Source organism: Brucella sp. LJL56, assembly GCF_054871705.1.
The window spans coordinates 1-115,343 of sequence record NZ_JBTXLQ010000006.1 but is presented as its reverse complement, the minus strand read 5'-3'; the positions used below and the strand labels follow the sequence as shown (position 1 = coordinate 115,343).

Below are 115,343 nucleotides of genomic sequence, written 5' to 3'. Positions count from 1 at the left end.
CAGGTTCAGCACCTGTGCCGACGGATCAATCTTGACGCCAAGCCGGTCGAGGCAGCGCTGTGCATCTTCCTTCAGCTTGCGGCGGTCGACAAAGAAGCCACGTTTCGGCTCGCGGGCGAGATAGATGTTCTCGGCAACGCTCAAATGCGGAACGAGGTTCAGTTCCTGATGGATGATGGCGATGCCTGCCGCTTCCGATTCAAGCGTGGAAGCAAAGCGAACAGGCTGGTCACGATAATAGATCGTCCCGCCATCCGGCTGATAAACGCCGCTGACGATCTTCATCAAGGTCGATTTGCCAGCACCATTCTCGCCGCAGACGGCATGGACTTCACCCGCCCGCAATTCAAAGCTGACATTCGACAAGGCTTTGACGCCGGGAAACTCCTTGGACACTGAATCCAGCTTCAGCAATATAGGCGCGGTATCCGCGTGCGCTGTCGCTGACGGCAATCCTCCCATCGCGCTTCCTCCCTCGCGCAAAGTTTCGTCACCTATGAATGAAGGAGTAGAAGGCTGCCGGTTTCTGGTCAAGCCAGTTTTATGCAGGCGGCAAAAATATCATGCAACGGCGATTGGAATCTGCGGATTTTCTGCGATGGAACGCAATTGGCCTGACCAAACGGCGATTCTACAGTTTTACCTGCATTGTGAATCATTTACTGAAGCGAAGAGAAAAGCCTTTTGCCAACGGCTAGAGCGGTTCCGGTTAAAACGGAGTCGTGGGAACCGTTCTAGCTATTGGTTTCGTCGCATTATCCTACGCATCGAAGCGGGATCAGAAATCAGTCCAGTGGACTGATTTCCCCGCGTAGGCGCTTCGCACTTTTGCTGGAGATGCTCTAGAAAAGAGCGCATCACTACTGCAAATCTCACAGTATCGCAGTATTTTATGCGGCTGCCTCTGGAAAGAGGGGCGGTTCCTTTCTATCATTATATTCCGAATATCTGATCCTGAGGGGCAGTTTTGTATTTTGAAATAATTACGGTCGTGCTGTTGACCATCCTCAATGGTGTTCTCGCCATGTCGGAGCTCGCAGTGGTGTCCTCCCGCCCTGCACGACTGAGGGTAATGGCCGACAAGGGTAGCCGGGGTGCCCGCATGGCCATGGAGCTTGCCGATAATCCCGGTCGTTTTCTGTCCACCGTCCAGATCGGCATCACACTGGTAGGCATCCTGTCGGGTGCGTTTTCCGGCGCAACGCTGGGCGCTCGCCTTTCCGGCTGGCTTCTGGGTCAGGGTTTTTCGCCTGCTCTCGCCGATGCGCTCGGCGTCGGTTCGGTTGTCGTGGTCATCACGTATCTGTCGCTGATCGTCGGCGAACTCGTACCGAAGCAGATCGCGCTGCGTGAACCGGAAGCGGTTGCAAGCCGCGTTGCCCCGACGATGGCGCTGCTGTCCAAGGCTGCCGCCCCTCTGGTCTGGCTTCTGGATATGTCGGGACGTCTGGTCCTGAAGCTGCTTGGTCAGTCGGGCAAGTCGAGCGACGGCGTGACCGATGAAGAGATCAAGTCCGTCCTGGCCGAGGCCCATAGCGCAGGTGTGATTGAAACCGGGGAATCCCGCATGATTGCGGGCGTGATGCGTCTGGCCGACAGAACGGCGCGCGGGCTGATGACGCCGCGCATGGATGTCGAAATGATCGATGTAGACGACAGTTTCGAGCAAATCCGCGAGCAACTGCGGAATACCGGTCGCTCCCGTCTTCCGGTGCGCGGCGAGAATTCCGACGAAGTGATCGGTGTCTTGCAAGTGCGCGACTTCTTCAACCAGCTATCCTCCAAGGGCAGTGTCAATCTGCGCGAGATTGTCAGGGACGTTCCGGTCGTGTCGGATTTTTCCGATGCGCTTGACGTGGTGGAGGCTATTCGCGGCACGCCCACCCATATGGTGCTCGTCTATGATGAATATGGCCATTTCGAAGGAGTGGTCACCGCAGGCGATGTGATGGAAGCGATCATCGGCGCCATGCAGGAGGACCATGTCGAGGAGAAAGCCATCGTGCGCCGGGCGGATGGTTCTTACCTCGTCTCGGGCTGGATGCCGATTGACGAGTTTTCGGAATTCCTGCGTTTCCCTATCGATGAGGATGCGGAATACAATACAGTTGCCGGGCTGGCGCTTGAGGAGATGAAGCATCTGCCGGATGTGGGTGAAACCTTCACCAAGAACGGTTGGGTGTTCGAAATTGTCGATCTCGACGGACGCCGGATCGACAAGCTGCTGCTGACTGCGGAAGTCTCGCAGACCGAATAATTTTTCGCGAGAGCCGTTCCGGTTTTGTCTGGATTATTGAAAATGCTCTGAAAGCGGCACGTCGGGCGATGTGCCGCTTCCGCAGAAGTATCGTACTGGCCGAAGTATCGTATTGATTGAACCATTACGCTATTGGCATTTTAGATTGTATGCATGTTATACTTGCAAGTCGGGGGGCAGGTTTGCTGCCATTCCTTTTCGGCCAGGAACTGGAGGGGCGTTCCCGATTGGAAAAAGCTGAACGTGCTCTGGCCGATGGTGGCGTATAAATGGGGTCGAGGACAGCATACTGGCTTCAACTGGCCAGGTCGGCATATGGCAGGCAGAACAGCCCGATAACCGACAAGATACTCGCGGACCAGCTCAGGGACATTTGCGAGGGCACGCGCTTCTCGATGCCCATCAGCACGATTCTGTCGATGCTCATTTTGCTGGTTCAGGTGGCGGAAGGGTACTTCTGGGTATCCATTGTCTGGTTTGCGCTGGTCAATATCATCAACGCGCTGCGATTCATCGATGCAATAGCCTACTACCGGAGTTCGGCTGCGCCTGTTGAAGATGTTGCTGTTTTACAGCGCCAGCTCACTCGGTTCCAGTTGCTCGCGGCCTTGTCGGGCCTGCTATGGGCCGGCCTGGCCGTTCTTTCCCATGGATACACGGACCCGCAATCGTCGGTATATCTGGTCATTCTTGCCGGTATTTGCGCGGGCGCCGTTACCTACGGCTCCTCCTATGCTGCCGTGGCAATCAATTTCATAACGCTACCGCTTGTCGTGACGGCAGTTTGCCTGGCTTTGCAGGCCGATCTCCAGCATGGCGTGCTTGCTTTTTCGGTCGTTCTTTTCTGGTTCGGGATTACCCGCGGCGCCCTCCTTGGGCAGCACAGGTTTATCGAAACCAGCCGACTGAAGCACGAGGCCAAGCAGACGGCTGATGAAATGGCGCTCAAGTCCCAGGAAGATCCGCTGACGGGGCTCTTCAACCGACGTGGTCTTGAAACGTCCATTCGCCTGTTTCCGGTGAAGGACGGCCCGTTCATCGTCATGCTGATCGATCTCGACGGTTTCAAATCCGTCAACGATACCTACGGCCACAAGATAGGCGATGATCTCCTTGTCGCCATTGCGCAGCGCATCCGGCAGGTTTCGCCCGAGCGATCCGTTTTGGCGCGCATTGGTGGCGATGAGTTCATACTTCTTTATCCCGAGCCGGCGGCGAAGATCGAGGCTGGACTGGTGGCCGCGCGCATTATCGGTAGTTTGACCGCCCATTATCAGGGTATTCTGTCGGTCGAAATCGGTGCTTGTGTCGGCATCTGCCGGCTTGAGCGTCTTGATCCGGTTGAAATGCTGCTGCGGGCCGATTTCGCACTTTACGCGGCCAAAAAGCGCGGCCGCAACGAGTATTACTTTTTCGAGAAGCGCCTTCAGCATGAGTGGGAGCGTAAACAGAGCATCGAGCGTGATCTGCGTATCGCGATCGAAACCGGACAGATACAAACTTACTTCCAACCGGTGGTCGAACTTTCCAGCGGGCGTATGATTGGTTTCGAGGCTCTGCTGCGCTGGGATCATCCACAGCATGGCGCAATCCCTCCACCGGAAATCATCGACGTTGCCTGTGAGGTGGGCGTGGTGCGACAGCTCACGCACAATGTGCTCTTCAATTGTTGCGAGATGATCGACAAGCTCACCGAGGGCGGGCGCAATGATCTGACAGTTGCAATGAACCTTTCCCCTCGTGAACTGGCAGGCGGGCGCATTCCGCATGAAATCCTGTCCCAGATGGAAAGACGCGATCTGTCGATTTCCATGCTTGAAATCGAGATTACCGAGGAGGCTCCCTTCGATCAGCGCGGGATGAGCGATAGCCTCGGCGCCCTGTCGGACGCGGGTGTTTCCATTGCACTTGACGATTTTGGTACCGGCTTTGCCACCTTTGCTTCATTGAAGAAGGGGCTCATCACCAAGATCAAGATCGACAAGGTATTTGTACGGGGAATCGCCGAATCCGAAGGCGATCAGCACATCGTGCGCGCCATGGTGGAGCTGGGAGACGCCCTCGGGATCAAGGTCACCGCCGAAGGGATCGAAACGGAGGAAGACCGCGACACTCTTTGTAAACTCGGCTGCAACAGCGGGCAGGGCTTCCTGTTTGCATCGGCTTTGCCGATGAATATGGCTCTGGATGCTCTTGCGCGATCAAGTGCCGGCTCACGGCTCGATCAGGCTGTCCGGTAGTTTGGGCGGGTAATCCATCTCGATTTCGTCGAGACCGTAAATGGGGTTCTTGAGGTTGGGGCCAGTCACAACGGGGCGGATCTTGTATTTCCCGACCGCCAGTCCTTCGGGGAAGAATGATGAATAGGCGTCTTCATCGTTGACCGGGTGATAAATCACATACTGTCCGCCCCGCTTTTGCACGGGATTGTCGTCGAGCGTTTCGCTCATTCCCGGTTCAAGCGTCTTGTTGAAGAGGTCATAGAGCTTGTGCGTGGCCTGCCGGCCGTCCACAGATGTGAAAATCAGGTGCAATTCACCGTAGTTGAGTTCTATGGCTTCGCGACTTTCATTGGCCAGCGACAGTGTGAACAGGTGCTTGTAGTAATCCTGATCCTTGTCGACGCCGCCGTAATCTGCGAGGCCGAGCTGCAAGGATTGCGGCTTTTGTCCGTTTTCGGCCTGCCATACCGCAAGATCATAGGCTTCTTTCAGGGATATCCAACCCTCCAGCGGTCCGGCTTTGCCCTGATAGGCGATCTTCATCCAGTCGTCACCGGCATAGGCAAGCTTGCGCACCTTGTCGTCCTTGCTCAGATAGACGTTTGTGGCGCTTTGCTGGTCAGGATTGCTGTATAGGGTCAGCTTTTCAATAGGAACTTCCCAGCCCTGTTCCGTTTCATCCGGGGCTATGGGCGTTTCGAGAATGCTGTTTCCCTGCGGGTCATAGATCACCATGCGCATGGGTTTTATCAAGTAGGGCCAGCCGGACATCTGCTCTTCCGGGCGCGATTGTTCCACAAGCCGCACCGTCTGGTCGTGATCGATCGACAGGATGTCTACCCGGCTATAATGCCCGTCCAGACTGCAACTGCTTTTGATGAGCTTTCGCTCCGGGATGCGCCCGACATTCCATAGCTCGCCGCAGTTCAGTTTCCCGCTAAGTTCGTCTTCGATTATTAGAGGAGAAAAGGCTTTGACCTTCGGATTGTAGAGATAAACGGCAACGCCGACGTCAAGGCTTCCCGCTTCACGGGCGCTTAAGGCGAAATCGCTGTATCCATCGAAATCATAGTCGGCGATTTCGAAGCCAACCGGTCCGTCCAACCCGGTGAGCCAGTCGGAATCCAGCAAAACGAGATTCGATCCATCGGGCTGGATCAGAACATAACCCTCTTTGTGTCTCTCGATATGCGCGCTCACGCCGGGTTCTGGCAGGAGGCGAGGCAGATTTTCTTCCGCATGCGCAAGATTCATCTGGCTCAGGGGTAGAAATGCCAGAGCAGTTCCGAGTACCACAGGGTTGAAAAATCGTCTCATCGCCATCTGCTTGTTTGATGTGGTCAGCTTTGCTTACACGAGGCGTGGCCGAAACGGGAGTTGTTCTTTCCTGTCATCCAAGCTTGGTCGCAAACCAGTTGAGATGTTATGGTCACCTCGACGAGGGGCCCCGGCGGAAGGTGATCAGTGGAGGAAACGTGATGACCGATAAAAAACCTGACGGTCCGGTGCTTTTGTCGGGCGGCAATCCCCAGATTGCAAAAGGGGAAGGGGATACGCCGGTTCAGGCCTATATTGCCGCCATGCCGGGATGGAAAAGCGAAGCAGGTCGCCGCCTCGATGCTCTTGTCGTGCGAACCGTTCCCGATGTGCACAAGGCGGTCAAATGGAATTCGCCCTTCTATGGCATGAAGGGAGAGGGCTGGTTCCTCAGCTATCATTGTTTCGACAAATATATAAAAGTGGCGTTCTTTCGCGGCGCAAAGCTGAAGCCGATGCCGCCGGTCGAATCCAAGAGCCAGGATACGCGCTACTTCCATATTCACGAGCAGGACGATGTGGATGAAGCGCAGCTCGCGGACTGGATCAGGCAAGCAAGCCAGATGCCGGGTGAGAAAATGTAGGTTAGAGCGCAGATCGAAACGTGCTCTGGGAGGAAGGATTTCATGGCAGACGATAATGAGGCTTCAAAGCTGATTGATGGGCGGATTGCCGAACTTGGCGACTGGCGTGGCGAGACACTTGCCAGAATGCGTGCGCTGATAAAGAAGGCTGATCCAGACGTGATCGAGGAATGGAAATGGCGCGGCGTTCCGGTTTGGTCGCATGACGGCATCATCTGCACCGGCGAGACCTACAAGAAGGTTGTGAAGCTGACCTTTGCCAATGGCGCAGCGCTGGATGATCCGGCGCGCATCTTTAATTCCAGTCTTGAAGGCAATACGCGCCGCGCGCTGGATATAAGTGAGGGTGAAGAGGTCAACGAGGATGCCTTCATCGCGCTCGTTCATGCCGCCATAGCGCATAACGAGGCGAAGCAGACACGGAAAAAAGCCAAACGCGGCTGACAAAGCATCAGGAAATTGCAGGCATTTCTGTGAAATCCGTCGGTCTTCGTCGGATTGTTTCGTGCGTCAAAACATATATCCAGGTTTATGATTATCGTCAGTGGTTTTTCTTTGTTGGTAATATTTATTTTAGCAAATCCTAATTAATGCAAGAATAATTTCTGTTTAATAAATTGTAATACTGCATCATTATCGTTCCAATCAGAAAATTATTCATCGTTAGAGCGATGATCTTTTTGCTGCGGCGATAACGAAGGGTATTCGGATGTGTATAGCCTGTAATCCTGGTATGGTGGCGTTCCTGCGGTCCACGGCCTCCAGGCGTGATTTTCTCAAATATCTCGGCGCTGCCGCTGCGACTTCGGCCTTTGCCTGTTCGTCGCCGGGTATGGCGTTTGCGCAGCAGGCTGCAGCCCCTGCTGGCGATATCATTTTCAAGGGTGGAACGATCCTCACCATGAATGACAAGGCACCGCGTGCCGAAGCGATCGGCATCCGCGGCAACAAGATATTGGCCGTCGGCAAGCTGGATGATGTTCAGTCGGCTGTCAGTTCCGGCGCGCAGGTGGTGGACCTTCAGGGCCGCACCCTGATGCCGGGCCTGATCGATCCGCATATGCATTTCGTGTTCACGGCTTTCGAGGACTGGATCGACGTCAGCCCGATCACGACGCCGGATTACGCGACCGTCTGGTCGAAGTTGCAGAAAGGCGTGGCGGATGCCAAGCCGGGCGAATGGGTGCGCGCGCAGCAGTTCGATGCCAGCATCACGAAGGACGCCAAAATTCCGACACTGGCCGAACTGGATGCGCTTGCGCCCAACAATCCGTTCTTCATGCAGGAAAGCAACGGCCATATAGCCTATGCCAACAGCGCGGCGTTCAAGGCGGCGGGCATCACCCGCGAGACGCCCGATCCTTCCGGTGCGCGCTTTGTGAAGGATGCCAATGGCAACCTGACCGGACGCCTTGAAGAGATGGCGGCACAACAAATGTTTCTTGGCGCTATGCCGTCTCCGACAGCGGCGGATATGGTCGGGCGCGTCCAGCGTTTTCTGGATCACGCAAGTTCTGTCGGCTGCACCATGCTGCACGATTGCGGCATTGGCATTATGGCCGGTGCGCAGGACCTGAAAATCCTCGATGCGGTTCTGGGCGAAGGCAAGGCCCCGGTGCGTTATCGCGGCATGCTTGTGTCGACGATCATGGACGAATGGGAAAAGGAAGGGATCAAGCCCGGTCGCGGCAACGATCTTTTCCGCGTCGATGGTATCAAGGCGTGGGCGGATGGGTCCAATCAGGCGCAGACCGGCTATCAGCGCGAGAATTATCTGGGCACCGATGCGCGTGGTGCCCTGAATTACAGCCTTGAGCAGGTAACGGAAGTTATCCGCCGGGCGCACGAAGGCGGCTGGCAGGTTGGCGTCCACGCCAATGGCGATGCGGCAATCGATATGGTTCTGGATGCTTACGAGGCCGTTCTTGGAAAAACCTCGAACAGCGATCTGCGTCATCGTATCGAGCATTGCAGCGTTTTCCATCCGGAACAAATGGTGCGCATGAAGGACATGGGCGTTTCACCATCCTTCCTGATCGGCCATGTGCGCTGGTGGGGCAAGGCATTCCGCGACCGTCTTCTGGGACCGGAGCGTGCGCGCTTCTACGATCCATGTGCGTCGGCTCTGGCGGCGGGCCTCAAGATCTCGCTTCATTCCGACTGGAACGTGACGCCGATCGAACCGCTTCGTTACGTCGAGGATGCCGTCACTCGTGTGATGAACGAAGGTGGCGAGGTGTTCTTCCCTGAAGAACGTATCCCGGTGGACGCAGCGCTGCGCGCCGTCACCATCGATGCTGCCTGGCAGTGCCATATGGAAGATCAGATCGGCTCGCTGGAAACCGGAAAGTTCGCAGACTTCGCCATTCTGGAAGAAGATCCGACCACGCCGGATGTGAAGATCGGCAAGATCAAGGTCAGCGAAACGTGGATGGATGGCACCAAACGTTATTCGGCCTGACCGGAAAATCCGGCGACAGTTTTCATGCCGTCGCCGGATTGGTTTGGTCACAGAATATCGGCGGCGCGGTGATCTTTATCGACGCCGTCGATCAGGAATACCTCTCCCTCCGATCCCTGCCGACGCCACTCGATAATCGCCTGATAGGCGGGCGAGGCATACCAGTTGCGCGCTGTAGTTAGATCGGGAAAAGCGATGACGATCAGATCGTCCGGCGATAGACCTTCCAGTTCATCCTTCGGCCCGCCGTGAATGATGAAGTGTCCGTCGAAGGGTGCCAGAGTTCCATCGATTGCTTTCAGATAATCGACAATGCCCTGATTGACCCGGACATTGCGAAGCTGTGCGATTGCATAAGCGGTCATTTGATATCTCCGTTCGATCAGAATGCAGCTTGAAGCGTACGGCTGGCGCGAATTTCGAGCCCGGTAAGCGCTGTCACTGCTGCCGCCTGACCAACGAGAAAGATCCAGCCGAACAGATTGGGGATAATCATCCCCGCAACAGGCAGGAAAAGGCTGGCTGCTACCCATGCGCCATTGCCGAGAATGATGAAGTTCACCGCCCATGCCGGTGGACTTGCGCTCTGCGATACCCAGGCCATGAAGGCCGCTGTCGGCAGCAGCAGTACGCCTGCCCAGTAAAGCAACGACGCTGGAATTCCAGTCAGTTCGCCCATCGGTGCTGAGGCTGCGACAAGGGCGACACCCATCGCGGCGCAGGTGATGGCGTCGATGGCGACAAGTGGCTTGAGAGCAAATACGGTTTGTGCGGTTTTCATCCTATCGACCTTTCATTTTGGCGTCCCGTTCTTCGGGCCGGCTGCATATTTGCGCTGTTGCGTTATGGGATCGATTACGTGAGAGGTAATTGTTGCTATGAATTTTGCGGTGCATTCCAGAATGCATCTGCCAGCCGTGACGCGCAGAGCAAATTGTCGGAGGGATCGGACAGGCTTATGACCGAAACACAACAGACAGTCGGGTCGCTTCTCAGGGAATGGCGGCAGCGTCGCCGTTTCAGCCAGCTCTCCTTGGCGGTGGAGGCCGAGATTTCGCAGCGTCATCTGAGTTTTCTGGAATCCGGGCGTTCTGCGCCCAGTCGCGACATGGTTCTGCGTCTGGTCGAGCATCTGGACGTACCGCTGCGGGAGCGCAACCGGATACTTGTCGCTGCCGGATATGCCCCGATTCACAGCGAACGAGGGCTGGAAGCACCGGAATTTGCCGCCGCGCGAACCGTGATCGAAGCTCTGCTGCACGGACACAACCCACATCCTGCCCTTGCCATAGACAGGCATTGGACCCTGCTTTTGGCGAACAGGGCAGTGGGCGTTCTTACCGAGGGCGTGGCAGAACATCTTCTGCAAGGGGAGGTAAACGCGCTTCGCCTCAGCCTGCATCCGGAAGGGCTGGCGCCGCGCATCCTGAATTTCAGGCAGTGGCGCAGCCATATTCTTGCGCGCCTTGCCCGCGATGCGGACAACTCCGCTGATCCGCGTCTGGCAGCACTTCTCGATGAGTTGAAATCTTATCCGGTCCCTCCGCGCGCCGCCTCTTCGGGCGGGGGAACTGTCACCGATAATCCGGTCGCCATTCCGCTCAGGATTGATAGCCGCGAAGGCCCGCTGGAGTTTTTGAGCGCGACGACGGTATTCGGCACCGCCGTCGATATCACGCTGTCGGAAGTGGTGATCGAAACCTTCTTCCCTGCCAATGAGGAAACGGCAGCCGCCATGCGGCGGCTCACCGTCGAGTCATAGTTTAAACTGCGCGGGTCAGGCCGCCATCCACGCGCAGGTTCTGGCCAGTGATATAGGCGGCGCCATCCGATGCGAGGAAGGAGATCGTCGCGGCGATTTCCTCACTCGTGCCATAGCGCTGCAACGGAACGCTTGCCCGGCGCTCTTCCACCTTCGGCAGGCTGTCGATCCAGCCCGGAAGAACATTGTTCATGCGGATATTGTCGGCTGCATAGGTGTCGGCGAAAATCTTGGTGAAAGAGGCAAGCCCGGCGCGGAACACCGCCGAAGTCGGGAACATGGCACTCGGCTCGAATGCCCATGCCGTCGATATATTGATGATCACACCCGATTTCTGCTTCTGCATCGTCGGCACAACGAGACGGGCCGGGCGAACCGCATTCAGGAAATAGGTGTCCATTCCCTTGTGCCAGTCTTCATCGGTAATTTCGAGGATCGGCGCGCGCGGGCCGTGGCCTGCGCTGTTCACCAGCACGTCAATACGGCCCCATTTTGCCAGAACCTCATCCACAAGGCGCTTCAGATCGTCATTCGACTGGTTCGAACCGGTGATGCCGATGCCGCCCAGTTCCTCGGCCAGCGCTTCGCCCTTGCCGGAAGATGAGAGGATTGCAACCTTGAAACCGTCCTGCGCCAGTCTGCGCGCGGCGGCGGCGCCCATACCGCTTCCGCCGGCCGTTACAATCGCTACTTTTTCTATTGTCATGATGCGTTCCTTTTTTCAGAGTGTTGCGCCAGGCGGCAACTATCGACGGCCATTTTTTGACGTTATAGCGGAAATCCACTATCCTTACGAACGAGAATGCGTAACACTAATCAGTAGAAAATCTATCGAGTTTTGATTTATGAAAAGACTTCCCTCGCTCAATGGTCTGCGTGTGTTCGAAGTCGTCACGCGGCATTTGAATTTCCGGCTGGCGGCGGAAGAGCTTGGCGTGACGCAGGCGGCGGTGGCCCAACAGATACGCGGGCTCGAGGCGGAGCTTGGACTGAAACTCTTCGAACGCCAACCCCGTACGCTGGTCATGACCGAACCGGCCCGTGCATATATTGCCAATGTGCGGCGCGCGTTCGACCTGCTTTCGGAAGCGACCGAAATGCTGCGGCCTGAACCGCAGCATCTGACGATCAGCGTGACGCCGACCTTCGCATCGAAGTGGCTGATCCCACGCCTGGCGGAGTTCACGCGTGCACATCCCGATATAGAATTGCGCATTGTCGCCAGCGACAAGGTCGCAAATTTCCAGACCGATGCCGTCGATCTGGCGGTGCGCTACGGCGAGCCGCCATTCGGTCCGGGGCTGAATGCGGAGCTGCTTTTCGAGCATGTGATCGTCGCGGTTGCAAGCCCGGTGCTGGTCGAAAGGCTTGGTGATCCGGTGATGCCGGAAAATCTGGAGCACTATCCGCTGCTGCACGATGGGCATAATTTCTGGCCGCGCTATCTGGAAAAGGCTTTTCCGGACGGCGTGTCGATTTCGCCGAAGAATATTCGCTTCAACCAGACGTCACTTGCCATTGATGCGGCGATTGCCGGGCAGGGGCTGGCGCTGGCAAGCCGTTTCTTCGTGGAGAAGGAAGTTGCCGCAGGCAGCCTCGTTCAGGCGCTGGCCACAGACTTGCGGGTGGGCGCAGATTTCTATGCGGTTTCCCTTCGAAAGCCGCGCCATCCGGAATCTGTTGAGGCGGTCAAAGCCTGGTTAAAAAGCGCATCCCGAAAAGTGTGAAACGGTTTTCGGACTAAGATGCGCGTAAATGTGAAAAGGCGCATCAGGTTGATGGTTCGGGCACTTCTATCTCAGTCTTTTGACTGCGGGTTGGTATGGTGATGCAGACAAGGCAGATGACGACCAGAAGAACACCAAACCAGCCGAGGGCGGAAAGGCGCTCGCCGACAATCACCACCGCGAAAAACGCGGCGACAACCGGTTCGAACAGCGTGATCGTCGTCGCCACGCTTGTTTCAACACGGCTCAACCCGTAGCCGAAACAGACATAGCCGAGGAACATTGGCACGAAGGCCATGTATAGACCCACAGCCGCATTGTTCCATGAGGCGAGAAACGGCCCACCGGTTGCGATCAGAACCGGCATCAGCAGAAGACCGCCTATGCCGAACGTCGCGCCCATTGCAGTTGTCGATGATATGCCGCCCTGCATGAGCTGGCGCGCGCATGAGGAATAAAGCGCATAAGTGAAGCCTGCCACCAACCCGACCAGCGCGCCCATGAGCGTGGAGCCTTCTGCAGACGCAGCATGGCCGCCGTCCTCCGACATGCTGAGCAGGACCATGCCGACAATGCCGACCGTGGCACCTGCCAGCCAGCGCAACGAAGGGCGAAAGCCGCTTTGTCGATACTCGATGCCTGCCGACAGAAGCGGGGCGGAACCGAGTGAAATGACCGTTCCGATGGTCACACCGGCCATCCGCATGGAGCCATAGAAGGCGAGGGGATAGATCGCGACACAGATCGCGCCCAGTATGAGGATACGCCATTGACCGACGAGCGCCTTTCGCGAGGCGATCAGCCCGCGCCAGGCGATGGCGGCTTGCGCCAGTCCGCCAAGGCCCATGGCTGCGGCGCCGATCGCAGCCGCGCCGACCTCGGGCGCGAAGGTTGCGGCGGTGCCGGTCGTGCCCCAGATGGTGGAAGCGACGATGATGGCTGTCACTCCCAGAAGATAGCTTTTCGATGATTGCATTTTATGCCGGTTTCAAAATCGTAGCGACCATCGCCTTGGCTTCGCCAAGACGCGCACTGTTGCCTTCAAGGCCAGCCCGCATGATTGCTCCTTCGAGAATGAAGGAGAGCTGCACGGCCAGTTGGCTGACCCGAGGAGGATCGTCGGGGATCAAGCCGGTGAGATGTGTCACAAGCAGGCCCTCGACCTCTTCCTTGTGTTTTCTCACCGCCTCGCGGCCCGGATCGCCAGCGGGCAGCTCTGCTGCCGCATTCAGCAGGCCGCAACCGCGAAATCCATGTTCGTAGGCAAATTCCGCATGGTCGCGATAAGCGTCGAAGACCGCCAGTATCCCGTTCATCGGGGTGGATGCCTTTTCCATGCGCTTTTCATAGAGGCCCAGCCATTCGGCATGACGATGCTCCAGATAGGTGGCCACTAGTTCCGCCTTGGATGCGAAGTTGTTGTAGAGGCTCTGTTTCGCCACGCCTGCGCGCTGGATGATCGCATCGATCCCGGTTGCCGAAATGCCTTCGTCGTAAAACAGTTCCGCCGCTGCTTCTAAAAGCCGTTCACGTGCCGGTCTTGAACTTGGAGTCGCAGGATCGCTCATTTTATTTTGCCTGAATGATTAGGTAGACCAGTCTACCTATCTGAGAGGCGGAGTCAATTGCGGAAGAAAAACTGTTTGGAAGCCTCAATGGAGGAGAAGTTCTCCGCTGGTTTTGGTTTTAACCCCTTGTCCCTAGGGAGAGATTCACGTATCCGCTTAGTTAGGCAGATGGAACGGGAGGTCGTCCGGTGCCGCAGAGACTTTCCCCCCTGGCGCCTTTCCAATACAAAACATTTCGGGCGCTCTGGTCAGCTACATTGGTTTCCAACCTTGGCGGTCTGGTGCAGACGGTCGGTGCTGGCTGGATGATGGCAACCATCGCCCATTCGGACGATATGGTTGCATTGGTGCAGGCTTCGACCACCTTGCCAGTGATGATCTTTTCAGTTGCGGCAGGGGCCTTGGCCGATAATTTCGACCGCCGCCGCATCATGCTGACCGCGCAGGTTCTGCTGCTGATCATTTCGGTCGCACTGGCGGCTTTTGCCTATCTTGGCATTCTCACGCCGTGGATGCTGCTCAGCTTCACCTTCCTGATCGGTTGCGGCGGGGCATTGCACAATCCGTCATGGCAGGCGTCGATGGGGGACATCGTTCCCCGCACAGATCTGCCTGCAGCCGTGGCGCTCAACAGCATGAGCTTCAACCTCATGCGCAGTATCGGCCCGGCTATCGGCGGCATCATCGTTGCGGCGGCTGGTGCTGCTTTTGCCTTCATTTTCAATGCGTTCAGCTATTGTGCGCTCATTCTGGCGCTGTGGCGGTGGAAGCCGGAGACGGTCAAGTCCACTCTGCCGCGTGAAACGCTGGGGCCAGCCATGGTGGCGGGGCTGCGTTATGTCGCCATGTCGCCGAACCTTCTGAAAGTGATGTTCCGGGGCTTTCTGTTCGGCCTGTCCGCTATTGTCATTCTGGCGCTTTTGCCACTGGTCGCGCGCGATCTCGTCCATGGAACAGCACTTACCTACGGTATCATGCTGGGTTTCTTCGGACTGGGTGCTATTGGCGGCGCGTTGCTTAGCGCCCGGCTTCGCGAGATTCTCGGAAATGAATGGCTGGTGCGTGGTGCTTTTGTGGCCTTTGCAATCAGTTGTGCCCTGCTGTCGATCGGCCGAAATATGTGGCTGAGCTGCATTTTCCTGCTGCCTGCCGGTGTTTCCTGGGTTCTGGCGCTGTCGCTGTTCAACGTCACCGTGCAGCTTTCCACACCGCGCTGGGTGGTGGGACGTGCTCTGGCACTTTATCAGACCGCAACCTTTGGCGGGATGGCAGCGGGTAGCTGGCTTTGGGGTGCTGTCGCGGATGAATATGGCGTGCCGGGCGCGCTTCTGGCCGCCGCTGTCGTGCTGATGTTCGGCGCGCTGATCGGTCTGCTCCTGCCGCAGCCTGAATTTGAATCCCTCAATCTCGATCCGCTCAACCGTTTCAGCGAGCCGCAGCTTCGGCTGGATCTGCGTTCGCGTAGTGGTCCGATCATGATCATGGTCGACTACAAGATCGCGCAGGAAGATGTTCCGTCGTTCCTTTCCGCCATGGCCTTGCGCCGCCGCATGCGTATCCGTGACGGTGCCCGGCAATGGGCATTGCTGCGTGATCTGGAGAACCCGGAAACCTGGACGGAAAGTTATCACGTGCCGACCTGGGTCGAGTATGTCCGCCACAACCAGCGCCGGACTCAGGCCGATGCGGAAGTGTCGGAACGACTGCTTTCCCTGCACAAGGGAGACAAGCCGCCGCTCGTTCATCGCATGATCGAAAGGCAGACGGTTTCCATTCATGACGACATGCCGCTCAAGGCACATCTCGACTTGTCGTGAGCACCGTTTTCAAATTGAGGCAAATCCGGAATTTGAACCTGTTTGGCGACGAAACGGGAATTGCGGGGCGAGAGTACGCGCATTTCGCATCATATTTTGTGGCGACGGACGGACAAAAATGAGGCGAAATAAAGGCTAGAAGCCCAGGCGCTCTCGCAGTGCTTTCCGACAGGATCGCGAGACTGGCCAGGATTGATCAATGCCACGCATCCTGACCAGCCATTTGTCCGTCATGCTTCGGTCTATGTCCAAGACGTGCAGGACATTTATGAACGTCGTGCGGTGAATACGGGAAAAGGTGCTTGCTGGCAGAATACCTGCCCATATGCCGAGCGGGCGGGAGTCGAAAACCGTGGAACCGTCGCCAAGCCATATCTCGCTGTAATTGCCCGCCGAACGCACTCCAACGATTTCTTCAGGTGAAATTCCGCGCATCACCCCGCGTTTGTTGACATAAAGTACCGATGTCGGGTCGGTTTCTTCGTCCGACACCGGTTCATTATAGAGCGTCGCATATTTGGCCTGGGCAATCAGACTGGAGCACTGGAACATGGCTTTGATTTCAGCGCGTGACCAGCGTCTGGCTTCCACCGTCGTGTCGAAGCCCATGATCCCTCGCAACCGGTCCTGGTAAAAGACCGGTATGCTCAAAATGCTCTGATTTCCCTGCCGCAGGAATTCCGCCTGAATGGGGCGTGCAGTGCGCGGCAGACCTCTGACATCATGGACGGCGACGGCTTGTCCCTCGGTCAGATAGCGATGCAGCCAAGCAATCAATGTGGTGGGAGATTCCTGAAGTTCGGAAACATAGGCCGTCGTTTCGCCTTTGCACCATTCATGCGTATTGCGAAACCGCAGAAGATCAGGCGCATATTCGATCATCCATGCCCGGTCAGCCTGCGATGCATTGCCGACGAAAGCGAGAAATTCAGAAATAGCGTTTTCGACGGGTTTGCGGAGCAGATACAGCGCGCAAATATAGGGCCAGTCGAGTGCCGGTGCTTCCGCGCACTCCTTCTCGGAATAGATCCGGTAGGCTCCAACCGCGCTGTCCAAGCCGCCTCCCAAAACGTTGCGTGATCGAAATCGGTCTTCCTATAATAGCTGGACAGTATATTGAGTATAATTGCCCGCTATTTGCAATAGAATTCATGCACCGATTACAACCGTAATGTCAGGTGATTTACCTAGTCGAGCAGGAAAGCGGTCCGGAATGGAGTGGTCTATGCGGCGTGTGCTGGTCAAAAGCCCCGGAAAGCCCCGGTATGTGTGGTGATAGCATAATCATACCGAGGCTGCGCATTTGCCTGATTCCGCCGAAGCGGTGCGCCGGATCAGATTAGTGATCATTGCGACAGAAAGAAGTCTTACTTATTTGCCCTGCGGAATGGCTGTGGATCAGTTAATTTGAATGTAAATTGATTTTATATCGCATGTATTTTATTTCAAATACTTCGTGCCGCCGTGCCTTCGATCTCGACCTTGAACTCTGATCGCGCCGATCCGGCGATGACGGTCAGATGAGAATAGGCTGCTATGGGTGGCGCGACATTTTCGTGGTTGAGAATACAAACGGAGCTTTTTGTTTCTTCTGCCAAAATCGCCTTTATCTTTGAAGAGCATTCAGACCCGAAACCGGTCCGGGCCTGAAACGGACATGAAGCGGACATCAGCCGATATCTTCGACCTGATCGAGATATTGACCATATCCTTCCGCCTCCATCCGTTCTTTCGGAACGAAACGGAGCGATGCCGAATTGATGCAGTAGCGGAGGCCGCCACGGTCGACCGGGCCATCGGGGAAGACATGTCCCAGATGGCTGTCGCCATGCGCCGAGCGCACTTCCGTTCGCACCATGCCATGTGAGACATCGCTCAGTTCCGCGACATTGGCAGGTTCAATCGGCTTGGTGAAGCTGGGCCAGCCACAATGAGACTCGTATTTGTCGGCGGAGGCGAACAGCGGTTCTCCAGAAACAATATCGACGTAGATCCCCGGCTCCTTGTTATAGAGATACTCACCGGTTCCGGGGCGCTCGGTGCCGCTTTCCTGCGTGATGCGATATTGCTCCGGCGTGAGCTTCGCAATCGCTTCCGGATTCTTTTTGTAGGTCATGATGTGCGCTCCCTTGATGCGTATCCTGAATCTAGGACGAAGGAAGCAACTATTCCAGTGCGGGGTAGTTGACGAACTGTTGAAGAAGGAAATTTGGTATTAGCCTGTGCGGCGATTGAGCATTTTCAGGGTGTGATGCGTTAGCATCTCAGCGCCCTGTTATAAGGCCCGATTGGTTCAGCGAACTGAAAAAGCGCCCCTGCCGGAACGGGGTTTCTGTATATGCAAGGAGAGACGCGAAGAACGGGGTGTTTCCCCAAGTCCCATCTTGGCGAGTGACCCGACGCGACAGATCGCCAGTTATTTCGGTGTCCGAAGAATGTGGTCCATCCGCTTGGCTACAGCGTCGAAAAGGTTGGAAAATGAACCACATTTCCTTCACCTTTTCTCCTCGTATCCAAACGGATGACTTCACACCATTGTCACCACATTAGAGCGCGTTTCGATCTGATTGGATCAGATCGGCGCTCTAACTTCTTCTATTTCAAGCATAATCTTATCTATCCTCGTTTCACTCCGGTCGGATTATGCTCTAATAGGTTCTGACCCTAGCCATTCCGGGTTGATTTCCGGCAGCGGAATCGCATCGAGCAGCGCGCGTGTATAGGCTGACTTCGGATTGGCGAATACCTGTTCGCAGGGCCCTGCCTCCACTACCTTGCCGAAACGAAGCACATAGACGCGGTCGCAGATGGCCCTGATGACGCTCAGATCGTGACTGATGAAAGCCATGGACAGGCCCATATCGCGTGACAGGTCTTTCATCAGGTTGAGAACCTGCGCTTGGGTGGAGACGTCGAGGCCCGAGACGATTTCGTCGGCCAGAACAAAGTCCGGTTCGAGAAGGGCGGCGCGGGCAATGCCCACTCGCTGGCGCTGGCCGCCCGAGAGTTCGTGGGCGTTGCGACCGAGCACGGCATTGGGCAGGGTAAAGCGGTCGAGAATCCTGAGTACCTTCGCCTCAGCCTCGGTTGCGCTGGCGGCCAAGCCGTGCAGCAGCATTGGCTCTACCAGGATACGGCGGATGGAGTGGCGTGGATTGAGCGACGCCATGGGATCCTGGAAGATCATCTGCATGCGCCGACGCAACGGCCGCATCCTGCTATCGGGCAGACGGGTTATATCCCGTCCGTCGAACCAAATCTCACCGGAGGAGGTATCGACGAGACGGAGCAGCGCCTGGCCAAGTGTCGTCTTCCCCGAGCCGGACTCGCCGACAATGCCGATCGTCTCGCCGCGTTCGATGTCGATATCGACGCCATGCAGCACCTTGTGGCCAGCAGACTTGCTGAAAAATCCACCTGCACCGTAAGCAACCTCGATGCCGCGGGCTGTGAGAAGCATGTTGCTCATCAAGTTATTCCGATCTCTGCGCGCAGTTGCTCGAACACCGATTGCGGTACCGGCTCGAGACCAGCATCGGGGCGGTCGTAGCGCGGGCCGGCTGCCATAAGGGCTTTTGTGTAGATGTGTTTGGGGCGCTGCAGGACGTCGGCGGTGCTGCCCTGCTCGATCACCTTGCCGGAGTAGAGCAGCGTTACGCTGTCACATATCTGGGCGACGACGCCGAGATCGTGCGTCACGAATATCACGCCCGTGCCATGAGCGCGCTGCATGCCGCGAATAAGACGCAGGATCTGCTTTTGCACAGTAACGTCGAGCGCAGTCGTCGGCTCGTCCGCGATCACGAGCTTGGGTTCGAGCGCAAAGGCAGAGGCAATCAGCACGCGCTGGCGCATGCCGCCCGACAGTTCGTGGGGATAAGCGCGCAGAACGCGCTCGGGATCGCGGATATGCACTTCCTCGAGCAAAGTCAGCGCGCGTTCACGGGCAGCCTTGTTCGACAGGCCGCGCTTGAGGCGCAAGCCATCGGTGAGCTGTGCCCCGATGCGACGGCCCGGATTGAGTGCCGTCTGGGGATCTTGCGGGATCAGCGATATCTCGCTGCCCATGATCTGGCGCAATTGCGGTGCAGGCATGGTCAGCAGGTCACGGCCCTCGAAATCGATGGCGCCGCTGGTAATGCGGACCGTGCGCGGCAGGATGCCAAGCAGTGCCTTGGCGATGGTCGACTTACCGGCGCCGCTTTCCCCGACGAGGCCTCGGACCTCGCCACGCTCGAGCGTCAAGGCGACGTCGCGAAGAACGGGCACGCCGCCGTCCCGATCCGAGACCGCCGACAGGTTGTTGATGGAGAGAAGGGGTGCAGTCATCGGCGCATCATCGGGTCAAGGGCGCGGCGCAGGCCATCGCCGAGCTGGTTGAAAGCAAGAACGGTCAGGAAAAGCATTATGAGAGGTGCCACCAGCACCCACCATCCCTGATAGATGATCTGCCGACCCTGCGCGATCATACCACCCCATGTTGGCGTGTCGGAGGAGACGGAAAGGCCGACGAAGGAAAGAATGGCTTCGACGATTACGGCGATGCCCATTTCCAGGCTGATGAGCGCGATCAGGACCGGACCGACATTTGGCAGGATCTGGCCGATCAGGATCTTGAAGCGGGAGAAGCCGAGAACTTTCGCTGCCGTCACGTAGTCCATCTGCGCCTGCGCCATGGTTTCCGAACGGACGACGCGACAGAAACGCGTCCAGTCGATGATGACGATGGCCGCGATGATGGAATGAACGCCTGCGCCGAAGACCGCGACCAGCAGGATTGATAGCAGGACCGGCGGGAAGGCCATCCAGATGTCGACGAGGCGCGAGATGACGGCATCCACCCAGCCGCGATACCAGCCGGCGAGTAGTCCAAGCGTGGTGCCGACCAGTGCTGCAAGACCCGCGGCAATGAAGGCGACGAGCAGGGCGATGCGCGTGCCGTGGATCAGGCGCGAAAGCACGTCGCGGCCGAGATCGTCGGTGCCGAACCAGTAGCCGGGTTCGGTGCCGGCATAGCCTGCGGGAGGCAGGGTGGCGAGCACCAGGTCCTGTTCGAGCGGGTCCTTTGGTGCGAGCCAGGGCGCGAAGATGGCGACCAGTATCAGGCAGAGGATAAAGCCGCCGCCGAGGATTACCTTGGGTTGTGAAAGCGTCGCACGCAGTGACTTAGCCATGGCGCAGCCTCGGATTGAATGCGGCGACGAGCGCGTCAACCAGGATATTGATGACGATGAACAGCGCGCCGAAGACCAGGACAAGTCCTTGAATGAGCGGCAAGTCGCGGTTGATGACGGCGTCGATAGCCATATTGCCGATGCCGGGATAGGCGAAGATACGCTCGACGATGACGGTGCCGCCGATCAGGAAGGTGAACTGGACACCGGTCAGTGCGATGGTCGGGCCAACGGCATTGCGCAATGCTTCCTGCAACACCAGCCGTAGCGAGGACATGCCCTTGAGCTTGGCGAGCAGGATATAGTCCTGCACCATGGCTTCAAGCAGCGCCTCCTTCAGCACGCGGGCGATAATCGCCGCGAGCGGCAAGCCAAGTGCGAGAACCGGCATGGTCATATGGGAGGCGATGTCGGCGAACTGGGCAAAGCGCAGGCGCAGCAAGCTTTCGAACAGATAGAAGGGGGTAGCAAAATTGCTTTGTACGCTCGGATCGATGCGCCCGGACAAAGGCAATATGGGGAAGAACACGCCCAGCAACAGCACAAGCGCCAGTGCCCAGACAAAGTCGGGTACAGCCAGCACCACACCGTTGACGGTATCGATGACCGGTTCGACCGGCGTGCGGCGTGCGAGAGTACCGGCAATGGCTACGGCGGTGCCGAGCAATATGGCGAAGACCAGTGCGGCGAAGGCGAGCTCAAGGGTTGCCGGCAGGCGTTCTGAAAGCAATTCCAGAACATTGCGGCGCAGCGAAATGGAGGTGCCGAAATCGCCTGAAAGCAGTGACGTGAGCCAGATATGGAACTGGCTGAAGATACTGCCATCGAGTCCATAATTTGCGCGAAGCTGTGCGATCTGTTCGGGGGTAGCCCCCGGCGAAATCATCATAGCGATAGGGTCGCCTGGAACGACGCGTAGCAGGACAAAAACCACGACCGCGACCCCAAACAGGGTCACTGCCGCGAGAACCAGACGGTTCAGGATTGAAAGAGCAAGCAGTTGCATGGGTATGGAGCCTTACGCAGGCAGACAAAGACGCTATGCGAGCATGTCCGGCTGAATAAGCCGGACACAATCTAGCAGTGGAAGGTCGGGACACTGGGTGCCCCGCCAACGTGCAATCAGGCCCTCGATATGAGAGTCGGCTGCAGCGCACCCGAAACGTTCGGAATGGCCTTCAGCGTCGACTTGTAGACGATAGGCTGTGCGTATTGCAGCAATGGCAGCACGTAACCCTGCTCCGCAATATATTTGCAGACAGCTTTCCAACCGGCGATGCGCTTGGCCTCGTCTTTCTCACCCCATAGCGGTGCGATCATGCCATCAAGGTCATCTGTGTTCCATACCGAGTGCGGGGAAGGACCAAACATGGCAAACCCTGTTGAGGTGGTCGGGTCGCCGATTGCATTGCCCCAATTGTAGAAGGCAGCGGGCGCAAGTTGGTCGGCGGCGCGCAGCTCATAATGCTTGGCGATCTCGTAGACCTCGATCTCGGCTTCGATGCCGACCTTGCGCCACATGCCCACGATGGCCTGAACCATTTCGTAGTCCTTCGGCTTCAGGCCCCGCGTGGTCTGGATCTTGAACTTCACTGGTTTGTCGGTCGAATAGCCGGAGTCGGCCAGCAGCTTCTTGGCAAGCTCGGGATCGTAGGGAACCTTGATAGACGGATCGTAGGCCGAATATTCCGGCGCTTCGAGCGTATCGATCGGTACGCCATAGCCGCGCAGCAGCCGCTTGACGATGGCTTGCTTGTCGACGGCGTGACAGGCGGCCAGGCGCACATTCTTGTCTTCCATAACTTCAATATTGTTCAGGAAGATCATACCGATATCGGAGATCGGAGTCGCAACGCCTGCCAGACCTGCCTTTTCCTTCAGGCGGTCGAACTCCTCATAGGGGATTTCCAGCGTGACGTCGGACGAGCCGGACTCGATCTCGGCAACCCGGCTGGTGCCATCGGGCACAAACTTGAAGATGACTGTCTCGAAAGCTGGCTTGCCGCCCCAATAGCTGGGATTGGCCTTGAGGCGCAGGAAGGCGTTGCCTTCATAGGCGTCAACCATGTAGGGGCCGGTGCCAATGGGCTTCTTCTCAAAACCTTCTGCTCCGACCTTCTCGTAATAGGCTTTGGGCAGGATGTACCCGGTGAGGAAAGCCATCCACATGAAATAGGTGGGTTCAAAGCGCAGCACGTCGCCGGTGATCTTGTTGCCTTCGATCTTGTAGTTGCCGGCTGTGGACCAGACGAACTGGATCGGGTTGCCGGTCTTGTCGTTGGCGGCGCGCTCCAGCGCCCATACCACGTCTTCCGGGGTAAACGGCGAGCCATCATGCCAGGTCACGCCTTCGCGAACATCCATCCAGACCTTGGTCTTGTCGTCGTTCCAGCCCCAGGCGGTCAGCAAGCCCGGAACAAATTTGAGGTCGGGATCCTGGCCGATATACTGGTCGAAGATCGAGCGGTAAATTGCCTGGATGGTCGGATTGACCGCCGACGGACCGACGGTCGGGTCGAAGGATGGGAGATTGACGTTGAAAGCGATGGTAAGCGTGTCGGTTTCTGCTGCCTGCACCGGCACGCGTCCTGCCAGGATGCTTGAAAAAAAGGCAGCAGCGCCCATACCCAGCGTCTGGCGACGGGTGAATTCAGTCATGATTTGCTCCGCGTTCCCCTGATCCCGGCTTTTTTTGAGTGTTCCCCCACTCGCCAGGATATTTATTGTTCGGAATACTTTAATCTTAAAATAGCGCCGATTGGCTGGCAAGTGAATTGTACATTCCGACAGCAATTTTAAGGCGAAATATATGCCTATGCATATTGCTTCTTTGTCGGCATTACGCGCAGGCTCGCGTGAGCGCGGGCTTGAAATGCCCATAAATGCGATCTGAGGCATATGTAGACAAAGAAATATGATTCTGCATGTGTTCAGCGATGCAGTCTTAGATGTGGTTTTCACATGCCCCAACTAGCCATCCGTCATATCGCAATCCTATTTCAGCGAGGACGCGAGCAGCATGCCGGAGCCGCCTCCCAACCCCGGGCCGGGATGGGTCGACGCGCCGATATGATAAAGACCGGGCACGTGGGTGCGGTGATTCACCGACGACTTGAATGGACGCCAAATGAAGAATTGATCGACGCCGCAAAACCCACCATAGGGGTCGCCGCCGACGAGGTTCATATTCATCGCTTCAAGGTCGGCTGGCGAATAGGTCTTGCGGGCGATAACCGTTTCGGCAAAGCCGTCTATGTGCTGGGCGAGGATGCGCTCGATACGGTCGGCATATTGTTCGCGCAATTCGTCAGTCCATCGCCCATCGTCGGGCGTGGTGAGTGCTCCTGCAGCATCGCCTTCGATGTGTCGCGGGGTTTCGGGCAATTGCAGCCAGAGGATCGCCTGACCTTCAGGTGCGCGGGAGGGGTCAAGCGCGGTCGGCTGACCGACACAAATGGTTGGCACCGCTGGCAACATGCCGCGATCACACTCATTGGCCGCGCGGGATACGCCGTTAAGGCCGGGCGTGAGATGCAATAACGCAACTTTCGACAGGTCCTCGCCGCCCTTCCAGCGTGGTGGAGACTTCAGTGCGTAGTGAACCTGCATGTTGCCTTTGCCATAGCGATAGGTTTGTAGTCCATCCGCAACGGCCGAGGGCAGCGGTTTGTCGGAGTTCTTCAGAAGGCGGCCATAGAGCTGGCTGGGCGTGACAGAGGCAATGACGCCCTTGCTCGCCTGCAGAACCTCGCCACTGGCAAGCCGGACACCTGTGGCCTGGCCGTTGTGGTCTTCGACTATTGTCTCCACATCCGCGCCGGTGCGGATGGTGCCACCCTGGTCCGTGATGAGTTGCGCGAACGCCTTGACGAGATTGTCGGCGCCGCCTTTGACAATCGGGCAGCCTGCAAGTTCGATGGCAAAGCCGATGACCCGGAGCATTGCCGCAGAATAGGTGCTTTCCGGATTGAGGCCGCAATGGAGCACCCAGGGTGCAAAGAGCCCGCGCATCACATCGGACCGATAGGTGGTTTCGAGATGATGGCGGCCGTTGACGAGCGCCTCGCCGAACCAAGCGGCGAGATTGCGGGGGCCGCGCTTCCACGCCTCCTTCAGCATGGTCTTGAATATGCCACCGGACCAGAGCGAGCCGCCAAGCAGCGAGAACATGAACGGCGCATCGGCACCCATTCGGTCCATCTCGCGGGCGAAGGCCATGCCGTCGCCGTCAGCCAGCGCGTCGAAGGCTGCGATATTGGCTTTGCGGTCTTTGGCGAGGATCGCATGTCTGCCGTCGGCCAGCACAACGCCCGTCGGCAGGTCGCTATGGGCGAATTCGAGACCTCGGGCCTCCAGATCCTTGCCAAGCGCGCCATAGGCGGGCGAGGTCAGGAACAGCACCATAGTGGTTGCCATGACATCGTGGCGGAAGCCCGGTACAGTGATCTCTTCAGTACGCAGGCAGCCGCCGAGCTGGTCGTTGCGCTCAAGCAGCAGTACCTTCTTGCCCTTTTTGCCAAGCATGGCAGCCGCCACCAGTGCATTAATGCCGCTGCCGACCACGATATAGTCATATGCTGCCATGTCTCGTCGCTCCCCTGAAAATGGCTGGTAGGCCCCGCCACGCTGGCCTCGTGTCGATTACTTCGTCAACAGTACGAGTATCGGTAGGCCTGTTCCCTGAAGTCCGGCAAAGGATTCTCTGACATGGACTTCCCCTCGTTTGCTTCTTGAAAAAAGCTTGATATGAATTTCCTTGAAGCTTAAAAGAAACCATATGTGAATGCAACGAAATGCCTGCGCTCAAAGTTGAACTTTCCGACGTATCCTGACTTTCCTTGCCTTCAAAATACGCGGTGATTGCTTGATTTAGGTCTGAGACGTCAGAGATGCTACCGCTATAGACTTACGCAGTTATATGCATTTGAGGATAATTGGGGGGCAAGATGGGTGGACACGACTCGGAGTTCGATGCTGTCGTCATAGGTGCAGGGCATAACGGCCTTGCTGCGGCGGTGCACCTGGCGTCAAAAGGCTGGCGCGTTGCTGTTGTGGAGGCAGCGGCGTCTCCCGGCGGGGCGGTGAAGACCCTGGAGTTGACGGAGCCGGGCTTCCGTCATGATTGGGCTGCCATGAACTTGTCGATGTTCGCTGGATCAGCATTTCACGCAACCTACGCCGCAGAGCTGGCTGCGCAAGGTCTCGAGTTCGTACCCGCTCAAAATTGTTTTGCCAGTGTCTTTCGCGACGGCACGCATCTGGGCGTGTCCAGCGACGTGACCGTAACGAACGCCAAGATTGCAGAACTGTCGCCTGCCGATGCCAAGGCGTGGGCGGAAATGCTGTCTGATTTCGAGCGCAATGCGCCGCATATTTTCGGCTTGCTTGGCTCGCCGATGCCGTCATTGGCCGCAGCAAAGACAGCGTGGAAAGCTTACCGAGCGCTCGGCATGGATAATCTCTGGCGCATCGCGCAGCTTCTGCTGGCGACGCCACGTGATTTTCTTGACGCCAATTTCGAAAATTCCAAACTCAAAGCCATGATGGCGGCTTGGGGGTTGCATCTCGACTTCGCGCCTGACGTCGCAGGCGGAGCGCTGTTTCCCTATCTTGAGTCAATGGCCAACCAGGCGTTCGGCATGGTCATCGGCAAGGGAGGAGCCGATACGATCATTCGCGCGATGGTGGGGCTCCTGCAGAAGAAGGGTGGACAGCTTATTCTTGGTCAACAGGTCGAAAAGATCAGCCTCGACAAGGCCGGAAAGGCAACGGGTGTAGTTCTGTCCGATGGACGCGCCTTGAATGCGAAACGGGCGGTGATTGCCAATCTCAATCCCAAAGTGCTGTTCGGCGGTGACATGCTGTCCCAGTCAGCCATCCCGCAGAAGGTTCATAAGGCGACAAAAGCTTTTCGTGCCGGACCCGGCACAATGATGATCCATCTTGCCATGGACGAGCTGCCAAACTGGACTGCGGGCGATGAGCTCAAGCGTTTCGCTTATGTCCATGTTGCCCCGGACCTCGCCATGATGGCGCGCGTCTACTCGGAAGCTATGGATGGATTGCTGCCTGGAGAGCCAGCACTTGTCGTTGGTCAGCCAACGGCCGTCGATCCATCCCGTGCCCCGGACGGCAAGCATGTTCTTTGGGTACAGGTGCGGGTCCTCCCAGCAGAGATCAAGGGTGACGCCATCGGCGAGATTGCCGGTAGGGATTGGAACAGTGTGAAGGATGCCTATGCCGATAGGGTCATCGGAATCCTCGAGCGTTATGCACCTGGGATTAACGACATGATCCGGGCTCGCTCGGTCTTTTCGCCTGCAGACCTTGAACGTGAGAATGCCAATCTTATCGGTGGTGACAATCTAAGCGGATCACACCATCTCGACCAAAACTTCCTGTTCCGCCCCATTGCGGGCTATTCGCGCTACAAGACGCCCATCCGGTCGCTTTATATGTGCGGCGCCTCCACCTGGCCCGGTGCCGGCACGGGTGCCGGCTCGGGCTTCATGCTTGCAAAGATGCTCGCCGGAAACTGATGCGCTTCTCGTTGTACCATTGAACCTATGCATCAATTATCCCTGATAAACTGCTCGACCGTGGTGGCCTTCCAATCACGGGAGTAAAACAGTTCTATTTTCAGCCTGTCGGCACGTTGAATATGCACTGAACATCGAGCGCATAAGGGCTGAACAATGCGATTGAAATTTCGCATAGATACATGCGAACGCGAGAAGATATCGCAACGTTTCCTATGCGGTTCGCACCAGAAACGATTGTCTCATTATCCAGCTCGATTTATTCGAATCTGCCGTAACATGTTCCGTCCTGCGAGAAGCAACTCAAACAGGAATGCAACGAGAGACAATATGAGCGAGACGATGGCGCCTCCAAAGAACCAGAAGAGATTTTCGTGGCGGAGTCCGAACGAGAGGGCTCCAGCGAGAAGATTCAATGTTGCTGCGCCCGTGCAGACGCCCGCGATGACCCCTAGCGCCACGGCAATCTCAAGGGCAAGCGTCCGTCGCCGTAGATAGGCGAGCTGCGCGCGTGATGTTTCGCTCTGCTCCAACCTGTCAGCAACTTCATTCAGGCGATCCGATACTCTCCCAAGACGCGTGGTGTAGATATTCACGAAGCCTGCCGTGCCCGCTAATAGAAAGACAGGGGCAAGAGATGTTTGTACTACGGAAGCAAAATCAGCAATGATAGGTGGCGTAGCCATCAGGACCCTCAAGTGGACTTTGACGCGATCAAAATATTCAACCGGGCCGAGCGTAGCAATAGCCTTGAATCTGCCGCATCACCACGGTCGTGGCAGCGCGGCCCAGGCCACTCCCGATTCATGGTCAGGCCGACACGGTGACATGAGCGTTTTCGCCGTATTCGACAGCATTTTCGATCAGTTTGCGATGACACGCCGGAGAGCCAGCCGGTCTTCGGGGATCAGCATGATTGCCAGAAATGGTAAAAGTCGCTTAGTCGCCTTGCCGACGGCGGAATCGACGAGATTGCCTTGCATCGTTGAACCTCCTCCTCAATGCAGACCTTCCGGGCGTGATGGTGGAGCGGAAACTAGCTGCAACTTTCTATTAAATACACGGCGCATAAATAATAACAATTGATGCTTCCCGATATTCGCGGCTCGGCGACAGGCACTTTATTTCTCTACGCGGCGCCCGTATCGGTAATGTAATTATATATGAATAATACTTTCCGTATGAGAGTTTTATTCTAATATCGCCGATTGTATTCATCTTTAACAATCCGTGATTGTAAGTGCGTAAACCGGGCGGTACCCGAAATGCACAAAGGGGAGTTGGAGCAAGATATTTGTTAAAGCAAGTCGTTGGTAGGTGTCGCATTCTGGCGAGTTAACTCAGCGGCTGATCCGAACGCGCGGGAAAATTTCCATGGTCAGATAATGCTCGTCGAAGCTCGATATATGAACGAGCGCCGAGCGGTTCAGAAATTCGACTTCATTGTTGCGGAATATCAGAAGATCGTCCTCGCGAAGTTCGCGCAGCATTCGGTTGATGTGGATTGGCGTCAGCCCCAGAGCATCTGCAAGTTCGCTCTGCGTCAACGGGCAGAAAAAGCTGTTTTCATCGCCGGTTCCATTGATCCGGGCCCTGTGGCCCAGTTCGAGCAGAAGGTGGGCAATGCGTACAAGCGCACTCCGACGGCCGATGCTGATGAGATGCTCGATCAGGATGGCTCGCTGCCGTGCCATCAGTTCCATAAATGTCATGGCGAGGCGGGGCGATTTGAGCAGGCTTTCGGTAAGATGGTCCAGGGAGATTTCTAGGACGGAAAGCTCCGTAACCGAGATCAGGGTATAGTAGTTGAAGCCGAGCCCCGTTCGGAAACCCAGGAAGTCGCCCTTCATCGGAAAATCGAGGATCTGGCGATCGCCTTCGGGGAGATCACGATAGATGCAGCCCCAGCCGTTCTTTATAATATGAACCGAGTTGGCCCAGTCTCCCTGACTGCTCACCACCGTGTGCGGCGCGTAGGTTTTGGAGGAAATTGGCAAAACGGCGAGCACGCCAAGATCGCTTTCATCGAAAACCGCGCCAATGGGCGCGCTTTCCAGGAAATGGCGCAGCGTTCTTGCTTCGTCGGCATTTACCACCATAGAGCCTACCTGCCGTTTCGCTCAGCACAAGAGAAGATAAGTTTTAAGTCTGGCCCCCCGCGATTCGTTTCCCCAGCTCTTCCCCCAAGAGATTGGGCTTCAAAAGAGTTTCAGCGAGGGCAATTGTTTTGGCAAGGTAGTAATTTCTACCACTAATTGGGTATATATCTTAGCTTCGCCTAAACCATATTTTGCCGAACCCCTTAATCTAGGTTAATGACACTCAAAGAATTTTCGGGCAGTCTTTTTATCAAATTAAGAACAAAAACAAGAATTGCTTCCGGGGTTTTATCTAGATCTCATGAAGATAAATAAAACAGGCAAACGATGCGCTTCATTGATTGTGACGTGCAAGCAATGGGGTCGTGCGCATAAGTCGGATTAGAGGGCGAACAAATGAACATTTCTCCACAATTCAGTAGCAGGACGAGCGAATTAAAGAATAACGGCTTTGGGGTATCAAAAGACGCTTCCTTTAAACCTGAACAGCCGAGCGAAAGCATGCTGCCGCTACTGGTCATCATAGACAACCGTGCGTTGGATCGCGAATGCCTCGCACATGGACTGACGAACCACAGCATCGAAATGGCGATTGCCACATTCAGCTCGTTCGAGCAGTGGCAGCATCAGCGTCGTGGCCGCACGGCGGGCGCGGTACTTTTCAACATTGGCGGTCAGAAGGTTTCGGACCCGACTGTCGGCAATTACCTCAATCGCATCGTCACCGATTGCGCTCCGGCGCCTGTCATTCTTCTGGCTGACAAGGAGGAAATCTCACAGGTGCTCAAGGCGCTCGACCATGGCGTGAAGGGGTATATTCCAACATCCGTGAATGTAAATGTCTGCGTTGAAGCGTTGCGTCTCGCCATGGCGGGAGGAACCTTTGTTCCGGCCAGCAGTGTGCTCGCTCTGCGTCACGCCACCGATCCGAATTCGCAGCGCCTGCAACCTCTTGGCGGCATGTTCACCCAGCGTCAGGCCGAAGTGGTCAATGCGCTGCGCCGGGGCAAGGCGAACAAGATCATCGCTTATGAACTGAAGCTGCGGGAAAGCACCGTGAAGGTTCATATCCGCAACATCATGAAGAAGCTGAAGGCATCCAACCGCACCGAGGTGGCTTGTATCATCAACGAGCTGTTCCCATCGGAAACATCCTTTTCCGATTTGCAGTAGGGCGGAACGGGGATCAGCGCATGTCTCCCAAAATTGGGAACCGATCTTGGGGCCAAGACATGCGCGAAAGCGAATAGATAGAGCATTTTGAATGTTTCGGGAAAACTGGAAATGCTTTGGCGGGAGCCGCCGGCCGGCGGATTGAATTATTCCGTAAAGGAGAATTTTGGTGATTATCTCCGACGTTTCATCAGCAAACGGGCGGCAGCCGGTTGCTGACCTGCTCGACACTATAAAACGTAGAAGAATGATGCTGATCGTGCCGGTGCTTGCAGGCATTGGCGTCGGCTTCGCAGGCTATCTTACCGCGCCGGTCAGTTATGTTTCGGAGTCCGTGCTGGTGCTGGACATGCGGCGATTGCAGGCACTTCCGAATGAAAGTGCGATCACGCCGCTGCCGCAGGACAGCCCGGTTCTGCGCTCCGAACTCGACATCATCAATTCACGCATGATGGCGCGCAAGGTCATCGACATCCTGCAAGCGGAAAACATTGTCGTGCCAACGGAATTCCGTTCGCGCACGGTATTGTCGTCCGCTCCTGATGCAGGCTCGCAGGCAAAAGGCGCACGCGATGTCGACCCTGCCATGCGGGAACGCCAGCAGATCGATCTTCTTCTTTCGCGGCTGCGGGTCACCAATGACGGACGTTCCTATACGATCTTCATCTCATACCGCGCTTCCGACAGGGTTTATGCGGCTCAGGTCGCCAACGCCTTTGCCACCGCCTATCTCGATCACCAGATCGACGTGCAGCAGTCAGCCACGCGACGTATCAGCGAATGGCTTGGCGAGAAGCTGGTTACCTTGCGCAGCGATCTTGAAAGCGCCGAAAGAGCTGCGGAAGAGTTCCGACAGAAATCGAGGCTTGCCGGTGATCAGGGACAGATCAGTTTTCAGGCCCAGCGGGTGGCGGCACTGAACAACGAGATCGTTGCCGCGACGGGAGCGGTTTCGCTGGCCGAAGCGCGACTGCGCACGGCGGAAGAACTGAAAAACAATAATGAAGCGTCTGCGCTGGCCGAAGTCCTGGCTTCGCCAGCGATCCAGACCCTACGCAGCGAAGCTGCACGTGTCGAGCGCCAGCTTGACGAGTTGCAGTCCAATGGCGCGCTGAAGAGCGCCGAAATTCCGGTGCTGAAGGCTGAACAGGAAGCGTTGAAGCAGCAGATTTCGAGCCAGGTCGGAGAAATCATCAAGAGTCTCGGCAATGAAATCCAGATTGCGCGCCAGCGCCGTAGCGGCCTGGAAAATGCGTTGAAGAGTGCGGAAGCCGACCTTGCCGAAGCCAATCAGGCGCAAGTCAAGGCCGGACAGCTCGATCGCGAGGCCAATGCCAGCCGCACGGTCTACGAAAGCTATCTCACGCGTTACAAGCAGCTCATCGAACAGGACGGCATCGCAGCGGCCGAAGCACAGATGATTTCCCCGGCTGAACCGGCAATGGCCAAGGCAAGCCCGAACCTCGCGAACTGGCTGCTGCTTGGTCTGGGGTTGGGCGGGCTGGTTGCGCTTATGGGCACCATGCTGAAGGAAACACTCGACAAGATCAGGCCTGCGCAGACGGCATCTCTCGTGCTGCCCGGCATTCCGGCGGCAACACTGCTTCCGGTTTCGTCGCAACTCACCGTGCCGCTTCTCGTCAATCGCGGCCTCGATCCGGCAAGCCCTTTCGGTCGCGCAATCAAGTCCGTTCATGAGCGTTTGCGGGTGCTGACACGCGGTCGCGATTCACTCGCGCTCTCCGTCGTTTCCTTGTCCGATGGAGAGGGAAAGACCTTGCTGATTACCGCGCTCGCACAGCAGATCGCCGCGACCGGTGTAACGGTTGCAGTCATCGATGCGACGAACAAGCGGTCGGGCCTGTCTGAAGCCTTCGGGGTTCCGCAAAGTGATTACAGCGTCGTGTCTACCGGGCGTCCGCTTGCCGGCGCAACGCTCGTGCACGACCATGGTTCGGGGATCGATATCATCACACCCAACAGACAGATGCGTCAGGGAGACTGGCTGGCCGAACTGATTGCCCAGTTGCGTGCCGATCACAAGATCATCCTCGTGGATCTTCCGGCAGTCATGGAAGACAAGCGTTCGGTTCTCCTGTCACGGGCAACGGATACGGCGCTTCTCGTGGTGCAGTCTGATCGCCAGGACCAGAATGCGGCCAATGCACTGATACAGACGATGGCATCTTTCGGGCGCAAGCCCGCGCTTGCGGTGGTCAATCAGAACTCTTCTTCCTATCGCGGCTGGATAACGCTCCCTATAGCGCTTTGCGGGCTGGGCTTGCAGAAGGCACGACAGGGCATAGGCGCCATGTTCTCGCGGCGGCGTAAACCGGCTGCGGACGGCGCACAAGAACAGGCTTAAAGGGGCACAGGTCATGTCAAATAAAGCGATCAGCGGTCGTGGCAAATATCTTCGCGCAACAGTGCTTACGGGGCTTCTGTTCTTTGGCGGAAGTTTCGGGGTGCTTGCGGATGGGCAACCCTATCGCGTTAGCGCCAATGATGTGCTTCAGGTAACCGTCTACGGGCAGCCGTCTCTCACAGGGCTCTATCCCGTCGATGTGGACGGCAATATCGGCTACCCGGTTGTGGGCAATATCCCGGTAAACGGGCTGACCACAAATGAGATCAGCGAGAAGATTGCGGGATCACTATCCCAGCACATTCCGGGTTTGACGGTCACTGCAACGGTCAATCAGTATGCGCCGGTATTTGTCGTCGGTGATGTAAGGGCACCGGGGAAGTACCAGTTCCGGCCCGGCATGGTGGCGCTCGAGTTGACAGCGCTCGGCGGCGGGGTAGGAAAGGCCGAGTCTCCGGCGGTCACTGCAGGCGTGCAGTTGATCGCTGCCCAGCAGGAATACGCCGATCTGCAGTTGCAAATTACCGCAATGGCGATCAAACGCGCTCGTTTCGAGGCGGAACTGAACGGCACGGATTTTACCTATACTCTGCCGGAACAAACGCCAGCGACCAAGGAAACAGCGGTTCTGCAGCAACACATGCTTGATGGCGAGAAGACATTGTTCGATGTTCGCCGCAACAATCTTGCTTCCGAGCGCCGGGCGCTTGAAGCACAGGTTGCAAGCTATGGCGACGAAATCCAGACCTTGCAGCAGAGCATCAAGCTGCACGATACCGAAATCGGATTATTGCAGGAGAATGTGGATTCCAGCAAGTCGCTGGTGGACCGCGGCCTTGCTGCAAAGTCCAGCCTTCGCGATCTGGAGCGGGATTTGTCGGCGACCCGGCGCGCCGCGCTGGAGCAGGGGTCCTTTCTGGCCCGGGCGAGGCAGAACCAGCTTGCCGTGCAGCAGCGTATTGCCAATCTGGACGAAATCCGCCGAAGCGATGCGGCCACCAGCTTGCAGGATATTGACCTCAACATGGCCCGCATGGAACGTCGCAGCAATGCCCAATTGCAGGCCATGGCTGAAATTGCCAAGTCTTCCGGCGATATCTCCTCAGCCACGCTGCGCCAGAAACTGGTCTTCTCGATCAGCCGTAACGTCAATGGCAACTTTCAGGATATCGTTGCTAACGAACGTACGGAAATTAAACCGGGCGACATCCTGCGCGTCGAGCTTGATATGAGCAGGATCGGCGGCGGCTCGCCGTCATAGGTTTAGAATCTTCAAAAGAAGTTAGGAAAGGACTGCGCGTCTCCCCAGCATGAGGGATGCTGAGGAGACTTGTCCAGGATTGAAGATGCAGGGGGAAACGTCGCGGCTTAAGCCGCGACAGGATCGGCGGTTTCCTCCAACCAATCACGATAGACTTCACGCAGGCCGTCCTCCAGACGAATTTGTGATTTCCAGCCGAGCGCCCGCATCCGCGAAGTATCGAGGAGCTTGCGCGGGGTGCCGTCGGGTTTGCTGAGATCATGCTCGAAACGACCTTCGTAACCGACAACTGCGGCGACGGTCAGCGCCAGATCCTTGATGGATATTTCGTCACCAGTCCCGATATTCATCGGCTCAATGCCGTCGTAGAAGCGCAGCATGTGCAGGCAGGCATCAGCAAGGTCGTCCACATGGAGGAACTCCCGCAAGGGCTTGCCGCTGCCCCAAAGCGTGACATGGTCGATCCCTCGCACCTTGGCCTCGTGGATTCTTCGGATCAGTGCTGGCAGGACATGCGAGCTGTTGGGATCAAAATTGTCGTTTGGACCATAAAGGTTGGTCGGCATCGCGGTCATGAAATGGTTGCCATATTGGCGTGCACAGGCCTGTGCATATTTCAGCCCTGCAATCTTGGCGATGGCATAAGCTTCGTTGGTAGCTTCCAGAGGCCCCGTCAACAGGGCTTCCTCTGTTAGAGGCTGGGCCGCATCGCGCGGATAAATGCAACTTGAGCCAAGCCACAGCAGGCGCTCGACGCCATTCTGGTGGGCGGCACGAATGATGTTCATGCCAATGGCAAGATTATCATAGAGAAAATCCGCCGGATAATGAGAGTTGGCAAGGATGCCGCCAACGCGGGCGGCAGCGATGATGATGACATCCGGTTTGCGCCCGCTGATGAAATTTTCCGTCGGGCCCTGCCGGGTCAGATCGAGGGCGCTATGCGCTGCGGTGATGATGTCGCAATCCGTGCCCTGCAGGCGACGCAGGATGGCCGAACCGACCATTCCTGTGTGACCGGCAATGAATACTTTCTTGCCGTCAAGCGAATAGAGTGGGGCAGGCGTGATTTCAGCCGTAGAAGTCATTGCGTCCAACCTCCCGCATGATGTTGCGCAAATCTCAGTCGACGATCTCGGTAACGAGACTGTCGAAGCCGTTCGTATGTCGCCAGCCGAGGCGATTTTTCGCCTGACCAGAGTTTTGATGAAACCATGTTAACGATTTCCCGCGCAGGCAGAACGGCTCCAAAACGGCAATTGCGAGCCGGAACATCCCTCTTCGGATGAAGCTTGAAGAGCACCCGCTATGGCCGGTTTCACCCAAAGAGGTAGGCGGTTCGCCCGCTGTCGGTGCAAGCCATGCCTTTGTGTTCCTTGCGCTATCTGTTGCGTAGTTGCGATGCTCGTTTCAACGGGATCAAGCAATAGGAAGCGAAATCATGCGTGTGGTGCTTGCCAATCGTTACTTCTACCCGGACCAGTCGGCCACCAGCCGGATGGTGACGAGCCTTGCCCAGACGCTGGTGCGTGAAGGCATCGAAACGACAGTGCTCGCAAGCCGCAGCTATCACGACAAGCGAAAGGACGTCTTGCCTGCACGCGAGACTATCGACGGCATCGACGTGCATCGGATATGGACCTCGGGCTTCGGTCGCGGCAAGCTTGTTGGGCGCGCGGTCGATTATGGGACCTTCCATCTGTCCGCCGCGGCCTGGTTCGCGTCCAATGCCCGCAAGGATGATGTCTGCGTGGTCTGTACCGATCCGCCGCTTCTGTCTGTTTCGGCGGCGCTGCCGATCCGTATGCGCCGGGCAAAGCTGGTCAACTGGGTGATGGATCTTTTCCCTGAAACAGCGATGGAACTTGGTCTCATCAAGTCCGACACCGTTTCCGGCAAGCTCGCCATGATCCTGCGCAACTGGTCGATGCGCCAATCCGCACTGACCATCTGTCCGATAGAGCGCATGGCCCATTATCTTTCAACAAGGGACATACCGGCGGAAAGCATGAGTGTGGTTCACCACTGGGCCGACCGCAACGAAATCGTTCCGGTAGAACCGGGGCAAAATCCTCTGCGCCGTGCCTGGGGGCTCGGTCGGAAATTCGTCATCGGTTATTCAGGCAATTTCGGACGCGCGCATGAGTTCAAGACGGTTCTCGATGCTGCCGAACGGCTACAGCATATGAAAAGCATCGTCTTTCTGATGATAGGCGAGGGGCAGCAGCGAGGCTTCGTCGAAAGCGAAGTCAAACGGCGGCGACTGAGCAATGTGATGATGAAACCGTTCCAGCCCGTGGAGAAGCTTTCCGAAAGCCTTGGTGCGGCCAATGTGCACCTGGTTTCCCTGAAGCCGGAGCTGGAACATTGCATCGTGCCCAGCAAGTTCTATGGCGTGCTTGCCGCCGCCCGGCCGACCATCTTCATTGGCGATACACAGGGCGAAATCGGCACGATTGTCCGCGATTTTCAATGCGGCGTGGCGCTGAGGCCGGGCGATGTCGACGCGCTGGTCGATGCGATCCTTCATCTGCGTCATTCACCCGTGGGACGCATGTCGATGGGCAATAATGCCCGCTACCTGATGGAAACGGCTTATTCGCGCGAATATGGTGCAGCCGTTTGGCAATCCGCCGTTTCGCGGCTTGAGGAAAAGGTCGCACCCGCAGCCATGCCGGTTCTCGATCGGCAATTCCAACCGAGGGAACTGTGATGGACGGGTCGGTTGTCGTCAGCCAGTTGGGTGCGCGGCGGCACTATGCAGTCCCGCGTATTTTTGCGAGCAATCAGAAACTGGCGCATTTCTATACGGATATATGCGCTTTTCAGGGATGGCCGCGTTTTCTCAGCAATTTGCCTCCTACGGCATTGCCATCCTCTGTGCGGAGACTGGTTGGACGCAGGCCCCAGGGCATCCCGCTGGAACAGATGACGAGTTTCCCAGGGTTCGGATTGCATTCAGCAGTGCGCAGGCTGGCCAACCAGACCGGGCCGAAATCCACCGCCAATGCGATATGGGCGGGGGAGACGTTTGGGCGGTTGGTGGCCGGAGGCGGATTTCATGGGGCAGGCGGGATATATGCTTTCAGCGGTGAGGCTATGGAAGTGCTGTCGGCGGCACGAAAAATGGGGCTCTGGACGGCCGTCGATCAGGTGATTGCGCCGCGCACTATCGTCGAACAGCTTGGGTATGAAGAGGAATTGTTGAATCCGGGCTGGCAGTTGCCGGCGGAAAACGACGGGTATGCAGAGGCTTTTGCCGAGCGTGAACGATCCGAATGGCAGTTGGCCGATGTGGTCGTGTGCCCGTCGCCCTTTGTTGCCCGTCACGTGATTGAAGAAGGCTGCGCACCGGAAAAGGTCGTCATGGTTCCGACAGGGGTCGACACGCGCTTTCAAATCGAGCGGAAAGCACGGGCTCCGGGTAAATTGCGCGTGCTGACAGTGGGGGCTGTCGGATTGCGCAAAGGCTCGCCATATGTCGGCGAGGTTTCCCGCCAGTTGGCCGGGAAGGTAGAGTTCCGGATGGTCGGCCCGCTGGATTTGCTGCCAGAAGCACAGGCCAGACTTGCGGCTTCGGTCGAATTGACGGGCCCCATTCCGCGCAGTGAGATGCGCCAGCAATTCGAATGGGCCGATGTTTTTCTGCTGCCATCTTTGTGCGAGGGGTCGGCGATCTCCGTTTATGAAGCGCTGGCCGCTGGGCTACCGGTCATTTGTACCGAAAATACAGGCAGTGTCGTTCGCAACGGTGTCGATGGCTACATCGTGCCCATCCGTGATGTCAGGGAGACAACCGAAATCCTGCAGGAACTGGCAGGCGACCCCGTGATGCTGGAGCGGATGGGGGAAAATGCGCGCGAACGCGCGGCTGACTTTACTTTAGCGCGTTATGGCGAACGGCTGGTATCAGCAATCTTTCAGGAAAAGCCGGTATGAACATCATCCACGTCATCGGTTCTTATGATCCGGCCAAAGGCGGCCCGCAGGCCGTGGTTGTGCGGTTGGCGGCGGCGCAGGCCTCGCTTGGCCATGACGTGACGATCGTCAGTTACAGCGATGATGAAATCAATCGACGAGCCATAACCGCGACGGCATCAATTCCCGGTTTCGAGATGGTGCAGACACTGCTTCTGCCCATGCCCGATACGGCTGAGATGCTGCTCGGCTATCGTGCTGCGCAGGCGATGCCCGGTCTGATCCGTGATGCGGATTTTGTGCATCTGCATGGCGTATGGGAGACGAACCTCCTCCGTGCATCCGTGTTATGCCGTCGCTATCGCGTACCCTACTGCATATGCTGTTGCGGCATGCTCGATAAATGGAGCATGCAGCAGAGCGCATGGAAGAAAAAGCTAGCCCTGAAGCTCGGTTTCCGACGGATGCTTGACGGCGCGGCCTTTATTCACGCGCTGAATGGAGACGAGATCGACTTGATGCGGCCGCTTGGCCTGAAGCCGCCGTCGATGATTATCCCGAACGGTATTTTTCTCAGTGAAGTCGAGGGTGACGGGACTATCGTCGTTCGCGGTTTGCCGAAGCGGCGATATGTGCTGTTTCTGTCGCGGCTTCATTACAAGAAAGGGCTCGACATCCTTGCCGATGCCTTTCGTCGGGTTGCACTTTTGTTTCCGGATGTGGATCTGGTGGTCGCGGGCCCCGACGGTGGGGCCGAGGAAGAATTCCGCCAGCGTATTCATCAATACGGACTTGATGCGCGGGTGCACATGACAGGCGGGCTCTACGGTCCGGCCAAGATCGCCGCTCTGAAGCAATCGGCATGCTTCTGCCTGCCGAGCCGTCAGGAAGGCTTCAGCGTTGCCATAACCGAGGCGCTCGCCTGTGGTGTGCCGGTGGCTATTACGGATGCATGCCATTTCCCGGAAGTTGCCGAAGCCGGTGCGGGTGTGGTCTGTTCGCTCGATCCGATGGCCGTGGCTTCAGCGCTTGAACGGATTCTCGAAGACCCGGATCGTGCGAAACGAATGGGTATGGCCGGTGCCAAACTCGTGCGGGATAATTATACCTGGCAGCGTATTGCACTTCAGACGATTGCGGCCTATCAGAGCTTTCAGCCACAAAAGACCGACGCCGTTGCAAGGCGCAAGGCGCTCCGGTCCGTTCCGGCAAGCTGATAATCAAGGCTTTCGCCGTGGCCGCACCGGCTTGGCGGGATTGCCCGCATAAACCATCCATGGGTCCATATCACGGAAGCTGACCCCGCGGGCGCCGAGAACCGCTCCCTCGCCAATGGTGACGCCCGGTCCCACGAAGGCTTCAGCCGCAACCCAGCCATAAGGCCCGATATGAATGGGCGCTGCCGTCAGCGGAAAATCGGCCTGATCGATATTGTGTCCCGCCGTGCAAAGATGCGCGCGTTGCGAGACAATGGCGAAGGGCGCAAGCGTCACATGGGCCACGTTGTAGCAAAGCGCGCCCGGTCCGAGTGACGAATGCGCGCCCATGGTCAGATTGCCCGGCCACCAGATGTGCGCGCTGCCGCGCACGATAGCTGTTCTGTGAACATTCGCGCCGAAGATGCGCAGCACCGCGCCGCGCCAGCGCCATAGAAAGGATGGCGTCCACGCCGCCAGCACGAGCCAGCTCGCCTGCCAGCACAGACGCTGGATGCGGTGTCCCAATGTGAAGGTTGCGCCGCCCTCAAGCGGGCGTGACGCGCTCATTCTGCCGGTAATGCCTTCTTGTTGGCAAGAATGGCTATTTTCTCCGGCGAGCGGCATCTTGCTGTCCGACGTCACGGTCATGATGGCCATCCTTTCTGAAGGTTGGGGCCCCGGATCATCATGGAACCACTTTGTGACGGCGGAAGCGGAAGGTGTATCGACCGATTGCGGATTACGCAGAACGACAGGATGGGAATGAGGAATAATGACATGTGAATCCAGACCGGCACCACCCAATCCGTGTGGTGTGAAATGGAATGCATGGCCGGAACGATGGACAGCATGTAGACCAGTTGTCCCAGCATCTCGCCCGCCATCGCGGTTTCCCAAAGCCTGCGCATGACCCAGGCAAGCAGTAGAAACTTCAGGGCGCCGAAATACCAGAATGACGAGAATGCATCGACCAGTCCCGTTTCTGTCGTGCCCGTCAGCGGATTATAATCCCGGCCGGGTTCGGGGACATCGAGATAGAGCGCTTCCTTGATATCGCCACCCACGAGTTGCGCGGGAATGAATGTGAAGATGATACGGTTCCAGTGATACTTGCCGTAGTCGAACTCCAGCCGCCGATCAATTTCATCAATACGTTGCACGGCATTGCGCATTTCCGGGCCGCCGCGCTCCAGGGTGCTGCGAAAATTGGCTGCATAGTCGATCTCCAGAATCTCATCGAGAACGAAGCTCGCATCCGTGCGCGTTATCTGACGATAATCTCCCATGCTGGTCATCAGGAATGTGCCAGCCAGAATGCCGATTGCCATGACTGTCCGCGGTATGACAATGCGTCGGTAGAACCAGAGGGGCAGAAGGAACATGAGGACAAGCTGGATGGCCTCTGCGCGTTTTCCGGTAACGAGAATACGGTCGAAATAGAAGACCAGGTCGAACAGGATGACTGCCAGCGCAAACCATGAGGGTCGACGCACAAAGCAAAGCACTGCAATGGCCAGGCCATAAGGCATGAGCTGCGCGAAGAAGAGATAGACGACCGGCATACCGGTCATCTGCATGCCGATGGAAACATCACCGGGCAGGCGGCTCAAGAGAAAGTAGAACACGGCACCGAAAGCCGACAGGCCGGCTGCTGCCCATATCAACCTGCGCTCGCTGAAGCTTACGCTGAGAAATCCGATAGGCTTTTTCGCCATCCGCCAACCGAGCGCCAGCATTGCAAATGACAGAATGCCCATGATCATCGTCTTGGCATAGGCGCCGGAAGGCAGAAACTGATCATATACGAGGGCAGGCAATTGCGGCAGCAGGAAACCGAAGGTCATCACGCCAGCAAGGAACGGAAACTGATACATTCGTTCTGGACGGAAGAAGAGGCCGCCAGCCAGAAAGCAGAGGACGAAGCCTGTGAAAATCCAGGTGAGCGAAAGATTCATTGGGTAACTCCCGCTGCGGCGCATATATCTGAAAGATCAGGCGCCGGTTCGCTCGTGGATAGATCGTGCGGGAAGATGCGGCCTGAAAGCAGATACCAGCCGAGCTTTACATATTCTTTGGCGACCAGCTCCATATCTGCCTGTGTCGCCGGAAAACCGGGGCGACCGTCATCGCCGCCGATGGGAGACGAGATGAAGCGCATCTGCGGGCAGGCGGCGCGGAAGCTCGCTATGGCGCGGCGCGAATGATACCAGTTGGTCACAATCAGGGCGCTTCTGGCCTTTATTTCGCGCAGGACGGGTGCTGAAAATCGGGCATTCTGCCACGTGCTGCCTGACTGACATTCCACGAAAATCGCCGACGGCTTCACGCCTTTACGTATCATGATCCGCTTGTTGAAGAGGCAGTCACCGTCGCCGGTGACGAGGATCACGGGCGAGCGGCCTTCCTTCCAGAGGCGGGCAGCTTGTGCCGCGCGGGGCGGGCCGTCCCCGCCGGGGACGACGATCACATCCGCTCTGCCGCCATCATCCTGCAAGGTCAAAACCGGCTCCGAGAAGAACATCGCGGCAATCCCGAACAGAACGGCACAAGGCAGAATGATGAACATCATCATGTCAAACGCCGTTCCGGTGCTTCGGCTTCCAGAGAGTGCCTCGCGGACGGGATGTTTCCGTGGAGCGCGGACTGACGCTGGCGTTGTTCTTCCGTCTTGACGATAATCATAAATTCGTAAGCCGAAAGCAGACGGCAATAGAGATAACCCGGCTTGCCGTCGAGAAAGCCGCCGCGCAGCAGATACATATAGAGGAAGCGCAAGCCCGGCCTGAACGGCATGTGATAGGAGAGCGATTTCAATGCGCGCCGCCGCCGTTCCGGGATCGTAGAGAGAATGCCGCCCCAGTCGATCTTGCGTTCGAGCAGGCGCGAAGCGGATAGGTCAGCCTCGGCGGAAGAATAGCGGTTGTGCTTGTCGTACCAGGCCTCAAGGCCCTTGTTGAAGCTGTAATGGATGAAATGGGCCTGCAAGGCACCTTCCGGCCCGCCGCTGGCGCGTGAATGTACCGAGCGTTCAAACCGTACCCGGTCGGGTCTTACCAGTCGGGTAATCCAGGTTGGGTAGAGGCTTGCATGGCGGATCCACCGCCCCATGAACATGTTCTTGTAACGCGCCTTGAAGAAGACTTCAGGCCGTTTGGGGTCGGAGGCGATTGCCAGCATTTCATCGCGCAGGTCCGGCGGTGTGATCTCGTCGGCATCCGGGGTGTAAACCCAGTCATGCTTGAACTTGATTTCCGTGATGCCATACATGCGCTGGCGATCTTCTGTGTCGTAGGCACGCTGGAAAACGCGAGCGCCCGCCGCCTTTGCGATTTCGACCGTGCGGTCGCTGCTGTAGGAATCGAGGATGACGATATCGTCGCACCAGTCCAGCGAAGCCAGGCAGGCAGGCAGGTTGACCTCTTCGTTCAGCGTCATGATAAGTACGGAAACGTTCATGAAGTTGCCCCGGGATAAGTGATGTTCGGTTTGGTGTTCGAATTGCCCTCAACCATGGAAGCCGCAACGGCCTGACGCGGACCTCTGGTCATGCGCAGTACGAAAAATGTGTGCATTGCGGCCGGGATCGCCAGCGCCAGAAGCATCGGCCAGACCGGCACGTCGAGTCGGATGGCGATATAGGCGATGGCTCCGGCCATGAGATTGAGCGCCATAATAGCTACGGCTGTTTGTCCGCAGGAGAGTCCCGCATCCATCAGCAGATGATGCAGATGCTGTCTGTCTGGTGAAAACGGGCTCCTGCGTGCGGACATGCGACGCACGATCAGGCTAAGCGTATCGATGACGGGAACGATGACGATCCAGATCAGGATGGGGAAGGCGACATTGGCGTGTCCGCTCGCAAGAATGAGGATAAAACCCGCAAGGGCCGCACCGAGAAATGTGCTGCCGCCGTCACCCAGGAAGAGGCTTGCCTTTGCGCGCCATCGATGCCGCATGTTGAAGACGAGAAAGCCGAGGCATGCGGCTGCAAGGGCAAGCGCCTGCAACCCGATGCGATGCTCGCCAACACCGAAACCGATGACGGCCAGCCAGAAGAAGGCGGCAGCGCTTGCCGAGCCCGCCAGTCCATCAACGCCGTCGCTCATATTGACCGCGTTGACGAGGCCGACAATGAAGGCAAGCGCGATAATCAGGAAAAGTGGCCCGGTCAGAACCTGCATCAGCATTTCCGGGGCGGGCGTTACAGATGGCTCGATGCCTTCGGATGCAAGTCCGAGATAGATCTGCCGGACGCCGGCAATGCCTATCATCAGGAAGGCTGCAAGCAACTGGATTGCGAGGCGCGGGGCGACGGGCAGGTTGAAACGGTCGTCGAGAACGCCGGTGACGAGGATAAGCACAAGGCCCGGTACGAGGGTCATGGCATTCGCATGGCCTGAAATGCCGAGCGTTAGAAACGCGGCGACGGAAAACGAGAGAAAAATGGCGATGCCGCCGCAAAGGGGCACGTTTCCATCATGTCTCTTGCGGGCATCCGGGATGTCGATGAGATACCATTCGCGTGCCAGCCCGCGAAAACCGAGGCAGAAAGCAACGGAAAGAGCGAAGGCCAGAAGCGTTATCCAGGAAAGACTCGTCATGTCTCCTCCAAGGCGCGTTCACAAAGATCAAACTCTGGAAATTTTTACGCACTGACGCTGCTGTCCACGACTTGGCTTTAGAGCGTGCCGCATACTCCTTTCAGGTCAGGTGCTAACACCAAGGGCGACATTTCGTGCCGGTGACAAAGGACTATTCTGAACGCGGTCTGGAAAATTGCGCCTGCGGACGCTTTTGCCCTGCTGCTGTGAATGGGGGACAAATTGGTGATGCGGAAGACGTTGACCGTGCCTGAGAATACGCGTTGGAGCGGATCATGAATGGCAGTCGCAGAGGGTTTCTCATGGCGGCGCTTGAGCAGTATGCAGGACTGCTCTTCAACTTTGTGACTGTCGCTGCTGTATCTCGTATTCTGGGGCCAGCCGAAACCGGAATGGGCGTAATCGGCTTGAGCCTTACGGCAATAGTGTTTTCACTGCGCGAATTCGCCAGTCCCGAGTTCCTGATAAAGATCGACAAGGTGCGCGATCAGGACGTCCAGACGTCCCTGACGTTTCTGATGGGCGTGACGGTTCTGCTGTCGCTGGTCCTCTATTGTACGCTTGGCTATTTCGCAGAGTCTTATAATGATCCGAAACTGAAGCTGTTTCTTAGCATCACGATTGTCGCAGCATTGGTCGAAAGCCTGTCCTTGCCGGTGGTCGCGTTGCTGCGGCGTGAAATGGCCTTTGGAACATTGGCGCGCATCCGCACGGCAGGATCCGGTTTGGGTGCACTGGTAACCATTGCCATGGCCTTCTTTGGTTTCGGGCATATGTGTTTTGCCTTCGGGCTGCTGGCAAGCGCGCTGATGACGACGGGGCTGGCTGTCGCGATTCATCCTTTGGGAAGCCTGTTGCGTCCATCACTGGCCAGTTTCGACACGGCCTGGCGGTTCGGGATTTATCTTGGCGGCAATGCTGGGCTGAACAAGATCTGCATGACGCTTCCGCAACTGCTGCTCGGGCGCTTCATGCCCATATCGGCAGTCGGAATCTACAACCGGGCCGATACGCTGAGCGGTTTGCCGGATCGCATCATCCTCTCGGCTGTTTTTACTGTCGCATTCCCGATGCTGTCGGCGCAGGTCCGCTCCGGCGCGGACATCAGCCAGTCCTATATCCGCGCTTTGTCCTATATTACCGTCGCTTACTGGCCAGCACAGGCATTGCTCGCGCTGCTTGCATATCCGGCGGTGCACATCATTCTTGGTCCCGGCTGGTCCGAAGCGGCTCCGATCGTAGCGATCCTGAGCCTTGCTTGTCTTTTCTGGTTCCCGGCAATCCTGACCTATCCCTTGCTGATGGCACTGGGTGCCAACCGTGAGGCTTTCCTGTCCAATTTGATCTCGCGATTGGTTGCGCTCACCGTTATCAGTACCGCTGCATTTTATGGTCTGCTTGCCGTTGCCCTTGGTCAGTTCATCAGCCTGCCGATACAGATGGTCATAGCCATCGTATTTGTGCGCAGGCATGTAGCCTTCTCCTACGCCGTGCTTGGACGGGCGTTGCTGAAGAGCGGACTGGTTACCCTGTTCACGCTGGCCATACCGCTGGCAATGGTTGCAGTGAATGGTTTCTCGCTGGAAATTCCTTGGACCACGGGCGTTTCGATGGGCTTCATCGCGGCGTTCAGTTGGCTGGGCGCGGTGTTCCTGGTGCGGCATCCCTTCGCCGCTGAGCTCACACCGCTGCTGGGCTGGATTTTCGGAAAGCTCTGGGTGCGGCGTGTGCACTCGTCGGCCTCGACCCCTGCAGAATAGGACGGCTTGTCATGGACAAATGCAAACTGGAACAGCCGACCATCGACGTTGTCATTCCCAACTTCAATTACGGTCGCTATCTTTCCGCCTGCGCCAAAAGCGTATTGCTGCAATCGGGTGTCAATGTCCGGCTGCTCATCATCGACAATGCCTCTACCGACAATAGTGTTGAGGTAGCAAAGGGGCTTGCGGCCAGCGATAACCGTGTCGAGTTGCTGCTCCGTCCGAAAAATATGGGGCCACATGCTTCATTCAACGAGGGCATAGACTGGGCCGCATCCGAATATTTCCTGATCCTGTGTTCGGATGATTTATTGGCGCAGGGCGCTTTGGAGAGGGCGACAGGCGTGCTGTCGCAATATGCGGACGTTCATCTCGCGCATGGTGCGACAGGCCGGATAAAAGCCGAAGACAGCGAACCACGCCTGACCGCCGCCGCGCCCACGTCAGGCGATTGGAGGAGATGGTCTGGGGAGGAGTTCATAGAATTTGCCTGCCGACATGCGTTCAATCCCATTACGGGCCCGACAGCGGTTGTACGAACCGCGATCCAGAAAGAGGTGGGTTATTACCGCACGTCGCTTTCTCACACGGACGATCTGGAAATGTGGCTGCGCATCGCCATGCGCGGTTCCATCGCTTCAACCAGCCAGACCCAGGCTTTTGCGCGTTCGCACCCCCATAACCAATCGGCGACGGTGAATGGTATTCTGTCCTGGAATCGGGAATTCGAGGCTGGCTTTCGATCATTTTTCGATCATGAGGGCGCTTGCCTGCCGCAGCAGCAGCGGTTGTTTGCAATGGTTCAGGACTGCCTGACGAAGCGCGCCTATTGGTCTGCGATCTCCAATCTGGCACGGCGGCCGAAGGTGGCGGGTTCGCTGATGGCGTTCGCGCTGAAGCGAGAGCCATTGCTGGCAGTTATGCCACCCTTCGATTACTTGTTGAAACGATCCGCCTGGCGAACCGCACGCGGTGGCTGAATTGTGGGTTCAGCCGCTCTCCGGGCAGTTTCGAGAAAAGTGGCGTCGAGAATTTCTTCCTGCTTCGCCAGCCGGTTGTGATAACCCTCCACTCCGGCGTCCACTTTTCCGATCAATGTAGCGCGTTGCTCGAAAGCAATATCGACCTGCGAGAGGATGGTTGCAGGGTCGAAGCTTTCGATCTGGTGGCAGAATGCCTCAAGCCCGGTATCGCGCAACAATGCATCGTTCTTGCTCGCATAAGCCAACGAGATTGTTGGACGTTTCATAGCCAGAGCGCAGACGACATTATGGTAGCGACTGGCGATAACGACATCTGTTCTGGCGATCTGCTGCATGAGCTCATGCAGGGATGCGATCGGTTCAAACACGACATTATCCGCTTCCGCCGGGGAAAGTCGCTCCAGTATATCGCGTGCCGCCTCTATATCGCCCTTGCCCCCGATCAGCAGACGGACTTGACGACCGTCAGCCGACAGCTTTTTTACCAGCGTTGTCATTTTGGCGAGGTATTCACCGTAGATGGCATCACCGTCCTGCTCATCCTTTCTCCATCCGCGATAGATCATCACGCCGATACCCACGCATTGATCCGAGCTGCCCCGGTGTTCATCCGGAACCGTTGGTAGCGCAAAGGCGATGTCTGCGCTGACGAAATCCTGAGCAGGGTTTACGTCCAGATGTTTCATAAAGTCATGGGAAACCTGATCTCGATAGGAACGGAAAGCCGCCAGTACGGAAGCCCAACGAATGAAGACCCGGCTCAATGGATGTGCGACTGGTCCGGCACCGATCGACACAAAAATCAGACGCGTGCTGGCAAGTTTTGCCGCCAGGGACCACCGTAACATTGCGAAGGGCCAGCCGAAGGGGTTCTCGTTGAAATCATCCAGTATACCGGTGCCCGGCACAACAATGAGATCGAGCTGAGACGCAAGCAGAAGCGCGCAGCAAAAGCCGACTATTCGGCGGGGAAAATGCAACAGCGCCTTGTTGATTATCCTGAGTAGCCAGTTTGACGGATCAGGCTGGGCGACGGGCTCGGCCGGAACATCGAAGGTCTGTGTGACGACGTCTGGCTTTGAGCAGATGCAAACGAGTTGAGCATCGGGACATCTGCGCTTCAAGAGTTGCAGCATGGCTTCCAGCGAACCGTCATTACCGGTGTTGCCGGAGCCAAATTGCCCGAGAAGACCTATTCTCATATACGTTTCTCCCATTACAGCGACAGGCTAATGCCCGACGCCTCGTCAGGAAAACTGGCAGAAGGGTGAACACCATCCTCTATTGTAGGAGGGGGGGTACCCCTCATAGCCGAAATGCGCGTCATCGCAATTTCGATACACTGGCCAGCGGTATATCCATTGCCCCCCGATATACCGGAGTAAGGCTTCGAGGGAGTTGTTCCCTCGAAGTCTTGTCTCCCTTGAAACGTCCCTGTGGTAACAAGGTTCTGGCGATGAAATGTGCTTACTTTGTCCGTCCCCACATCGGCGGGACTTATTCGGTTTTCACACGCCTGCGCTCTTCGCTTGGCCAGTCGGGTATAGAGCTTCGCTGGCTTGCCGCGGGCGCAGCCGGCGACACCATCAGCGTGCCGACGGGGCAGGGGCTTGATGATGCGCTTCGCAAGGGCGATGCCATCGACCGCATGGGTGTGCTGGATGAAGAAACCCGCGCAAGGCATATGATCAGCTTCCTGCGCGAAAACCATTTCGACGCCGTTTTCGTCAATGTGCTTGCGAACCGTTTCGAAACCAATCTGGCGCGCTATCTGCCCGCCGATATTCTACGTGTCATGATCGTGCATAACATCACGCCCGGTACCTATGCGGCGGCAAGAGCAATCCGCGATCATGTTCATGCGACCGTCGGTGTTTCGAAACGCTGCCGCGACGATCTGGTGCGTCAGCACGGTTTCGATGCGGCGCGCACGCTGGTCATTCCGCACGGGCTGAACCGGGACATTCATCTGTCTCGCAATGCTGCACGGCAGGATGAGCGCAGCCCGCTAAGGCTGCTTTACCTGGGACGGATGGAGGATAATTCGAAGGGCATTTTCTGGTTGCCGAACATTCTGCGCGGGCTCGATTGCCGTTATCACCTGACCGTCGCCGGAAATGGCCCCGATCTGGAAGAGTTGCGCCATCGCCTTGCGCCCTTCGGCGACAAAGTTAGTTTCAGCGGCTGGGTTGCTCCTGCCGATGTGCCCTGGCTGGTCAGCCAGCATGACGTCATGGTCATGCCGTCGCGCTTTGAAGGGTTCGGTCTGACGCTCATAGAGGCGATGAGCCAGGGATGCCCGGCCGTTGTGTCGAAGATCGCCGGTGTGACCGATACTATCGTCACCGATGGCGAAGATGGGCTTCTGTTCCCCGTGGGCGATTTCCGTCAGGCGGCCCGTCACATCAACAGGCTTGCACATGACCGCGGACTGCTGGCTGGCATGGCAGGTGCCGCTCAGCGGAAAGTTGAAACGGTCTTTGATAATGATATTGCCGGGCGCGCTTATGCGGGCCTTCTTGAGAATCTGGCCGAGGATCGCCCCGTCATTGCTGCGCCGCTGGCGCTTTCGCAATGGGCGATGCCGAACGCACTTCATTCCAGTCTGCGCAGTCGCCTGCCGAAGCCGGTGAAGAACTGGCTGCGCCAAGTGCGCGAGCGTTTGCATACCAGATGGTCGGCAGCATGAACCGTGAATAACAAAGGAGAAGGGGCATGAACCTTTTCACATCGCAGTTCCGCAATTCTCAATTGCTTGCCAGCAAGGCGCACGCGCTTATTCCGGGCGGCTGTCACACCTATGCCAAGGGCGACGACCAGTACCCGGTTCTGGCGCCCGGCTTCATCCAGCGCGGTTCCGGCTCGCATGTCTTCGACGTCGATGGCCATGAATATATCGAATACGGTATGGGCAATCGTGCCGTCGGGCTGGGTCACGCCTATCCGCCTGTCGTGCGCGCTGTGCGTGACGCCTTGCAGGACGGATGCAATTTCACGCGGCCAAGCGCCATCGAAGTCGAATGCGCGGAAAGCTTTCTGGAACTGGTCGACGGAGCGGAAATGGTGAAGTTCTGCAAGGACGGCTCGGACGCGACTTCGGGCGCGGTACGACTTGCGCGCGCCTATACAGGGCGCGACATGATTGCCTGCTGCGCCGATCATCCGTTCTTTTCTACCGACGATTGGTTCATCGGAACGACGAAGATGAATGCGGGCATTCCGGCATCGGTTTCGGCTTTGACGGCGACGTTCCGCTACAACGACATTGCGAGCGTGCAAGCCTTGTTCGAGGATTATCCGGGGCGCATCGCGGCCATCATCCTCGAACCGGCACGTGCCGATGAACCGCAGAATAATTTCTTGCAGGAAACAAAGCGCATCGCCCATGAAAACGGCGCGTTGTTCATTCTGGACGAGATGATTACCGGCTTTCGATGGCACATGCGCGGAGCGCAGAAGCTTTATAATGTCGAGCCTGATCTTTCCTGCTTCGGCAAGGCGCTGGGTAACGGTTTTGCGGTTTCAGCACTCGCAGGCAAGGCGGAATATATGCAGCTTGGTGGTCTGACCCAGACTGATCATCCACGCGTATTCCTGCTTTCGACCACACATGGCGCGGAAACTCATGCCTTGGCTGCGGCGATTGCCACCATGACGATCTATCGCGATGAACCTGTGATCGAAAGGCTTCACGAGCAAGGCTCCAAGCTGGCAGAGGGTGTGAATGCGGCGATTGCCAGTCATGGCCTGCAAAACCATGTCCGGCTCTTCGGGCGTCCATGTTGTCTCGCTTATGGAACGCTTGATGAGAAAGGCCAGCCCTCGCAGGCATTTCGTACATTGTTCCTGCAGGAAACGATCCGGCGCGGCGTGCTCATGCCGTCGCTGGTCGTGAGCTATACCCACAGCGATACCGATATTGCGCGCACGGTGGATGCGATCGACGGTGCGCTCGGCATTTATGTCCGGGCATTGAACGACGGCGTGAATTCCTATCTGACAGGCCGTCCTTCGCAGGTGGTCTATCGCCGCTTCAACGAAGCGCCGACCTACCCGCCAACGATGCGATGAAGCACTTCGCAGCGGTCCTGATCGCCGCAACCCTGCTGTTGTGGGCAGTGAAGCCGACATATGCCGCCGATCTGTTTCCAATCACGGTTGGTCAGGAACGGCGCGTATTCGAGGATGCAACGGGCAGGCCGCTTCTGTTGCAGGGTGATACTGCATGGTCGCTGATTGCGGAACTGAAGCGCGAAGGTGTCGAAACCTATCTGCAAGATCGCAGGAAACGCGGCTTCAACGCTATTCTGGTCAGTCTGGTCGAACACTACTTCTCCAGTCACCCGCCCGCCAATGCCTATGGCGAGAAGCCGTTCAACAGCGATGCCTTCGGTGAACTCAATCCGAAATATTTCGATCACGCCGCCTGGGTGATCGGGAGGGCGGAAGAACTCGGCTTCGTCGTTTTTCTCGCGCCCGCCTACCTTGGGGTGAACGGCGGCAACCAGGGTTGGTTCTCCAAGGCGCAGGCTGCCGGTCCGGAGAAAATGCGTGTCTATGGCCAGACGATAGCTCAGCGATTTGCGGAATTTCAGAATGTTGTCTGGGTCTTGGGCGGGGATTTTGATGATCCTGATCGACGGCTGGTTTCCAGTCTGGCCGATGGAATCTCAAGTATTGTTCCCGGCGCTCTTATAACGGTACATTCGGGTCGCAATAGCAATACGGCCGAACTCTGGGGCGACCGGCCCTGGTTGAGTTTCGATACGGTTTATACATATGACGATGTTCATGCAGCGGTTTTTCAACGGCGAAAAGCGGCTGAAATGCCTGTCATTTTACTGGAAGCGGGCTATGAGTTCGAGCGGGGGACGACTACGCGGATGATCCGCCGTAATGCCTATGGCGCGCTGTTGGCGGGTGCTGCCGGGCAGTTCTTTGGTAACAACCCGATTTGGCATTTCACGGGACCGGGGATCTCCACTGCTGATCGAAGCTGGCAGGAAGCCCTCGACAGTGCCGGCGCGCGGTCAATGACGGTATTAAAGAAACTCTTCGACAAACTGCCATGGTCGCAGCTCCAACCCGATAGCAGTAGAGTCATTTCGGCAGGCGCGGGAAACTATGCCGCATCACTGCCTGACGGCACCTTGTCGGTTATCTATGGCGATGCCGGTGGTTTTGCGGTGCAGAAAGCTATTGTCAAACAAGGCTGGCAGGCTGTCTGGTACGACCCGGTTTCCGGCACGTTCGTGGATGCGGGCCAACCAAAGCTTGAGGGATCGGTTGCGACCTACACACCCAAGCAGGCGCAAAATGCCGGTGGCGGAACTGACTGGCTTCTGCTGATCGGCAACGCCAGGCGCCTGCAGGACATCCAAAAGAGGTAGGCGATACGCCCTTTCACGCTTTTCATAAACGCTTGTCCTAACCGGACATGCCTTCGGTCAAGTCGTCGCTCCTGCCCCCTCTGGCTAACATGCATTTATCAAAGCTTGAGGAGTCGGACATGAAAGTACTGGTTACGGGCAATCAGGGCTATATCGGGTCGGTCATGGTGCCGGTCCTCACAAATGCGGGGCATGAAGTGTCCGGCTATGACATTGGCCTTTACGAACATTGCCGTTTTGAAGAGGGCGGCGCCGTGATGAATGTGCCGACCATCCGAAAGGACGTGCGCGATGTGTCGCCACGCGATCTGGAGGGGTTTGATGCGGTCATTCATCTTGCCGCACTCTCCAATGATCCGCTTGGCAATCTCAATGAGGAACTGACTTACGACATCAATCATCGGGCGAGCGTCGCGATGGCGAAGGCCGCGAAGCGGGCCGGGGTGGGGCGTTTCCTGTTTGCTTCATCGTGCAGCAATTACGGTATCAGCGATGCCGATCTGATCGATGAGACCGGCGAACTGAAGCCGGTGACGGCCTATGGCCGGTCCAAGGTGCGGGCAGAACAGGAAATCCGGGAACTGGCCGATGCAAGTTTCTGTCCCGTGTATCTTCGGCCCGCCACGGCTTACGGCGTTTCGCCGTTCCTGCGTTTCGATATCGTGCTCAACAATCTCGTGGCCTGGGCAGTGACGAAAGGGCTGATTTATCTCAAGTCCGACGGCACGCCCTGGCGACCCATCGTCCACATCCGCGATATTTCCCGCGCCTTCATGGCCGCCATGGAAGCCCCGCGCGAAAAAGTCTGGAACGAGGCCTTCAATGTCGGATCAACGGAGCACAACTACCGCATTCGGGATATAGCGGGCATCGTCGCCGACAATGTTCCCGATTGCCGTATCGAATATGCGGACGATGCCGGGCCCGATACGCGCTCCTACCGCGTCAGTTTTGAAAAGCTGGCGCGCGTGCTGCCGGAAGCAAAACCGGAATGGGATGCCGTTGCCGGTGCGCTCGAACTGCTTGCAGCCTATAGCCGCTCGACGCTGACGCTGGAGGAATTCGAGGGACCGCGCTTCCAGCGCATCGCGCATATCCGCAAGCTGATTGCGGAAGGGGTCTTGGATGCCGATCTGCGTCGCGCTGACGATGAACCGCAACCGCTTCGGGCAACGGCGTGATGGATACGGGGCCAGGCCGCAAAGGCATGGAAACAGCCATTCCGCCGGTAGCGAACGGGATGGCTATCTACGACCTTGCTGCCCGGCTCTATCCGCTATGTCGCAGTCTCGCCGGTGATGGCGTGCGCGAAACGCTTGCCATCATCGGGGAACATCTGCCGCTCACCATTCATCGGGTCCCGACGGGTACACCGCTTTACGACTGGAAAGCGCCGCAGGAATGGATCATCCGCGAAGCTTATATAGCTGATATGAACGGCAATCGCGTCATCGACTTTGCCCGGCACAATCTGCATGTGGTGAATTTCAGTGTGCCCGTGCGGGCACGAATGCCGCTCAGCGCGCTGAAAGAACATATTCATACGCTGCCCGACCAGCCAGACCTCATTCCCTATCGCACCTGCTATCACGCGGAGGGCTGGGGCTTCTGCATGACACATAATGCGTTTCTGTTAATGCAGGACGGTGATTATGACGTTGTGATCGATGCGGAGCGCCGCGACGGTTTCCTGACCTTCGGCGAGTTCATTCACGAAGGGGAAACCGACGAGACATTCATCCTGTCGGCCCATCTCTGCCATCCGTCGCTGGCCAACGACAATTGTTCCGGGCTGGCGCTGCTGGCCCGGCTTGGCGACGTGCTGCAATCACGGCGCACGCGCCTGACCTATCGGCTGCTTTTCGGCCCGGCGACTTTCGGCGCTCTTGCGTGGCTCAGGCATAACGAGGCGCAACTGGGGCTGGTCCGCCACGGACTGGTCTTGTCCTGTGTCGGCGATGCTGGCGGGCCGAACTACAAGCGCAGCCGTCGCAGCGATGCGGAGATCGATCGCATCATGGGTCACGTGCTCGCCGGGACCACCAATGCGACGGTTCATGATTTCTGGCCCTATGGCTATGACGAGCGCCAGTTCTGTTCACCGGGATTCAACCTGCCGGTCGGCATGTTCCAGCGCAGCCTTTATGGCACGTTTCCGGAATATCACACATCGGCTGACAATCTCGATTTCATCAAGCCGGATTATCTCGAACAGTCTTTCAACATGGTCTTGCAGGCTATTGAAATCGCTGAACGAAACTGGCTCCCGCTCAATACATCGCCAAAGGGAGAGCCGCAGCTTGGGCGGCGCGGCCTCTACGGAAGCATGGGCGGTGACAGCCGTGCTGCGCAAAACGCCATGGCACTGCTCTGGGTGCTGAATCTGGCGGATGGCCATCATTCCATTCTCGATATGGCTGAACGGGCGAAACTGCCTTTCGCAACCCTTGCCGCCGCCGCCGACCGGCTCCGCGATGCGGAATTGCTCATAGAAGTGGCCAGGCCAGATCCTTGTCGGAAATGACGCTCGGCCTGTTCGGCCAGGGTATGCCGAGTGATGGATCGTCATAACGCAAACCCGTTGCATAATCAGGCGCATAGGGCTTCGAGATCATGTAGCGCACGAGCACATCGGGCGTCAGGGTCTGGAAGCCGTGCGCGCATCCTTCGGGGATATAGAGATGGACGCCGTTTTCCGCAGAAAGCTCCACGCCGGTCCAGCGCCGATAGGTTGGCGAATGCGGGCGCAGATCGACCAGAACATCCCAGATCACGCCCTGCAGGCAGGTGACGAGCTTGGTCTCCGAATGCGGCTCGTTCTGGTAATGAAGGCCGCGCAACGTTCCTTCCTCGCGCGAAAAGGACAGGCTGTGCTGCGGGAAATGCGTTTCCATCTGCCGTTCGGCGAAGGCGGCCTCGCAATAGACCCGCGCGAACCAGCCGCGCTCGTCTTCAAGCCTTTCCGGCTCGATCGACCAGGCGCCATCGATAATGAGCGAAGTAAACTGCATGTTTTTGCCCCGATTGCCGTGCATGTGCATTCTGACAGCAGGGCGCCCCGGCGAAAGAACTTTCTTCGATGCAGCCGAAGGGCCATCCGGATGAGGCCAACCTGTCCGAATGAGGTAGGCCTCTACGCCCCCGCCGTCATAGGGTGAAGATTGGGTATCTACTCCTCATAGTCCGTCCGGTGAATGTCGCGCCCGATCGTATGTACGGCTCGCCCCTGATGACAGTCTCGGCAATTTTTAGGCCACTTAGTAGTTTGGGTCATCCGACGCGGATCGGAATTCAACCCCATCAAGGACCGGCCATATAGGTTCAAAGGCGAGGAATGACATATGACCATCCAGACGCCGGATATTTCGCGGAGCACGAGCATGGCGCAAGAGCAGACCGGCTGTCGCCTGTGCGGTAAACTACTCAAACACACCTTCGTTGATCTTGGGATGTCACCGCCTTGCGAGAGTTTCATCACGGCGGATCGCCTCGACCGCATGGAGCCTTATTATCCGCTTTATGCGCTCGTCTGCGATCATTGTTATCTGGTGCAATTGAAGGAGTATTTCTCACCTGCCGAGATTTTCACTGAGTATGCCTATTTCTCGTCCTTCGCCACGAGCTGGGTCAGCCACGCAAAGACCTATTGTGACGAGATCACCGAGAGGCTGGAGCTGAATGAAAACAGCTTCGTGGTCGAAATCGCCAGCAATGACGGCTATCTGCTGCAGCATTTTCTACCGAAGGGCATCCCGATCCTCGGCATCGAACCGGCCGCCAATGTGGCGGAGGCGGCAATTGCCAAGGGTGTGCCGACACGCGTGGATTTCTTCGGTTCGACGCTTGCAGCCGAACTGGTCGGCGCGGGGCGGAAGGCCGACCTCCTGATCGGTAACAACGTTCTGGCACAAGTCCCTGATCTCAATGACTTTGTGCGTGGCTTGCAACTGCTGTTGAAGCCGGAAGGCGTGATCACGCTCGAGTTTCCGCATCTCGCCAATCTGATCGAGCAGAACCAGTTCGACACGATCTATCACGAGCATTTCTCGTATTTCTCGTTGCTGACGATCCGGTATATGGCGCATCGCCATCACCTCAAGGTCATCGACGTGGAGGAATTGCCAACCCATGGCGGGTCACTGCGTGTGTATCTTGCGCATAACAGCAGCAAGCGGAAGGCGGGGCCGCGTGTCGCTGCACTTCTGAAGCGCGAAGAAAGCTTCGGCCTCAACGAGATTTCGACCTATGAGCAGTTCGCCGAAAAGACCCGGCGGACCAAGCGCGATCTTCTATCCTTCCTGATCGCGGCCAAGAATGCCGGCAAACGTATCTGCGGTTACGGCGCGCCGGGCAAGGGCAATACGCTTCTGAACTATTGCGGCATCGGCACAGATTTCCTGGACTTCACGGTCGACCGCAACCCTTACAAGCACGGGCGTTTCACGCCGGGCATGCACATTCCGATCTACGATGTGTCGGCAATCGACAAATACCGGCCCGATTACATCCTCATTCTGCCGTGGAACTTCAAGGACGAGATCATCCGGCAGATGCAGCACGTGGTCGAATGGGGTGCGAAGTTCATCATTCCCATCCCGCACGTCACGTTGATTGACCCGGCACTACTCACAGAGGAGCGGTAGTCATGAAAGTCGTTCTGTTCTGCGGCGGTCTTGGAACCAGAATCCGCGAATATTCGGAGAATATACCGAAACCGATGATCCCGCTCGGCCATCAGCCGATCCTGCATCACGTCATGGAATATTACAGCGATTACGGGCATAACGACTTTGTTCTGTGCCTGGGCTACAAGGCCAATGTCGTGAAGGATTTCTTCCTGACGATCCGCCCGCAGACCTTCGCGGACTGTGTGGTTTCGGATGGCGGGCGCAATGTGCAACTGCTTGAGGAAGTGGACCGCGACTGGAGCGTTACGCTGCTTGACACGGGGATTTGGCGCAATATTGGCGAGAGGCTCTGGAGCGCCCGATCGCATGTGGCGAATGAGGATATGTTCCTCGCCAATTACAGCGACGGTCTCAGCGATGTTGATCTTGACGACATGACGGAACGTTTCCGCGCCAGCGGCAAGATTGCCTGCTTTCTCGCCGTCCGTCCGCCGCTGACCTATCACCTTGCCGATATTGCCGAAGGCGGCGATGTACGGGCTTTCCGGACGTCGAACACGTCCGATATCTGGATCAATGGCGGCTATTTCCTCTTCCGCAAGGAAATCTTCGACTATATGCGCGAAGGCGAAGAACTGGTGCTGGAGCCCTTCGGTCGTCTCATCGCTGAAAACCAGTTGATGGCCTATAAGTATGAGGGCTTCTGGCGCTCCATGGATACGCTGCGTGACTGGCAGACGCTTGAGGATATGGTCGAAAAAGGCGACATGCCCTGGAAGAGGCATAAGGCGGAGGAGGCCGAACGGCGGGCCACCAATGTTGCGATAGCGCTATGATCGATCTGCGTTCGCTCGCAAATCACAGCCGTCCGCTTCAGGTGCTTTGTCTGGGCGCGCATTCCGATGATATCGAGATCGGTTGCGGCGGCACGCTTCTGAGCCTGATCGAGAGCGGTACGCCACTGCATGTCGAGTGGTGCGTCCTGTCTGGAAATGAGGAAAGGCGTGTGGAGGCGGAGGCTTCCGCGCGCGATTTTCTACGTGGGATAGACAGTTTCAACATTCATCTGGCCTCTTTCGAGGATAGCTATTTTCCGGCGCAGAGCCGCGCGATCAAGGAATGGCTGATTGAACAGCGCGGGCGAGGGCTACCGGATATGGTTTTCACTCATCGCCATGGCGATGCTCATCAGGATCACCGCACCGTCAACGAGCTGACATGGAACCTGTTTCGGGATCAGGTGATCCTTGAATATGAAATTCCGAAATGGGATGGCGATCTGGGTCAGCCCAACGCCTATTCTGCTCTGCCCGCTCTAATCATGGATCGCAAGATCGAACTGTTGATGAAGCACTTCGGCACGCAACGCTCGAAGGACTGGTTCGACCCGGAAACCTTTCGCGGTCTTGCCCGGCTACGCGGCATGGAATGCCGCGCGCCCGAGACTTACGCCGAGGCTTTCCATGCCCGTAAGCTGCGGCTTTTCTAATTTTTAATCGGTTCCGCATTGGTGTCGACACGGACGACGACCGACATGCCGGGCGACAGATGTGCGGCGTCCGGTTGATCTTCATCGATGGCGATGCGAACGGAAAGACGTTGCGTGATCTTGGTGAAGTTACCAGTCGCATTGTCGGACTTGATGACGCTGAATTCGGAGCCCGCGGCGGGTGCGAAGGCTTCTATGCGGCCTGTTAGCTGTGCATGACGCAGCGCATCAACGGTGAAAGTGACCGGCTGGCCGACCTTCATGCCGTAGAGCTGTGTTTCCTTGAAATTCGCCATTACCCATTTGGTCTTCGGTACGACGGAAACGAGCTGCGTTCCCGCCGTCACATATTGGCCGAGCCGGACGCCCACTTCGCCGAGCGTACCGTCGCGTGGGGCGATGATGCGGGTGTTCTGCAGGTCGATCCGCGCCAGCTCAACGGTTGCTTCCGCATTGGCGATATCGGCATTGAGGCTGTCGCGATTGACGATGATGGATTGCAGGTCCTGTTGGGCAACGGCTAGTGCGGCTTGGGCTTCGTCAACAGAAGCTTGTGCCTGAAGCAGGGTGCCGTGTGCTGTATCGGCAGAGCTTTGCGTCGTCACGCCGCGCGGCAGCAAGGCTTCGACGCGCTTCGCATTGGCCTCGGCCACTTCGAGCGCCGCCTTGGCGCCGGAAATCTGAGCCTGCCGCGACTGGATCGTCGCTTCAGCCGAGTGCTGGCTCTGTTCTGAATTGGCGAGCGCTGCTTTCTTGCTGTTGAGTGATGCAAGCGCCTGATCCAGCTTCTGCTGATAGCTGCGGTTGTCGATCTCGAACAGGAGGTCGCCCTGCTTCACCGTTTGATAGTCGATAACGTTGACCTTGGTGACATAGCCAGCGACCTGCGGACTGATAACCGTCACCTGTCCACGAACGTAGGCGTTATCGGTGGTCTCGACGCTGTGTTTGAAAGGCGGCAACTGCCACGCCCACAGCACCATCAGAACGCCTGCAAGGCCGATGATGAGGGCAAGGCCGCCGCGAATATATTGTTTTCCAACTGACATTTTCAAATACTCGTCGATTTAACCAGCAACCGCAGCACTATGGCGGCGGGCGTGCATGTTTTCATAGAGGCGATAGGCGATCAGGCAGGCGAGCGAGAGGACCGCAATGACGGAGATCGCGAGAAAAGCATCGTTATAGGACAGCACCGTCGCTTCCTTGGTGACCTGTTGTCCAAGAAGCGCCAGCCCTTCGGCCTTCGTCAGTCCCTGATCAGCCAGAACCTTCGCATAGGTGCCGGATAGTGCCTGAACGCGCTGGGCGACCACGGGATTGGACATGACCAGTTGTTCCACCAGATAGGCGGAATGGTACTTTTCGCGGATCGCGATGAATGTGCTGAACACGGCAGAGCCGATAAGACCGCCAATGTTCTGCGTGAACAGGAAGATGACGATGAAACTCGTCATATAGGTTGGCCCCTGTTTCAACGCCTTGGTAATGCCCGCCAACATGGCCGGAGGCAGAAATAGGGCACCGCCAAAGGCGATCAGAGCCTGGCTGAGATAGGCGTCATGCGGACGGGTCAGGTTCGTTGCATGGCTGTCCAAGAAGGCCCCGACCGCGATGAAGACCAGTGCCAGCCCGAAGATGATCGAAACACGTTCCAGTTTCATCCACATGCCGCAGGCAATGCCGCCCGCCAGCGACGCGGCGAGGATGACCAGATAGAGGCCGCGGCTCTGGCCATCCTGCAGGCCGAACGCCTGGAAGAGGCCGACCGCGCCGGTCGTCTGTTCGGCAAGCACGATGCGGAAGACGAAGAGTATCAGCGTGAAGCGCAGAATTTCCGGCGAGAACAGCCAGTGCAGGTTCATCAGCGGCTGTTCGCGGTTGAGTTCGATGGCGGCGGCGCAGGCGAGGGCGGCGATTGAAATTGCAAGGCACACGCCGATCCATGGGGCTTCGAACCACCAGTAATTCTTTCCCTGAACCAGAATAACCGCAAGAAGGCCGAAACCGATGGCAATCAGTCCGTAAGCGACGAAATCCAGCCAGTGCAGCACTTTCGCGCGCGGCGCCTGCGTTAACGGCAAGACATAGACGACGGCGAAGGCTGCGAGCGACAGGCCGATCTCGACCATATAGAGCTGTTGCCATTGCCCAATGTCGAACAGCATCGGTGAGATGACGCGGGCGAGCGGGCCTGCTGCAGCCGAACAGGTCAGCGCGAGGCTGAGGCCCCATGTCATCTTCTTGGCGGGTGGAAAGGCTTCGAGCATATACAGGAAGCCGATGGTCGATACCGGTGCTGCGGCGGCGCCCGCTATGAAACGGATCGGGATCGCCGACCAGATGTCATAGACAAGCAGATGCAGCAGGGAAGAAATCAGGAAGACGGCGATCGCAATTTCCGCAAAACGGCGCAGGCCGAACTGCGTGCGGATCTTGACGAGAAGGATCGTCAGGCTGGCGTAAGGCGCCATATAAGCCGCTACCAGCCAGGAGGTTTCCGTCAGCGTCGCGCCGAGTGATCCCTGTATCTGCTGCGTATTGGCCGAGATGAAATACATGCTGAGGCCGCGTGTCGACCACATGAGGACAGACGCGGTGATATAGATGGCCGACATGTAAACCGGCATATGCGGAACCGAAGGCGTTGCAGCCTGCGTCGGCGCAGCCTCTTGTCCCTGCCGATCTTTACCTTCTTCCGACATGGTTTTAGCGGTCTTTGCCCGCGAGGGTCGCTTCTACTGTCTGGCTGACTTCCTGAAGCACCGATAGCGCCGTTTCCAGCGACTGTCTGTCTACGCGCTGCAGCAGTTCGGATCGCATGCGGCGGGTGATTTCCTGCAGCTCGCGCACTTGCGCCTGTGCTTCATCCGTCAGTTCAATGCGTTTCGCACGGCGGTCGCCTTCAACCGTGCTGCGATAGATCAATCCCTGCTTTTCAAGGCCATCCAGAAGACGCACCACCGAAGGATGCTCGATCTCCAGAGCATCCGCCAGCTCGCGCTGGTTCCAGTCGCGCTGCTGGGTGAGAAGCACGAGCACACGGGCGCGTGCCAGCGTCAGCCCGCGCTCACGGACGCGGGAATCGAACAGGTTGCGCATTTTGCGCGCGGCTGTGGAAAGTTCCATCGTGAAGGCCGCTTCGAGATCGTGTTTTGACTGGGACATTGTATAGCTATCTATTATATGTGTAGCTATATATATAATGTTTAGGGCCTGCTAATCAATGGTCACGACGGTCGTCAGAAGCAGGAATTGAAAAAAATTACGGAGTGGGGAATAAATCGCGATCACCGATTGTCTTACCTCCATATCGCATGTCGCGATTGGAACCCTGTGAGGCAGATCATGAAAACGTTTGGTTTTATGTCCGTACTGGCAATCGCAACAGTGGCGGCGTCAGCCGTTCTGGCAGCGCCATCCGTCAAGACGATGGAAAGCTCGAAAGGGCAGGTTCTGGCGGGCGCCAAGGATATGACGCTCTATACTTTCGACAAGGATAGCAAGGACGAATCCAACTGCTATGATACTTGCGCCAAGAACTGGCCGCCCTTCATGGCGATGAAAGGCGCGAAAGCTTCTGGTGCATATACGCTGGTCAAGCGCAAGGATGGCAGCGAGCAATGGGCAAAAGACGGAATGCCGCTCTATTACTGGGTGAAGGACAAGAAGCCCGGCGATGTGACCGGAGATGGCGTTAATGGAGTCTGGCACGCCGCAAAGCCATGAGGCTGATGTGAGCCATCCCGCTCCTGAAAGTTTCGAGGGCCAGCTTCTGGCCCTCCTGCCGGTCATGCGGCGTTACTCGCGCAGCCTTGCAAAGTCCGACGCCGAAGGCGAGGACCTTCTGCAGGACTGTGTGGCGAAGGCATTGGCACGGCGCGGCCAGTGGCGTGGGCTCAATCTGCGTGGGTGGATACTCACGATGATGACCAACCTTTATCGCAATGGCTATAAAAGTCGGGCTCGTACCCGGCATGAAACGCTCGACGCTGCGGAAAATGTCAGTTTCGCGGCGACGGAAACCGATCCGTTTCAACTGCAACAGCTAGAAGAGGCGATCAATACGCTGCCGGAAGATAACCGCGCAGTACTGATGCTCATCGTCGTCGAAGGCTACAGCTATGGCGAAGCGGCAGACATGCTGGGCATACCTGTCGGAACGGTCATGTCGAGACTGTCGCGGGCAAGACACCGCCTCGCCGAATATATGAGCGGTTCGAATATCGTAACTCTTCGGAGAAACCGATGACTGAACACAATTCTCCACTAACCGAAGCGGAACTACACGCCTATGTCGATGGGCAGTTGTCCGAGGAAGAGCATGCGCGCATCGTCGGGCTTCTTGAGAGCGATCCCGAACAGGTGGCGCTGGCCGAAGAATGGCGCCGACAGAATGAGGGTATCAGGCAACTCTTTTCCGGTTATGCGCAGGCAAAGAGCGACGATCCTGGAATGATCCGGTCAGCGGAAGGATACCGAACGAAAAGCTATCGGGGAGCCGTTGCAGCGGCGGTTCTCGCGGCCTTGGTGATTGGCGGGGCGGGTGGTTTTGCAGGTTCGCGCCTGCTTGCGGAAGCCGAGCCGCAAATGGCGATTGCGCAAACCCTGCCACAGCAGGCTCAGGCGGCTTATCTTATCTATGCCAGCGAAGTACGGCATCCGGTCGAGGTCTTCTCCAACGAGGAGGCTCATCTGGCAACATGGCTTGGCAAAAGGCTCAACATACCCGATCTCCGCGTTCCCGATCTCCGCTCGCTTGGCTTCCAGCTCGTCGGCGGTCGCCTGTTGCCGGTCGACGGCAAGGCGGGCGCTTTCTTCATGTATGAGGACGAAGCAGGAAAGCGGCTTTCGGTGATCGTGGGGCGCAATCCGGATAACCGCGACACGAGCTTCCGGTTTGCCTCAAGCGACGGTATCGAAACCTTTTACTGGATCGACAACGATCTTGGTTATGCGGTGAGCGGTGAGATATCGCGCGAGCGGCTGCGGCAGGTGGCGGAAGAATGCTATCGCCAGTTTCCGAGCTGATCCGCTTATCGGTCGTCGCTGAAAGCGCGGACTGTCGCATCCCTGGAGCTGCCGCCAGCAATCAGTGCGGCAAGCAGGATGCGAGCCTGACCGGGACGAAGCGTATGCGCGTGAACGGCTCCGGCCTCGCCAAGATCATGTCCGCCGCCGCCGCCGCCATAACCAGGCGTCAGCAAGCCTTCCGGTACGCGGCTTGAAACGACAACAGGAATATTGCGGCGTGAGCATTCGCGGACAGCTTCGACAACGCACGGTGTGGTGTTGCCCGAACCGAGCGCTGCGAGGACAATGCCGCTGGCACCGGCTGCAATGCTCGCTTCGATATGAACAGCGTCGCAACCCGGATAAATGGCAATCGTGTCGATGCGGCGATCGCCGACCGGGGCCGGGAGTGCTGGGCTTTGGGTCTGGATTGGCCGTGAGGAACGGAAAGCATCAGCACTGTCGCTGCTGAACTTATAGGCACCCCAGGCAGGAACGATCCGCCTGCCGAAGGCAATAAGGACACCTTTGTCGGCATTGGCCGGATCACAGGCAAGCCGAATGGCGGTAGCGAGGTTTTCCGGTCCGTCCGCTTGTGGGTGGTCGGCGGTAAATTGCGCGCCGGTGAAAATCACCGGCTTGGCGATACGGTGTTGCAGATGCACCAGCAGCGCCGTTTCTTCCATGGCATCCGTGCCGTGCAGGACGACGATGCCATCGATTTCACCATCCTTGAGACCGGAGGCGACGGCATCGCTGATGCGCTGCATGTCGGAAAGGGTGAGGCTTGCGGAATCCTTCGCCATCAGGTCGACAGGACGAAGCTCCGCTTCAAGGCCCGGCACGAAGCCGAGCAAATCCTCACCGGACAGGACCGGTGTGCTCGCTCCGTCTTCCCCGCGCTTGCTGGCGATGGTGCCGCCAGTGGCGATCAGCACTATGGAAGGCTTTGCAAGCGACATATTTACGAATCCTCTCACTTACCAGAAATGCTGGCGTCTACAGCACGTTCGGCAGTAAGTCGATGGATGCGTTCGCGCATCAGATACCAGCCGAGGATGAGGGCAGGGCCGATAATCGCCAGCGAAGCAATGGTCCAGGTGCCGACCGGATAGTCGAGTGCCATCAGGACAAGCACGCCAAGCAGGAATGCGAGTGTGAGGATACCGGTGTAGGGTGCACCGAACATGCGGAAATCTGGACGCACGATTTCGCCGCGACGCGCAAGATGCCACAATTTCAACTGGCAAAGGACGATGACGCCCCATGCCGTGATGATGCCCAGTGCGGAGAGATTGAGCGCAATTTCGAACGCTGCCGCTGGCACGACGGCATTGAGGATGACGCCGATAACGGTGACGACGGCGGTAACTGCAATGCCCATATAGGGCACGCCGTTCTTGTTCATCTTGGCCAGAGAGGCAGGGGCCGAACCCGATACAGCCATGGAATGCAGGATGCGCCCGGTGGAATAGAGCCCGGCATTCAGCGAAGACAGAACGGCTGTCAGAACAACGAGGTTCATGATGATATCCGCACCTTCGACGCCGATCTTGCTGAAGAAGGTCACAAACGGGCTCTCGCCAGCGGAATAGGCGGTGTAGGGGAGAAGCAGCGAGAGCAGCAGAACCGAGCCCACATAAAAGACGAGCAGGCGGAAGACCACCGTGCGGATTGCGCGAGGCATGACCTTGCGCGGATCTTCGGTCTCTCCAGCGGTAGTGCCCAGCAACTCGATGGATGCATAGGCGAAAACCACACCCTGTATGATGATGAAAGCAGGCAATATGCCGTTCGGAAACAAGCCACCACTATCTGTAATGATGCTGAATCCCGCCGGGTGGCCGTCAATCGGCGTGCCTGAAACGACAAAGTAAATGCCGACGACCAGAAACGTTACGAGCGCGATGACCTTGACGAGGCTGAACCAGAATTCCAGCTCGCCGAACACTTTCACCGACATGAGGTTCATCGCCAGAACGATGACAAGCGCGGTCAGGGCAAACACCCATTGGTCGATGCCCTGCAGCCACGGGACATAGTGCTTGAAGAAATTCATATAGAGCGCAACTGCTGTCACGTCGGCTACCGACGTCATGGCCCAGTTGAGCCAGTACATCCAGCCTGCCACGAAAGCCAGCTTTTCGCCGTAGAACTCGCGGGCATAGGAGACGAAGGAGCCGGAGCTTGGGCGATGCATGATGAGCTCGCCCAAGGCGCGCAGAACCAGAAATGCAAAGAAGCCGCACAAGGCATAGACGAAGACCAGAGCAGGACCTGCCAGTGCCAGACGTCCGCCTGCGCCGAGGAATAGCCCGGTTCCGATCGCCCCACCGATTGCGATCATCTGGATCTGCCTCGGTTTCAGCGCCTTGTGATAGCCGCGATCTTCTTCAATGAACACTTCGCGTTCGGCTGGCGTGGCTTTGATGGTTTCGATTGGCATTGCTCCTCCCTGAGAGCGCGGTTTCGACAGGCAATCATTCGGCGTGAAAGGCCAATTAGGGCACGCCGCCGGTCATTCAATGAGGCGATGGAATTCATCCCCATTTGATGGGTATTCTGTAAAGCTGCATGACAGATTTTGGAGGCGGTTTTAACGCATATCGCAGAACGCACGTCAAGTATTCAGCTTCAAATGAGAGACTTTGCACGCCGTTCGGGAATAGGCTGGCAGGGAAAATATCAGCAGGAATAGGGTGTTACCGGCTTGTGCTTCTCTGGCATGAAAATGCTGCGCCAAGCTGGATCGGCATGAGTAATCTCAGTGAACCTGTGCAAACCAGCCGCCTTGCGCCTATCATGTCAGGCCTCATCCTTGCCGATGATTGTCGCCACGGCTGTCTTGACCTTGCTCAGATGGGATTCCATTGCCGCACGGGCGTCGGATTCCGATCCCGCCTCAATGGCTTCGATGATGCGGCGATGTTCGACATTCGACGCTTCGCGACGACCGGACATCAGATTGACGAGTTCGGATTGCTGGATCAGTGCCTCGCGGGCATCAGCGACGATCTTGGTAAAGACCGTATTTCCAGAGGCCTCGGCAATGGCGCAGTGAAATTCTGAATCGAGCAGTTCCCATTTCTCGGGATCCATCTGCCGGTCCATCTTGTCGCAAAGTTCGATCATATGGGCGAGTTGCCCGTTGCTGCGACGAAGGGCAGCCCAGCCTGCTGCCGGTACTTCGATAAAGGGACGCGCCTCAATGAGATCGCGCGCTGAGTAGCCGTCATAACTCAGTTCGCTCGCAGGGGAAACATTCAAGACATAGGTGCCGCTGCCTGTGCGGGTCTGGGTGAGCCCCAGCGTCTGTAGCGATCGCAGCGCTTCGCGCACGATCGGACGGCTGACGCCGAACCGACCAGCGAGTTGAGCTTCCGACGGCAGTCGGGTGCCAACTGCAAGGCGACCGGATGTGATGGCCGAACGAATATCATCGAATACGACTTCCGCCGCATTCTTGCGTGTGATCGGATGTGTATCCGATAACCAATCGGCCAATTCGCTCATGTCCGAACCTCCGTCAATTGCCTCGCCCCTGTCAAGCAGCTAAAGCACATCCCGAAAATTGCGAAGTGGTTTTCGGACAAGATGCGCGTCAAAACAGAGGGTTAGAGCGCTGATCTGATTTAATCTGATCAAGATGCGCTCTAGGCAATTTTCAGGGGGATATCAATCCCCAAACCCGCTCTTGGTGGGTGAACTGATAGATGCAAAACGCTCTCCGGTCCTGCTCGACAGACGGGCTGCTCCCAATGATGCTGCGAAAGCAATGGCGAGCATGACGAAGGTGAATTCGGCAACTGCAGACCATCCATCAGCAACCCAGAAATAGCCGCCCGCCGCACCGGCAACGCTGGAACCGAGATAGTAGGCGAGCAGATAGAGCGACGATGCATGTCCCTTGCTGTGGAGCGCCAGGCGTCCGACCAGAGCGCTGGCGACCGAATGGCTGACGAAGAAGCCGACAGTCACGAGGATGATACCCAGGACGATGACAGGCAGTGGTGCAAACAGGGTCAGAAGACAGCCCGCAGCCTGTATGGCGAGGCCGATGGGAAGGACGGTAAAATAGCCGAGCCTGTCGCCCATCCTTCCGGCGAGCCAGGAAGCGGCGATGCCGAACAGGTAAACCGTAAAAATGGCTCCGAGTGCGGTTTGGCTGAGGCTATAAGGCGCCGCTATGAGGCGGAAACCGATATAGTTATAGATGGTGACGAACGAACCCATCACGAGAAAGCCAATGGCAAAGAGCAGTGGCAGGGCCGGATTGCGGATGTGGCCGATCCATGCGCCGAGGTGAAACCGTGCATTGAAGCCGGGACGTGGGACGAAGTTCTGAGAGGCGGGCAGCAAAAAAAGGAAACCGATGGATGCCGCCAGCCCGAGCAGGCCCATGCCGGCCAGCCCGACGCGCCAGGAGAAATATTCTGCGAGTGTTCCGGCAATGACACGGCCTGCCATGCCCCCGAACGCGTTGCCAGCAATATAGAGCCCCATCGATGCACCAAGGCCGCGCGGGTCGATTTCTTCCGCCAGATAGGTCATGGCGACCGCCGGAACTCCGCCCAGCAACAAACCTTGCAAGGCGCGAATGGCGAGTAGCATATGCCAGTCAGGCACCAATGCGCTGGCTATTGTGCACAGTGCAGAGCCGAGAAGCGAAACGAACATCAATGTCCGGCGTCCAAAACGCTCCGATACGGCGGCGGCGCAGAAGATTGCAAAGGCAAGAAAACCAGTTGAAACGGAAAGCGACAGGGAACTGGCCGCAGGCGTTATGTTAAAATCATGCGCGAAAAGCGGCATCAGCGGCTGGACGCAGTAAAGCAGCGAGAAGGTCGCGAAGCCGGACAGGAACAGTGCAATGCTCGCATTGCGAAATGCCGGTGTGTCCTTGACGAGATAGTGTTGTTGTTCGGGTGCCGTGGGAGCTGAAACGAGCTTGAGCTGGTTTTCCGGTGTTCTGACGCTGTCGAGACTGCGTTCCGCGAGGCGTGACATGACTTTGCCTTTTCAAAACCTCCCACTTTTTGATCTAGTCAAAGGTGCTCCATTTGTCCAATATATGGAAGTGACGATTATAATAGCTTTTGGATATAACGATGGAACTGCGTCATCTGCGTTATTTTCTGGCGGTTGCCGAAGAAGGCAATTTTACCCGCGCGGCTGCGAAGCTCGGGATCGGCCAGCCGCCGCTCAGCCAGCAGATACGCGATCTCGAAAATGAGATTGGTGTAGCGCTGTTTCATCGCGTGCCGCATGGCGCAGAGCTGACCGCAGCAGGCACGGCTTTTCTTGGTGAGGCGAAGGCTTCGCTTTCTGCCGCTGAAAAGGCGAGGCTGGCAGCGCAAGGCGCGGCGCGGGGAGAAACCGGCAGGCTCGCTCTGGGTTTTACCGCATCGTCTGCATTCAATCCCACCGTTAGCGGTACGATCCGCAAGTTTCGGGCCAGATGGCCCGATGTCCGGCTGACCCTGACTGAGATGAACAGTCATCTTCTCATGGAAAAGCTGGTCAGGGGAGAAGTGGACGCTGCCTTTATTCGGCCCGGTCTGGAGAATCCCAAGGATGTGCGCATGAAGCGGCTGGCAGATGAACCGATGCTGATCGCCCTGCCGAGCCATCATCCGCTTGCGGTTCACCCAAAACTGCCGATTGCGGCCTTGGCAAACGAGGCATTTGTGCTTTTTCCGCGCATTGTGGGGCTCAGCCTTTATGACGATGTGGTTGAGGCTTGCCGGAATGCGGGCTTTGAAATGATTGTGGCGCAGGAAGCACCGCAGATGCCGTCCGTCGTCAATCTGGTTGCAGCCGATCTGGGAGTCTCGATTGTTCCGACCGCCATTGCGCAGATTAAACTGGCCGGTGTCACGTACAGACCCATCGAAGGCGAGCCCCTTCTGGCGCGGTTGGGGCTGGTATCGATGAAGAACAACCGCTCGCCGCTGATCGATAATCTGATAAGCCTGTTGCCGGATCCGTGATCGTAGCCGCGAAAAGCGTGGCGTCGGAGGGCACAGCCGCCCTTGTCCAGAAGGATGTGTAAAAGAAGACACTCACTATCAAGAATATTGCGGATAGGGACACGTCATACGTTGAAGTTCTTTCGGATGTAACTATGGTGACGGCAGAACCTATATGAGTACACTGACCGTTTCATGGTAGAATACCCGCGATGTGGGGCGGGTTTCTCGTCCCTTAAGATCAGCCGTCGGAAGGCCTTGGGCCTTCTGGCGGCTTTGGCTTTGCCGCAGGCCGCACGCGCCAATCCGGCGCTGCGCATAGCAGCCATCGACTGGGCGATGCTCGAAACGGTGATGGCGCTTGGAGTCACGCCGATTGCCGCAACGGAACTGATTCAGTTTCGGAAAGCTGCTGTCGAACCCGCCATCCCGGAATCGGTCACTGATCTAGGTCTTCGAGGCTCGCCGAATTTTGAACTTCTCTATCTTTTGAAGCCCGATCTCATTTTGAGTTCGCCATTCTACACGCAGCATGAAGCAGCGCTGACGGCTATCGCACCGGTTTTATCCATGCCGCTTTATGTGCAGGGAGAGCCGCCTTACCAGAAGGCGCTTGCGGCGGTATCGGAGCTGGGCCGCAAACTGGGGCTTGAAGCGAAAGCCGAAGCCGTTTTGCGCGAGCAGGAAGATTTTCTCAATCAAATCGCGGGGGCGCTGAAGCCTTTCGTGGATCGCCCGACATATCTGGTCAATATCGGCGATGCACGCCATTTTCGTGCCTTCGGCGATGACAGCATGTTCGGCGATATTTTGGCGAGGCTCGGACTTCCCAACGCGTGGACGGACCATTCGCGCTTTACGTTTGCAGCTCCGGTGCCGCTGGAAACGCTTGCAGAAAAGCCGGAGGCGCGGATCGTTATTATTTCCGATATTCCGGTCGAAGCCCGCAACAGCCTTCGCAATAGCCTGATCTGGCGCTCGCTCCAGCCCGTCCGTGACGGGCGCGTTCATCTGTTGGGTAACGTCAATCCTTATGGCGGCATCACCGCCGGATTGCGCTTCGCACGCCTTTTGAAAAATGCCCTGCTGGAACAGCCGGAGGGTAGCCGGTGACGCAAACGAAATTTGCCGTTGCGGCTGTGATAGGCATCGTGGTCGCACTTGCGCTATGCCTCTGGAATGCAAGCGCTTTTCTGCCATTTGCGCAATGGCCGTCCGTTCCGTTCAATCCAGATGGCATGAATACGCAACAGGTTATTCTCGCCTATGCAGTGCTGCCGCGTGCCGCTGTCGCAATTTTTGCCGGTGCTGCCCTGGGACTTGCCGGTGCGCTTCTGCAAAGGCTTTTGAGCAATCCGATTGCCGATCCATCGACGCTTGGCGTCTCGTCCGGCGCGCAGCTTGCCATCGTCACGGCGACATTGTTTTTCCCGGCGATGCTCGATGAGTTTCGCTGGGCTGTGGCGCTTGCAGGGGCCGGGCTGGCGACCGCTATCGTCTTTCTGCTCGGATGGCGAAGCCGCCTCGAGCCGGTGACGATAGTAATCTCTGGCCTGCTTGTCGGCGTAACTTGCAGCGCGGTTTCCGCCGCCATGACGCTCTCGCAAGGCGAATATCTGATGTCGCTGGTGACATGGAATGGCGGTTCGCTCAGCCAGCAGGATTGGTCCGCAGCAAAAGTGCTGGCGGTGCAGTTTTTGATAGGTCTGGTTGCGGCGATCACGTTGAGCCGCCCGCTAACGCTGGTGGGGCTTGGCGATAGCAGCGCGCGGGCGCTCGGCGTGCCGCTGGCATGGCTACGTGTTGCGGTCGTGGTGGTTGCTGTGGCGTTGACCGCAGGTGTTGCTGCGAATGTCGGGCTTGTCAGTTTCATCGGCCTTGCCGCACCCGCAATCGTGCGGGGGCTCGGCGTCCGTAAGCCCGGTGCGGTGTTGGTTGCGGCCCCCCTCGCTGGCGCAATTCTGCTCTGGCTATGCGACGGCGGTGTGCAATTGCTCGGTTCCAGTCTCGGTGAGACATTCCCGACCGGTGCGGTGACGGCTTTGATCGGTGGACCGCTCCTTTTGTGGCTTATCCCGCGTGTTCAGTCTTCTGTATCGGCCGGAAGTGGGGGAACACCAATCACGCGTGCTTCGGTCACCAAAGCAATAGTGTTGCTGGCATTGCTCGCTGTTGCTGCTTTCCTCACGCTTTCTCTGGTGCAGACTCCCGATGGCTGGTCATTGTTGACGGGCCGGGATTTTGCCGAACTTTTGCCTCTGCGCTGGCCGCGTCTGCTGGCAGCAGCGGCTGCCGGAAGTCTTCTGGCGATGGCAGGTGCCATTCTCCAGCGTCTGACCGGCAATCCGCTGGCAAGCCCGGAAGTCGTCGGCGTCAGCGGTGGCGCGGGTATCGGTTTCGCAATTGCTCTGACACTCTTTGCCGCACCGAACAATTTTCAATTGTTGCTATGTGCTGCGATCGGCGCATTTATGGCGATGATCGTCGTCCTCAGTTTTGCAAGCCAGAGGCATCTTTCGCCCAATCGTCTTCTGCTGGCAGGTATTTCCGTTAGCTCATTCGCGTCTGCCGTACTGAGTGTTTTTCTCGCCATTGGCGATCAACGTTCATGGAAAATTCTTGCATGGCTCGGCGGTTCGTCGGCGTCCGCAACGCCTGATATGGCCATTTTTCTAGCAGTTTTGAGTGTCTGCATTACGCTCGTGGCATTGCTCTTGTCACGCTGGCTGACGATTCTGCCACTTGGTCAGACCACCCCGGTGGCGTTGGGGCTTCCGGTTGGCGTGGCGCGTGTGTCGACCATCGTGGTCGCATGTATTGCAAGCGCTGCCGCTTCGCTGCTCGTCGGCCCGTTGAGTTTCGTTGGCCTGATGGCGCCACATATGACGCGGCGCATGGGGTTCGACCGCGCAGCAAGCCACGTACTGGCCTCAGCAGTCCTGGGTGCGTTGTTGATGACCATAGCCGACCTTGGCGCGCGCAATGCGACATTCCCTTATGAACTGCCTCTTGGTCTTTTCGCGGCGCTTGTCGGCGCGCCCTATCTCACCTGGGCCTTGGGGCGCAAAGGATAGGCTGAGGATCGTGCCGGCGTTGACCGTCAACTTCGGACATGTATGATGCCTGTTGCGGCGACATACCTGGGAGGGGACGCTGCTTTCCATCCATAGGATAACCGTTGACAAGGGCTGACGCCTGCAAGCTGAACGGTCGAATTTTGCCCTATCCCGTCCGAATGGAGATTTTTCGTGAAACGACTTCTGATTACCGGTGCTGCGGGTGGACTGGGGCGCGTGATGCGCGAAAAACTGGTCGGGCAGGCCGAGCTGCTGCGCCTTTCCGACGTTGCCGATCTGGGCAAAGCCAAACCCAATGAAGAGCTTGTTCAATGCGATCTCGGCGATCTGGACGCGGTCATGGGTCTTGTCGAGGGCTGTGACGGTATTCTGCATCTTGGCGGCATTTCAACCGAGGCGTCTTTCAGCAAGATACTCAACGCGAATATCGTCGGGATGTATAATCTCTACGAGGCTGCGCGGGCGCACGGCCATCCGCGCATTATTTTCGCCAGCTCAAACCACACAATCGGCTTTTATCGGCAGGACGAGCATATCGACGCAATGGTGCCAACGCGGCCCGACGGTCTTTATGGTGTTTCCAAATGCTTCGGTGAGTCCATCGCCAGCCTGTATCACGACAAATTCGGGCAGGAGACGGCAATCGTCCGCATAGGCTCCTGTTTCGAAGAGCCGCGCAATCATCGCATGCTCTCCACCTGGATGTCGTATGACGATTTTGCCAGCCTAATCGAGTGCGTTTTCCGGGCGCCCATGCTGGGATGCCCTGTGATCTGGGGTGTTTCGAACAATGATTCGATGTGGTGGGACAACAGTCCGGCCCGTTTTCTCGGCTGGCACCCAAAGGACAATGCCGAACGTTTCCGGGCCGGGCTCGAGAAGACAACACCGCGACCAGCGCCGGATTCCGCACTCGCTGTTTATCAGGGCGGAACATTTGTCGATGAACCGATTCATCAGGACGATTGATCGAGAGCTGCCCGTCAATAGAGGGAAGCCTTGCATGAACGGGGCTTCTCCGGTTTGATGATGGGATAGAATGCATATTTTGCTTTACGTACCTCAAAACGAAAGCTAAGCTTTTATTGTGACGCTTTGGGAGGAGTTCACGTGCAGCCAGAAGTATCGGTGAAAGCATCGGGAAAGAGCATATTTAAGAAACGCCAGACGCGGCAGTTCGCTGTTGGCGGTTGCCAATGAGTGCGCCCGAAAAAGATGACAGGACTGCACTGCTGGAGGCTGTGTCGCTTTCCAAATCATTCGGTCCCGTCCAGGTTCTGAAGACTATTGATCTGCGCATTTTCGGCGGCGAAGTTCATGCGATCATCGGCGAGAATGGCGCTGGGAAATCGACGCTGATGAAGCTGCTCGCAGGCAATGAGCGCCCTACGAGCGGGGAAATCCGCATCGACGGCAAGCCTGTGTCCTTCTCGGGGCCGGTGGAGGCCGAAGCCCAGGGCATAGTGCTGGTGCATCAGGAAATTCTCCTCGCACCCGATCTGACTGTCGCACAGAATATTTATCTCGGTCGCGAGCTCAACCGTGGACTGGTCGTCGACGACAAGTCGATGCGCGAAGGTGCACGCAAGGCTATCCGTGATCTCGGTGCCGATATCGACCCCGATGCGGTCGTAGGCACCCTGTCGATTGCGCAGCGCCAACTGGTCCAGATTGCCCGCGTGCTGCTGGTGCCGCATCGTGTAGTGATTTTTGACGAACCGACTGCTTCGCTGACACCGTTTGAGACGGAAGCGTTGCTGAAAGTCATCCGGGATATTCGCGCGAAGGGTGTCGCTGTTCTCTATATCTCGCACCGCCTGCCAGAAGTGAAAGAAATATCCGATCGTGTGACTGTGCTTCGCGACGGCAAGCTTGTTTCAGCGCATTTGTCTTCGGAATTGCAGCCGTCCGACATGGCCCGCCTGATGGTCGGTCGCGATGTTGCAAAGCTTTATCCTGACCGCGCAAGCAGGCATGACAACGCTGCCATTCTTGAAATCGATAACTTCAGCGTACCCGGCTATGTGCAGAATGCCAGCTTCCATCTGAACCGGGGCGAGATACTCGGCTTCGCCGGTCTCGTCGGTGCGGGACGCACGGAACTGATGGAAGGCATTGTTGGTCTGCGACCTGGCAAGGGCGATGCGCGCCACAATGGCAAGCCGGTTCATTTCCGCAATGCGCATGAAAGCCAGAAGGCGGGGATCGTTTATCTCAGCGAGGACCGGAAGGGCAAAGGGCTGCTGCTGTCCAAGGACCTGGGTGTAAATCTGACACTCGCCTCGCTGACGAAATTCGTGAGCGGTTTGCAGATCGACCGCAACCGGGAACGTACCGCACTCGATGATGCGATCCGCGAATTCGATATTCGTACTGGCCGCAAGGATATTCTGGCGGGCCAGCTTTCCGGCGGCAACCAGCAGAAGCTCTTGCTCGCCAAGATGATGATGCTCGATCCGTCCATCGTCATCATCGATGAACCGACACGCGGCATCGATGTCGGCACGAAAGAGCAAATCTACCAGTTCATCGCCAATCTGGCCGATGAGGGGAAATCGATCATCGTCGTTTCGTCGGAAATGCCGGAACTGATCGGTATCTGCGACCGCATCGTCGTGATGCGGGAAGGGCGGGTTGCCGGTGAGGTAACAGGCGACCGTATGACCGAACATGACATCGTCGTGCTTGCAACCGGCGTTGAAGCCGAAAATGCCGCATAAAAACAATAAAGTGGGAAGTAGATGACACAGGTTGCGACCGATAAAAGCAGAGTGCCGAGGACGTCCAAGGATTGGGATCTGCGGGCAGTTGCCCCGTTCATAGCACTCGCCTTGTTGCTTGTTCTGGGCACGATTGCCAACCCGAACTTCATCAGTATCGATAACCTTCTCAACGTCGCAACGCGAAGCGCTTTCATCGCCATTATCGCGCTCGGTGCTACCTATGTGATCTCGTCCGGCGGGCTGGACCTGTCCGTGGGCGCAATGGTGGCTTTCGTCGCCAGTATCATGATCCTGTTCATGAATAGCGGGGTGATTGCCGATCCGGTGATGATGCTGATTGCCGCCGTGATGCTGGCACTGATTGTCGGTGCGGCCTGCGGCCTGTTGAACGGCCTGATAACGACTGTTGGCGGCATCGAGCCTTTTATCGCTACGCTCGGCACCATGGGCATCTATCGTGGTCTCACTACGTGGCTGTCACAGGGCGGCGCGATCACCTTGCGCAACCCGGACATTCAGGCGCTTTATCGCCCGGCTTATTTCGGTTCCATTCTTGGCGTGCCGGTACCGGTTATCGTGATCTTCGTGACGGCAGCGCTTGCGGCATTCGTCCTCTATCGGACACGCTATGGCCGCCATGTCATTGCGGTGGGATCGAACGAAGACGTGGCGCGCTATTCCGGTATTTCGGTCAAGAAGGTGCGCACTATCGCCTTCATCATTCAGGGCCTTTGCGTCGCCGTTGCCGTGCTTCTCTATGTGCCCCGGCTTGGTTCGACCTCGGCCACGACCGGCCTGATGTGGGAATTGCAGGCGATCACCGCCGTCGTTGTCGGCGGCACAGCCTTACGAGGCGGGGTGGGCCGTATCTGGGGCACGATCTGCGGCGCGTTCATTCTGGAGATCATCGGAAACATCATGATCCTGTCGAACTTTGTCAGCGAGTATCTGCTCGGGGCAATTCAGGGCGCGATCATCATTATCGCCATGCTGGTGCAGCGTTCGCTGTCACGGCGATAGTTTACGGATTGGCGGAATTGTTGGGGCGATTCCAGCCAGAGAGGAATGAGAGCCCCGCGTTTACTGGGAGGAAGACTATGCGAGGGAATTTGATGAAGCTTGCTTTCGCCGCTTTGACGGCGGGTGCGCTTGCCTTTGGCAGCGCTGCAAGCGCACAGGACAAGAAAGTGACGATCGGCGTGTCGATCCCGGCTGCCGATCACGGCTGGACGGCAGGCGTCGTTTATCACGCTGAACGCGTGGCGAAGCTTCTGATGGCTGAGCATCCGGGCCTCAACGTCATCGTCAAGACGTCGCCCGATGCGGCATCGCAGGCCAATGCGTTGCAGGATCTGGCCGTACAGGGTCTCGACGGGCTGGTTGTTCTGCCGACCGATCCTGATCCACTCGTCAACGCCATCAAGGAAATCAAGGACAAGGGAACCTTTGTCGCTCTGGTCGACCGTGCGCCGAGCAGTAACGACAATTCCATCCGCGATCTCTACGTGGCGGGTAACAACCCGGCACTCGGACAGGTGGCTGGCGAATATATCAAGAAGACCACGCCCGATGCACAGGTCGTCGTCATTCGTGGTCTGCCGATCCCGATCGATCAGCAGCGTCAGGACGGTTTCGACAAGGGCATTGAAGGCTCCAACGTGAAGGTTCTGGACCGCCAGTATGGCAACTGGAACCGCGACGATGCTTTCCGCGTCATGCAGGACTTCCTGACCAAGTACCCGAAGATCGATGTGGTCTGGGCACAGGATGACGACATGCTCGTCGGCGTTCTCGAAGCCATCAAGCAGGCGAACCGCAGCGACATTCAGTATGTCGTGGGCGGTGCAGGCTCCAAGGATATGATCAAGAAGGTGATGGATGGCGACAAGCTTGTGCCGGTTGACGTTCTCTATCCGCCGGCAATGGTTTCGACTGCCATGGAACTCGCCGCCGGTCATTTCTATGACCAGATTCCGGTGAGCGGCAGCTACATCCTCGATGCAACGCTCGTCACCAAGGACAATGCGAAGGATTTCTATTTCCCGGATTCGCCGTTCTAAGGTGCTTGACTACCGTGCGCCTGTCTGAGCAGGCGCACGGCTTTTCTTTTCATTCCCGATATGCAGCGCGATGCGCGCTCTCAAATTGCTCGATGCCGGTTGATGGCGGGGTCCGAGCATATTCAGGAGAAATTTGATGAAGACGATCAAGGGTCCCGGGATTTTTCTTGGGCAGTTCGCAGGCGATGAAGCGCCGTTCAACACATGGGATGGCATCACCAAATGGGCTGCCGAAAAAGGCTATGCCGGGGTGCAGGTTCCCACATGGGCCAGCCAGTTGATCGATCTGAAAAAGGCTTCTGAATCGAAGGATTATTGCGACGAATTCGCCGGTGTAGCACGCCAGAACGGCGTCGAAGTCACGGAGCTTTCAACCCATCTGCAGGGCCAGCTTGTTGCGGTACACCCGACCTATGACGAAGCTTTCGACGGTTTCGCGGTGCCGGAAGTGCGTGGCAATCCCAAGGCGCGTCAGGCCTGGGCGGTCGAGCAGGTAAAGATGGCGATCCGCGCATCGCGCAATCTCGGTATCGGCGCGCATGCAACCTTCTCCGGTGCGCTGGCCTGGCCCTTTGTCTACCCATGGCCGCAGCGTCCTGCCGGTCTGGTGGAAACGGCGTTCGAGGAACTTGCCCGACGCTGGAAGCCGATCCTTGATCATGCCGACGAACATGGCGTCGATATCTGCTATGAAATCCATCCGGGCGAAGACCTGCACGACGGTGTGACCTTCGAGATGTTTCTGGAGCAGGTCAAAAATCATCCGCGGGCCAACATGCTTTACGACCCGTCGCATTATGTCCTGCAGTGCCTCGATTATCTCGACAATATCGACATCTATAAGGACCGCATCAAGATGTTCCACGTCAAGGATGCGGAGTTCAATCCGACCGGGCGACAGGGCGTCTATGGCGGATATCAGGGCTGGGTCAACCGTGCAGGCCGCTTCCGCTCGCTCGGTGACGGGCAGGTGGATTTCGGCGCGGTATTCTCCAAAATGGCCGCGAACGACTTTGATGGCTGGGCTGTGGTCGAATGGGAATGCGCCCTGAAGCATCCTGAAGACGGCGCGCGCGAAGGTGCCGAATTCGTCAAGGCGCATATCATCCGCGTCACCGACAAGGCGTTTGACGATTTCGCATCCGGCGGCACCGATGACGCTGCCAATCGCCGTATGCTTGGCTTGTAAGACATAGGGATCGACATGACCATCGAAGCTAAAACCACGGAAACAGCAGCTCCCCGTATCCGCCTCGGCATGGTGGGCGGTGGGGCTGGTGCGTTTATCGGCGGCGTGCACCGCATGGCGGCGCGGCTCGACAACCGGTTTGAACTGGTGGCAGGCGCTTTGTCCTCATCGGCGGAAAAGGCGCAGGCCTCGGGGCGTGAACTGGGGCTGGCCGAAGATCGCATCTATTCCAGCTACAAGGATATGGCCATTCGTGAGGCGCGGCTGAAAAACGGGATCGAAGCCGTTTCCATCGTGACGCCAAACCACGTTCACTATGAAGCTGCTAAGGAGTTTCTGCGACGCGGCATCCACGTCGTCTGCGACAAGCCGCTGACCTCGACACTTGCCGATGCGAAGAAGCTGAAAAAGGTCGCCGATGAAAGCGGAGCCTTGTTTGTTCTGACGCATAATTACACAGGCTATCCGATGGTGCGGCAGGCGCGCGAAATGATCGCCAATGGCGATCTTGGCCATCTTCGTGTCGTACAGGTGGAATATGCGCAGGACTGGCTGACAGAAGCGGTGGAAGCGACAGGTGCCAAGGGTGCTGTCTGGCGCACCGATCCGGCGCAATCGGGGCTAGGCGGCGCGACCGGCGATATCGGCACGCACGCGTTTAATCTCGCCTCGTTCGTGACCGGATTGACGCTCGACAGCCTTGCGGCTGATCTCGACAGTTTTGTCGAGGGACGTCGCCTGGACGACAATGCTCATGTGATGCTGCGTTTTGCAGGCGGTGCCAAGGGCATGCTCTGGTGCAGCCAGGTTGCGCCCGGCAATGAAAACGCGCTGCGCCTGCGCGTCTATGGCACGAAGGGCGGCATTGAATGGGCACAGGAAGCCCCGAACTATCTCTGGTTCACGCCTTTTGGCGAGCAGAAGCGGCTTATCACACGGGGCGGTGCCGGTACTGGCTCTGCGAGCGCCCGCGTGACCCGCGTACCGGCTGGGCATCCTGAAGGTTATCTGGAAGCTTTTGCCACGATTTATTCGGAAGCCGCCAACGCCATCGAAGCTCATCGCAACGGCAAAAAGCCGGATAGCGCCGTGATTTATCCAACCGTCGATGACGGTTTGAAGGGCGTTGCTTTCATCGATGCCTGCGTGCGCTCTTCACAGAAGAATGGCGGCTGGATCAAGCTTTAGAAATTGACATGGATTAAAAGAAAGGGCGCCGGTGGCGCCCTTTTTTGTATCCGTCGATTTAATGACTTCAAACGTAGCGATTGACGATGTTTTCGAGATATTCTTGACGACCGGATTTCGGCTGCGGATTGATGTTCTTCGTTTCGACTTCAGCCGTGATCTGGTCCAGCGAGAGGCCAGTCAAAAGCTTCTTGCCGAAATCGCCGTTCCAGCCTGCATAACGTTCATCGAGCGGCTTGGACAATGCGCTGTCTTCGAGCATTCCGGCGGCTGCTTTCAGCCCGCGTGCACAGCAATCCATGCCACCGATATGGCCGATCAGCAGATCCTGCGGATCGAGCGACTGACGGCGCAGCTTGGCGTCGAAGTTCGTGCCGCCGGTCGTGAAGCCACCTGCAAGCAGAACTTGATAATAGGCAAGCGCCATTTCAGGCACATTGTTCGGGAATTGGTCCGTATCCCATCCCGATTGATAATCGTTGCGGTTCATGTCGATGGAACCGAAAATGCCGAGCGCACGGGCGAGCGCCAATTCGTGTTCGAACGAGTGACCGGCCAGAATGGCGTGACCCTGCTCGATGTTAAGCTTTACTTCGTTTTCGAGACCATAGCGCTTCAAGAAGCCATAGACTGTCGCGACATCGTAGTCATATTGATGCTTGGTTGGCTCCTGCGGCTTCGGTTCGATCAGGATCGTACCCTTGAAGCCGATCTTGTGCTTGTATTCGACCACCAGATTGAGGAACCGCCCCATCTGGTCGAGTTCGCGCCCAAGATCGGTATTGAGCAGCGTTTCATAGCCTTCGCGGCCACCCCAGAGCACGTAGTTCTCACCACCCAGCCGTTTCGTCGCGTCGATGCAGCTTTTCACGGTCGCTGCGGCAAAGGCGAACACATCGGGATCTGGATTGGTCGCGGCACCGCCCATATAGCGGCGATTGGAGAACAGGTTGGCTGTACCCCAAAGAAGCTTTACGCCGGTTTCGGCCTGCTTCTTCTCGAAAATATCGACGATTTCGTTGAGATATCGCGTGTTTTCTGCAAAGTTGCGACCTTCGGGCCGCACATCTGCATCGTGGAAGCAATAATAGGGCGCGCCAAGCAGGGAGAAAAACTCGAAGGCCACGTCAGCCTTGAGCTTTGCCGCATCCAGCTCGTTGGAATACCAGGGGCGGTCGAAGGTGCGTCCGCCGAACGGGTCGCCACCCTCCCAGGCAAAGCTGTGCCAGTAGGCGACTGCAAAGCGCAGATGGTCTTCCATGCGCTTGCCCAGTACGATTTCATCCGGATTATAGTGGCGGAAAGCCAGCGGGTTATCGCTGTCCAGTCCCTCATATTTAACCTTCTGAATATCGCCAAAAAATCCGGTGCTCATTGTGTCCTCCCGTTCGAATGTCGTCATGTCTGATTGTTTGCGGCAGCGTCACTAACCGGCGAGGGCGTGAAGTGCCGGATAAAGGGCGTGATAGCGCTGATAGGCTTCCTCATAGGCAGGGAGCAGGGCGGTTTCCGGCTCTATCGTGCGTTCCGTGCGCGGCGGCGTGCAGATGGCAAACGGATCGGCGCCGGTTGCCGCAATGAGGCCCAGTCGCGCGGCACCATAAGCGCCGCCGAAGTCGCCTTCTTCCGGCAAGGCAATCGGTACATTCAACGCAGTCGCGATTGCCTTCAGCCAATAGGTAGAACGCGAGCCGCCGCCGACGGCGGTCAGCGACTTGATATCGGTACCAGCCGATTGCAGCGCGGCGAGGTTGTCGCGGATTGCGAAGGCGACGCCTTCCAAGACAGCTTGCGTCAATGTAAGCTGATCGGATTCATGCTCCAGACCTGAAAACACGCCGCGTATCTTCGCATCGTTATACGGGGTGCGTTCACCGGAGAGATAAGGCAGGAACGTCGCGCTGCCCGGTGCATTCAGCGTGTCGCCGAGTTCCTCATCAAGCTCATGTGCCGTTTTGCCGACAAGCCGTGCATACCAGTCGAGCGCACTTGCCGCAGATAGGATGACACCCATCTGGTGCCATGTGTCGGGCAGGGCGTGGCAGAAGGCATGAACTGCACTTTCAGGCTTTGGCTGATAGGCACCATTTGCTGCAAAGAGCACGCCTGATGTACCGAGTGAAACGAAGGCATGGCCGGGCTTGACCGTGCCCATGCCGCAGGCCGACGCCGCATTGTCGCCAGCACCGCCCGCCACGACCGGTTGACCGGCAATGCCCCATTCGGCGACAAGTTCGGTCCTCAGCCGTCCGGTTGCGTCCGTGCCTTCGGCAAGGCGGGGCATCTGGTTCTCATCGAGGTTGGTCTTGTCCAGAAGTTCGCGCGACCAGCGGCGTGCACCGGTATCGAGCCAGCTTGTGCCCGCTGAATCCGACATGTCGGAAACATATTCACCCGTCAGCCAGAGGCGCAGATAGTCCTTCGGCAGCAACACCTTGCGGGTACGTGCGAAAATATCGGGTTCGTTATTGGCAACCCAGACGAGCTTGGGCGCGGTAAAGCCCGGAAAGACGATATTGCCGGTGATGGCGCGAAATGCCGGATCAGCATCGAGCTGGGCGGCTTCGCGATAGCTGCGGGTGTCGTTCCAGAGAATACAAGGGCGAAGCACTTGATCCTGTTCGTCCAACAGGGTAGCACCATGCATCTGGCCGGAAAGGCCGATGCCGACAATCGCCGAAAATTCTTTCGGATGTGCAGTGCGCAGGCCGTCAATCGCCGTGCGGCAGGCCTTGATCCACTGGGCCGGGTCCTGTTCGCTCCAGCCGGGATGGGGGCGTGAAACATCCAGTTCGCCATGGGCCGAACCGATCACAGTCTGCACGTCGTCGATCAACAGCGCCTTGACACCGGAGGTTCCTAGATCGAGCCCGAGATACATATTTGCTCCTGTTGGAAAGGTATTGTTACCCGCGTATCAATCGAAATGCGGCAGGTTGTCTTTGAGGAAAATTTCGATGCGGATGTGTTCTTGTCCCGGAACGATGGCCAGACGATCCGCAGATGCTTTGAGAACCCGGATGGCGCTGCGGATTTCATGGCCTGCATCCTGCGCCAGCACCGCATGGATGATGCCGTCTGTCAGTGCTTTCGAGGTCACGTTGTCGCGTTCATGCGCGATGACGAGCGGTCGATAGGAATTGTGCTTTGCGAGTGCGTTCACCAGACCGCTATTGCCTGCGCCAAGGCTGTAGATTCCGGCGATGTCACTACGCTCGTCAAGCAGCTTGTCGACAAGGTTTTCCACACGCGGGCCTTCATCGAAACCTTCCAGAACGGGCAATATCTCGCGGCCCGGAAAGTCTGCTTTCATGGCCGCTGTAAAACCGTCGAAACGTTCCTGATGATCGCGAACCTTCAACGAACCGGCGACGACCGCTAGCGCGCCCTCCGTTCCATTGGCGAAGAGCCCCAGAAGCCGCGCTGCCGTGCGCCCGGCTGCACCGTTGTCGACGCCGACATAATGCGTTCGTGTTGATTGTCCGAGATCGGATACGAGCGTAACAGCATGAATGCCTTGTTCATCCAGTCGGACGCAGGCCTCGCGTACAGGATCGGTGTCGACCGCCACAAATGCAACGCCGTCAGGTTTGCGTGTGGCGCAATCGTCCAGTGCTGCGACAAGTGCTGCTTCATCGAAGGCGGGGACAAGAACGACATTGACCAGAATACGCTCGGCCAAGGCCCGCTCGGTCGCGGATTGCAGTTCCGCGCGCAAGCTTAGCATGAAGGTATTTTCATTGTCCGGCAAAATAAAATCAAACTGATAAAGCCTGCCACGTGCAAGGTTGGCGGCGCCCACATCGCGCACATAGCCGAGCGTGTTCATCGCGGCCATAACCCGGTCGCGCGTCTTGGCTCTGACACCGGGACGTTCGTTCAACACACGGTCGACTGTGGCAAGACTGACGCCCGCTGTTCTGGCTATATCATGGACTGTAGGTTTCATCCTCGCTCCTCGACGCGGACCATAGGATCAAAAATGAGGTACGTAAATCAAAAAATGCTTGCTATTCATTTTTCTTCACGTATCAATGGTCTCCGAGGATGGGGCGGTGTGTCTTTTGCATACTGTCCCGATGGAGTGATCTTGGCGCAAAACGCCTTTGGGAGGATCAGCCATTCAAGGAATAAGCAGCTCCAAAGTGGGCTGTTTTGTCGTGCCGAACTCCGGGGGCGGAATACGTTCGGGGGCGCGGTTTGGTATCAGCCGGTAGCAAGCCGGTGTTGTTTGGAGGAGATTTGCATGAAACGTCGTAATTTTCTGACCGGCGCGCTGGTTGCCGCAGCTTTGGGCATTGGCGCCATGGCGTCTACGCCGGTCTATGCTTCGCCGGAAAATCCGGTCATCGGCTTTTCCATTGACGATCTTCGTGTCGAGCGCTGGGCGCGTGACCGCGACTATTTCATTGAAGCGGCAGAAAAACTGGGCGCCAAGGTCAATGTGCAGTCGGCTGACGGTAACGAGGAAAAGCAAGTCAAACAGGTTGAAAACCTGATTGCGCAGGGCGTGGACGCCATCGTCATCGTGCCGATGAACTCCAAGGTTTTCGACGCGGTTGTGGCTGATGCCAAGGCATCCGGTATCAAGGTTCTTTCCTATGATCGCCTGATCCTCAATGCGGATATCGATGCCTATATCTCGTTCGATAATGAGCGCGTCGGCTTCATGCAGGCGGAAGCCGTCCTGAAGGCCAAGCCGGAAGGCAATTATTATCTCCTCGGCGGTTCGCCGACGGATAATAACGCCAAGCTTCTCCGCGCCGGTCAGGAAAAGGCTCTGAAAGAAGCTATCGATTCCGGCAAGGTGAAGGTCATTGGCTCGCAGTGGGTGAAGGAATGGAGCCCGACTGAAGCGCTTTCCATCATGGAAAATGCCTTGACGGCTGCGCAGAACAAGATCGATGCCGTTGTGGCATCAAACGACGGCACCGCCGGTGGCGCTATTCAGGCACTTGCTGCACAGGGGCTGGCTGGAAAGACTGCTGTTTCCGGTCAGGACAGCGATCTTGCCGCCGTCAAGCGTTTGATCGACGGTACGCAGACCGTAACGGTCTACAAGCCGCTGAAGCTCATCGCGTCGGAAGCCGCAAAGCTCACCGTTCAGATGGTCAAGGGCGAAACGCCTGAGTTCAATTCCAAGCTGGACAATGGTGGCAAGCAGGTCGACACGCTTCTGCTGACGCCGACTGCCGTGACCAAGGACAATATCGACATTTACGTTCAGGACGGCTTCTACACCAAGGAACAGATTGAAGGGAAGTAAGCCATCATGACGGGCATTGCCGGGCATGATCTCGGCGATAGAACGTTAAGAATAGTGGGGCCGGAAGTCTGGAAATCATAGTCCGGCTTCTGGCCCTGCCGAACTGTTGAGACTGCTGCTGACAGCGCTGTCTGTAGCATTACCGCAAGGTCATATGCGATGTCCGAATATCTTCTAGAGATGCGTAATATCGGTAAGGACTTCAATGGCGTGAAAGCGCTTGACGGTATTTACCTGAAGGTGCGCGCGGGCGAGTGTGTCGGCCTTTGCGGCGAGAACGGCGCGGGCAAATCCACACTGATGAAAGTGCTTTCCGGCGTTTATCCCCATGGCACCTGGACCGGCGAGATTTTCTGGGAAGGACAGGAGCTGAAGGCGGCGGGCATTCGCGATACCGAGGCCGCGGGGATCGTCATTATCCATCAGGAACTGATGATGGTGCCGCATCTGTCGGTTGCGGAGAACATCTTTCTGGGATCGGAGCCGACAAGCGGCGGCTTCATTGACTATGACCAGATGAATGCGCGTGCGACGGAACTTCTAGCGCGCCTCAAGATACACGACATCAATGTCGCGCTTCCGGTCTATCATTATCCGGGCGGCAAGCAGCAGCTTATCGAGATTGCAAAGGCCATCAACAAGAATGCGAAGCTGCTCATTCTGGATGAGCCGACATCAGCGCTGACGGCATCTGAAACGCGTGTCCTTCTCGACCTCATCAAGGATTTCAAGGCGCAAGGCATGGCCTGCGTCTACATTTCCCACAAGCTGGATGAAGTGGCCGAAATTTCCGACACGGTGACGGTCATTCGCGACGGGACACATATCGGCACGAAACCGATGGCGGAGCTTACCACGCCAGCTATTATCACCATGATGGTGGGCCGCGAGATGAAGAACCTGTTTCCGCGTGAACCACACGATATTGGCGAGGTCATTTTCGAGGCGCGCAACATCAATTGCTGGGATGTGACCAATCCCGATCGCAAGGTGGTCGATAATGTTTCGTTTGCGCTTCGTCGCGGGGAAATCCTCGGCATTGCCGGGCTTGTTGGCGCGGGACGGACGGAACTGGTGTCCAGCCTGTTCGGTGTCTGGCCCGGAGCACATGAGGGGCAGGTTTTTCTGGAAGGCAAAGAACTGAAAATCCGCACACCGCGCGATGCGGTTCGACAAGGCATCTGTATGGTGCCGGAAGATCGCAAAAAGGATGGCATCCTGCCTATCATGCCGGTTGGGTACAATATGACGGTCTCGGTGCTGGACCGGTTTTCCTTGCGCGGACTGCTCGACAAGGAAGCGGAGCTGGCCACGATCCAGCGTGAAATTCTGCGTCTCAAGGTCAAGACGGCAGACCCAATGCTGGAAATCGCTTCCCTGTCGGGCGGAAACCAGCAGAAGGCGGTGCTGTCGAAGATGATGCTGCCAGACCCTAAGGTGCTCATTCTGGACGAGCCGACGCGGGGCGTCGATGTTGGCGCGAAATATGAAATCTACAAACTGATCTTCGCGCTCGCGAAACAGGGCGTTGCTGTGCTGATGGTCTCTTCCGAAATGCCGGAAGTTCTCGGCATCAGCGACCGTGTTCTCGTGATCGGCGAGGGCAGGCTGCGCGGCGATTTCCCCAATGAAAATCTCACCCAGGAGAAGGTACTTGCCGCTGCAATCGGCAAACCGATCACCAACGCGGCCTGATCCTCGAATAACTTGTTGTTGTCACGCATTTTCCTCATGCAAAACCGTTTCACATCTTTGCTGGAAATGCTCAAATTTGACCGGTGCATGATATGACATTGACGGGCAAAAGCCTTAGGAAGTTTCTGGCGGATTATAAGATTGTCGCACTGCTGATTGTGGTTGCGCTCATCTGGGCATTGTTTGCGATCCTTACCTATGATCCGGAAATGGGGCGTTCGCAGTTCCTGACCGCGCGCAATTTCTCCAATCTCCTGCGCCAGATGGCCATTACCGGAATGCTCGCATCCGCGATGGTGTTCGTCATCGTTGCCGGCGAAATCGACCTTTCGGTCGGCGCGCTGTTAGGGCTTTTGGGCGGCATCGCCGCTGTTCTCGACGTGATCTACGGATGGCCGCTATGGGCGACGATCAGCACGGTTCTGGTTCTCGGTGTGGCGCTTGGTGCCTTTAACGGCTGGCTGACCGCCTATCTCGGCATCCCGTCCTTCATCGTCACGCTCGGCGGCCAACTGGTTTTTCGCGGAATCGTGCTGGGCATCATGGGCGGCGTCACCATCGCGCCGATATCGCCGGGGTTCAAATATATCGGGCAAGGCTATCTACCGGGTTGGCTTGGTAATCTCTGTGCCATTGCGCTGTTCGGTGTGCTGATCCTGATGACGCTGCGTACACGGGCAAGCAAGCGCAAGCATAATCTCCAGACGCTTTCTTCCGGGATGGAAGTCTCAAGGCTTCTCGGTATCGGTATTCTGATCCTTGGCTTCATCCTGATCCTCAACAGCTATCAGGGTGTGCCGGTTCCGGTCCTGATCCTGCTGGTGATCCTCGGTGTTTTCACCGTGATCGCAAAACAGACCGTGTTCGGTCGTCACATCTATGCAGTCGGCTCGAATACCGAAGCAACCCGCTTTTCAGGCGTGAATGTCAACTTCGTGAAGATGGCGGTCTTCGCGCTTATGGGACTGATGGCGGCGGTGGCTGGCCTGACGACAACCTCTCGCCTCGCGGCAGGTACGCCATCGGCAGGCATGGGCGGCGAACTCGACGCCATTGCCTCCTGCTTCATCGGTGGCACTTCCATGCGTGGCGGCGTAGGCTCGGTGCTCGGTGCACTGGTTGGCGCGCTCATCATGTCGAGCCTCGACAATGGTATGTCCATGCTGGGCGTCGATACGTTCTGGCAGCAGATCATCAAGGGCAGCATTCTTGTTCTGGCCGTTTATCTCGACATCGTATCTTCCGGCACGCGGCGCGGATAAGTGCAGTCCTATATATTAGATAAATAAAATATATTGAGCCCTACCAATCAGTTGGCTAAACTGTGACCATGACGATGCTCAAGGATATCGGCGGTCTGCTCGCCCTGACAGCCCGCCTTCTGGCTCGGTTCTGGCCCCAACTGCTGCTTATCGGTACGCTGGGCTTTATTGCGCGCGACCTGTTGCTTGATGCTGCGGTACGCGCCGGCGGATATTTCCCCCTTGCCGGGATGGTCGTTCTTTCGCTGGTCGTGCTGGTCAAGCTGCTCGTCGTGGTGATGATGTTCGCTACTTTGCGCCCCGGATTGCCTGCCCTTGCCACCTTGCGTCAAACCGCTACGGGAGGTGCTGCGTTCTCGCCTGACAATCGCAGGGCTGATCGTATGTTGATGGTGACGGCAGCCGTCATCCTGCCGTTCTTTGCCTATTACGCTGCATGGGGCTTTCTCGGCGATACGGTCCGCGAATATTCGCGGCTTGCTTTCGAGCGCACTGCCTTTGGCGAGAGGATGCACATATTCGACCTTGTGCGCTCCGGTAGTCTGATCGCGGCTATTTTTGTCTGCTGGCTGATCCGCTGGATTGCCAAACGGGCCAATGAAAAAGTCCATTCTCCGTGGCTTCGGTTGCTCATTGTCGCTGCGGACGCAAGCTGGATATTCATCGGCCTGTTCGCACTCGATAAGTGGAAGGACGATCTGATCCGCTGGATCGGTGCTGGGTCTCTGCTCGACAGTTTCGATGTCAGCGCCACATGGTTTTCGATAAGTGCTTATGCAGCCGAAAATTTTGTACCTGTGGAGTTCCATCAACCGAGCTTTTCGGTGCAGGCGCAAAATCTGTTCTTTTATGCGCTGTTGCCGATGGTCTGGCTGGTGATGGCTGCAATCATCTACGGCTATGATCTGTCGGCGAAGAAAGCGTCGGTTCCCCCGGCCCCATCCCGCCGAACGACCTTCAAGAAATGGTTGAGCGACTTTACCGCGCATTATCTGGGCGGTTACCGCAGCCGTTACCGGCCAGTCTGGGCTTGCCTGAAACTGGTCGCCGGAGCAGGACTCGGAACCCTGCTGTCGTTTATCGTTCTCTACCGCGCGATAAGCTGGATTGGTGCGTGGATCTGGTACAGCACGACCCATTATCTTGGACCATACGACATTGAAATCTGGCAGCGTATTGCCAGTGTTCTGGTTATTCTTATCGGCAGTCCGACGGAGCTTGATGGCGGTATTCTGCTTGATGCAATACGTATCGCACTTCTGGCGGCGGTCCTCGAATATGCGTTGGTGAGCCAGAAGAGCAGAGTTATTTCAGAACCAGATGCTCGGGCTGTTTCCCAAGCATAGTAAGCAATAATGAAAGCTCTCCGGCATCTGCAGGAACAAGGAAGCTCTCGACAAGGCGCACCGGGCCGCTGCCGTTTTCATTGGCGAGATCGTAACATTTTGACTTGTCGGTAGCCTCCGGCTTCAGCTTCCGGATGGTTTGCGTCGATACATACAGGGTCGACCAGCGACGGCCCTCAGCGTCCGTCACGGTCATGAAACAGGGTATCAACTGTTTCAACTGATCGGCGTCCTGAATAGTCACGTCGACTTCGGCAAGCACAATATTTGTCTCCGGCAATGTGCCTGGAAATCTGTCCAGCGCAACCAGTTTCCAGTTGCCGCCCCCATAAGCCTGCACATTGCCGCGCGGCACGACCATCGGCTCTTGCAGGTTCTGCTCGATCCATCGCAACAGACCGCCATCGGAACCGACAAAGGCGGCAAGAGGTAGGGCGATAATCAGGAGAGCAAGGCATACCCAGAAGGATTTCCGCTCGCTAGAAGAGGTAGTTTCGCTCATTGGCTGACCTCCAATTGCCAGGGCATGATGGTCCCCATGCGTTTGATCGCGATTGACCGGCTGACATTGTCCTGTGCCGTGGAATTCATGCTGATCTGCATCTGTTCTGAAAGGGGAGTCAGTGAAGATTCGGCAATGAGCAGCTTTCCGCCTGCGATCTGGTCACGCGGCAATTCAAACACTATCAGGATAGGACGTGGTATCCCGGGCTCCAGCCGTTCGGAGCCTACTATACCAGGTGCAAGGGTCGGACGGCCGCTCATGGCATAGCGGATACCGTTCGGTCCAAGCCATTCGACAGACGCAAGCCCAAGGCTTTCTATCTTTGCTTTCGCTGCGGCCTCGATAACCAGCCACTCTCCGTCCGTATCATAAGTGCGGGTGCTTCCGATGCCGGGTATAGTTACTTGTCGGGTCCGATAGGCATTCACGATGCCTACGACGAAACGGCTGGTTTCGACGGGCTTTCCCTGCTTTCCTTCAACGGTGACCGGGGAAAAGATATTGCTGTAATAAGGGGTGGAATGCTGCATGCCGTAAAGTGCTGCGATGGCCACACACAGCATGACGGCGCTTTTGAGCCACCCCATCATCCTTCGCCCCCGGCGGATGACATATGTACCGGCAATTGAATGACGGCGATCGGGTCTCGATCGAGCCATGTAGAAGCCCCATAGAGATTATCCCGCTTCTTGTAGATTTCGCTGCCAATGAGGAGACGGATTTCCTGTGGTGGAGCTTCGCCTTTGGGCCATTCCCACACTACCGTCAGCTTTTCAGGCATGCCCGGATTGACCCGACCCGCAATCCACTTGTCTTTTACGATGTAAATGGTCGGATCTTTCAAGGCCGGGTTTGGCGGGTCGAGGGTCAGAAGCCCTCGCGATGCATGGGCTGAAGATGCCGATCGATTATCTAAACTGATGTCGACCATGAGATAGTTTTTAGGCTCGTAAGGTTTCACGCCGGTCGGTGGTACAGAGCCGAAGCGCGCGCCGGTCACAGCCACATGCCAGCGTCCGGTGTCGACCGTTTCGCCTGCGCTTACTTCCCGCATCGGGTTGGGATTAGCCGCTTCGTAGATTGCTGTTGCATAGGAAAATACGCTTGCGGCGGCCGTGCCGATACCCGCAATGACGATGGCAGCCAGCCGCTGCCGAAAGCTTCGACGCTGTTCGTCCGCCATGACACCTCCCTCTGTGCTGGCGATTCAAACGACAATCCAAGCCCCCGGTTTCTATAGCACGTCAATGTCCCGACGTCATCTTTCGGCTTAACCTAGATTAATTCTCCTCGACGAACACCTCGTCGCGCTTCTTGCGCACCGATGGAAGCAGCACGACTACGAGAACGGCTGCCGCCAGGGCAAGCAGAGTGGCGCTGATCGGCCGGGTGACGAACGTTGCCGGATCACCGCGAGACAGGATCATGGCGCGACGCAGATGTTCTTCCAGCAATGGACCGAGAACGAAACCCAGCAGCAAGGGAGCGGGTTCGCAACGCAGTTTGGCCAGCAGATAGCCGATGAAACCGAAGAAGGCGACCGCGAAGAGATCGTAGACATTGGAGTTGACGCTATAAACACCGATTGAACAGAAGGTCATGATGATCGGGAACAACACATAGTAAGGCACGGTAAGGAGCTTCACCCATAGGCCGATCAGCGGCAGATTCAGGATGATAAGCATGAGATTGCCGATCCACATCGACGCGATCACACCCCAGAATAATGCAGGCTGTTCCGTTGCTACATTTGGGCCCGGCACGATACCCTGAATGATCATGGCGCCGATCATCAATGCCATGACCGGATTGGCAGGAATGCCAAGCGTCAGCATGGGAATGAAGGATGTCTGCGCTCCCGCATTATTGGCGGATTCCGGCCCTGCAACACCTGCAATCGCACCCTTGCCAAATTCCTCGGGTGTCTTGGAAATGCGCTTTTCCACTGTGTAGGACGCGAAGGATGCAAGAATGGCCCCGCCGCCGGGCAGAATACCCAGGGCCGAGCCGATGGCAGTTCCGCGCAGGATTGGCGCTGTCATACGTTTGAAATCATCTCGCGTCGGCATCAGTCCCGTGACCTTCGCCATCAGCACCTCGCGCGAATGCTCGCTTTCAAGGTTGCGCAGAATTTCGGCGATGCCGAACACACCAACCGCAACGGCGACGAAATTGAGGCCGTCTGCATATTCCGTGATGCCGAGCGTAAAGCGTGGTGTGCCGGTATAGATATCGGTGCCGACGAGCCCTAGCAGAAGTCCCAACACAACCATCGCCAGAGCCTTGATGATCGAACCGTGCGCCAACGCCACGGAGGATACGAGCCCGACGACCATCAAAGAGAAATACTCGGCTGAGCCGAATTTGAGGGCGATTTCCGTGAGTGGGGGAGCAAAGATTGCGACCAGAAAGGTCGAGACGGTACCGGCAAAGAACGAACCGATTGCCGCGATTGCAAGTGCTGCACCGGCGCGCCCGCGACGTGCCATCTGATAACCGTCGATGGCCGTCACGGCGGAGGAGGATTCTCCCGGCATGTTGATGAGAATTGCGGTCGTCGAGCCGCCATATTGGGCGCCGTAATAGATACCCGCAAGCATGATCAGCGCGGAGACCGGGTCACCAATCTGGAACGTGATCGGCAGAAGCATGGCGATGGTTGCCGTGGCGCCGATGCCGGGCAGGACGCCGATCAATGTGCCAAGCAACACGCCGATCAGGCAAAAGCCGAGATTTGCGAGCGTCGATGCGGTCGAGAAACCAAGCGCAAGATTGCTGAAAAGATCCATATCCGCGCTCCCTAGAATGGCCACCAGGGCCCGAAACGCTGATATGGCAGCGCGAGCGCATAGCTGAAAACAATGACGGAGAAAACGGTAACCGCAGCGGCCAGAACAAGCGCCGCGAGGGGCTTCATACGCATCGAGGCGAAAGAGGCGATGAGGCAGGTGAGGAAAAGTGACGGCACGAAGCCGAGCCCGCGCACGGTCAGGCCGAAGAATATCGGGGCTGGCAGAATGAAGAACAGACCGCGCCACGCGATCGGACCTATCGGTTCGCCGGAGACACGGGTCGCCTGTACAAGGATGACCAGTCCAAGCAGGATCAGAACGCCGGACAGGACAAGCGGGAAGTATCCCGGTCCCATGCGCAGTGAGGTGCCAAGGTCCAGACCCAGTGATTGATAGGCGAAAAAAGCGCCGGTCAATGCGAGAAGCGCACCGCACAATCCGTTGGTCGGATCTATTTTGAATTTATTGGAGGGCTCATTCATGGGCCAATCGTCTTTCGGATTTGCCGTTGAAAGGGCTATGCCGGTGTTCTGGCAAGTGAGGTCAGTCGCGTATTCCATCGGCTGTGGCGTTTGCGAGCTGCTGAAAGGGAGACAATCAGGGCATGTCGGATGACGCACCCTGATTGCTTGCTATACGATCAGTCGGCGTATTGTCCGGCGGCCTCGATGATCGGCTTCCAGCGTGTAACTTCCGATTCCAGCTTGGCTTTCAGCGCCGCCGGTGTCGCGTCAGCTTCCGATGAAGGCTTTGTTCCGAGTTCGGCAAAACGGGCAACCACGTTCTGGTCTTTCAGTGCAACCTGAAGCGACTTCGACAGACGTTCGGTGATTTCCGCTGGGGTTCCCTTGGATGCGTAGATGCCGTGCCAGATACCCACTTCCATGCCATCCAGACCGGCTTCCTTCGTGGTCGGAAGGTCTTTCAGCACGTCCAGGCGTTCGGGCGAGGTAACGGCATAAGCCTTGATCGTGCCTGCCTGAATCTGCTTGGTCGTATTGGTGGTCTGGTCGCACATGATGTCGACCTGGCCGCCGAGAAGATCGGTCATAGCCGGGCCGGTTCCCTTGTAGGGAACTGTGACAAGCGGAGTTTCAATCGCACTCATGAACAGCATGCCACAAAGATGCGAGGCCGCGCCGATACCGGCATTGGCGACTGTCACTGTATCCTTGTTGGCCTTGGCATATTCGACCAACCCCTTGAGATCGGTCGGCTCAAGGTCCTTGCGGGCAACGATGGTCATCGGAACCTCTGTGACGAGGCCGACATATTCGAATGCATTCAGCGTGTCATATGCAAGTTTGCGGTAGAGCGTTGCACTTGTGGCCATGCCGATATGATGAAGCAGTAGCGTATAGCCATCTGGATCGGCGGATGCGACGCGTCCCGCGCCCAGCGTTCCACCTGCGCCACCGACATTTTCGACAATAACTTGTTGTCCGAGATCTTTGGACATGGATTCCGCAACAAGCCGCGTTACGGTGTCGGTAGGCCCACCTGCTGCGAAAGGCACGACCATTGTGATCGTCCGTTCCGGATAATTCTGTGCCTGTGCGGTGAAAGCGGCAGTGGAAACAGCAAGTGTCGTCGCCAGAGCGGCGATAAGTTTCATCATAGCGTCCTCCCAGACTATGTTGCGACGGGCAAACCCGTATTCAAAATTTAGCTCCCCACGCCTCTTCGGGCGTTTCGGGCAATCTGATTCGTTATTATCCAGTCACTGGATAAAGTGTTCCGACACCGAAATTGCTCTTGAATTGGCATGATTATCGGATGCTCGTGAAAAAGAATGTAGATGCATCCCGGCGGATTGCCAATGCCTGAGCTTCAAGGAAAGCGTTTATACTACCAAAGTCTGGGTAGCTCACTCATCATATTTGAGCGGCACGGCAACGCATCGTTTGATAGGCGTATTCTGACGGCGCGCGCTGATGGATATCGGCGCTAATCCTGGACCTCTCCAAAAGTATGTCGATCAAGGTATATTGCTATTCTGTGAAGTATTTTCGTCAATTGTTGTTTTAGCTGGAGCTAAATCTGAAATTTTGCTAGATGCGAAGCGCATTTATGAGAATTAGATTAGGAGAGGACTAATATGAAGAAGTATCTTCTAGGCGCTTTGTTCGTTGTTCTGGCAACCCCGTCCTTCGCCTGCACGGCTGAGGAAGTCCAGGCAAAGGCTATGGAAGTCGCCACGAAAATGCAGGAAGTTGCCGCTTCCAATCCCCAGAAAGCTCACGAAATCGCGCAGAAAATGAGCGGTGCCCAGACGCAGGCAACGAGTGATCTCGACGGCGCATGCAAGGTCTATGACGATCTGCTTGCCGATCTCAATTCGTAAGAGCGCCGTAGGTCAACCTCTCGCAACCTTGTTTGCGAGAGGTTGATCGTTCAAGGTGAGGTGATTGACAAGACTTCTGGCCGGTGTGGTTAAGTCATCCAGGGATCGCACAGCGATCACCAGGTTTCTTCTCGCCCATGCGTCAGCAAGCGTTGCAGTCGCAACGGGGAGTGTCTTTCTGAGACGTCGGGCAGCCGTTTGCGGAATGATCGCAATGCCCACATTGGCAGCAACCATATTGCCAACCCCTTCGAAAGTGCGGAGCCTCGTTCTGATTCTAAGCCTACCGCCCATCCGGGTTGCTTGAACTTCGAGGTGCTCCTGCAAAGCGCCAGCGGAAAGGCCTATGAATTGTTCCTGCAGAAGATCGGAGAAGCTCACACGCTTATGTTCGGCCAGTGGATGATGTCTGGCCGTGATCAGCGCCAACTGATCCTTCGCAAACGGAACCAGTTCCAGTCCCGCGGTTTCTGCCGCATCCGATAAAATCCCGATTTCAACGAAACCGCGCAAAACAGCGCGAGCGATGTCGTTACTCTGTCGTTCCTTCAATTCCACATCAATTCGGGGATTTTCCGCCATCCAGGCTGCAAGCCGTGCCGGAAGATATTCGGTGGCGGCGGCGGTATTGGCTGCGACGCGAATAGTCGTGCGCATCGCTTTGGCATGCAGGCCCAATTCGGTATGCATGTCGGCCATTTGCCACATCACAACCCTCGCATGATGGAGGAGCGCTTCGCCAGCTTCCGTGAGGGCAACGCCGCGTCGCCCTCGTTCCAGAAGCGACACCTGGCCTACGGCTTCCATGTCACGCAGGCGTTCGCTCGCAGCGGGAAGCGACAGGCCGACTTCGGCCGCGCCATGCGTGATGCTGCCGGCGTCGGCTACGGCGAGAAACAGGCGGAGGTCCGTGAGATCAAAACGCATAAGCGATAGTAGCGCGAATTCTGCCTATGGAAAAGCCGAAGGCTCTATAAGGAACTTCCGTATTCCGTCTGACAATCATGTCGTTAAAGGAGAAGCATGACTTATTCATTCTGCTTGATCCTGACGATTGCAATTACGTTCCTCGGTGCCGGTTTTGTCAAAGGCGTGACCGGAATGGGACTGCCTACGGTCGCAATGGGCATATTGGGGGCGCTGATATCTCCCCTTGCAGCGGCAAGCCTGTTGATTGTTCCGTCCTTCATTACCAATCTTTGGCAGCTTCTGGCAGGGCCCAGTTTCGGTAAGCTTGTCATTCGTCTTTGGAGCATGATGCTGGCCATTGCGGTCGGGACCATCGCGGGGACTGCGGTCCTGGTCGGCGGGAGTATTGCAATCACCACGTCGATGCTGGGTCTCTCGCTTGTTATCTATGCGACCTATACACTGTTCGCTCGCCAGCTTCAGGTGCCTGCAAGACTTGAGCGTCTGCTGTCTCCGGTTACCGGATTGTTGACCGGCTTGATCGCAGGCGCGACAGGCGTATTCGTCATCCCGGCTGTGCCCTACCTGCAGGCGCTGGGTCTGCGAAAAGACGATCTTGTGCAATCACTCGGGCTTTCCTTCACCATCTCGACAGCCGCGCTTGCGGTCGGACTATCGAGCAGGCAGGCTTATTCTGGCGAACTTCTGCTGGTATCTGTTCTGGCCATCGTTCCGTCGCTGGTCGGCATGTTCCTGGGGCAGGTTTGTCGTCGCAGGATCAGGCCGGAAAACTTCCGCCAATGGTTTCTGATCGGTCTCATGATTCTTGGCCTTGAGATGGCCTTGAGACCGTTGTTCTCGATGAGTTGATGACGGGAGAAAGTTTTTTCCGTTCCGGCAGGCCGATACGGATTTGCTTTCTTGTTCGAATCCGGCAAGGGCAGGATATTGTCTCACCCCCATGGGAACAGTCTTTTGCTTCAGCGGGATTTCGCTGAGCTCCCCTATTATCGGCCTGATTGAATGAATGACCCAGAGAAATCCTGAACAACACCGGTCGCTTGCATTGCGACTGTTCAAACCGGTTCTTGCCGGAGCAACGTTACGAGAACGTTCGATTGCCTGCCTCGGCGCCTTGGTAGGTATTGCGCTGACCGGCTTCATATCGAGTTTTCTGCTGGGAAGTGGTCCCCATCTGCCTTTGATCGTTGCACCAATCGGCGCGTCGGCGGTTTTGCTCTTCGCAGTTCCGACAAGTCCGCTGGCTCAGCCATGGTCGATCATCGGCGGCAATACGATTTCAGCTTTTGTGGGCTTGGCCGTGATTCAGTTTGTCGACGATCCAGCTTTGGCAATCGGTCTTGGTGTTGCTCTCGCCATCGCGGCGATGTCTGTTACCCGCAGCCTTCATCCACCAGGCGGCGCGGCGGCACTGACTGCTGTTCTGGGTGGCTCGGCGGTTGCCAAGTGGGGTTTCCTTTTTCCACTTGTACCGGTCGCGCTGAATTCGTGCCTTCTCGTAGGGGTGGGTATCCTGTTTCACAAACTTTCACGCAGGAAATACCCGCATGTGGCTGCCACTGCTCCCATCAACAAACACAGCACAGTTGATCTGCCGCCTTCGATCCGTATGGGTATCCGTGAGGAAGACATCGACCGGGCGTTGCTTGCTCTGGACGAAAGTTTCGATATTGATCGCAACGATCTTGGACGTTTGTTGCGACAAGTGGAGCTTGAAGTGTCCATTCGTTCACATGGCGACCTGACATGTGCCGATATCATGTCGCGCGATGTCGTCAGCATCGATGAAGATGCGACGGCAAGCCAAGCTCGAGACCTGATCTTGCGGCACAATCTCATGACCTTGCCAGTACGTGCTCTCGATGGGCGCCTGAAGGGTGTAGTCGGTTTACGTGAATTGATGCATCCGGGCGACGATTTCAGAAACTATATCGTGGAGGCTCCAACCGCGTCGCAGGCCGATCCGGTCATGAGCCTTTTGCCCAGCATGACCGACGGGTTGACGCATGCCGTCGTGATCGTCGATGAAATGCGCCGTATCATCGGCTTGGTGTCACAGAGCGATCTTCTGAGCACGCTTGCCCGTTCTCTACCCAGTGAAAAACTGGTGCCTCTGAAAGCGGCATAACCTGCTGGCCTACGCTGCGCTATTGAATTAGAACGATTTTCCGGGCAGGGTTTTCCAGCCCGGAAATCTTCAGCAGGTGATTATGTCCGTCCAGCGTGCGAGCTTCTATATTCTACTGGCACTGGTCACCATCGCTTTTGCGTGGTTGCTGTTGCCTTATTATTCGGCGGTTCTCTGGGCAGTTATCCTCGCCGTGGTTTTCTCGCCGGTACAGCAGCGCCTTGAGCGTCTGCTCGGCGGTCGGAAGAATATTGCCGCTCTGCTTTCCGTGCTGATGTGCATCTGTCTGGTCATCATTCCGATGCTCGCGATTTTCGGCTCGCTGGTACAGGAGGGGAACTCTCTCTATCAACGCCTGAGCAGTCGCGAGTTCGATCTGAACAGCTATATTTCACGTATTCTCAGCGCTTTGCCGGATTCACTGGAGGAGTGGCTGACCCGGTTTGAACTGGGTAATTTTGCCGAATGGCGCTCGCGCATATCGTCTGCGATCATGCAAGGCAGTCAGCTTTTTGCCGGAAAACTCGTCAGCTTCGGCCAGAACACGCTGCAATTCTTCATTGGCTTCGGCATCATGCTTTATCTGCTGTTTTTTCTGTTTCGCGACGGTGCGGATCTTGGACGAAAGATCAGGCAGGCCATTCCGCTTAACGATGACTATACGCGGCAGTTTCTGGAAAAGTTTACCGCCGTCATCCGTGCGACTGTAAAGGGCAATATCATCATCGCCATCATTCAGGGCACGATTGGCGGCGTGACATTTTGGCTTCTAGGAGTGGAAGCGGCCTTGCTCTGGGGCGTTATGATGACATTTCTTTCCATGCTGCCGGCTGTTGGTGCTGCACTTGTCTGGGTGCCGGCGGCAGCTTGGTTTTTTGCAAGCGGGGAATGGATCGGCGGAGGCATTCTGGTTTTCGTCGGCGTATTCGTGATCGGGCTGGTCGATAACCTCCTACGTCCGCCGCTTGTCGGAAAGGGAACTCGCATGCCCGATTACGTCGTTCTGATCTCTACAGTCGGTGGTATTTCGCTGATCGGGATCAACGGTTTTGTGGTCGGCCCGCTGATTGCCGCGATGTTCATTGCCGCCTGGTCGCTTCTGGCAGAAGAGCAGAAGAGCAAGGGTTCTGCGCAACTGCCAAAAGACTAGATCTTCAGGCGACTTTCAGTTCGGCGATGGGAAGTCCGGTTTCGGTCATCTTGTTGTCGACGCCGTTTTCATCGAGAAACTGCTTCATCTCGGCGTAAGTCTCGAACCATGCCCGATTGTATTTGTCGAACAGCGACTGATCCCAATAGTCTTCCAGTCGGAAAGGTTTTTCGCTGAAGACATCATAGCTCGGTATCTTGTAGGTCTCAGCGAATTCAGCCGTGCGGCTGTCATAGGTGAAATAGATGGACGGCACGCCATTGGCCAGCGCCATCAGATTGCCGTGCAGGCGATAACCAAGGACGAGCTGTTGCCTGCGCACCAGTTCCTCGTAATCGGCGACGACATCAGAATAGAACATGCGATGACGATAGAGATTTTCTATCGTCTCGTCGAAATACCAGTCCGCCGTCCAGCGATGGCTCTTCAGCGCTGCGATAGCCTCCTCCTTCTGCTCCGCTGTGCCGAAGACCATTTTCTTTTCATCAATCTCGCCCTGCGCCATCAATGTGACATCGAAACGTCCGGCCATGGATTTGATGAGGTCGCGGTGACGGGTCAGATATTGCCCTATGTCTTGCGCATAGGCAGGTGAAACCTCGCGGCGAACCGTAACGCCGACTTGCGTAACGTTTTCCAGCGGCGGCAACTTGATGCGCAGATGCTGGTTGTTGCGACGAAACGCGGTTGGGCAACCGACGATGCGCACATTGCGAATGCCGATATCGTTCAGCACCTGGGCCGTGTAAGCGCCGCGCACACCGATGGACGTCGTGGAATCTGCAATAATGCGCAGGACCGCCTTGGTCTCTTCGGAAAGCTGGATTTCCCCTCTGACCGGCGCTTGCGCTCCGACGCCGAATGCGATGACCGGCAGTTTCAGCCGTTGTAATACCGGGATCGTGTCACGCCAGTTCATATCCTTGTTGATATAGTTCGAGCCGCGCAAGATCACATAATCATATTCTTCACGCAGCCGATCGATCTTCTCGGGTGAGAAATTGGTGATCGGGAGTTCGGAAGCCTTCTCGTAATTCATTAGCTTCAACGATGACTCGAAGACGAAGGCATCGCCGATGTTATGATAATGATTGATGCTGCCCTGAACGTCGGTGTGACGATACCAGCGGACATTGTCGTGATCGTACACTTCTCCCGCAGGGATCATGACGAGGGCGCGTGCCATACGGTCTTCCTTCTGTTTCACTAAGGTCAAGCCAGGCTCAGCTTGCCTGAGAAAGAGCAGTTTGCGTAACTGCCGGTTTCTGTCTGCGCGGTTTTGATTCACGCAGCCTTTTGTAAAGATCGAGATGGTCCTTGGCGCAGTCGACATAATGGACCGGATTGCGGATCGAATGATGCAACCTGTCCCATATGCTCGGCGCGCTCAGCACTTCTGTAAAGCGGTCGGCCAGATCCTCAGCGCTGCGAACACGGAAATGCAGGCCGTCTTCGCCGTCGCGAATCTTTTCAGCCATGCCGCCGATGTTGGAGCAGATGACCGGGCGGCGATGATGCAGTGCCTCCTGAATGACAATGGGTGAGTTTTCCCACCAGATCGAAGGCATGACCACCCAGTCGACCGACTGCATGAGGCGTGGCATTTCAGCATTCTGGTAAGCACCGTAGAAACGCACGCGCGGGCCAGCCTCTTCAATCAGCTTCTGCATGCGCTCCTGAAAAGCGGGCGGCTGCTTTTCCAGATTGCCGCCGAAGATCATCAACCGGGAATCCTCGCCCCAGACCTGTTCCGGTACACGCGATACGGCATCGACCAGCACATCTATACCCTTGAACGGGTTGATCTGACCGAAAAAGGCAAAGCGGCTGCGACGTGGGTTCGGACCCGTCAGCTCACGCGGAGGGGTAACATCACGGATGGCGATGCCGTTTTCGATGACTGCCATCTTGTCTGGATTGAGACCCCATTCGAGATAGCGATTGGCGAGAAACTTGCTCGGCGAGACGAAGGCGTCGGCCAATTCCAGCATGCCGCGCACAAAGCGTTCTCGCTTGAGGAAACGCGCTGGCGGTATCTGCGGAAAACAGGCGTGGCAATCAATGGGCGATGCCTCGTTACAGAGCTTGGAAGTGCCAGCTTTCACCATCTGGCCGTCATTATTGCAGATGGACAGAAACTCGTGAAACGTCACCAGAATGATGCGATCCGGCAGCGCCTCGCGGATGGCATAGAGCGTTTCAAGCCCGAGGCCTAGAACATGATGGAAATGCACGATATCCGGATCGAAGTCGCGAACGAAGCGCAGCAGGTCGCGGCGGATTTCATCGGTGTTCTTGTTGGACAGATAGAAGTGATCGTACTCATCCGCATGGAACAGGATTTCGTCGCTGGCGCGCCGCATGCTCATGAGCGCCGTCGTGCCATGTCGTGGGATCGGGTGAGCGGCCCGTGCCAGATAGACCGATTGCACACCGGGAACGGTGTTCAACCCCTTGTGCAAATTGTAGGAAGCGATTTCACCGCCACCGAGCGAGATCGAAGGGTGAGCATGTGAGATGACGAGAACACGGAGTTTATCGCTCATGCGGGTTCCTCCGTCTCTACCTTGCGTCTGCCAGCGAGAATGGAGGACCAGCGTGCATCGAAGACCTGCCGGTCAATGCGTTCAATGAGGGCAATGGTCGATGCCCTGTCGGTTACGGATGTGTCGTCAGCTCCAAGCATCTGTGCTGAAGGCAACCAGTAGGAGCGCAAGCCCGATTGTTTCAGTTTCAATCCGAGATCCAATCCCTTTTCATGGGTGCCGAGATAGCCGCGCGTGAAGCCACCGACGGAAAACAGGGCTTCACGCGGAAGGATGCAGCACTCGAATGTTGCCGTTGCCACTTCTGTCAATGACATGCCCGAAACGGCGTCGATGGGGTAACCAGCATATCGACTGATCAGAGCGCGATCTGCCGACATGCCGGATTGCGGTCCAGCAACCCAGGTTCCGGCCCAGCGAATTGAATCATCCTCATAGGCAAGGGTAGGAGAGAGAACGCAGTCCTTGTGCGCTTCATAGGCGCTGACGAGCTTGTTAAGCCATCCGGAGCGGCGCGGCAGCAGTGAGCCGGCCAGAAATATCACCTGATCCGTTGAAACTGTGCGGGCGCCGACTTCGAGCGCATCGTAGAGGTCTTCCGAGCCTGTGGCGGAAACGAGACGGATGCGCAGGCGGTAGAAATCCGCGAGACGTCTGATTTGTACGCCGATACGGTCGATGATCTCGGTCGCAGCCGCGATCACAATCGGCGCAATGCGGGTTTCGGGATCGAGCGCAAGAAGCGCCAGCAAAGGTTCGATTTCCTCGACGCGCTCGTCGATACCGATGATGATCGCAGGTCCGATCGCATCTTCGAAGGGGCCGAGATCGACCACGCCAAAGACTTCCGGCGCGGGCCGGTTGACGCCGCGCAGTAATGGCACGAGCTGCTGATCGACGATATGGCGCAAAGCCCATGCATTCGGATCGGTCGCCCGGATTTGCCGGACGATGGCGTCACGCGAGGTCACGCGGGTAGGGGTCAACGGAAAGAAGGCGCGCCGTCCGTCGCTGATCGCAAGTTCCAGATAGAACGGCGAGGTGCTGTCGCCGGCGAGTTCCGGCGCGAAGGCGACGAAACCATGGGCGTGACGGTTGGGGTCGAGACCTGCATTGAATGGCGGCTGATTATCGAATTCTCGCGTGACGTCCGGTCGGTCGATACGAGTCCAGGTGGTATCGATCTGAATTTCACCGCGATGACGGCGCAGTTTCACGCTTTCCACATGGTTATCGGGATCGAGCAGCCAGCCGGAAATCAGCATTCCACTCCCTTCGACCCGGAAGACGTTGTCTACGCCCATCCGGACAGGAAAGGGAAGGCTGGACACTGTATCTGCACCGTCGAAACGGTTTGCGGCGGAACGCATACGCAGAAGAATGTCCGTCGAGCTGCGTACCCGTGGCAGGATAGCCCGGATATGGCTCGGCGTCTCACGCGAGCCGGACAATAGCCTGCGGTCGTAGACTTCGGTAAAACGCCACCCCCGTCGCCCGCGAAACAAAAGCCGTTCGATATCGGTGGGTTCGACCGGCTCATTGGCAAGCAGAAGACCGGCGAATCCGGAAGCTTCATCATTGAGATCAGGCCGCGCAAAAACACTGACTGCACATTCAGCAAGCGAAGGGTTTTTACCGCTGATCAACAGGCGGGTAACCGCGGGCGTCAGATCCTGTGCCCAGCCCTGCACAAAAATCTCGCCTTCATCGCTGCCGCCGATGAGCTCGATACAGCCGTCGGAGCGGGCTCCCGCCTGCAGCAGAACGGTAATGGCCGAAAGTTTCTTCCGGCTGATAGGGCCGGAAATCAGGCCTTCGACCAGTTCATCAATGACGCCCGGCAAGCTCGGTCCGGCTAGATCGCCGATCATAGCGACAAAATCGGCAATGGAAGCAGAGCGCGATGCGAAATTATAGCGAGCGACTTTTGCGCGGTGCTGGAACATGATCGTCTTGAGGGTGCCGCGGCGCAAAGCACCTGTTGGCACGATGGCGACAAAGCCATGCGTCCCGGCAGGCGAAGGTTCTTTGAGCGACCATGTAATCAGACTTGTCTTCACGCTCATGGCGGGGTCGCCATTGAGAAAAGCTGTTACCTGATCGTTTGCGGCACTGCCTATGCCGAGCACCAGCACCAGCGTGTCTTCGATCACGCTGCCGACGACCATCTCGCCCTCCATCATCATGGGAGGACGATCCGGTGACCGGGTCGGCCGTGCGGTCGGCTGTTGCGTAAAGGGTCTTTCGTCTTGCGCCATGAGATGTTTCCTCAGGGCATAACCGCAAGGGTCAGCAGGGCGCCAGCGACGAAACCGGCCAAAACGGCAGCCAGCAAGAACAGGAACTTGAGGTCACCGCCGCTGCGCTTGCGAACGTCATCGATGCGTTGTTCCAGTCCCGCAACAACGCCGTCCATGCGCATTATGTGCACGTCAAGTTCGGTCATGCGCTGATGGAGATCAGTGCGCAGGCCGTCGACGGAACTTGCAATGTCGAGCAGTTCTGCCGGGGCGGCATTGCCGGATGCGTCAAGAGTAGGCGCGACGCGCTGCAGCGAACGCTGATTGACTTGCAACTGGCGCTGCGCCGCCATCAACATGTCGAGCTTGTCCAGAATGCGCGTCATCGGAGCGGCGATAAGCGCTTCGGCTGCCTGTTCGTCGGGCTTCGGCACGCGCAGCTTCTGCTCCGTGCCGGAGGCATTGGCCGCGACCACCACGAGTTCGCCAGCCCGAGCGGCTGCGAATTGCGGTAGCATCACTTCAAAAGCGTGCTTGCCGTCGCCGATACCGTTGCGCTTCAGGTCAGGACGATCCTTGTCGGCGGGCGCTTCAGCAATAGGCTTGTCGTCCAGTAGAACGCGGATCAGAAGCCGTTCTGTCGGAACGGATGGATCGAAGGCCCAACCATAGAGACGGCCTTCCTCGATGGCGTCAACGCGTCCTTTCATGGCTTCGGTCCTTTGAGGTCCGGCTGCGGCATTGGGTGCTGCTGCCTGCTTTGTTTCCCCCTCGGATGGAACTTTGGTCGCGATGTTCATGATTTACCTCTTATGCTGCCTCGACACGTGCGATACGCAATGTCCCGATCAGATCGAGATAGCGTGCGGCGGTAGTGTCGATGGTATCCGGATGACGCGCATTCTCGCTGAGTGACTGGCGCAAATCCGGGTTTTCCGCCATTCGACGCATCGCCTGGGCGAGCGCGAGCGGATCATTTGGCGGAACGGTGAGGCCATTCACCTCATTTTCAATCATCTCGGCCATTCCGCCGATATTGCTACATATGACAGGACGGTTTTGTCCCTGTGCTTCCTGAATGACGAGCGGGGCATTTTCCCACCATATCGACGGCATGATCGCGCAATCGACGGCCTGGATCAGTTGGGCAATGTCCTCCCGGCGATAAGCACCCCGACGCTGGACGGAGGGGTATGTCTCGGCAAAGAGCCGCTCGATTTCATTGACGAAGCTCTCGCTTTGAAATGGTGCTGCACCATGCACGCGCAGTTCGAAATCGAAACCCTCTGAAATAAGCTGCTGTGCAGCTTCAAGCAGGACTGTTGCGCCCTTCCACGGATTGAGATTGCCGAAATAGCCGAAGACCGGTTTGCTGCGTTCCACTGGCTTTAGATCGACCGCAGGCCGTTCCGGCTGGCCGTTGGGTATGACGCTGATCAGCTCTTCAGCAAGGCCCCATTCGACATAGCGTTGCTTGAGAAATTCGCTCGGAGAAACGAATGCATCGACGGCGCTGAGGAGCGATTTGATATGCCGTTCGCGCAGTACAAACTTATCCAGCGCAATGTCCTTGAAACAAGCGTGACAGCGGTCGGGACTCGCCCCATGGCACAGTTCCTTGCCACTGGTGCGGACCATCAATCCATCATGGTGGCAGATGGGGTAATAGTCGTGCAAAGTCAGAACGATACGGCAATCGGGTAAAGTGCGACGCACGATATGTGGAAATTCGGCGCCGAGCAAAAGCAGATGGTGCAGATGGACGACATCGGGCCGGAAGTCTTGCAATAGCTCGACAATGTCGGGAACGATCCCGTAAAGGTCGATCTGACTCATGTAGAAGCGGTCGAAATGGCCAGACCAGAGCAGGATTTCATCGCCGCCATTGCCGATGCTCTGAAAGCTTGTGCCGGGGCGGGCCTCACGATGCACCTTGTTGGTAGCCCCCATAAACATGGCTTCGCAACCGGCGCGCTGATAGGCCCGAAACAGGTCGTGTGCGAAAATCTCCGTTCCACCGGGATGCAGTGACGGGTGGTTGTGGGCTGCTATAAGGACGCGCGGCGCCATCAGACAGCACCTCGCGAGGCGATGAAAATATCCTGATAGTGATCGGCCTCAATGCCACGCCAGTGGCCGAAGGATTTGGCGTCGAGCGTCAGTTTTGCACCGGCAAGCGCGCGATCCAGAAAGCCGTTTTCAAATCCCACAGCCGCAAGCGGTGGCAATTCGGGAACAAACCAGCACGGTCCGCTGCCGTGGCGTTCAAATGCAAGTCGCTTGTCGCGCTTGCCGTAGCGGTCACGCGCGGCCACGTCATCCACCACGAAAGCCGTCATGAACAGCTTTCCACCGGGAGCGAGAACACGAGAAACCTGATCGAGATAGGTTTTGACTTCATCTGACGGCAGATGCGTGACCACTGACGTCATGATGACGAAATCGAAGCTCTTGTCCGCGAACGGCAGGACAAGATTAAGCCCGCTGACCGAACCTTTGGGATTATAGAGGTCGTGGGCGATATCGATGTGATGGAACTCGAAGTTCGGATAGCGCGATGTTATGTTCTGGCGGCACCAGTTCACGCCACCTGCCACGGGGTCGATACCAGAATAACGTGTCTCCGCCGGATCGAGATACTGCGTCAGCGGCACCGCCATGCGACCGATCCCCGAACCGATATCGAGCACGCGCGCGTCAGGACGAAGCCCACCCTTGCGAATGAAATGACCGAGAAACTCGGCACCCACCGCACGATAATCACCGTCGCCGACGAACACATTGTTCGGATCGGGTGAAGGCAGAAAGCGGTTCTTCAGAACCGACTGCATCAACCAGTCGATCTGCGCATCCGGTATTGCTGGTTTGGCTTCAGGTTCTGGCTGTTTCAGCGCTACCACGTCCGTCAAGCGGCGCTCCTTTCAGATTTGGTCATAATCACATTCGACAGATCGGCAGTGCCTTCCTGTTCCTGTGGTGCGACCATCAATTCAGTAATGTCATCATCCCAGCGCTGTGTGTGGAGCCAGGAATTATATTGGCTGGCGAGGCCGCGCATATAATCCGCACTACGACGGATCGAGCGGCGCTCGAAATGGTAAAGTGTTACGGAAGGCTCATAGAATATTTGGAAGCCGAGTTGTCTAATCTTCAGGCACAGATCGCTATCCTCATAGTCGCCGATGACATAGTCTTCCGTATAACCACCGACGAGATCGAAGATATCCTTGCGCGTTATCAGGCAGGCACCGGTGACGCCTGGCACTTCTCGCGGCCTGAGCGCTGGCGGATAGTTGCCCGGCATGCCCTTGTAATAGTGGTGATTCAGCCAGATGCCTTGGCGGTCTCGGGCGAAATAAAGCCCTGCATGCTGAAGCGAACCATCCTCGAACAGAAGGCGAGGACCGATGGCTCCGAGCTTAGGCTGATCAAACAAAGGCTGGATGAGTTGTTGCAGCCAGCCATATTCGGCGGGCACAACGTCGGAATTCAGCATCACGATGGTTGTTCCTGTCGCAATGCTGGCACCGGCATTGCAAGCACGCGCATAGCCGCCATTGCGGTTCATGATTGCGAGCTTGAACGGCATGTCGTGTAGAATGTGCAATCCGCCCAGCATATGTTCGGTGTCGTCCTGAATCTCGGGCGAATCCAGCACGAAGATGAACTCTGCGTTTTCCATCAGCCAAGGGTCCGTAGCCATGGATGAGAACTGGAAACGCAGGAAGTCAAGATTGCGATAAAGTGGAATGACGATGGATGCGAGCGGGGAGGACGGCGTCTTTCCGTAATCCTTCACCTCGGATATACGCACCGTTGTAGCGAGCTTCTTCTCAACTTCGGTGAGAGCCGGCCCCAGAATATGCGAGAAGACTTGCGGCCTAGCCTGTTGGGGCGGTACAGACCGCAAAATGCGGTTACGCTGCGCCGATGGCTCGAAGGGCTGTGGTGCGGGTATCAGGGGTGCGGTCGTGCCGGACGCAAGACGCATCTGAAATCGCGGCTGCAAGAGAGGGCCAAGATTCTGCACCGAGGGAAGCCAGGCGACAAAGCCTGTCACATCCTGTTGTGGTGCATCTTCCCGTTTCGCGATTTTGCCAGGAAATTTATGAAAGTTGGGCTTTAGCGACAATGCACTGCCGCCTTCCGGTAGATATTCGATATCTGCAAGCATGGTGGCCGGATCGTGCATCCATCCGCCCACGATCAATCCGCCGTCAAGCGCCAGAGCGAGATCGATTTCCGCCGCCGGGTGTGTGGCGGACTGCGCGATCTGGCGAACAGGCAGCGGCGTGCGTGTTTGCAGGTCTATGGCGACCGCCGCACCGGCGGGACTTAGCTTACCAAGCTGGCGAACAAGAAATTCCCGCAACGCGCCATTGCCCTGCCATTTGGTCCACCACTTGGCAAAATCTGTTTGTTCGCCGCTTGTCGTGGCAAGCTTGCGAACGGCAACGCCTTTCGGACCGGTGAGCACCAGCAACAGCGGTGATGGCAGATTCTGTGCCGATTCCAGTAAAAAGTGACAAGGCTGCCAGGCGTTACGGGCCTGTTTGCCCACCACAAATCTCGGTGGAATGGCCATGACGCTGCCGGAAGTGATGCCGTAGATGGCAGAAATCTCGCCCAGCATCGGGTCGACCGCTGTTTCAAGGAGATGATGTCCCTGAACCGGTTCGCCGCAATGCTGGGCCTCGCGCGGTTCCGGCGTCAAAGCGAAAGTCAGGTCACGCACGAGGGATGCGAAAGTCTGGTTTCGCGAAAGACGGAAAGCGCCGCGCCACGTGGTCAGAATATTTGTGAGAAGCTTGATATGTCCGGGCAGGGTGAGTTCGCTCACGACATATTCAACGTCGAAGGGAGCAAGTTCGTTGGCCGGATACACGATAGCCTGAGCCGTCGGGCCAAGCGAGCCTGCGGAGAGCGAAAGTTCAACCGGCTCATTGCTTGTACGCATCGCCCAGAACATGCGTAGGCCACCATTTTCGAGCGGAATGCCAACGCTTAGCAGGGGAACCGGCTGAACCGGCATTTCAAATGTGCATTTGGTGGTCGTGCGAGCCGGGCCCGGGATATCCCAGATGATCACAGCGACATCGGCGCAAAGACGACAAATGGAGAGGTTCTCGGTTTTGCTTTCAGTGTCCGCCGAATGGTCGAGATTCAATGTGAGGCCCTTTCATTCTTGCAGGAAGATCCGGCTTGCCGGAAGGTCCGGGCACGCAAAAATGGGGAAGATGCGTGCCCGGTGAAGACAAAACATGCCCGGCGGGAGGATTGCCGGGCATGCTCTCAATTGTTCAATTAGTGAACAGTGAAGTACTGGTCCGGATGAGCCTGTACGTCGTCTGCATTTGTGTTCACGAGGGTAACGGTGTCGCCATTGCCGAGATCGACAAGGACATTGCCACCAACCTGCGTGACACGATCGGCAAGATCGTCTGCGGAAGAGATATCAAGGCCATTGATGCCCTTCTGAATCTGCAGAATGTCTTCACCGGGATTGAAGTCGAGAATGACGTCGTTTCCGCCGCCACCATTGAACAGGAATGTATCGCTGCCATTTCCGCCGATGAGAACATCATTTCCAGCGCCGCCATCGAGGATGTCGTTGCCGTTCCCACCGTAGAGAATGTCATTATGTGCGCCGCCATAGAGCAGGTCGGAGCCGTTGCCGCCCTGGAGAATGTCATCTCCATTGCCGCCAAACAGCACGTCGCTGCCATTACCGCCGCTCAGGACGTCGTTTCCTTCATTACCGAAGAGAATGTCGTTCCCGTTTTCGCCGAACAGGGTATCGTTACCCGTGCCGCCGAAAAGGATGTCACTCCCGTTGCCGCCGAAGACAGTGTCGTTACCATCGCCTCCGAATACGAGATCATCACCGCCATGGGCGCGGATGAAATCGTCAAAGCGGGAGCCGAACAACACGTCGTCGTAGGCGCCGCCTTCTAAAGTGGCCATCTGCTTCTCCTTGTGTTCCTGTATGGGGTTTCCACAAGCCGGAATGCTCCGACCATTATGCTCTTAGTAGTCTGCTCTGCATTAACTGGAATTGCAACATTGGTAATTGGTATAATTTGGGCAGCGATAAGTAACAAATTATTACCATTAATTTATATTACAGTTATGTAAACACAAATATGAAATGTATTTATCATTATAATAATTTCTATTTACATTGTATTTTGAATGAATTTATTTCAAAATTTGAAATGCAGGATAATTTTGAAAAAATATGACTTTATTTCAAATAGATGACGCCGCACATGAGAAATCATGCGCGGCGCTCCTGTTTTCTGAAATTTCAACCCAGGTATGAGTTCTACTATAAAATACTATTGTTATTAATCCTCGCGGAATGCCCGGTTCAAACTATCTGTGATAGGTGAAACCAAGTAATCGATAGCGCGACGTTCCTTGTGCACGATAATTATTTCAGCGGGCATACCAGGATAAAGTCGGGCAGTCGGATTTGCAGCAAGTGATGCCGGAGTAATTTCGGCACGCGCCACGAAAAATGCAGTATCCGTCTTCTCGTCGAGTGATTGATCCGCAGCGATATAGGTCAGTTTGCCGTCGAGCGGTGCCATGGAGCGCTGATTATAGGCAGTCAACCGGATCTGTGCGCCCGCACCAACCGAAATACTGTCGATATCGCGCGGGCTGATTTTCATTTCGACCACGAGAGGTTCGTTTTCGGGAACGATGTCCATGATCGCTTCGCCCGGCGCGATAACGCCGCCCGGTGTGCGTAGCCGGATATTTGCGACGATGCCATCCTGCGGCGAACGAACCTCCACACGCCGCATCACATCCTTGGCTGCAACGATACGCTCCTGTGCGTCCGAAAGTTCGACCTGGCTTGACGTGATTTCGCCGGCGATTTCGGACTGGAGGTCGCTTTCGATTCCCGTCAGGGCGAATTCCGCTCCGGCTTTTGCCTGCTCGGCCTTTGCCTTGTCACCGGCATATTCACCACGATCACCTGCAAGCTGGCTGAGACGTGTATCGATTTCTGTGAGTTTCGATTTCTGGGCAAAGCCTTTTGCTACAAGACTGGCGATGGCTTTGCGCTGATCGCTGATGAGTTCGATCTGCCGGTCTGTGGCAGCTATCTGCGATGTGGAAGCCTTTGCCTGCTCGGTATATTGCTCGATGGTCTTCTGCTGGATATCGATCTTGCTCAGTTTCTGCGCAAGCCGCTTCTGGAAAAAGATGTTTTCGGCGCGGATGGCATTTTGTGCGTTCTCACCGTCGTCTGCAAAGCCATCCGGAAAGCTGATTTCTTTCTCGCCCGATTGCTCGGCGCGCAGGCGAGCCAGTTTAGCAATCAAGCCGACGCGTCTGCTTTCCAGTGACTGGAGATCGGAGCGGGCTTTGGTGTCGTTAAGCCGGAGGAGTGGCTGGCCGACCTTGACGACATCACCTTCCTGCACGAGCAGGCGATCAAGAATGCCGCCTTCGAGATGACTGATCGTCTTGCGTTTGGAATCGACAATCACCGTACCCATTGCGACCGCCGCGCTTCCCAGATTGGCAGAATAGGCCCAGGCGAAGAAACCACCGAAAGCGACCCCGATGGTGGCGAGACCTGCAATGATGAGGCCGCGCAAAGGCGATCTCGAATCCTCTCGTTCCAGATCCAACGCCCATTCAGGTTTGACGCTGCCGAAACGGGTGAGTGTCTTGTGATCCGACGATTCTGCACGCGGCGCGAGCAGGCTGGAAACACGACGAGGAATAACAGATTTACCCATCATGCGGTTGCTGCTCCCATTTGCGAGCCGTTGCTGGCAGGTGTCAGTGAAGCGACGACATCGGTGCGTGGGCCGAACTGCGAGATGCGCCCGTTTTCGAGCACGAGCAGCTTGTCGGCGACCTGCATGATAGATGGTCGATGTGCGATCATGATGACAATGGCGCCATCGTCACGGGCGTGTTCGACGGCACGGATCAGCGCACGTTCGCCAACGGCATCGAGATTTGAATTCGGTTCATCGAGAACGATCAGGCGAGGGCGGTTGTAGAGGCACCGGGCCAGCCCGATTCTCTGGCGCTGACCACCGGACAGCGTCAGGCGACCGTCGCCGACCGGCGTATCATAGCCGAGCGGCATGCGCCCGATCATTTCATGGACATCGGCAAGGCGTGCGGCTTCCAGCACACGGTGTGGGTCGCTGTCACCCATGCGGGCGATGTTGTCCTTGATCGTTCCGTCAAGCAGGGAGACAGACTGCGGCAGGTAACCGGCAATCTCGCCGAACGAGCCACGCTCCCAGAGATAAACGTTGTTACCGTCGAGAAAAACGCCGCCTGACGATGGTTTCACAATGCCGATCAGCAATCGGGCCAGGGTCGATTTACCCGCAGCCGAAGGGCCAACGACGCCCAGCACTTCACCCGGTGAAATCGAGAAAGAGATACCCTTGATGATTGGGACATCCACGCCGGGAGCGGCATAGATCAGCTTGTCGATTACGAGGTCGCCATTGGGCCTCGGCGTCGGCATCGTCTGGCGCACGGCCAGATTTTCCGACAGCAATGACTGAACGCGCTTCCAGCTCGCGATTGCACTTACCCACTGACGCCAGTTTTCCACAATGCGATCGAATGGCATCAGCAAACGACCGATGATGATGCTGGTCGCGATCATTGCGCCAGGCGTGATCTCCTGCTGCATGGCGAGGAGTGTGCCTATACCGAGCGATCCTATCTGGATGATAAAGCGGGCCGTGCGGGCAATCGAGGAAAGGGCGCGGGCGCGGGTTCCGCCAAGGTCAAGCGCTTCGAGCGAATTGAGCTGCATCGTGCGCCAGCGGCGAGCGAGTGCCGGGAGCATGCCCATGGCTTCGATGACTTCGGCATGGCGCAAACTGCTGCCGATCTTTGAAACCGATTCGATGTTGGCTTGATTCGCCTCCTGAATCAGATTGCGGGTCAGGAGGTCCGTCAGCACGCCGCATGCGATAAGAATAATGACGGCGACGAGGCCGATCACGCCCAGCATAGGGTGTAACAGGAACAGCACGCCGAGGAAGATCGGCGACCATGCCGCATCAAGCGGAGCATTGATGGCGGGGGATGTAAGGAAGCTGCGCAATTCGTTGAGATCGCGAAGTGTCTGCGTCGCTTTCGGCATGCCCTGATTCACAGAGGCTTGCACTGCCGCTGTCAGAACCGCGAGGTTCAGGCGACGCACGAGCGCACTGCCCATGGCCTGGAACGACAGCGAGCGGATATATTCCAGCACGCCGAACACCAGCATGGCACCGATAGCGAGCACAGTCAGCATGGTGAGCGTGTCCATGCTTCGGCTGTTCAGGACCCTATCATGCACCTGCAACATATAGAGTGGTACAGTGAGTTGTAGCAAATTGATACAGGCACTCAGCAGTACCGCATAAAGTAGTCCCGATAGGAAAACGCGGCGGGCCTTGAAAATCAGGCCTTTGGGCGTAGTTACCGAATCGTCTTGCCCCTTTTTGTGCGTGGGGCTCTTGCCAATCGATTTGATTTCGCGAGTATCATTCATACGCTATCTGCCTTGGAATGGTCACAGGTGGCGGATATCCCTAAAAACTGTGTGCTAGTTCTCAAGTTCAGTAAAGTAATACTGCAGAGAATGTGACAGAAAAAAGGTTCTTACGGCGGGGAAATGCGAAAGGAGCAAAGAAAATATAACTGCAAATTTCTTCAAAATTTGAAGTAAAATTGAAAATGGAGAGCAAAAGATGCAAAAACTTCTACACGAGGGAGTGGAAGTCGAAACATCAGTCGATGGCTTTACTGCCGTTGATTTTCCTGAAGTTACCGCCGAAAAACAGGAACGCAGACATCCGGTGCATACAGTCGTTATCACGCATTTCGAACTGGCCCGGATGATAGAACGAGTGAATCGCCGCTTTGTGAGCTTGCTGAAAACCGAGCTGACGAAATTAGGCGTGGAGGATATCGGTCCGGCCCAGACCTTGGTTCTGATGGCTATCGGCGATGTCGAGCTCACTGTGGGTGAACTATTGGATCGCGGACATTACGTCGGTTCAAACATTTCCTATTATCTCAAACAGCTTACAGATGGTGGGTATGTCGATCGCGTTGCCTCGCAGAGAGACAAGCGGTCCGCACGTATTCGACTGACGGATAAGGGTGAACGGCTGTGTGCAAGCTTGCGCAATGCAAGCAGGGCCTACAACCATATCCTTACCCGGGATGATGACGATCTCAGAAATCTTGAGATTGCCTATCAGACCCTGCATAGACTGGAACTCGTGTGGGGTAATGCCGCACGATTTGGCATTTGATGTGTTGCGACGATTTTTGGCCGCTAGCCGAGCACGTTTTGTAACATGCGTATAGCATTTGTGCACCGGCGTGGTTTCGGTCAGTTTGCTGCGTTAGCCGAGAATCTGGCTACCAGTGGACATGATGTAAGCCTGATTTGCGAGACAGTGGACCGTCGCCTCCCAGCGGTCCGTGTCATCCGTCACAGAGTAGAATCTGGTCCTCGCACCGGCGGTGCGATGGCCAGATATCTTGAAGTACCCGATCATCACACGAGGATCGGGTACCGTGTGGCCGAAACCCTGGAATCCATGGCCCGTCACGGTCAAGCACCCGATATCGTCGTCGGTCATATAGGTTGGGGCAGCATGATGTTCGTCAAGGACGTGCTGCCCTCATCTGCCGCTCTTGGTTACTGTGAGTTTTTCTATCGCTCCAATGGCGCGGATGTGGGCTTTGCTCCTGACGACAAACCGGACATCGAGACCCGCAAGCGCTTGCGCCTGCGCAACATGGCACAGCTCGTCACACTTGAGGGAATTGATGGCGGGTTTAGTCCAACGCATTGGCAGAAAAGCCTTTACCCGCGTTCCGTGCAGAATCGCATTGCCGTGGTGCATGAGGGGGTGGATACAAAACTCTTCTATCCGGATCGCCACGCAGCAATTCAATTACCGGATGGGCGGACGCTGAAGGCAGGGGAATCGCGCGTCATTACATTCGTCGCCCGCGATCTCGAGCCATATCGTGGATTTCCGCAAGCGTTGGAAGCTGCCGCCAAGGTCATTCGACAGAACGATGATGCGATCTTCGTTTTTGTCGGGGGCGATGGCGTCAGCTATGGAACGCCGCCGCCGGGCGGCGGTTCCTGGCGGGAACATCTCGTCAAGAATTTCGATCTTCCGCCCGATCGCATCGTGTTCCCAGGCACAATTCCGCATGCCCAGTTGCGCAAACTCTATCAGATATCGACCGCTCATATCTATCTGACTTATCCGTTCGTCTTGTCCTGGTCGGTTGTGGAAGCGATGGCTTGCGGCGCGCTTATCATCGGTTCGGATACGCCGCCTGTGCGGGAAGTGATCCGCTCGGGGCAGAACGGCCTGCTTGTGCCATTTTTTGATACGGATGTGTTGGCGGAAGTGATCATGAATGTTCTGCGCGACCCTGACGCGTGTTTGCAGATGCGTGCCGCAGCGCGCCGGACTGTCGAAAATCGGTTCAGGTTGTCGGATTGTTTACAACAGCAAAAAACCTTGATCGACGCAGTATTGACCGGACAATAATCATTATGTGGCGACAATCGGGCATTAAAAGCCAGATGATGAAATATAAAATG

General features: G+C 56.9%; 100 protein-coding genes (1 of these 100 running past the window's edge). 47 read left to right on the top strand and 53 right to left on the bottom strand.

All coding sequences use genetic code 11. The annotated features are described in order from the left end of the window. Positions 1–462: the beginning of a sugar ABC transporter ATP-binding protein gene (locus tag ACYSN1_RS16740; protein WP_461726728.1), read on the bottom strand. 1,080 nt of this gene lie to the left of the window's left edge; only the first 462 of its 1,542 coding nucleotides appear in the window; the start codon lies at positions 460–462; its stop codon lies beyond the left edge, outside the window. Positions 463–967: 505 nt separating this feature from the next. Between ACYSN1_RS16740 and ACYSN1_RS16735 the strand changes: the two genes are divergently transcribed. Next, complete coding sequence (locus tag ACYSN1_RS16735; RefSeq protein WP_461726727.1) at positions 968–2,257, top strand: hemolysin family protein; 1,290 nt, start codon at positions 968–970, stop codon at positions 2,255–2,257. 395 nt (positions 2,258–2,652) lie between these two features. Beyond that, entirely contained in the window at positions 2,653–4,497 is a 1,845-nt protein-coding gene (locus ACYSN1_RS16730) for a putative bifunctional diguanylate cyclase/phosphodiesterase (RefSeq protein ID WP_461726726.1), read from the top strand. On the opposite strand, the gene ACYSN1_RS16725 is transcribed toward ACYSN1_RS16730, so the two are convergent. Next, entirely contained in the window at positions 4,471–5,796 is a 1,326-nt protein-coding gene (locus ACYSN1_RS16725) for a hypothetical protein (protein ID WP_461726725.1), read from the bottom strand. The genes ACYSN1_RS16730 and ACYSN1_RS16725 overlap by 27 nt on opposite strands. Before the next feature lie 161 nt (positions 5,797–5,957). Here ACYSN1_RS16725 and ACYSN1_RS16720 point away from each other — a divergent pair, with 161 nt between their 5' ends. From ACYSN1_RS16720 to ACYSN1_RS16710, 3 genes are all read left to right on the top strand, one after another. Next, positions 5,958–6,380: a DUF1801 domain-containing protein gene (locus ACYSN1_RS16720; RefSeq protein WP_461726724.1), complete on the top strand. Its 423-nt coding sequence runs from the start codon at positions 5,958–5,960 to the stop codon at positions 6,378–6,380. Positions 6,381–6,422: 42 nt separating this feature from the next. Further along, positions 6,423–6,824: a DUF1801 domain-containing protein gene (locus ACYSN1_RS16715; protein ID WP_461726723.1), complete on the top strand. Its 402-nt coding sequence runs from the start codon at positions 6,423–6,425 to the stop codon at positions 6,822–6,824. Positions 6,825–7,089: 265 nt separating this feature from the next. Continuing rightward, a complete protein-coding gene (locus ACYSN1_RS16710; RefSeq protein WP_461726722.1) occupies positions 7,090–8,841 on the top strand; it encodes an amidohydrolase in 1,752 nt (583 codons plus the stop codon). A 47-nt stretch (positions 8,842–8,888) separates the two neighbouring features. Here ACYSN1_RS16710 and ACYSN1_RS16705 read toward each other — a convergent pair whose 3' ends face one another. Beyond that, positions 8,889–9,206 (bottom strand): DUF1330 domain-containing protein, encoded by a 318-nt coding sequence (locus ACYSN1_RS16705; protein WP_109987455.1) that lies wholly within the window; start codon positions 9,204–9,206, stop codon positions 8,889–8,891. 17 nt (positions 9,207–9,223) lie between these two features. Continuing rightward, on the bottom strand, positions 9,224–9,622 hold the full coding sequence (locus ACYSN1_RS16700; RefSeq protein WP_461726721.1) for a hypothetical protein: 399 nt from the start codon (positions 9,620–9,622) through the stop codon (positions 9,224–9,226). A gap of 177 nt (positions 9,623–9,799) precedes the next feature. On the opposite strand from ACYSN1_RS16700, the gene ACYSN1_RS16695 reads away from it, so the two are divergent. Next, positions 9,800–10,603: a helix-turn-helix domain-containing protein gene (locus tag ACYSN1_RS16695; protein WP_461726720.1), complete on the top strand. Its 804-nt coding sequence runs from the start codon at positions 9,800–9,802 to the stop codon at positions 10,601–10,603. Between the two features lies 1 nt (position 10,604). On the opposite strand, the gene ACYSN1_RS16690 is transcribed toward ACYSN1_RS16695, so the two are convergent. Further along, positions 10,605–11,309 carry an SDR family oxidoreductase gene (locus tag ACYSN1_RS16690; RefSeq protein WP_461726719.1) on the bottom strand — a complete coding sequence of 235 codons (705 nt, stop codon included), beginning with the start codon at positions 11,307–11,309 and terminating at the stop codon, positions 10,605–10,607. A 139-nt stretch (positions 11,310–11,448) separates the two neighbouring features. Here ACYSN1_RS16690 and ACYSN1_RS16685 point away from each other — a divergent pair, with 139 nt between their 5' ends. Further along, a complete protein-coding gene (locus ACYSN1_RS16685; protein ID WP_461726718.1) occupies positions 11,449–12,330 on the top strand; it encodes a LysR substrate-binding domain-containing protein in 882 nt (293 codons plus the stop codon). Positions 12,331–12,373: 43 nt separating this feature from the next. On the opposite strand, the gene ACYSN1_RS16680 is transcribed toward ACYSN1_RS16685, so the two are convergent. Beyond that, entirely contained in the window at positions 12,374–13,306 is a 933-nt protein-coding gene (locus ACYSN1_RS16680) for a DMT family transporter (protein ID WP_461726717.1), read from the bottom strand. A 1-nt stretch (position 13,307) separates the two neighbouring features. After that, positions 13,308–13,898: a TetR/AcrR family transcriptional regulator gene (locus ACYSN1_RS16675; protein ID WP_461726716.1), complete on the bottom strand. Its 591-nt coding sequence runs from the start codon at positions 13,896–13,898 to the stop codon at positions 13,308–13,310. A gap of 188 nt (positions 13,899–14,086) precedes the next feature. Between ACYSN1_RS16675 and ACYSN1_RS16670 the strand changes: the two genes are divergently transcribed. After that, positions 14,087–15,715 (top strand): MFS transporter, encoded by a 1,629-nt coding sequence (locus ACYSN1_RS16670; protein WP_461726715.1) that lies wholly within the window; start codon positions 14,087–14,089, stop codon positions 15,713–15,715. Positions 15,716–15,850: 135 nt separating this feature from the next. Here ACYSN1_RS16670 and ACYSN1_RS16665 read toward each other — a convergent pair whose 3' ends face one another. The 9 genes from ACYSN1_RS16665 to ACYSN1_RS16625 all read right to left on the bottom strand — a co-directional run bounded on the left by ACYSN1_RS16665 (position 15,851) and on the right by ACYSN1_RS16625 (position 25,473). Then, on the bottom strand, positions 15,851–16,771 hold the full coding sequence (locus ACYSN1_RS16665) for a LytTR family transcriptional regulator DNA-binding domain-containing protein (protein WP_461726714.1): 921 nt from the start codon (positions 16,769–16,771) through the stop codon (positions 15,851–15,853). Positions 16,772–17,160: 389 nt separating this feature from the next. Next, positions 17,161–17,313, bottom strand: coding sequence for a hypothetical protein (locus ACYSN1_RS16660; protein ID WP_461726713.1), 153 nt, complete (start codon positions 17,311–17,313; stop codon positions 17,161–17,163). 71 nt (positions 17,314–17,384) lie between these two features. Continuing rightward, positions 17,385–17,831, bottom strand: coding sequence for a peptide-methionine (R)-S-oxide reductase MsrB (gene msrB, locus ACYSN1_RS16655; protein ID WP_461726712.1), 447 nt, complete (start codon positions 17,829–17,831; stop codon positions 17,385–17,387). Positions 17,832–18,356: 525 nt separating this feature from the next. Further along, positions 18,357–19,184: an ATP-binding cassette domain-containing protein gene (locus ACYSN1_RS16650; protein WP_461726711.1), complete on the bottom strand. Its 828-nt coding sequence runs from the start codon at positions 19,182–19,184 to the stop codon at positions 18,357–18,359. Then, a complete protein-coding gene (locus ACYSN1_RS16645) occupies positions 19,184–20,044 on the bottom strand; it encodes an ABC transporter ATP-binding protein (RefSeq protein ID WP_461726710.1) in 861 nt (286 codons plus the stop codon). Before ACYSN1_RS16645 ends, ACYSN1_RS16650 begins: the two co-directional genes overlap by 1 nt. Further along, the gene (locus ACYSN1_RS16640) at positions 20,041–20,889 is read right to left on the bottom strand and encodes an ABC transporter permease (RefSeq protein WP_461726709.1); all 849 of its coding nucleotides are present in this window, start codon (positions 20,887–20,889) and stop codon (positions 20,041–20,043) included. Before ACYSN1_RS16640 ends, ACYSN1_RS16645 begins: the two co-directional genes overlap by 4 nt. Beyond that, positions 20,882–21,889: an ABC transporter permease gene (locus ACYSN1_RS16635; RefSeq protein WP_461726794.1), complete on the bottom strand. Its 1,008-nt coding sequence runs from the start codon at positions 21,887–21,889 to the stop codon at positions 20,882–20,884. The genes ACYSN1_RS16640 and ACYSN1_RS16635 overlap by 8 nt, the downstream gene beginning before the upstream one ends. 122 nt (positions 21,890–22,011) lie before the next feature. Continuing rightward, entirely contained in the window at positions 22,012–23,547 is a 1,536-nt protein-coding gene (locus ACYSN1_RS16630; protein ID WP_461726708.1) for an ABC transporter substrate-binding protein, read from the bottom strand. A 336-nt stretch (positions 23,548–23,883) separates the two neighbouring features. Then, positions 23,884–25,473: a phytoene desaturase family protein gene (locus tag ACYSN1_RS16625; RefSeq protein WP_461726707.1), complete on the bottom strand. Its 1,590-nt coding sequence runs from the start codon at positions 25,471–25,473 to the stop codon at positions 23,884–23,886. Positions 25,474–25,835: 362 nt separating this feature from the next. Between ACYSN1_RS16625 and ACYSN1_RS16620 the strand changes: the two genes are divergently transcribed. Further along, the gene (locus ACYSN1_RS16620; protein ID WP_461726706.1) at positions 25,836–27,428 is read left to right on the top strand and encodes a phytoene desaturase family protein; all 1,593 of its coding nucleotides are present in this window, start codon (positions 25,836–25,838) and stop codon (positions 27,426–27,428) included. Positions 27,429–27,673: 245 nt separating this feature from the next. On the opposite strand, the gene ACYSN1_RS16615 is transcribed toward ACYSN1_RS16620, so the two are convergent. Together ACYSN1_RS16615 and ACYSN1_RS16610 are read right to left on the bottom strand one after the other, a co-directional pair. Next, positions 27,674–28,114, bottom strand: coding sequence for a DUF2721 domain-containing protein (locus ACYSN1_RS16615; protein WP_461726705.1), 441 nt, complete (start codon positions 28,112–28,114; stop codon positions 27,674–27,676). A 654-nt stretch (positions 28,115–28,768) separates the two neighbouring features. Further along, positions 28,769–29,527 carry a Crp/Fnr family transcriptional regulator gene (locus ACYSN1_RS16610; RefSeq protein ID WP_461726704.1) on the bottom strand — a complete coding sequence of 253 codons (759 nt, stop codon included), beginning with the start codon at positions 29,525–29,527 and terminating at the stop codon, positions 28,769–28,771. Between the two features lie 501 nt (positions 29,528–30,028). On the opposite strand from ACYSN1_RS16610, the gene ACYSN1_RS16605 reads away from it, so the two are divergent. The 3 genes from ACYSN1_RS16605 (at position 30,029) to ACYSN1_RS16595 (ending at position 34,326) form a co-directional block, all read left to right on the top strand. Further along, a complete protein-coding gene (locus ACYSN1_RS16605) occupies positions 30,029–30,700 on the top strand; it encodes a response regulator transcription factor (protein ID WP_168436770.1) in 672 nt (223 codons plus the stop codon). Between the two features lie 169 nt (positions 30,701–30,869). Next, the gene (locus ACYSN1_RS16600; protein WP_461726703.1) at positions 30,870–33,065 is read left to right on the top strand and encodes a GumC family protein; all 2,196 of its coding nucleotides are present in this window, start codon (positions 30,870–30,872) and stop codon (positions 33,063–33,065) included. Positions 33,066–33,078: 13 nt separating this feature from the next. After that, positions 33,079–34,326 (top strand): polysaccharide biosynthesis/export family protein, encoded by a 1,248-nt coding sequence (locus tag ACYSN1_RS16595; RefSeq protein WP_461726702.1) that lies wholly within the window; start codon positions 33,079–33,081, stop codon positions 34,324–34,326. 107 nt (positions 34,327–34,433) lie between these two features. On the opposite strand, the gene ACYSN1_RS16590 is transcribed toward ACYSN1_RS16595, so the two are convergent. Further along, on the bottom strand, positions 34,434–35,414 hold the full coding sequence (locus ACYSN1_RS16590) for a GDP-L-fucose synthase family protein (protein ID WP_461726701.1): 981 nt from the start codon (positions 35,412–35,414) through the stop codon (positions 34,434–34,436). 353 nt (positions 35,415–35,767) lie between these two features. Between ACYSN1_RS16590 and ACYSN1_RS16585 the strand changes: the two genes are divergently transcribed. From ACYSN1_RS16585 to ACYSN1_RS16575, 3 genes are read left to right on the top strand one after another with little or no spacing between them, the layout of a single operon-like run. Beyond that, positions 35,768–37,039, top strand: a complete 1,272-nt coding sequence (locus ACYSN1_RS16585; RefSeq protein ID WP_461726700.1) for a glycosyltransferase family 4 protein — start codon at positions 35,768–35,770, stop codon at positions 37,037–37,039. Further along, on the top strand, positions 37,039–38,265 hold the full coding sequence (locus tag ACYSN1_RS16580; protein WP_461726699.1) for a glycosyltransferase family 4 protein: 1,227 nt from the start codon (positions 37,039–37,041) through the stop codon (positions 38,263–38,265). The genes ACYSN1_RS16585 and ACYSN1_RS16580 overlap by 1 nt, the downstream gene beginning before the upstream one ends. Next, positions 38,262–39,461, top strand: a complete 1,200-nt coding sequence (locus ACYSN1_RS16575) for a glycosyltransferase (protein ID WP_461726698.1) — start codon at positions 38,262–38,264, stop codon at positions 39,459–39,461. The genes ACYSN1_RS16580 and ACYSN1_RS16575 overlap by 4 nt, the downstream gene beginning before the upstream one ends. 3 nt (positions 39,462–39,464) lie before the next feature. Here ACYSN1_RS16575 and ACYSN1_RS16570 read toward each other — a convergent pair whose 3' ends face one another. From ACYSN1_RS16570 to ACYSN1_RS16550, 5 genes are read right to left on the bottom strand one after another with little or no spacing between them, the layout of a single operon-like run. After that, on the bottom strand, positions 39,465–40,067 hold the full coding sequence (locus ACYSN1_RS16570; RefSeq protein WP_461726793.1) for a putative colanic acid biosynthesis acetyltransferase: 603 nt from the start codon (positions 40,065–40,067) through the stop codon (positions 39,465–39,467). 20 nt (positions 40,068–40,087) lie between these two features. After that, on the bottom strand, positions 40,088–41,398 hold the full coding sequence (locus ACYSN1_RS16565) for a hypothetical protein (RefSeq protein WP_461726697.1): 1,311 nt from the start codon (positions 41,396–41,398) through the stop codon (positions 40,088–40,090). Then, positions 41,395–42,012, bottom strand: a complete 618-nt coding sequence (locus ACYSN1_RS16560; protein ID WP_461726792.1) for a YdcF family protein — start codon at positions 42,010–42,012, stop codon at positions 41,395–41,397. Before ACYSN1_RS16560 ends, ACYSN1_RS16565 begins: the two co-directional genes overlap by 4 nt. Further along, the gene (locus tag ACYSN1_RS16555; RefSeq protein ID WP_461726696.1) at positions 42,012–42,899 is read right to left on the bottom strand and encodes a glycosyltransferase family 2 protein; all 888 of its coding nucleotides are present in this window, start codon (positions 42,897–42,899) and stop codon (positions 42,012–42,014) included. Before ACYSN1_RS16555 ends, ACYSN1_RS16560 begins: the two co-directional genes overlap by 1 nt. Beyond that, positions 42,896–44,044 carry an MraY family glycosyltransferase gene (locus tag ACYSN1_RS16550; protein ID WP_461726695.1) on the bottom strand — a complete coding sequence of 383 codons (1,149 nt, stop codon included), beginning with the start codon at positions 44,042–44,044 and terminating at the stop codon, positions 42,896–42,898. Before ACYSN1_RS16550 ends, ACYSN1_RS16555 begins: the two co-directional genes overlap by 4 nt. A gap of 275 nt (positions 44,045–44,319) precedes the next feature. Between ACYSN1_RS16550 and ACYSN1_RS16545 the strand changes: the two genes are divergently transcribed. Together ACYSN1_RS16545 and ACYSN1_RS16540 are read left to right on the top strand one after the other, a co-directional pair. Continuing rightward, on the top strand, positions 44,320–45,804 hold the full coding sequence (locus tag ACYSN1_RS16545; RefSeq protein ID WP_461726694.1) for an oligosaccharide flippase family protein: 1,485 nt from the start codon (positions 44,320–44,322) through the stop codon (positions 45,802–45,804). Positions 45,805–45,815: 11 nt separating this feature from the next. Continuing rightward, complete coding sequence (locus ACYSN1_RS16540) at positions 45,816–46,787, top strand: glycosyltransferase family 2 protein (protein WP_461726693.1); 972 nt, start codon at positions 45,816–45,818, stop codon at positions 46,785–46,787. On the opposite strand, the gene ACYSN1_RS16535 is transcribed toward ACYSN1_RS16540, so the two are convergent. Continuing rightward, complete coding sequence (locus tag ACYSN1_RS16535; protein ID WP_461726692.1) at positions 46,742–47,992, bottom strand: polysaccharide pyruvyl transferase family protein; 1,251 nt, start codon at positions 47,990–47,992, stop codon at positions 46,742–46,744. The two genes, ACYSN1_RS16540 and ACYSN1_RS16535, sit on opposite strands and share 46 nt — an antisense overlap. Before the next feature lie 254 nt (positions 47,993–48,246). Between ACYSN1_RS16535 and ACYSN1_RS16530 the strand changes: the two genes are divergently transcribed. From ACYSN1_RS16530 to ACYSN1_RS16510, 5 genes are all read left to right on the top strand, one after another. Beyond that, positions 48,247–49,479 carry a glycosyltransferase family 4 protein gene (locus tag ACYSN1_RS16530; protein WP_461726791.1) on the top strand — a complete coding sequence of 411 codons (1,233 nt, stop codon included), beginning with the start codon at positions 48,247–48,249 and terminating at the stop codon, positions 49,477–49,479. 26 nt (positions 49,480–49,505) lie between these two features. Next, positions 49,506–50,861 carry a glutamate-1-semialdehyde 2,1-aminomutase gene (locus ACYSN1_RS16525; RefSeq protein ID WP_461726691.1) on the top strand — a complete coding sequence of 452 codons (1,356 nt, stop codon included), beginning with the start codon at positions 49,506–49,508 and terminating at the stop codon, positions 50,859–50,861. Next, a complete protein-coding gene (locus tag ACYSN1_RS16520) occupies positions 50,858–52,180 on the top strand; it encodes an apiosidase-like domain-containing protein (RefSeq protein WP_461726690.1) in 1,323 nt (440 codons plus the stop codon). The genes ACYSN1_RS16525 and ACYSN1_RS16520 overlap by 4 nt, the downstream gene beginning before the upstream one ends. A 119-nt stretch (positions 52,181–52,299) precedes the next feature. Then, on the top strand, positions 52,300–53,361 hold the full coding sequence (locus ACYSN1_RS16515) for an NAD-dependent epimerase/dehydratase family protein (protein WP_461726689.1): 1,062 nt from the start codon (positions 52,300–52,302) through the stop codon (positions 53,359–53,361). Beyond that, a complete protein-coding gene (locus ACYSN1_RS16510; protein ID WP_461726688.1) occupies positions 53,361–54,704 on the top strand; it encodes a DUF4910 domain-containing protein in 1,344 nt (447 codons plus the stop codon). The genes ACYSN1_RS16515 and ACYSN1_RS16510 overlap by 1 nt, the downstream gene beginning before the upstream one ends. Here ACYSN1_RS16510 and rfbC read toward each other — a convergent pair. Beyond that, a complete protein-coding gene (rfbC, locus tag ACYSN1_RS16505) occupies positions 54,667–55,191 on the bottom strand; it encodes a dTDP-4-dehydrorhamnose 3,5-epimerase (RefSeq protein WP_461726687.1) in 525 nt (174 codons plus the stop codon). The genes ACYSN1_RS16510 and rfbC overlap by 38 nt on opposite strands. Positions 55,192–55,521: 330 nt before the next feature. Here rfbC and ACYSN1_RS16500 point away from each other — a divergent pair, with 330 nt between their 5' ends. From ACYSN1_RS16500 to ACYSN1_RS16490, 3 genes are read left to right on the top strand one after another with little or no spacing between them, the layout of a single operon-like run. Further along, the gene (locus ACYSN1_RS16500; RefSeq protein WP_461726686.1) at positions 55,522–56,823 is read left to right on the top strand and encodes a class I SAM-dependent methyltransferase; all 1,302 of its coding nucleotides are present in this window, start codon (positions 55,522–55,524) and stop codon (positions 56,821–56,823) included. Between the two features lie 2 nt (positions 56,824–56,825). Next, positions 56,826–57,644 carry a sugar phosphate nucleotidyltransferase gene (locus ACYSN1_RS16495; protein WP_461726685.1) on the top strand — a complete coding sequence of 273 codons (819 nt, stop codon included), beginning with the start codon at positions 56,826–56,828 and terminating at the stop codon, positions 57,642–57,644. Then, on the top strand, positions 57,641–58,297 hold the full coding sequence (locus ACYSN1_RS16490; RefSeq protein ID WP_461726684.1) for a PIG-L deacetylase family protein: 657 nt from the start codon (positions 57,641–57,643) through the stop codon (positions 58,295–58,297). The genes ACYSN1_RS16495 and ACYSN1_RS16490 overlap by 4 nt, the downstream gene beginning before the upstream one ends. On the opposite strand, the gene ACYSN1_RS16485 is transcribed toward ACYSN1_RS16490, so the two are convergent. The 3 genes from ACYSN1_RS16485 to ACYSN1_RS16475 are packed head-to-tail and all read right to left on the bottom strand — an operon-like array spanning position 58,294 to position 61,465. Further along, positions 58,294–59,346 (bottom strand): HlyD family secretion protein, encoded by a 1,053-nt coding sequence (locus ACYSN1_RS16485; protein WP_461726683.1) that lies wholly within the window; start codon positions 59,344–59,346, stop codon positions 58,294–58,296. The two genes, ACYSN1_RS16490 and ACYSN1_RS16485, sit on opposite strands and share 4 nt — an antisense overlap. An 18-nt stretch (positions 59,347–59,364) precedes the next feature. Beyond that, complete coding sequence (locus ACYSN1_RS16480) at positions 59,365–61,002, bottom strand: MFS transporter (protein ID WP_461726682.1); 1,638 nt, start codon at positions 61,000–61,002, stop codon at positions 59,365–59,367. Positions 61,003–61,006: 4 nt separating this feature from the next. Beyond that, positions 61,007–61,465, bottom strand: coding sequence for a MarR family winged helix-turn-helix transcriptional regulator (locus tag ACYSN1_RS16475; RefSeq protein WP_461726681.1), 459 nt, complete (start codon positions 61,463–61,465; stop codon positions 61,007–61,009). Positions 61,466–61,645: 180 nt separating this feature from the next. Here ACYSN1_RS16475 and ACYSN1_RS16470 point away from each other — a divergent pair, with 180 nt between their 5' ends. The 3 genes from ACYSN1_RS16470 to ACYSN1_RS16460 are packed head-to-tail and all read left to right on the top strand — an operon-like array spanning position 61,646 to position 63,328. Then, a complete protein-coding gene (locus ACYSN1_RS16470; protein ID WP_461726680.1) occupies positions 61,646–62,026 on the top strand; it encodes a COG4315 family predicted lipoprotein in 381 nt (126 codons plus the stop codon). Further along, positions 61,998–62,549, top strand: a complete 552-nt coding sequence (locus tag ACYSN1_RS16465; protein WP_461726679.1) for a sigma-70 family RNA polymerase sigma factor — start codon at positions 61,998–62,000, stop codon at positions 62,547–62,549. The genes ACYSN1_RS16470 and ACYSN1_RS16465 overlap by 29 nt, the downstream gene beginning before the upstream one ends. Next, positions 62,546–63,328, top strand: a complete 783-nt coding sequence (locus ACYSN1_RS16460; protein ID WP_461726678.1) for an anti-sigma factor family protein — start codon at positions 62,546–62,548, stop codon at positions 63,326–63,328. The genes ACYSN1_RS16465 and ACYSN1_RS16460 overlap by 4 nt, the downstream gene beginning before the upstream one ends. Positions 63,329–63,333: 5 nt before the next feature. On the opposite strand, the gene ACYSN1_RS16455 is transcribed toward ACYSN1_RS16460, so the two are convergent. From ACYSN1_RS16455 to ACYSN1_RS16440, 4 genes are all read right to left on the bottom strand, one after another. Further along, positions 63,334–64,272, bottom strand: a complete 939-nt coding sequence (locus ACYSN1_RS16455; protein ID WP_461726677.1) for an asparaginase — start codon at positions 64,270–64,272, stop codon at positions 63,334–63,336. A 14-nt stretch (positions 64,273–64,286) separates the two neighbouring features. Then, a complete protein-coding gene (locus tag ACYSN1_RS16450; RefSeq protein ID WP_461726676.1) occupies positions 64,287–65,756 on the bottom strand; it encodes an amino acid permease in 1,470 nt (489 codons plus the stop codon). A gap of 359 nt (positions 65,757–66,115) precedes the next feature. After that, entirely contained in the window at positions 66,116–66,823 is a 708-nt protein-coding gene (locus ACYSN1_RS16445; protein WP_461726675.1) for a FadR/GntR family transcriptional regulator, read from the bottom strand. Between the two features lie 162 nt (positions 66,824–66,985). After that, positions 66,986–68,317: an MFS transporter gene (locus ACYSN1_RS16440; protein WP_461726674.1), complete on the bottom strand. Its 1,332-nt coding sequence runs from the start codon at positions 68,315–68,317 to the stop codon at positions 66,986–66,988. Between the two features lie 101 nt (positions 68,318–68,418). Here ACYSN1_RS16440 and ACYSN1_RS16435 point away from each other — a divergent pair, with 101 nt between their 5' ends. The 9 genes from ACYSN1_RS16435 (at position 68,419) to ACYSN1_RS16395 (ending at position 79,516) form a co-directional block, all read left to right on the top strand. After that, complete coding sequence (locus ACYSN1_RS16435; protein WP_461726673.1) at positions 68,419–69,300, top strand: LysR family transcriptional regulator; 882 nt, start codon at positions 68,419–68,421, stop codon at positions 69,298–69,300. A gap of 174 nt (positions 69,301–69,474) precedes the next feature. Beyond that, positions 69,475–70,392, top strand: coding sequence for an iron-siderophore ABC transporter substrate-binding protein (locus ACYSN1_RS16430; RefSeq protein ID WP_461726672.1), 918 nt, complete (start codon positions 69,475–69,477; stop codon positions 70,390–70,392). After that, positions 70,389–72,353, top strand: a complete 1,965-nt coding sequence (fhuB, locus tag ACYSN1_RS16425; RefSeq protein WP_461726671.1) for a Fe(3+)-hydroxamate ABC transporter permease FhuB — start codon at positions 70,389–70,391, stop codon at positions 72,351–72,353. The genes ACYSN1_RS16430 and fhuB overlap by 4 nt, the downstream gene beginning before the upstream one ends. A 174-nt stretch (positions 72,354–72,527) precedes the next feature. Further along, positions 72,528–73,325 carry an NAD-dependent epimerase/dehydratase family protein gene (locus tag ACYSN1_RS16420; RefSeq protein ID WP_461726670.1) on the top strand — a complete coding sequence of 266 codons (798 nt, stop codon included), beginning with the start codon at positions 72,528–72,530 and terminating at the stop codon, positions 73,323–73,325. A gap of 227 nt (positions 73,326–73,552) precedes the next feature. After that, positions 73,553–75,076 (top strand): sugar ABC transporter ATP-binding protein, encoded by a 1,524-nt coding sequence (locus ACYSN1_RS16415; protein WP_461726669.1) that lies wholly within the window; start codon positions 73,553–73,555, stop codon positions 75,074–75,076. A gap of 21 nt (positions 75,077–75,097) precedes the next feature. Then, entirely contained in the window at positions 75,098–76,099 is a 1,002-nt protein-coding gene (locus tag ACYSN1_RS16410) for an ABC transporter permease (RefSeq protein ID WP_461726668.1), read from the top strand. A gap of 77 nt (positions 76,100–76,176) precedes the next feature. After that, positions 76,177–77,139 (top strand): substrate-binding domain-containing protein, encoded by a 963-nt coding sequence (locus tag ACYSN1_RS16405; protein ID WP_012092835.1) that lies wholly within the window; start codon positions 76,177–76,179, stop codon positions 77,137–77,139. Positions 77,140–77,275: 136 nt separating this feature from the next. Then, entirely contained in the window at positions 77,276–78,328 is a 1,053-nt protein-coding gene (locus tag ACYSN1_RS16400) for a sugar phosphate isomerase/epimerase family protein (RefSeq protein WP_461726667.1), read from the top strand. Positions 78,329–78,343: 15 nt separating this feature from the next. Further along, entirely contained in the window at positions 78,344–79,516 is a 1,173-nt protein-coding gene (locus ACYSN1_RS16395) for a Gfo/Idh/MocA family protein (protein WP_461726666.1), read from the top strand. Between the two features lie 67 nt (positions 79,517–79,583). On the opposite strand, the gene xylA is transcribed toward ACYSN1_RS16395, so the two are convergent. From xylA to ACYSN1_RS16380, 3 genes are read right to left on the bottom strand one after another with little or no spacing between them, the layout of a single operon-like run. After that, positions 79,584–80,891, bottom strand: coding sequence for a xylose isomerase (gene xylA, locus ACYSN1_RS16390; RefSeq protein WP_461726665.1), 1,308 nt, complete (start codon positions 80,889–80,891; stop codon positions 79,584–79,586). A 51-nt stretch (positions 80,892–80,942) separates the two neighbouring features. Further along, positions 80,943–82,397 carry a xylulokinase gene (gene xylB, locus ACYSN1_RS16385; protein ID WP_461726664.1) on the bottom strand — a complete coding sequence of 485 codons (1,455 nt, stop codon included), beginning with the start codon at positions 82,395–82,397 and terminating at the stop codon, positions 80,943–80,945. Positions 82,398–82,433: 36 nt separating this feature from the next. After that, on the bottom strand, positions 82,434–83,465 hold the full coding sequence (locus ACYSN1_RS16380; RefSeq protein ID WP_461726663.1) for a LacI family DNA-binding transcriptional regulator: 1,032 nt from the start codon (positions 83,463–83,465) through the stop codon (positions 82,434–82,436). Between the two features lie 297 nt (positions 83,466–83,762). Here ACYSN1_RS16380 and xylF point away from each other — a divergent pair, with 297 nt between their 5' ends. The 4 genes from xylF to ACYSN1_RS16360 all read left to right on the top strand — a co-directional run bounded on the left by xylF (position 83,763) and on the right by ACYSN1_RS16360 (position 89,085). Then, entirely contained in the window at positions 83,763–84,782 is a 1,020-nt protein-coding gene (gene xylF, locus ACYSN1_RS16375) for a D-xylose ABC transporter substrate-binding protein (protein WP_010658612.1), read from the top strand. Positions 84,783–84,941: 159 nt separating this feature from the next. Then, positions 84,942–86,477 carry a xylose ABC transporter ATP-binding protein gene (locus ACYSN1_RS16370; protein WP_461726662.1) on the top strand — a complete coding sequence of 512 codons (1,536 nt, stop codon included), beginning with the start codon at positions 84,942–84,944 and terminating at the stop codon, positions 86,475–86,477. Positions 86,478–86,569: 92 nt separating this feature from the next. Beyond that, positions 86,570–87,739, top strand: coding sequence for a sugar ABC transporter permease (locus tag ACYSN1_RS16365; protein ID WP_461726661.1), 1,170 nt, complete (start codon positions 86,570–86,572; stop codon positions 87,737–87,739). A gap of 68 nt (positions 87,740–87,807) precedes the next feature. After that, positions 87,808–89,085: a hypothetical protein gene (locus tag ACYSN1_RS16360; RefSeq protein WP_461726660.1), complete on the top strand. Its 1,278-nt coding sequence runs from the start codon at positions 87,808–87,810 to the stop codon at positions 89,083–89,085. Here the strand turns inward: ACYSN1_RS16360 and ACYSN1_RS16355 are convergent. The 6 genes from ACYSN1_RS16355 to ACYSN1_RS16330 form a co-directional block, all read right to left on the bottom strand. After that, positions 89,045–89,587 carry a hypothetical protein gene (locus ACYSN1_RS16355; RefSeq protein ID WP_461726659.1) on the bottom strand — a complete coding sequence of 181 codons (543 nt, stop codon included), beginning with the start codon at positions 89,585–89,587 and terminating at the stop codon, positions 89,045–89,047. The genes ACYSN1_RS16360 and ACYSN1_RS16355 overlap by 41 nt on opposite strands. Beyond that, positions 89,584–90,177 carry a hypothetical protein gene (locus ACYSN1_RS16350; RefSeq protein ID WP_461726790.1) on the bottom strand — a complete coding sequence of 198 codons (594 nt, stop codon included), beginning with the start codon at positions 90,175–90,177 and terminating at the stop codon, positions 89,584–89,586. Before ACYSN1_RS16350 ends, ACYSN1_RS16355 begins: the two co-directional genes overlap by 4 nt. After that, on the bottom strand, positions 90,177–90,773 hold the full coding sequence (locus ACYSN1_RS16345; protein WP_461726658.1) for a DUF4352 domain-containing protein: 597 nt from the start codon (positions 90,771–90,773) through the stop codon (positions 90,177–90,179). The genes ACYSN1_RS16350 and ACYSN1_RS16345 overlap by 1 nt, the downstream gene beginning before the upstream one ends. A gap of 97 nt (positions 90,774–90,870) precedes the next feature. Continuing rightward, positions 90,871–92,379 (bottom strand): tripartite tricarboxylate transporter permease, encoded by a 1,509-nt coding sequence (locus ACYSN1_RS16340; RefSeq protein WP_461726657.1) that lies wholly within the window; start codon positions 92,377–92,379, stop codon positions 90,871–90,873. An 11-nt stretch (positions 92,380–92,390) separates the two neighbouring features. After that, a complete protein-coding gene (locus tag ACYSN1_RS16335; protein WP_461726656.1) occupies positions 92,391–92,864 on the bottom strand; it encodes a tripartite tricarboxylate transporter TctB family protein in 474 nt (157 codons plus the stop codon). A gap of 158 nt (positions 92,865–93,022) precedes the next feature. Next, on the bottom strand, positions 93,023–94,000 hold the full coding sequence (locus ACYSN1_RS16330) for a tripartite tricarboxylate transporter substrate-binding protein (protein ID WP_461726655.1): 978 nt from the start codon (positions 93,998–94,000) through the stop codon (positions 93,023–93,025). 480 nt (positions 94,001–94,480) lie between these two features. On the opposite strand from ACYSN1_RS16330, the gene ACYSN1_RS16325 reads away from it, so the two are divergent. After that, complete coding sequence (locus tag ACYSN1_RS16325; RefSeq protein ID WP_461726654.1) at positions 94,481–94,726, top strand: hypothetical protein; 246 nt, start codon at positions 94,481–94,483, stop codon at positions 94,724–94,726. 12 nt (positions 94,727–94,738) lie between these two features. Here ACYSN1_RS16325 and ACYSN1_RS16320 read toward each other — a convergent pair whose 3' ends face one another. Next, complete coding sequence (locus tag ACYSN1_RS16320) at positions 94,739–95,653, bottom strand: LysR family transcriptional regulator (RefSeq protein ID WP_461726653.1); 915 nt, start codon at positions 95,651–95,653, stop codon at positions 94,739–94,741. A 96-nt stretch (positions 95,654–95,749) separates the two neighbouring features. Between ACYSN1_RS16320 and ACYSN1_RS16315 the strand changes: the two genes are divergently transcribed. The 3 genes from ACYSN1_RS16315 (at position 95,750) to ACYSN1_RS16305 (ending at position 98,934) form a co-directional block, all read left to right on the top strand. After that, positions 95,750–96,505 carry a sulfite exporter TauE/SafE family protein gene (locus ACYSN1_RS16315; RefSeq protein WP_461726652.1) on the top strand — a complete coding sequence of 252 codons (756 nt, stop codon included), beginning with the start codon at positions 95,750–95,752 and terminating at the stop codon, positions 96,503–96,505. A gap of 157 nt (positions 96,506–96,662) precedes the next feature. Further along, the gene (locus tag ACYSN1_RS16310) at positions 96,663–97,784 is read left to right on the top strand and encodes an HPP family protein (protein WP_461726651.1); all 1,122 of its coding nucleotides are present in this window, start codon (positions 96,663–96,665) and stop codon (positions 97,782–97,784) included. An 82-nt stretch (positions 97,785–97,866) separates the two neighbouring features. Beyond that, positions 97,867–98,934, top strand: coding sequence for an AI-2E family transporter (locus tag ACYSN1_RS16305; protein ID WP_461726650.1), 1,068 nt, complete (start codon positions 97,867–97,869; stop codon positions 98,932–98,934). Positions 98,935–98,938: 4 nt separating this feature from the next. Here ACYSN1_RS16305 and ACYSN1_RS16300 read toward each other — a convergent pair whose 3' ends face one another. From ACYSN1_RS16300 to ACYSN1_RS16255, 10 genes are all read right to left on the bottom strand, one after another. Further along, complete coding sequence (locus tag ACYSN1_RS16300) at positions 98,939–100,120, bottom strand: polysaccharide pyruvyl transferase family protein (protein WP_461726649.1); 1,182 nt, start codon at positions 100,118–100,120, stop codon at positions 98,939–98,941. Between the two features lie 37 nt (positions 100,121–100,157). After that, positions 100,158–101,480 (bottom strand): glycosyltransferase family 4 protein, encoded by a 1,323-nt coding sequence (locus ACYSN1_RS16295; RefSeq protein WP_461726648.1) that lies wholly within the window; start codon positions 101,478–101,480, stop codon positions 100,158–100,160. Then, the gene (locus tag ACYSN1_RS16290) at positions 101,477–103,738 is read right to left on the bottom strand and encodes a glycosyltransferase family 2 protein (protein WP_461726647.1); all 2,262 of its coding nucleotides are present in this window, start codon (positions 103,736–103,738) and stop codon (positions 101,477–101,479) included. Before ACYSN1_RS16290 ends, ACYSN1_RS16295 begins: the two co-directional genes overlap by 4 nt. A gap of 11 nt (positions 103,739–103,749) precedes the next feature. Further along, positions 103,750–104,520 (bottom strand): hypothetical protein, encoded by a 771-nt coding sequence (locus tag ACYSN1_RS16285; protein WP_461726646.1) that lies wholly within the window; start codon positions 104,518–104,520, stop codon positions 103,750–103,752. Positions 104,521–104,530: 10 nt separating this feature from the next. Further along, the gene (locus ACYSN1_RS16280) at positions 104,531–105,790 is read right to left on the bottom strand and encodes a glycosyltransferase family 4 protein (protein WP_461726645.1); all 1,260 of its coding nucleotides are present in this window, start codon (positions 105,788–105,790) and stop codon (positions 104,531–104,533) included. After that, entirely contained in the window at positions 105,790–106,629 is an 840-nt protein-coding gene (locus ACYSN1_RS16275; protein ID WP_461726644.1) for a class I SAM-dependent methyltransferase, read from the bottom strand. The genes ACYSN1_RS16280 and ACYSN1_RS16275 overlap by 1 nt, the downstream gene beginning before the upstream one ends. Further along, positions 106,626–107,423, bottom strand: a complete 798-nt coding sequence (locus ACYSN1_RS16270; RefSeq protein WP_461726789.1) for a glycosyltransferase — start codon at positions 107,421–107,423, stop codon at positions 106,626–106,628. Before ACYSN1_RS16270 ends, ACYSN1_RS16275 begins: the two co-directional genes overlap by 4 nt. 1,601 nt (positions 107,424–109,024) lie before the next feature. After that, positions 109,025–109,684, bottom strand: coding sequence for a calcium-binding protein (locus ACYSN1_RS16265; protein ID WP_461726643.1), 660 nt, complete (start codon positions 109,682–109,684; stop codon positions 109,025–109,027). A gap of 383 nt (positions 109,685–110,067) precedes the next feature. Continuing rightward, positions 110,068–111,483 carry an HlyD family type I secretion periplasmic adaptor subunit gene (locus tag ACYSN1_RS16260; protein ID WP_461726642.1) on the bottom strand — a complete coding sequence of 472 codons (1,416 nt, stop codon included), beginning with the start codon at positions 111,481–111,483 and terminating at the stop codon, positions 110,068–110,070. Further along, the gene (locus tag ACYSN1_RS16255) at positions 111,480–113,255 is read right to left on the bottom strand and encodes a type I secretion system permease/ATPase (RefSeq protein WP_461726641.1); all 1,776 of its coding nucleotides are present in this window, start codon (positions 113,253–113,255) and stop codon (positions 111,480–111,482) included. Before ACYSN1_RS16255 ends, ACYSN1_RS16260 begins: the two co-directional genes overlap by 4 nt. Before the next feature lie 199 nt (positions 113,256–113,454). Between ACYSN1_RS16255 and ACYSN1_RS16250 the strand changes: the two genes are divergently transcribed. Continuing rightward, positions 113,455–114,024, top strand: coding sequence for a MarR family winged helix-turn-helix transcriptional regulator (locus ACYSN1_RS16250; RefSeq protein WP_010658636.1), 570 nt, complete (start codon positions 113,455–113,457; stop codon positions 114,022–114,024). Between the two features lie 45 nt (positions 114,025–114,069). Further along, positions 114,070–115,290 carry a glycosyltransferase family 4 protein gene (locus tag ACYSN1_RS16245; protein ID WP_461726640.1) on the top strand — a complete coding sequence of 407 codons (1,221 nt, stop codon included), beginning with the start codon at positions 114,070–114,072 and terminating at the stop codon, positions 115,288–115,290. The last annotated feature ends 53 nt before the right edge of the window (positions 115,291–115,343 follow it).

Bases quoted from the DNA above. Each gene is read 5' to 3' on its own strand.
- ACYSN1_RS16290 (WP_461726647.1), bottom strand. From the start codon at position 103,738: ATGGCGCAAGACGAAAGACCCTTTACGCAACAGCCGACCGCACGGCCG.
- msrB (WP_461726712.1), bottom strand. From the start codon at position 17,831: ATGACCTACAAAAAGAATCCGGAAGCGATTGCGAAGCTCACGCCGGAG.
- ACYSN1_RS16305 (WP_461726650.1), top strand. From the start codon at position 97,867: ATGTCCGTCCAGCGTGCGAGCTTCTATATTCTACTGGCACTGGTCACC.
- ACYSN1_RS16265 (WP_461726643.1), bottom strand. From the start codon at position 109,684: ATGGCCACTTTAGAAGGCGGCGCCTACGACGACGTGTTGTTCGGCTCC.
- ACYSN1_RS16280 (WP_461726645.1), bottom strand. From the start codon at position 105,790: ATGGCGCCGCGCGTCCTTATAGCAGCCCACAACCACCCGTCACTGCAT.
- ACYSN1_RS16515 (WP_461726689.1), top strand. From the start codon at position 52,300: ATGAAAGTACTGGTTACGGGCAATCAGGGCTATATCGGGTCGGTCATG.
- ACYSN1_RS16475 (WP_461726681.1), bottom strand. From the start codon at position 61,465: ATGTCCCAGTCAAAACACGATCTCGAAGCGGCCTTCACGATGGAACTT.
- ACYSN1_RS16450 (WP_461726676.1), bottom strand. From the start codon at position 65,756: ATGCCAATCGAAACCATCAAAGCCACGCCAGCCGAACGCGAAGTGTTC.
- ACYSN1_RS16580 (WP_461726699.1), top strand. From the start codon at position 37,039: ATGGACGGGTCGGTTGTCGTCAGCCAGTTGGGTGCGCGGCGGCACTAT.
- ACYSN1_RS16340 (WP_461726657.1), bottom strand. From the start codon at position 92,379: ATGGATCTTTTCAGCAATCTTGCGCTTGGTTTCTCGACCGCATCGACG.
- ACYSN1_RS16495 (WP_461726685.1), top strand. From the start codon at position 56,826: ATGAAAGTCGTTCTGTTCTGCGGCGGTCTTGGAACCAGAATCCGCGAA.
- ACYSN1_RS16595 (WP_461726702.1), top strand. From the start codon at position 33,079: ATGTCAAATAAAGCGATCAGCGGTCGTGGCAAATATCTTCGCGCAACA.
- ACYSN1_RS16550 (WP_461726695.1), bottom strand. From the start codon at position 44,044: ATGACGAGTCTTTCCTGGATAACGCTTCTGGCCTTCGCTCTTTCCGTT.
- ACYSN1_RS16705 (WP_109987455.1), bottom strand. From the start codon at position 9,206: ATGACCGCTTATGCAATCGCACAGCTTCGCAATGTCCGGGTCAATCAG.
- ACYSN1_RS16260 (WP_461726642.1), bottom strand. From the start codon at position 111,483: ATGATGGGTAAATCTGTTATTCCTCGTCGTGTTTCCAGCCTGCTCGCG.
- ACYSN1_RS16370 (WP_461726662.1), top strand. From the start codon at position 84,942: ATGTCCGAATATCTTCTAGAGATGCGTAATATCGGTAAGGACTTCAAT.
- ACYSN1_RS16310 (WP_461726651.1), top strand. From the start codon at position 96,663: ATGACCCAGAGAAATCCTGAACAACACCGGTCGCTTGCATTGCGACTG.
- ACYSN1_RS16520 (WP_461726690.1), top strand. From the start codon at position 50,858: ATGAAGCACTTCGCAGCGGTCCTGATCGCCGCAACCCTGCTGTTGTGG.
- ACYSN1_RS16485 (WP_461726683.1), bottom strand. From the start codon at position 59,346: ATGTCAGTTGGAAAACAATATATTCGCGGCGGCCTTGCCCTCATCATC.
- ACYSN1_RS16725 (WP_461726725.1), bottom strand. From the start codon at position 5,796: ATGAGACGATTTTTCAACCCTGTGGTACTCGGAACTGCTCTGGCATTT.
- ACYSN1_RS16645 (WP_461726710.1), bottom strand. From the start codon at position 20,044: ATGACTGCACCCCTTCTCTCCATCAACAACCTGTCGGCGGTCTCGGAT.
- ACYSN1_RS16365 (WP_461726661.1), top strand. From the start codon at position 86,570: ATGACATTGACGGGCAAAAGCCTTAGGAAGTTTCTGGCGGATTATAAG.
- ACYSN1_RS16255 (WP_461726641.1), bottom strand. From the start codon at position 113,255: ATGAATGATACTCGCGAAATCAAATCGATTGGCAAGAGCCCCACGCAC.
- ACYSN1_RS16470 (WP_461726680.1), top strand. From the start codon at position 61,646: ATGAAAACGTTTGGTTTTATGTCCGTACTGGCAATCGCAACAGTGGCG.
- ACYSN1_RS16510 (WP_461726688.1), top strand. From the start codon at position 53,361: ATGGATACGGGGCCAGGCCGCAAAGGCATGGAAACAGCCATTCCGCCG.
- ACYSN1_RS16295 (WP_461726648.1), bottom strand. From the start codon at position 101,480: ATGAGCGATAAACTCCGTGTTCTCGTCATCTCACATGCTCACCCTTCG.
- ACYSN1_RS16525 (WP_461726691.1), top strand. From the start codon at position 49,506: ATGAACCTTTTCACATCGCAGTTCCGCAATTCTCAATTGCTTGCCAGC.
- ACYSN1_RS16640 (WP_461726709.1), bottom strand. From the start codon at position 20,889: ATGGCTAAGTCACTGCGTGCGACGCTTTCACAACCCAAGGTAATCCTC.
- ACYSN1_RS16545 (WP_461726694.1), top strand. From the start codon at position 44,320: ATGAATGGCAGTCGCAGAGGGTTTCTCATGGCGGCGCTTGAGCAGTAT.
- xylB (WP_461726664.1), bottom strand. From the start codon at position 82,397: ATGTATCTCGGGCTCGATCTAGGAACCTCCGGTGTCAAGGCGCTGTTG.
- ACYSN1_RS16480 (WP_461726682.1), bottom strand. From the start codon at position 61,002: ATGTCGGAAGAAGGTAAAGATCGGCAGGGACAAGAGGCTGCGCCGACG.
- ACYSN1_RS16610 (WP_461726704.1), bottom strand. From the start codon at position 29,527: ATGGTGGTAAATGCCGACGAAGCAAGAACGCTGCGCCATTTCCTGGAA.
- ACYSN1_RS16555 (WP_461726696.1), bottom strand. From the start codon at position 42,899: ATGAACGTTTCCGTACTTATCATGACGCTGAACGAAGAGGTCAACCTG.
- ACYSN1_RS16695 (WP_461726720.1), top strand. From the start codon at position 9,800: ATGACCGAAACACAACAGACAGTCGGGTCGCTTCTCAGGGAATGGCGG.
- ACYSN1_RS16700 (WP_461726721.1), bottom strand. From the start codon at position 9,622: ATGAAAACCGCACAAACCGTATTTGCTCTCAAGCCACTTGTCGCCATC.
- ACYSN1_RS16435 (WP_461726673.1), top strand. From the start codon at position 68,419: ATGGAACTGCGTCATCTGCGTTATTTTCTGGCGGTTGCCGAAGAAGGC.
- ACYSN1_RS16500 (WP_461726686.1), top strand. From the start codon at position 55,522: ATGACCATCCAGACGCCGGATATTTCGCGGAGCACGAGCATGGCGCAA.
- ACYSN1_RS16570 (WP_461726793.1), bottom strand. From the start codon at position 40,067: ATGCCGCTCGCCGGAGAAAATAGCCATTCTTGCCAACAAGAAGGCATT.
- ACYSN1_RS16400 (WP_461726667.1), top strand. From the start codon at position 77,276: ATGAAGACGATCAAGGGTCCCGGGATTTTTCTTGGGCAGTTCGCAGGC.
- ACYSN1_RS16430 (WP_461726672.1), top strand. From the start codon at position 69,475: ATGGTAGAATACCCGCGATGTGGGGCGGGTTTCTCGTCCCTTAAGATC.
- ACYSN1_RS16625 (WP_461726707.1), bottom strand. From the start codon at position 25,473: ATGGCAGCATATGACTATATCGTGGTCGGCAGCGGCATTAATGCACTG.
- ACYSN1_RS16730 (WP_461726726.1), top strand. From the start codon at position 2,653: ATGCCCATCAGCACGATTCTGTCGATGCTCATTTTGCTGGTTCAGGTG.
- ACYSN1_RS16300 (WP_461726649.1), bottom strand. From the start codon at position 100,120: ATGGCACGCGCCCTCGTCATGATCCCTGCGGGAGAAGTGTACGATCAC.
- ACYSN1_RS16535 (WP_461726692.1), bottom strand. From the start codon at position 47,992: ATGAGAATAGGTCTTCTCGGGCAATTTGGCTCCGGCAACACCGGTAAT.
- ACYSN1_RS16460 (WP_461726678.1), top strand. From the start codon at position 62,546: ATGACTGAACACAATTCTCCACTAACCGAAGCGGAACTACACGCCTAT.
- ACYSN1_RS16315 (WP_461726652.1), top strand. From the start codon at position 95,750: ATGACTTATTCATTCTGCTTGATCCTGACGATTGCAATTACGTTCCTC.
- ACYSN1_RS16680 (WP_461726717.1), bottom strand. From the start codon at position 13,306: ATGCAATCATCGAAAAGCTATCTTCTGGGAGTGACAGCCATCATCGTC.
- ACYSN1_RS16540 (WP_461726693.1), top strand. From the start codon at position 45,816: ATGGACAAATGCAAACTGGAACAGCCGACCATCGACGTTGTCATTCCC.
- ACYSN1_RS16585 (WP_461726700.1), top strand. From the start codon at position 35,768: ATGCGTGTGGTGCTTGCCAATCGTTACTTCTACCCGGACCAGTCGGCC.
- ACYSN1_RS16285 (WP_461726646.1), bottom strand. From the start codon at position 104,520: ATGAACATCGCGACCAAAGTTCCATCCGAGGGGGAAACAAAGCAGGCA.
- ACYSN1_RS16620 (WP_461726706.1), top strand. From the start codon at position 25,836: ATGGGTGGACACGACTCGGAGTTCGATGCTGTCGTCATAGGTGCAGGG.
- ACYSN1_RS16605 (WP_168436770.1), top strand. From the start codon at position 30,029: ATGCTGCCGCTACTGGTCATCATAGACAACCGTGCGTTGGATCGCGAA.
- ACYSN1_RS16590 (WP_461726701.1), bottom strand. From the start codon at position 35,414: ATGACTTCTACGGCTGAAATCACGCCTGCCCCACTCTATTCGCTTGAC.
- ACYSN1_RS16690 (WP_461726719.1), bottom strand. From the start codon at position 11,309: ATGACAATAGAAAAAGTAGCGATTGTAACGGCCGGCGGAAGCGGTATG.
- ACYSN1_RS16415 (WP_461726669.1), top strand. From the start codon at position 73,553: ATGAGTGCGCCCGAAAAAGATGACAGGACTGCACTGCTGGAGGCTGTG.
- ACYSN1_RS16630 (WP_461726708.1), bottom strand. From the start codon at position 23,547: ATGACTGAATTCACCCGTCGCCAGACGCTGGGTATGGGCGCTGCTGCC.
- ACYSN1_RS16650 (WP_461726711.1), bottom strand. From the start codon at position 19,184: ATGAGCAACATGCTTCTCACAGCCCGCGGCATCGAGGTTGCTTACGGT.
- ACYSN1_RS16330 (WP_461726655.1), bottom strand. From the start codon at position 94,000: ATGATGAAACTTATCGCCGCTCTGGCGACGACACTTGCTGTTTCCACT.
- ACYSN1_RS16530 (WP_461726791.1), top strand. From the start codon at position 48,247: ATGAAATGTGCTTACTTTGTCCGTCCCCACATCGGCGGGACTTATTCG.
- xylF (WP_010658612.1), top strand. From the start codon at position 83,763: ATGAAACGTCGTAATTTTCTGACCGGCGCGCTGGTTGCCGCAGCTTTG.
- ACYSN1_RS16440 (WP_461726674.1), bottom strand. From the start codon at position 68,317: ATGTCACGCCTCGCGGAACGCAGTCTCGACAGCGTCAGAACACCGGAA.
- ACYSN1_RS16350 (WP_461726790.1), bottom strand. From the start codon at position 90,177: ATGGGGTGGCTCAAAAGCGCCGTCATGCTGTGTGTGGCCATCGCAGCA.
- ACYSN1_RS16380 (WP_461726663.1), bottom strand. From the start codon at position 83,465: ATGAAACCTACAGTCCATGATATAGCCAGAACAGCGGGCGTCAGTCTT.
- ACYSN1_RS16675 (WP_461726716.1), bottom strand. From the start codon at position 13,898: ATGAGCGATCCTGCGACTCCAAGTTCAAGACCGGCACGTGAACGGCTT.
- ACYSN1_RS16320 (WP_461726653.1), bottom strand. From the start codon at position 95,653: ATGCGTTTTGATCTCACGGACCTCCGCCTGTTTCTCGCCGTAGCCGAC.
- ACYSN1_RS16355 (WP_461726659.1), bottom strand. From the start codon at position 89,587: ATGAGCGAAACTACCTCTTCTAGCGAGCGGAAATCCTTCTGGGTATGC.
- ACYSN1_RS16445 (WP_461726675.1), bottom strand. From the start codon at position 66,823: ATGAGCGAATTGGCCGATTGGTTATCGGATACACATCCGATCACACGC.
- ACYSN1_RS16360 (WP_461726660.1), top strand. From the start codon at position 87,808: ATGACGATGCTCAAGGATATCGGCGGTCTGCTCGCCCTGACAGCCCGC.
- ACYSN1_RS16575 (WP_461726698.1), top strand. From the start codon at position 38,262: ATGAACATCATCCACGTCATCGGTTCTTATGATCCGGCCAAAGGCGGC.
- ACYSN1_RS16395 (WP_461726666.1), top strand. From the start codon at position 78,344: ATGACCATCGAAGCTAAAACCACGGAAACAGCAGCTCCCCGTATCCGC.
- ACYSN1_RS16490 (WP_461726684.1), top strand. From the start codon at position 57,641: ATGATCGATCTGCGTTCGCTCGCAAATCACAGCCGTCCGCTTCAGGTG.
- ACYSN1_RS16685 (WP_461726718.1), top strand. From the start codon at position 11,449: ATGAAAAGACTTCCCTCGCTCAATGGTCTGCGTGTGTTCGAAGTCGTC.
- ACYSN1_RS16335 (WP_461726656.1), bottom strand. From the start codon at position 92,864: ATGAATGAGCCCTCCAATAAATTCAAAATAGATCCGACCAACGGATTG.
- ACYSN1_RS16345 (WP_461726658.1), bottom strand. From the start codon at position 90,773: ATGGCGGACGAACAGCGTCGAAGCTTTCGGCAGCGGCTGGCTGCCATC.
- ACYSN1_RS16560 (WP_461726792.1), bottom strand. From the start codon at position 42,012: ATGATGTTCATCATTCTGCCTTGTGCCGTTCTGTTCGGGATTGCCGCG.
- ACYSN1_RS16615 (WP_461726705.1), bottom strand. From the start codon at position 28,114: ATGGCTACGCCACCTATCATTGCTGATTTTGCTTCCGTAGTACAAACA.
- rfbC (WP_461726687.1), bottom strand. From the start codon at position 55,191: ATGCAGTTTACTTCGCTCATTATCGATGGCGCCTGGTCGATCGAGCCG.
- ACYSN1_RS16710 (WP_461726722.1), top strand. From the start codon at position 7,090: ATGTGTATAGCCTGTAATCCTGGTATGGTGGCGTTCCTGCGGTCCACG.
- ACYSN1_RS16325 (WP_461726654.1), top strand. From the start codon at position 94,481: ATGAAGAAGTATCTTCTAGGCGCTTTGTTCGTTGTTCTGGCAACCCCG.
- ACYSN1_RS16455 (WP_461726677.1), bottom strand. From the start codon at position 64,272: ATGTCGCTTGCAAAGCCTTCCATAGTGCTGATCGCCACTGGCGGCACC.
- xylA (WP_461726665.1), bottom strand. From the start codon at position 80,891: ATGAGCACCGGATTTTTTGGCGATATTCAGAAGGTTAAATATGAGGGA.
- ACYSN1_RS16250 (WP_010658636.1), top strand. From the start codon at position 113,455: ATGCAAAAACTTCTACACGAGGGAGTGGAAGTCGAAACATCAGTCGAT.
- ACYSN1_RS16720 (WP_461726724.1), top strand. From the start codon at position 5,958: ATGACCGATAAAAAACCTGACGGTCCGGTGCTTTTGTCGGGCGGCAAT.
- ACYSN1_RS16565 (WP_461726697.1), bottom strand. From the start codon at position 41,398: ATGAATCTTTCGCTCACCTGGATTTTCACAGGCTTCGTCCTCTGCTTT.
- ACYSN1_RS16465 (WP_461726679.1), top strand. From the start codon at position 61,998: ATGGAGTCTGGCACGCCGCAAAGCCATGAGGCTGATGTGAGCCATCCC.
- ACYSN1_RS16715 (WP_461726723.1), top strand. From the start codon at position 6,423: ATGGCAGACGATAATGAGGCTTCAAAGCTGATTGATGGGCGGATTGCC.
- ACYSN1_RS16270 (WP_461726789.1), bottom strand. From the start codon at position 107,423: ATGGCTACGGACCCTTGGCTGATGGAAAACGCAGAGTTCATCTTCGTG.
- ACYSN1_RS16410 (WP_461726668.1), top strand. From the start codon at position 75,098: ATGACACAGGTTGCGACCGATAAAAGCAGAGTGCCGAGGACGTCCAAG.
- ACYSN1_RS16405 (WP_012092835.1), top strand. From the start codon at position 76,177: ATGCGAGGGAATTTGATGAAGCTTGCTTTCGCCGCTTTGACGGCGGGT.
- ACYSN1_RS16245 (WP_461726640.1), top strand. From the start codon at position 114,070: ATGCGTATAGCATTTGTGCACCGGCGTGGTTTCGGTCAGTTTGCTGCG.